This is a genomic window from Priestia sp. 40 (assembly GCF_049368575.1).
Lineage (GTDB): Bacteria > Bacillota > Bacilli > Bacillales > Bacillaceae_H > Priestia > Priestia zanthoxyli.
In genome coordinates, this window is the sequence record NZ_JBMPZA010000005.1 from 977723 (window position 1) to 1093065 (window position 115343).

At 38.7% G+C, this 115343-nt stretch carries 132 protein-coding genes, 1 pseudogene and 1 riboswitch (2 of these 134 running past the window's edge); of the genes and pseudogenes, 19 read left to right on the top strand and 114 right to left on the bottom strand.

The window, feature by feature from the left end; genetic code table 11:
• The 3 genes in view from ACO1DI_RS06075 to ACO1DI_RS06085 are tightly spaced (at most 19 nt apart) and all read right to left on the bottom strand, a layout consistent with a single transcriptional unit that may run on beyond the window.
• Nucleotides 1–952: the 5' portion of an acyl-CoA carboxylase subunit beta gene (locus ACO1DI_RS06075; RefSeq protein ID WP_049166164.1), read on the bottom strand. 590 nt of this gene lie to the left of the window's left edge; 952 of the gene's 1542 nt are visible here — the first part of the coding sequence; the start codon lies at nt 950–952; its stop codon lies beyond the left edge, outside the window.
• Nucleotides 953–971: 19 nt separating this feature from the next.
• On the bottom strand, nt 972–1184 hold the full coding sequence (locus tag ACO1DI_RS06080; RefSeq protein ID WP_033579761.1) for a biotin/lipoyl-containing protein: 213 nt from the start codon (nt 1182–1184) through the stop codon (nt 972–974).
• Nucleotides 1181–2533: an acetyl-CoA carboxylase biotin carboxylase subunit gene (locus tag ACO1DI_RS06085; RefSeq protein WP_182420424.1), complete on the bottom strand. Its 1353-nt coding sequence runs from the start codon at nt 2531–2533 to the stop codon at nt 1181–1183. The genes ACO1DI_RS06080 and ACO1DI_RS06085 overlap by 4 nt, the downstream gene beginning before the upstream one ends.
• A 313-nt stretch (nt 2534–2846) precedes the next feature.
• Between ACO1DI_RS06085 and ACO1DI_RS06090 the strand changes: the two genes are divergently transcribed.
• Nucleotides 2847–3317, top strand: a complete 471-nt coding sequence (locus ACO1DI_RS06090; protein WP_115654863.1) for an N-acetyltransferase — start codon at nt 2847–2849, stop codon at nt 3315–3317.
• 81 nt (nt 3318–3398) lie between these two features.
• On the opposite strand, the gene ACO1DI_RS06095 is transcribed toward ACO1DI_RS06090, so the two are convergent.
• The 4 genes from ACO1DI_RS06095 to ACO1DI_RS06110 form a co-directional block, all read right to left on the bottom strand.
• Entirely contained in the window at nt 3399–4001 is a 603-nt protein-coding gene (locus ACO1DI_RS06095) for an RsfA family transcriptional regulator (protein WP_013058974.1), read from the bottom strand.
• A gap of 178 nt (nt 4002–4179) precedes the next feature.
• Nucleotides 4180–4947, bottom strand: a complete 768-nt coding sequence (locus ACO1DI_RS06100; protein WP_013084864.1) for an enoyl-CoA hydratase/isomerase family protein — start codon at nt 4945–4947, stop codon at nt 4180–4182.
• A 168-nt stretch (nt 4948–5115) separates the two neighbouring features.
• Nucleotides 5116–5289, bottom strand: coding sequence for a 50S ribosomal protein L32 (gene rpmF, locus ACO1DI_RS06105; protein WP_013058976.1), 174 nt, complete (start codon nt 5287–5289; stop codon nt 5116–5118).
• A 65-nt stretch (nt 5290–5354) separates the two neighbouring features.
• The gene (locus ACO1DI_RS06110; RefSeq protein ID WP_014458367.1) at nt 5355–5873 is read right to left on the bottom strand and encodes a YceD family protein; all 519 of its coding nucleotides are present in this window, start codon (nt 5871–5873) and stop codon (nt 5355–5357) included.
• A gap of 179 nt (nt 5874–6052) precedes the next feature.
• On the opposite strand from ACO1DI_RS06110, the gene ACO1DI_RS06115 reads away from it, so the two are divergent.
• A complete protein-coding gene (locus ACO1DI_RS06115; RefSeq protein ID WP_115654865.1) occupies nt 6053–7252 on the top strand; it encodes a nucleotidyltransferase in 1200 nt (399 codons plus the stop codon).
• 27 nt (nt 7253–7279) lie between these two features.
• On the opposite strand, the gene ACO1DI_RS06120 is transcribed toward ACO1DI_RS06115, so the two are convergent.
• On the bottom strand, nt 7280–8296 hold the full coding sequence (locus ACO1DI_RS06120; protein ID WP_423145167.1) for a SepM family pheromone-processing serine protease: 1017 nt from the start codon (nt 8294–8296) through the stop codon (nt 7280–7282).
• A complete protein-coding gene (locus ACO1DI_RS06125) occupies nt 8286–9083 on the bottom strand; it encodes a patatin-like phospholipase family protein (RefSeq protein WP_208732896.1) in 798 nt (265 codons plus the stop codon). The genes ACO1DI_RS06120 and ACO1DI_RS06125 overlap by 11 nt, the downstream gene beginning before the upstream one ends.
• 466 nt (nt 9084–9549) lie before the next feature.
• Between ACO1DI_RS06125 and ylbJ the strand changes: the two genes are divergently transcribed.
• Nucleotides 9550–10758 carry a sporulation integral membrane protein YlbJ gene (gene ylbJ, locus ACO1DI_RS06130; RefSeq protein ID WP_014458363.1) on the top strand — a complete coding sequence of 403 codons (1209 nt, stop codon included), beginning with the start codon at nt 9550–9552 and terminating at the stop codon, nt 10756–10758.
• A gap of 58 nt (nt 10759–10816) precedes the next feature.
• Here the strand turns inward: ylbJ and coaD are convergent, their stop codons facing one another.
• Both coaD and rsmD read right to left on the bottom strand, forming a co-directional pair.
• Complete coding sequence (gene coaD, locus ACO1DI_RS06135) at nt 10817–11311, bottom strand: pantetheine-phosphate adenylyltransferase (RefSeq protein ID WP_013058982.1); 495 nt, start codon at nt 11309–11311, stop codon at nt 10817–10819.
• 35 nt (nt 11312–11346) lie between these two features.
• Entirely contained in the window at nt 11347–11916 is a 570-nt protein-coding gene (gene rsmD, locus ACO1DI_RS06140) for a 16S rRNA (guanine(966)-N(2))-methyltransferase RsmD (protein WP_013084870.1), read from the bottom strand.
• Nucleotides 11917–12528: 612 nt separating this feature from the next.
• On the opposite strand from rsmD, the pseudogene ACO1DI_RS06145 reads away from it, so the two are divergent.
• A pseudogene (locus tag ACO1DI_RS06145) lies at nt 12529–12916 on the top strand (DUF7147 family protein).
• 74 nt (nt 12917–12990) lie between these two features.
• Here ACO1DI_RS06145 and ACO1DI_RS06150 read toward each other — a convergent pair.
• Nucleotides 12991–13266, bottom strand: a complete 276-nt coding sequence (locus ACO1DI_RS06150; RefSeq protein WP_013058985.1) for a YlbG family protein — start codon at nt 13264–13266, stop codon at nt 12991–12993.
• A gap of 77 nt (nt 13267–13343) precedes the next feature.
• Here ACO1DI_RS06150 and ACO1DI_RS06155 point away from each other — a divergent pair, with 77 nt between their 5' ends.
• Nucleotides 13344–13658: a hypothetical protein gene (locus tag ACO1DI_RS06155; protein WP_115654867.1), complete on the top strand. Its 315-nt coding sequence runs from the start codon at nt 13344–13346 to the stop codon at nt 13656–13658.
• Nucleotides 13659–13663: 5 nt separating this feature from the next.
• Here the strand turns inward: ACO1DI_RS06155 and ACO1DI_RS06160 are convergent, their stop codons facing one another.
• The 36 genes from ACO1DI_RS06160 to ACO1DI_RS06335 all read right to left on the bottom strand — a co-directional run bounded on the left by ACO1DI_RS06160 (nt 13664) and on the right by ACO1DI_RS06335 (nt 45619).
• Nucleotides 13664–14110 carry a YlbF family regulator gene (locus ACO1DI_RS06160; protein ID WP_014458360.1) on the bottom strand — a complete coding sequence of 149 codons (447 nt, stop codon included), beginning with the start codon at nt 14108–14110 and terminating at the stop codon, nt 13664–13666.
• Nucleotides 14111–14210: 100 nt separating this feature from the next.
• Entirely contained in the window at nt 14211–14597 is a 387-nt protein-coding gene (locus ACO1DI_RS06165) for a hypothetical protein (protein ID WP_014458359.1), read from the bottom strand.
• Between the two features lie 99 nt (nt 14598–14696).
• Nucleotides 14697–14933, bottom strand: coding sequence for a YlbE-like family protein (locus tag ACO1DI_RS06170; protein WP_013058988.1), 237 nt, complete (start codon nt 14931–14933; stop codon nt 14697–14699).
• Between the two features lie 5 nt (nt 14934–14938).
• On the bottom strand, nt 14939–15349 hold the full coding sequence (locus tag ACO1DI_RS06175; RefSeq protein ID WP_013058989.1) for a YlbD family protein: 411 nt from the start codon (nt 15347–15349) through the stop codon (nt 14939–14941).
• Nucleotides 15350–15431: 82 nt separating this feature from the next.
• A complete protein-coding gene (locus ACO1DI_RS06180; protein ID WP_042991912.1) occupies nt 15432–16019 on the bottom strand; it encodes a DUF1405 domain-containing protein in 588 nt (195 codons plus the stop codon).
• A gap of 135 nt (nt 16020–16154) precedes the next feature.
• Complete coding sequence (locus tag ACO1DI_RS06185; RefSeq protein ID WP_013058991.1) at nt 16155–16922, bottom strand: menaquinol-cytochrome c reductase cytochrome b/c subunit; 768 nt, start codon at nt 16920–16922, stop codon at nt 16155–16157.
• A gap of 110 nt (nt 16923–17032) precedes the next feature.
• Nucleotides 17033–17707 carry a menaquinol-cytochrome c reductase cytochrome b subunit gene (qcrB, locus tag ACO1DI_RS06190; protein ID WP_013058992.1) on the bottom strand — a complete coding sequence of 225 codons (675 nt, stop codon included), beginning with the start codon at nt 17705–17707 and terminating at the stop codon, nt 17033–17035.
• 3 nt (nt 17708–17710) lie between these two features.
• Entirely contained in the window at nt 17711–18211 is a 501-nt protein-coding gene (locus tag ACO1DI_RS06195; protein ID WP_013058993.1) for a ubiquinol-cytochrome c reductase iron-sulfur subunit, read from the bottom strand.
• Between the two features lie 204 nt (nt 18212–18415).
• Nucleotides 18416–18874, bottom strand: a complete 459-nt coding sequence (locus ACO1DI_RS06200) for a YpiF family protein (RefSeq protein WP_423145168.1) — start codon at nt 18872–18874, stop codon at nt 18416–18418.
• A gap of 117 nt (nt 18875–18991) precedes the next feature.
• Nucleotides 18992–19537, bottom strand: coding sequence for a ReoY family proteolytic degradation factor (locus ACO1DI_RS06205; RefSeq protein ID WP_013058996.1), 546 nt, complete (start codon nt 19535–19537; stop codon nt 18992–18994).
• Between the two features lie 97 nt (nt 19538–19634).
• Entirely contained in the window at nt 19635–20891 is a 1257-nt protein-coding gene (locus tag ACO1DI_RS06210) for a tetratricopeptide repeat protein (RefSeq protein ID WP_014458357.1), read from the bottom strand.
• Between the two features lie 303 nt (nt 20892–21194).
• On the bottom strand, nt 21195–22484 hold the full coding sequence (gene aroA, locus ACO1DI_RS06215; RefSeq protein ID WP_014458356.1) for a 3-phosphoshikimate 1-carboxyvinyltransferase: 1290 nt from the start codon (nt 22482–22484) through the stop codon (nt 21195–21197).
• Between the two features lie 21 nt (nt 22485–22505).
• Nucleotides 22506–23606 (bottom strand): prephenate dehydrogenase, encoded by a 1101-nt coding sequence (locus tag ACO1DI_RS06220; protein WP_014458355.1) that lies wholly within the window; start codon nt 23604–23606, stop codon nt 22506–22508.
• Between the two features lie 72 nt (nt 23607–23678).
• Nucleotides 23679–24782, bottom strand: a complete 1104-nt coding sequence (gene hisC / locus ACO1DI_RS06225) for a histidinol-phosphate transaminase (protein ID WP_014458354.1) — start codon at nt 24780–24782, stop codon at nt 23679–23681.
• Between the two features lie 4 nt (nt 24783–24786).
• Entirely contained in the window at nt 24787–25602 is an 816-nt protein-coding gene (gene trpA / locus ACO1DI_RS06230; RefSeq protein ID WP_042991910.1) for a tryptophan synthase subunit alpha, read from the bottom strand.
• On the bottom strand, nt 25589–26803 hold the full coding sequence (gene trpB, locus ACO1DI_RS06235; protein ID WP_013059002.1) for a tryptophan synthase subunit beta: 1215 nt from the start codon (nt 26801–26803) through the stop codon (nt 25589–25591). The genes trpA and trpB overlap by 14 nt, the downstream gene beginning before the upstream one ends.
• Nucleotides 26800–27426 carry a phosphoribosylanthranilate isomerase gene (locus tag ACO1DI_RS06240; RefSeq protein WP_014458353.1) on the bottom strand — a complete coding sequence of 209 codons (627 nt, stop codon included), beginning with the start codon at nt 27424–27426 and terminating at the stop codon, nt 26800–26802. The genes trpB and ACO1DI_RS06240 overlap by 4 nt, the downstream gene beginning before the upstream one ends.
• Complete coding sequence (trpC, locus tag ACO1DI_RS06245; RefSeq protein ID WP_014458352.1) at nt 27416–28183, bottom strand: indole-3-glycerol phosphate synthase TrpC; 768 nt, start codon at nt 28181–28183, stop codon at nt 27416–27418. Before trpC ends, ACO1DI_RS06240 begins: the two co-directional genes overlap by 11 nt.
• Complete coding sequence (gene trpD, locus ACO1DI_RS06250; RefSeq protein ID WP_014458351.1) at nt 28173–29198, bottom strand: anthranilate phosphoribosyltransferase; 1026 nt, start codon at nt 29196–29198, stop codon at nt 28173–28175. Before trpD ends, trpC begins: the two co-directional genes overlap by 11 nt.
• Entirely contained in the window at nt 29191–30705 is a 1515-nt protein-coding gene (trpE, locus tag ACO1DI_RS06255; protein ID WP_115654869.1) for an anthranilate synthase component I, read from the bottom strand. The genes trpD and trpE overlap by 8 nt, the downstream gene beginning before the upstream one ends.
• 283 nt (nt 30706–30988) lie before the next feature.
• Complete coding sequence (aroB, locus tag ACO1DI_RS06260; protein ID WP_423145169.1) at nt 30989–32071, bottom strand: 3-dehydroquinate synthase; 1083 nt, start codon at nt 32069–32071, stop codon at nt 30989–30991.
• Nucleotides 32071–33243 (bottom strand): chorismate synthase, encoded by a 1173-nt coding sequence (gene aroC / locus ACO1DI_RS06265; protein ID WP_013059008.1) that lies wholly within the window; start codon nt 33241–33243, stop codon nt 32071–32073. The genes aroB and aroC overlap by 1 nt, the downstream gene beginning before the upstream one ends.
• A gap of 134 nt (nt 33244–33377) precedes the next feature.
• Nucleotides 33378–34160 carry a CheR family methyltransferase gene (locus ACO1DI_RS06270; RefSeq protein WP_014458348.1) on the bottom strand — a complete coding sequence of 261 codons (783 nt, stop codon included), beginning with the start codon at nt 34158–34160 and terminating at the stop codon, nt 33378–33380.
• A gap of 211 nt (nt 34161–34371) precedes the next feature.
• Nucleotides 34372–34821 carry a nucleoside-diphosphate kinase gene (gene ndk, locus ACO1DI_RS06275; protein ID WP_013059010.1) on the bottom strand — a complete coding sequence of 150 codons (450 nt, stop codon included), beginning with the start codon at nt 34819–34821 and terminating at the stop codon, nt 34372–34374.
• A gap of 116 nt (nt 34822–34937) precedes the next feature.
• Nucleotides 34938–35903, bottom strand: a complete 966-nt coding sequence (hepT, locus tag ACO1DI_RS06280; RefSeq protein WP_013084891.1) for a heptaprenyl diphosphate synthase component II — start codon at nt 35901–35903, stop codon at nt 34938–34940.
• A gap of 81 nt (nt 35904–35984) precedes the next feature.
• Entirely contained in the window at nt 35985–36689 is a 705-nt protein-coding gene (locus ACO1DI_RS06285; RefSeq protein WP_013059012.1) for a demethylmenaquinone methyltransferase, read from the bottom strand.
• Between the two features lie 4 nt (nt 36690–36693).
• Entirely contained in the window at nt 36694–37485 is a 792-nt protein-coding gene (locus tag ACO1DI_RS06290; RefSeq protein ID WP_244856518.1) for a heptaprenyl diphosphate synthase component 1, read from the bottom strand.
• A 281-nt stretch (nt 37486–37766) separates the two neighbouring features.
• Complete coding sequence (gene mtrB / locus ACO1DI_RS06295) at nt 37767–37997, bottom strand: trp RNA-binding attenuation protein MtrB (RefSeq protein WP_028411509.1); 231 nt, start codon at nt 37995–37997, stop codon at nt 37767–37769.
• 25 nt (nt 37998–38022) lie between these two features.
• Nucleotides 38023–38589: a GTP cyclohydrolase I FolE gene (gene folE, locus ACO1DI_RS06300; RefSeq protein ID WP_014458344.1), complete on the bottom strand. Its 567-nt coding sequence runs from the start codon at nt 38587–38589 to the stop codon at nt 38023–38025.
• 148 nt (nt 38590–38737) lie between these two features.
• Complete coding sequence (locus ACO1DI_RS06305) at nt 38738–39010, bottom strand: HU family DNA-binding protein (RefSeq protein ID WP_013059016.1); 273 nt, start codon at nt 39008–39010, stop codon at nt 38738–38740.
• A 373-nt stretch (nt 39011–39383) separates the two neighbouring features.
• Nucleotides 39384–40862, bottom strand: a complete 1479-nt coding sequence (spoIVA, locus tag ACO1DI_RS06310; RefSeq protein ID WP_013059017.1) for a stage IV sporulation protein A — start codon at nt 40860–40862, stop codon at nt 39384–39386.
• Between the two features lie 229 nt (nt 40863–41091).
• Complete coding sequence (locus ACO1DI_RS06315) at nt 41092–41814, bottom strand: hypothetical protein (protein WP_057243145.1); 723 nt, start codon at nt 41812–41814, stop codon at nt 41092–41094.
• A gap of 24 nt (nt 41815–41838) precedes the next feature.
• Nucleotides 41839–42042, bottom strand: a complete 204-nt coding sequence (locus tag ACO1DI_RS06320) for a DUF2768 domain-containing protein (protein WP_013059020.1) — start codon at nt 42040–42042, stop codon at nt 41839–41841.
• Nucleotides 42043–42356: 314 nt separating this feature from the next.
• Nucleotides 42357–43388 carry an NAD(P)H-dependent glycerol-3-phosphate dehydrogenase gene (locus ACO1DI_RS06325; RefSeq protein WP_115654870.1) on the bottom strand — a complete coding sequence of 344 codons (1032 nt, stop codon included), beginning with the start codon at nt 43386–43388 and terminating at the stop codon, nt 42357–42359.
• Nucleotides 43389–43405: 17 nt separating this feature from the next.
• Entirely contained in the window at nt 43406–44716 is a 1311-nt protein-coding gene (der, locus tag ACO1DI_RS06330) for a ribosome biogenesis GTPase Der (RefSeq protein ID WP_014458340.1), read from the bottom strand.
• 297 nt (nt 44717–45013) lie between these two features.
• Nucleotides 45014–45619, bottom strand: a complete 606-nt coding sequence (locus ACO1DI_RS06335) for a YphA family membrane protein (protein WP_182420429.1) — start codon at nt 45617–45619, stop codon at nt 45014–45016.
• A gap of 120 nt (nt 45620–45739) precedes the next feature.
• Between ACO1DI_RS06335 and ACO1DI_RS06340 the strand changes: the two genes are divergently transcribed.
• Nucleotides 45740–45877 carry a YpzI family protein gene (locus ACO1DI_RS06340; protein ID WP_013059024.1) on the top strand — a complete coding sequence of 46 codons (138 nt, stop codon included), beginning with the start codon at nt 45740–45742 and terminating at the stop codon, nt 45875–45877.
• A gap of 30 nt (nt 45878–45907) precedes the next feature.
• Here the strand turns inward: ACO1DI_RS06340 and ACO1DI_RS06345 are convergent, their stop codons facing one another.
• From ACO1DI_RS06345 to prsW, 10 genes are all read right to left on the bottom strand, one after another.
• Entirely contained in the window at nt 45908–47122 is a 1215-nt protein-coding gene (locus ACO1DI_RS06345) for an MFS transporter (RefSeq protein WP_209367810.1), read from the bottom strand.
• Nucleotides 47123–47299: 177 nt separating this feature from the next.
• A complete protein-coding gene (fni, locus tag ACO1DI_RS06350) occupies nt 47300–48352 on the bottom strand; it encodes a type 2 isopentenyl-diphosphate Delta-isomerase (RefSeq protein WP_014458337.1) in 1053 nt (350 codons plus the stop codon).
• A 16-nt stretch (nt 48353–48368) separates the two neighbouring features.
• The gene (rpsA, locus tag ACO1DI_RS06355) at nt 48369–49505 is read right to left on the bottom strand and encodes a 30S ribosomal protein S1 (protein WP_042991905.1); all 1137 of its coding nucleotides are present in this window, start codon (nt 49503–49505) and stop codon (nt 48369–48371) included.
• A 162-nt stretch (nt 49506–49667) separates the two neighbouring features.
• Entirely contained in the window at nt 49668–50255 is a 588-nt protein-coding gene (locus tag ACO1DI_RS06360) for a lysophospholipid acyltransferase family protein (protein ID WP_014458335.1), read from the bottom strand.
• Entirely contained in the window at nt 50252–50926 is a 675-nt protein-coding gene (gene cmk / locus ACO1DI_RS06365; RefSeq protein ID WP_423145170.1) for a (d)CMP kinase, read from the bottom strand. The genes ACO1DI_RS06360 and cmk overlap by 4 nt, the downstream gene beginning before the upstream one ends.
• Nucleotides 50927–51088: 162 nt before the next feature.
• Entirely contained in the window at nt 51089–51265 is a 177-nt protein-coding gene (locus ACO1DI_RS06370; protein WP_013059030.1) for a YpfB family protein, read from the bottom strand.
• A 69-nt stretch (nt 51266–51334) separates the two neighbouring features.
• Nucleotides 51335–52000, bottom strand: a complete 666-nt coding sequence (locus ACO1DI_RS06375) for a flagellar brake protein (protein WP_209367814.1) — start codon at nt 51998–52000, stop codon at nt 51335–51337.
• Between the two features lie 155 nt (nt 52001–52155).
• Entirely contained in the window at nt 52156–53505 is a 1350-nt protein-coding gene (ypeB, locus tag ACO1DI_RS06380) for a germination protein YpeB (RefSeq protein WP_014458333.1), read from the bottom strand.
• A gap of 17 nt (nt 53506–53522) precedes the next feature.
• Nucleotides 53523–54455, bottom strand: a complete 933-nt coding sequence (gene sleB / locus ACO1DI_RS06385; RefSeq protein ID WP_115654874.1) for a spore cortex-lytic enzyme — start codon at nt 54453–54455, stop codon at nt 53523–53525.
• A gap of 146 nt (nt 54456–54601) precedes the next feature.
• Nucleotides 54602–55252: a glutamic-type intramembrane protease PrsW gene (prsW, locus tag ACO1DI_RS06390; protein ID WP_013059034.1), complete on the bottom strand. Its 651-nt coding sequence runs from the start codon at nt 55250–55252 to the stop codon at nt 54602–54604.
• A gap of 198 nt (nt 55253–55450) precedes the next feature.
• Between prsW and ACO1DI_RS06395 the strand changes: the two genes are divergently transcribed.
• Entirely contained in the window at nt 55451–56422 is a 972-nt protein-coding gene (locus ACO1DI_RS06395; protein ID WP_423145171.1) for an asparaginase, read from the top strand.
• A gap of 19 nt (nt 56423–56441) precedes the next feature.
• On the opposite strand, the gene ACO1DI_RS06400 is transcribed toward ACO1DI_RS06395, so the two are convergent.
• The 10 genes from ACO1DI_RS06400 to ACO1DI_RS06445 all read right to left on the bottom strand — a co-directional run bounded on the left by ACO1DI_RS06400 (nt 56442) and on the right by ACO1DI_RS06445 (nt 65866).
• Nucleotides 56442–57413, bottom strand: coding sequence for a YpdA family putative bacillithiol disulfide reductase (locus tag ACO1DI_RS06400; RefSeq protein ID WP_208732892.1), 972 nt, complete (start codon nt 57411–57413; stop codon nt 56442–56444).
• A 124-nt stretch (nt 57414–57537) separates the two neighbouring features.
• Entirely contained in the window at nt 57538–58803 is a 1266-nt protein-coding gene (locus tag ACO1DI_RS06405) for a Glu/Leu/Phe/Val family dehydrogenase (RefSeq protein ID WP_370506064.1), read from the bottom strand.
• Between the two features lie 357 nt (nt 58804–59160).
• Nucleotides 59161–59763: a genetic competence negative regulator gene (locus tag ACO1DI_RS06410; RefSeq protein ID WP_013084906.1), complete on the bottom strand. Its 603-nt coding sequence runs from the start codon at nt 59761–59763 to the stop codon at nt 59161–59163.
• Nucleotides 59764–59890: 127 nt separating this feature from the next.
• Nucleotides 59891–60802, bottom strand: coding sequence for a MerR family transcriptional regulator (locus ACO1DI_RS06415; protein ID WP_060747016.1), 912 nt, complete (start codon nt 60800–60802; stop codon nt 59891–59893).
• 107 nt (nt 60803–60909) lie between these two features.
• Nucleotides 60910–61677 (bottom strand): metallophosphoesterase, encoded by a 768-nt coding sequence (locus tag ACO1DI_RS06420; RefSeq protein WP_014458328.1) that lies wholly within the window; start codon nt 61675–61677, stop codon nt 60910–60912.
• Between the two features lie 20 nt (nt 61678–61697).
• Nucleotides 61698–62072, bottom strand: coding sequence for a hypothetical protein (locus ACO1DI_RS06425; protein ID WP_014458327.1), 375 nt, complete (start codon nt 62070–62072; stop codon nt 61698–61700).
• A 54-nt stretch (nt 62073–62126) separates the two neighbouring features.
• The gene (locus ACO1DI_RS06430; RefSeq protein ID WP_423145172.1) at nt 62127–62579 is read right to left on the bottom strand and encodes a DUF2663 family protein; all 453 of its coding nucleotides are present in this window, start codon (nt 62577–62579) and stop codon (nt 62127–62129) included.
• 91 nt (nt 62580–62670) lie between these two features.
• Nucleotides 62671–63276: a CPBP family intramembrane glutamic endopeptidase gene (locus ACO1DI_RS06435; protein ID WP_014458325.1), complete on the bottom strand. Its 606-nt coding sequence runs from the start codon at nt 63274–63276 to the stop codon at nt 62671–62673.
• Complete coding sequence (locus tag ACO1DI_RS06440) at nt 63276–64793, bottom strand: RecQ family ATP-dependent DNA helicase (protein WP_115654879.1); 1518 nt, start codon at nt 64791–64793, stop codon at nt 63276–63278. Before ACO1DI_RS06440 ends, ACO1DI_RS06435 begins: the two co-directional genes overlap by 1 nt.
• A 23-nt stretch (nt 64794–64816) precedes the next feature.
• Nucleotides 64817–65866: a helix-turn-helix domain-containing protein gene (locus tag ACO1DI_RS06445; RefSeq protein WP_208732890.1), complete on the bottom strand. Its 1050-nt coding sequence runs from the start codon at nt 65864–65866 to the stop codon at nt 64817–64819.
• 257 nt (nt 65867–66123) lie between these two features.
• Here ACO1DI_RS06445 and ACO1DI_RS06450 point away from each other — a divergent pair, with 257 nt between their 5' ends.
• On the top strand, nt 66124–66372 hold the full coding sequence (locus ACO1DI_RS06450) for a ferredoxin (protein ID WP_013059046.1): 249 nt from the start codon (nt 66124–66126) through the stop codon (nt 66370–66372).
• Between the two features lie 78 nt (nt 66373–66450).
• Here ACO1DI_RS06450 and ACO1DI_RS06455 read toward each other — a convergent pair whose 3' ends face one another.
• The gene (locus ACO1DI_RS06455) at nt 66451–67026 is read right to left on the bottom strand and encodes an ECF transporter S component (protein WP_014458322.1); all 576 of its coding nucleotides are present in this window, start codon (nt 67024–67026) and stop codon (nt 66451–66453) included.
• A gap of 154 nt (nt 67027–67180) precedes the next feature.
• Nucleotides 67181–67323, bottom strand: a riboswitch (FMN riboswitch).
• Nucleotides 67324–67621: 298 nt separating this feature from the next.
• On the opposite strand from ACO1DI_RS06455, the gene serA reads away from it, so the two are divergent.
• A complete protein-coding gene (serA, locus tag ACO1DI_RS06460; protein WP_014458320.1) occupies nt 67622–69196 on the top strand; it encodes a phosphoglycerate dehydrogenase in 1575 nt (524 codons plus the stop codon).
• A gap of 34 nt (nt 69197–69230) precedes the next feature.
• On the opposite strand, the gene ACO1DI_RS06465 is transcribed toward serA, so the two are convergent.
• From ACO1DI_RS06465 to ACO1DI_RS06525, 13 genes are all read right to left on the bottom strand, one after another.
• Nucleotides 69231–69920 carry a peptidoglycan DD-metalloendopeptidase family protein gene (locus ACO1DI_RS06465; RefSeq protein ID WP_014458319.1) on the bottom strand — a complete coding sequence of 230 codons (690 nt, stop codon included), beginning with the start codon at nt 69918–69920 and terminating at the stop codon, nt 69231–69233.
• Between the two features lie 171 nt (nt 69921–70091).
• Nucleotides 70092–71864, bottom strand: coding sequence for an ATP-binding protein (locus ACO1DI_RS06470; RefSeq protein ID WP_014458318.1), 1773 nt, complete (start codon nt 71862–71864; stop codon nt 70092–70094).
• Entirely contained in the window at nt 71864–72580 is a 717-nt protein-coding gene (locus ACO1DI_RS06475; protein WP_013059051.1) for a response regulator transcription factor, read from the bottom strand. The genes ACO1DI_RS06470 and ACO1DI_RS06475 overlap by 1 nt, the downstream gene beginning before the upstream one ends.
• A 193-nt stretch (nt 72581–72773) precedes the next feature.
• Entirely contained in the window at nt 72774–72911 is a 138-nt protein-coding gene (locus ACO1DI_RS06480) for a hypothetical protein (RefSeq protein WP_165573695.1), read from the bottom strand.
• A 150-nt stretch (nt 72912–73061) separates the two neighbouring features.
• The gene (gene ccsB, locus ACO1DI_RS06485) at nt 73062–74240 is read right to left on the bottom strand and encodes a c-type cytochrome biogenesis protein CcsB (protein ID WP_014458316.1); all 1179 of its coding nucleotides are present in this window, start codon (nt 74238–74240) and stop codon (nt 73062–73064) included.
• Between the two features lie 11 nt (nt 74241–74251).
• On the bottom strand, nt 74252–75874 hold the full coding sequence (locus ACO1DI_RS06490; protein ID WP_423145173.1) for a cytochrome c biogenesis protein ResB: 1623 nt from the start codon (nt 75872–75874) through the stop codon (nt 74252–74254).
• 12 nt (nt 75875–75886) lie between these two features.
• Nucleotides 75887–76408: a thiol-disulfide oxidoreductase ResA gene (gene resA, locus ACO1DI_RS06495; protein WP_014458314.1), complete on the bottom strand. Its 522-nt coding sequence runs from the start codon at nt 76406–76408 to the stop codon at nt 75887–75889.
• Nucleotides 76409–76605: 197 nt separating this feature from the next.
• Nucleotides 76606–77331: a pseudouridine synthase gene (locus ACO1DI_RS06500; RefSeq protein WP_013059055.1), complete on the bottom strand. Its 726-nt coding sequence runs from the start codon at nt 77329–77331 to the stop codon at nt 76606–76608.
• Nucleotides 77332–77417: 86 nt separating this feature from the next.
• The gene (locus ACO1DI_RS06505; RefSeq protein WP_013084923.1) at nt 77418–77951 is read right to left on the bottom strand and encodes a spore maturation protein; all 534 of its coding nucleotides are present in this window, start codon (nt 77949–77951) and stop codon (nt 77418–77420) included.
• Nucleotides 77948–78547 (bottom strand): nucleoside recognition domain-containing protein, encoded by a 600-nt coding sequence (locus tag ACO1DI_RS06510; RefSeq protein ID WP_013059057.1) that lies wholly within the window; start codon nt 78545–78547, stop codon nt 77948–77950. The genes ACO1DI_RS06505 and ACO1DI_RS06510 overlap by 4 nt, the downstream gene beginning before the upstream one ends.
• Entirely contained in the window at nt 78540–79688 is a 1149-nt protein-coding gene (locus ACO1DI_RS06515) for a D-alanyl-D-alanine carboxypeptidase family protein (protein ID WP_115654883.1), read from the bottom strand. The genes ACO1DI_RS06510 and ACO1DI_RS06515 overlap by 8 nt, the downstream gene beginning before the upstream one ends.
• Before the next feature lie 118 nt (nt 79689–79806).
• Complete coding sequence (scpB, locus tag ACO1DI_RS06520) at nt 79807–80379, bottom strand: SMC-Scp complex subunit ScpB (protein ID WP_013059059.1); 573 nt, start codon at nt 80377–80379, stop codon at nt 79807–79809.
• A complete protein-coding gene (locus tag ACO1DI_RS06525; RefSeq protein ID WP_182420436.1) occupies nt 80376–81131 on the bottom strand; it encodes a segregation/condensation protein A in 756 nt (251 codons plus the stop codon). Before ACO1DI_RS06525 ends, scpB begins: the two co-directional genes overlap by 4 nt.
• 198 nt (nt 81132–81329) lie before the next feature.
• Here ACO1DI_RS06525 and ACO1DI_RS06530 point away from each other — a divergent pair, with 198 nt between their 5' ends.
• Both ACO1DI_RS06530 and ACO1DI_RS06535 read left to right on the top strand, forming a co-directional pair.
• Nucleotides 81330–81428, top strand: coding sequence for a YjcZ family sporulation protein (locus ACO1DI_RS06530; protein WP_170836726.1), 99 nt, complete (start codon nt 81330–81332; stop codon nt 81426–81428).
• Between the two features lie 131 nt (nt 81429–81559).
• Entirely contained in the window at nt 81560–82081 is a 522-nt protein-coding gene (locus ACO1DI_RS06535) for a DUF309 domain-containing protein (RefSeq protein WP_014458309.1), read from the top strand.
• 75 nt (nt 82082–82156) lie between these two features.
• Here ACO1DI_RS06535 and ACO1DI_RS06540 read toward each other — a convergent pair whose 3' ends face one another.
• Together ACO1DI_RS06540 and ACO1DI_RS06545 are read right to left on the bottom strand one after the other, a co-directional pair.
• Nucleotides 82157–82510: a GNAT family N-acetyltransferase gene (locus ACO1DI_RS06540; protein ID WP_115654886.1), complete on the bottom strand. Its 354-nt coding sequence runs from the start codon at nt 82508–82510 to the stop codon at nt 82157–82159.
• Between the two features lie 244 nt (nt 82511–82754).
• Nucleotides 82755–83189: a peptidylprolyl isomerase gene (locus ACO1DI_RS06545; protein WP_013059064.1), complete on the bottom strand. Its 435-nt coding sequence runs from the start codon at nt 83187–83189 to the stop codon at nt 82755–82757.
• A 389-nt stretch (nt 83190–83578) separates the two neighbouring features.
• Here ACO1DI_RS06545 and ACO1DI_RS06550 point away from each other — a divergent pair, with 389 nt between their 5' ends.
• Entirely contained in the window at nt 83579–84454 is an 876-nt protein-coding gene (locus tag ACO1DI_RS06550) for a DUF1002 domain-containing protein (RefSeq protein WP_014458307.1), read from the top strand.
• Between the two features lie 50 nt (nt 84455–84504).
• On the opposite strand, the gene lysA is transcribed toward ACO1DI_RS06550, so the two are convergent.
• The 19 genes from lysA to ACO1DI_RS06645 form a co-directional block, all read right to left on the bottom strand.
• Nucleotides 84505–85824, bottom strand: a complete 1320-nt coding sequence (lysA, locus tag ACO1DI_RS06555; RefSeq protein ID WP_014458306.1) for a diaminopimelate decarboxylase — start codon at nt 85822–85824, stop codon at nt 84505–84507.
• 138 nt (nt 85825–85962) lie between these two features.
• Nucleotides 85963–87444, bottom strand: coding sequence for a spore germination protein (locus tag ACO1DI_RS06560; RefSeq protein ID WP_014458305.1), 1482 nt, complete (start codon nt 87442–87444; stop codon nt 85963–85965).
• Complete coding sequence (locus ACO1DI_RS06565) at nt 87437–88003, bottom strand: stage V sporulation protein AE (RefSeq protein ID WP_014458304.1); 567 nt, start codon at nt 88001–88003, stop codon at nt 87437–87439. Before ACO1DI_RS06565 ends, ACO1DI_RS06560 begins: the two co-directional genes overlap by 8 nt.
• A gap of 6 nt (nt 88004–88009) precedes the next feature.
• A complete protein-coding gene (gene spoVAE, locus ACO1DI_RS06570; protein WP_014458303.1) occupies nt 88010–88360 on the bottom strand; it encodes a stage V sporulation protein AE in 351 nt (116 codons plus the stop codon).
• Entirely contained in the window at nt 88348–89379 is a 1032-nt protein-coding gene (gene spoVAD, locus ACO1DI_RS06575) for a stage V sporulation protein AD (protein ID WP_013084932.1), read from the bottom strand. Before spoVAD ends, spoVAE begins: the two co-directional genes overlap by 13 nt.
• A gap of 13 nt (nt 89380–89392) precedes the next feature.
• Nucleotides 89393–89854, bottom strand: coding sequence for a stage V sporulation protein AC (gene spoVAC / locus ACO1DI_RS06580; RefSeq protein WP_014458302.1), 462 nt, complete (start codon nt 89852–89854; stop codon nt 89393–89395).
• Between the two features lie 18 nt (nt 89855–89872).
• Nucleotides 89873–90295, bottom strand: coding sequence for a stage V sporulation protein AB (locus ACO1DI_RS06585; RefSeq protein ID WP_014458301.1), 423 nt, complete (start codon nt 90293–90295; stop codon nt 89873–89875).
• Entirely contained in the window at nt 90285–90905 is a 621-nt protein-coding gene (locus tag ACO1DI_RS06590; RefSeq protein ID WP_014458300.1) for a stage V sporulation protein AA, read from the bottom strand. Before ACO1DI_RS06590 ends, ACO1DI_RS06585 begins: the two co-directional genes overlap by 11 nt.
• 161 nt (nt 90906–91066) lie before the next feature.
• Entirely contained in the window at nt 91067–91828 is a 762-nt protein-coding gene (gene sigF, locus ACO1DI_RS06595) for an RNA polymerase sporulation sigma factor SigF (RefSeq protein WP_013059074.1), read from the bottom strand.
• Nucleotides 91829–91840: 12 nt separating this feature from the next.
• Nucleotides 91841–92284: an anti-sigma F factor gene (gene spoIIAB, locus ACO1DI_RS06600; protein WP_013084935.1), complete on the bottom strand. Its 444-nt coding sequence runs from the start codon at nt 92282–92284 to the stop codon at nt 91841–91843.
• On the bottom strand, nt 92284–92634 hold the full coding sequence (gene spoIIAA, locus ACO1DI_RS06605; protein WP_014458299.1) for an anti-sigma F factor antagonist: 351 nt from the start codon (nt 92632–92634) through the stop codon (nt 92284–92286). Before spoIIAA ends, spoIIAB begins: the two co-directional genes overlap by 1 nt.
• Nucleotides 92635–92736: 102 nt before the next feature.
• The gene (locus ACO1DI_RS06610) at nt 92737–93903 is read right to left on the bottom strand and encodes a D-alanyl-D-alanine carboxypeptidase family protein (RefSeq protein WP_042991899.1); all 1167 of its coding nucleotides are present in this window, start codon (nt 93901–93903) and stop codon (nt 92737–92739) included.
• Nucleotides 93904–94019: 116 nt separating this feature from the next.
• Entirely contained in the window at nt 94020–94850 is an 831-nt protein-coding gene (locus tag ACO1DI_RS06615) for a purine-nucleoside phosphorylase (RefSeq protein WP_014458297.1), read from the bottom strand.
• Between the two features lie 16 nt (nt 94851–94866).
• Nucleotides 94867–96048 carry a phosphopentomutase gene (gene deoB, locus ACO1DI_RS06620; RefSeq protein WP_014458296.1) on the bottom strand — a complete coding sequence of 394 codons (1182 nt, stop codon included), beginning with the start codon at nt 96046–96048 and terminating at the stop codon, nt 94867–94869.
• 197 nt (nt 96049–96245) lie between these two features.
• On the bottom strand, nt 96246–97139 hold the full coding sequence (gene xerD / locus ACO1DI_RS06625) for a site-specific tyrosine recombinase XerD (protein WP_014458295.1): 894 nt from the start codon (nt 97137–97139) through the stop codon (nt 96246–96248).
• Nucleotides 97140–97145: 6 nt separating this feature from the next.
• Nucleotides 97146–97373, bottom strand: a complete 228-nt coding sequence (locus tag ACO1DI_RS06630) for a YqzK family protein (RefSeq protein WP_013059081.1) — start codon at nt 97371–97373, stop codon at nt 97146–97148.
• 194 nt (nt 97374–97567) lie between these two features.
• Nucleotides 97568–98020, bottom strand: coding sequence for a Fur family transcriptional regulator (locus tag ACO1DI_RS06635; RefSeq protein ID WP_013059082.1), 453 nt, complete (start codon nt 98018–98020; stop codon nt 97568–97570).
• A 112-nt stretch (nt 98021–98132) separates the two neighbouring features.
• Entirely contained in the window at nt 98133–98777 is a 645-nt protein-coding gene (gene spoIIM / locus ACO1DI_RS06640) for a stage II sporulation protein M (RefSeq protein ID WP_014458293.1), read from the bottom strand.
• Between the two features lie 366 nt (nt 98778–99143).
• Nucleotides 99144–99695 (bottom strand): NUDIX hydrolase, encoded by a 552-nt coding sequence (locus ACO1DI_RS06645; protein ID WP_014458292.1) that lies wholly within the window; start codon nt 99693–99695, stop codon nt 99144–99146.
• 71 nt (nt 99696–99766) lie between these two features.
• Between ACO1DI_RS06645 and mciZ the strand changes: the two genes are divergently transcribed.
• Nucleotides 99767–99931, top strand: coding sequence for a Z-ring formation inhibitor MciZ (gene mciZ, locus ACO1DI_RS06650; RefSeq protein WP_014458291.1), 165 nt, complete (start codon nt 99767–99769; stop codon nt 99929–99931).
• A gap of 93 nt (nt 99932–100024) precedes the next feature.
• Nucleotides 100025–100942, top strand: a complete 918-nt coding sequence (locus ACO1DI_RS06655) for an aldo/keto reductase (protein ID WP_014458290.1) — start codon at nt 100025–100027, stop codon at nt 100940–100942.
• Nucleotides 100943–100969: 27 nt separating this feature from the next.
• On the opposite strand, the gene ACO1DI_RS06660 is transcribed toward ACO1DI_RS06655, so the two are convergent.
• From ACO1DI_RS06660 to ACO1DI_RS06675, 4 genes are all read right to left on the bottom strand, one after another.
• A complete protein-coding gene (locus tag ACO1DI_RS06660; RefSeq protein ID WP_033579729.1) occupies nt 100970–101218 on the bottom strand; it encodes a YqkE family protein in 249 nt (82 codons plus the stop codon).
• A 64-nt stretch (nt 101219–101282) separates the two neighbouring features.
• Nucleotides 101283–101951 (bottom strand): 3-oxoacid CoA-transferase subunit B, encoded by a 669-nt coding sequence (locus tag ACO1DI_RS06665; RefSeq protein ID WP_423145174.1) that lies wholly within the window; start codon nt 101949–101951, stop codon nt 101283–101285.
• 20 nt (nt 101952–101971) lie between these two features.
• Nucleotides 101972–102661 carry a CoA transferase subunit A gene (locus ACO1DI_RS06670; RefSeq protein ID WP_014458287.1) on the bottom strand — a complete coding sequence of 230 codons (690 nt, stop codon included), beginning with the start codon at nt 102659–102661 and terminating at the stop codon, nt 101972–101974.
• A 236-nt stretch (nt 102662–102897) separates the two neighbouring features.
• Nucleotides 102898–104085, bottom strand: a complete 1188-nt coding sequence (locus ACO1DI_RS06675; RefSeq protein WP_014458286.1) for an acetyl-CoA C-acetyltransferase — start codon at nt 104083–104085, stop codon at nt 102898–102900.
• A 177-nt stretch (nt 104086–104262) separates the two neighbouring features.
• Between ACO1DI_RS06675 and ACO1DI_RS06680 the strand changes: the two genes are divergently transcribed.
• Both ACO1DI_RS06680 and ACO1DI_RS06685 read left to right on the top strand, forming a co-directional pair.
• On the top strand, nt 104263–105159 hold the full coding sequence (locus ACO1DI_RS06680; RefSeq protein WP_014458285.1) for a hydroxymethylglutaryl-CoA lyase: 897 nt from the start codon (nt 104263–104265) through the stop codon (nt 105157–105159).
• Nucleotides 105160–105228: 69 nt separating this feature from the next.
• Nucleotides 105229–106140, top strand: a complete 912-nt coding sequence (locus tag ACO1DI_RS06685) for an alpha/beta hydrolase (protein WP_217026825.1) — start codon at nt 105229–105231, stop codon at nt 106138–106140.
• On the opposite strand, the gene ACO1DI_RS06690 is transcribed toward ACO1DI_RS06685, so the two are convergent.
• On the bottom strand, nt 106137–106475 hold the full coding sequence (locus tag ACO1DI_RS06690) for an iron-sulfur cluster biosynthesis family protein (protein WP_014458283.1): 339 nt from the start codon (nt 106473–106475) through the stop codon (nt 106137–106139). The two genes, ACO1DI_RS06685 and ACO1DI_RS06690, sit on opposite strands and share 4 nt — an antisense overlap.
• A gap of 130 nt (nt 106476–106605) precedes the next feature.
• On the opposite strand from ACO1DI_RS06690, the gene ACO1DI_RS06695 reads away from it, so the two are divergent.
• Nucleotides 106606–106821: a CDGSH iron-sulfur domain-containing protein gene (locus ACO1DI_RS06695; protein ID WP_013059094.1), complete on the top strand. Its 216-nt coding sequence runs from the start codon at nt 106606–106608 to the stop codon at nt 106819–106821.
• 72 nt (nt 106822–106893) lie between these two features.
• Here ACO1DI_RS06695 and ACO1DI_RS06700 read toward each other — a convergent pair whose 3' ends face one another.
• Complete coding sequence (locus ACO1DI_RS06700; RefSeq protein ID WP_014458282.1) at nt 106894–107688, bottom strand: SDR family NAD(P)-dependent oxidoreductase; 795 nt, start codon at nt 107686–107688, stop codon at nt 106894–106896.
• 23 nt (nt 107689–107711) lie between these two features.
• On the bottom strand, nt 107712–108668 hold the full coding sequence (locus ACO1DI_RS06705; protein ID WP_423145175.1) for an MBL fold metallo-hydrolase: 957 nt from the start codon (nt 108666–108668) through the stop codon (nt 107712–107714).
• Between the two features lie 268 nt (nt 108669–108936).
• Here ACO1DI_RS06705 and proI point away from each other — a divergent pair, with 268 nt between their 5' ends.
• Nucleotides 108937–109785 carry a pyrroline-5-carboxylate reductase ProI gene (gene proI / locus ACO1DI_RS06710; RefSeq protein WP_226554907.1) on the top strand — a complete coding sequence of 283 codons (849 nt, stop codon included), beginning with the start codon at nt 108937–108939 and terminating at the stop codon, nt 109783–109785.
• Between the two features lie 137 nt (nt 109786–109922).
• A complete protein-coding gene (namA, locus tag ACO1DI_RS06715) occupies nt 109923–110939 on the top strand; it encodes an NADPH dehydrogenase NamA (protein WP_423145176.1) in 1017 nt (338 codons plus the stop codon).
• A gap of 28 nt (nt 110940–110967) precedes the next feature.
• Here namA and rnz read toward each other — a convergent pair whose 3' ends face one another.
• The 4 genes from rnz to ACO1DI_RS06735 all read right to left on the bottom strand — a co-directional run.
• Complete coding sequence (rnz, locus tag ACO1DI_RS06720; protein WP_208732880.1) at nt 110968–111897, bottom strand: ribonuclease Z; 930 nt, start codon at nt 111895–111897, stop codon at nt 110968–110970.
• Between the two features lie 68 nt (nt 111898–111965).
• Nucleotides 111966–113324, bottom strand: a complete 1359-nt coding sequence (locus tag ACO1DI_RS06725; RefSeq protein ID WP_042991897.1) for an aspartate aminotransferase family protein — start codon at nt 113322–113324, stop codon at nt 111966–111968.
• A 92-nt stretch (nt 113325–113416) separates the two neighbouring features.
• A complete protein-coding gene (locus ACO1DI_RS06730; RefSeq protein WP_014458276.1) occupies nt 113417–114886 on the bottom strand; it encodes a CoA-acylating methylmalonate-semialdehyde dehydrogenase in 1470 nt (489 codons plus the stop codon).
• Between the two features lie 207 nt (nt 114887–115093).
• On the bottom strand, nt 115094–115343 hold the final stretch of the coding sequence (locus ACO1DI_RS06735) for a PucR family transcriptional regulator (protein WP_014458275.1). The gene runs 1382 nt beyond the window's last position; 250 of the gene's 1632 nt are visible here — the last part of the coding sequence; its start codon lies beyond the right edge, outside the window — the gene reads right to left on this strand; its stop codon occupies nt 115094–115096.

Consider the following 115343-nt stretch of genomic DNA (forward strand, 5'->3'; position numbering starts at 1 on the left):
TCCCTACTACTTTTCCATCTATTCGTGCAAGCCCTGTTACCAATTCGGCGGCAAACAGTTTTTTTATTTCAAAAAAGCTCCCCTCGTCAATAAGGGTATCAATTGCTTCATAGATATCAAATGGAACATTTTGATTCTCCGGAATTAGTTCTATTAAATCTTTTGTCTGCTTAGGCTCTTTAGCTTTTTGTACTTTAGGCTTCTCTTGATAGTTTTGTGGAAAGTATGTTAAATAAGATTTGGCATACGAAATAGCTTCTTCTTCAGAATAAGCCAGCACATCACCGCACCCGCTAACGCTGCAGTGCATATGCGCTCCTCCCATTTCTTCTAGCGTAACCTTTTCTCCAATAACGGCTTCGGCCATACGCGGCGACCCTAAGTACATAGAAGCGTTCCCATCTACCATCACAACAATATCACAAAATGCAGGGATATAAGCTCCTCCAGCTGCTGACGGACCGAAAAGCAAACAAATTTGAGGAATGACGCCGGAAAGTTTTACTTGATTGTGAAAGATCCTTCCAGCTCCTCGGCGGTTTGGAAACATATCTAATTGATCCGTAATACGAGCTCCCGCGGAATCCACCAAGTACAGTAAAGGCACATGCAGTTTTTCTGCTACTTCTTGAATCCGAATAATTTTTTCTACTGTTCTAGCTCCCCAAGACCCTGCTTTTACAGTAGAATCATTAGCCATTACACAAACCGTTTCACCGTTTACTTTTCCAATCGCAGTTACAACACCGTCTGCCGGCAACCCTTCGGCTTTATTATTTGCAAACATGCCGTCTTCTTCATATTTCCCGTCATCGAATAAAAGGGCTAAACGATCTCTTACAAAAAGCTTCTGTTGTTTTGCAAGTTTCTCTTTATACTTCTCGGCGTTGCCACGCTCTACTTTTTGACGATTTTCATCATATTTTTTCTGAGATTCACCTGTATGTATCATGATATCTCTCCTTTATGAGTTATGAAATAGTCACCAAAACGTCGCCTTCGTTCACAAAATCCCCCACGGCTATATGGACAGTCTCTGCAATACCAGCTTGATCGCTTTCAATAGGAATTTCCATTTTCATAGATTCTAATACAACAACAACTTCTCCTTTAGTTACACTTGCACCTTGCTGAACAAACACATTAAATACCATGCCTGCCATTGTCGCTTTGATTTCACTCATTGTGGTGCTCCTCCTTTATTTAATACTGTTGATAATAACGATGTGTTATAGGTTCCTTTTTCATATAATTCTTCATTTAACAACTGCTTAAATAGAGGAATATTCGTTTTGATTCCCTCTATGACAGCTTCTGTAAAATATGATTTAGCTAGTTCAATTGCATTTGAACGCGTACGACCAGTAATAATAACTTTTGCAATCATTGGATCATAAAAAGGTGTAACCGCATTCATATTACTGTAGCCACTATCTACGCGCGCATAGGTTCGCTCGGGCAAGTGATAACCCGTAATTTTTCCCGGAGCCGGTAAGAAAGTAAACGGATCTTCTGCATAAATACGAAATTCAATGGCGTAGTTATTTGCTGCTATTTCCTCTTGCACACGTGGAAGCTTTTCACCGCGCGCAGCTAAGATCTGCCACTTAACTAAATCGACCCCTGCAATTTGCTCGGTGATCGGATGCTCAACTTGCAGCCGCGTGTTCATTTCAAGAAAATAAAAATTTTCGTCTTCATCCACGATAAACTCCACCGTACCCGCATTATAATAGCCGATCGCTTTAGCCGCTTGAACGGCTTGGTTTTGCATGGCTTGTCGCGTACTTTCTTTTAAAGAAAGCGCAGGGGCTTCTTCAATCACTTTTTGATTTCTTCTTTGTACGGAACAATCGCGTTCAAAAAGATGAACGACATTACCATGCTGATCTCCAAACACCTGTACCTCGATATGTTTTGCGTTTGTGATAAGCTTTTCAATAAACATTCCTTCATGACCAAAATATGCTTTTGCTCTTGCTTTTGTTGAGACATATACTTGTTTTACTGCTTCTTCGTTATCGCAGCGCACCATCCCAATTCCTCCGCCGCCTCCGCTTGCTTTTAACATAACGGGATATCCAATTACCCCCGCTACTTTACAAGCCTCTTCAACTGACGTCACATCGCCTTCGCTGCCGGGGACAACAGGTACACCCGCTTCTTTCATCGCAGCGCGGGCAGCGATTTTGTCACCCATCATCGAAATGATTTCGGGAGAAGGACCGATAAAACAAAAACCTTCATCAATCGCTCTTTTAGCAAATGCACTATTTTCCGATAAAAATCCATATCCAGGATGAATGGCGTCTACTTTTTCTTCACGACTAATTCGCAGCAGCTCTTCCACATTCAAATATGACTTTTGCACAGGAGGCTCTCCAATTCGACGTGCTTTTGTAGCCGCTTGAACATAAGGAAGTTCTGCATCTGCATCGGAATAGACAGCCACCGTTTCAATGCCCATTTGTTTGCATGTATGAATAATACGAAGAGCAATTTCTCCTCGATTTGCAATCAATATTTTTTTCACCTTTCTCTCCCCTTTCCTCAAATTTCTACTTTCCCCCATATAATTCTACAATAATTTTAAAACTCCTCTACAATTTTTGAAAACGCTTTCTATTTGAATTTCCCTTTCCTTTTGCTTTCTTTCTAAAAAGTGATGCTTATAGTAATGTATTCTTCGTATTTAACTGAAAGAATTCATTTTTCCTTATGCGCATTGAATAATCATTCAACAATCCCGAAAACAGAATATTTTGTATTTTTGTTATATAATATTAGATGAACGAACCAAGCCAGTTCGTTCGTCTAGCAAAGAGACATAACAAGGGGGATATGGGATGAATTACGAAGTGAAGCATTTAAAAATTAATTTTAAAACGCTGGAAGAGTTCAAGAAATTCAAAGAATATGGCATTCAAGAACTTTCAATGCTAGAAGAATTACATGCTAAGATTTCCGATAATGAAATAAATTCTCCGTTTTACGGCATTTATTTTGGAAATAGCTTAGTGGCTCGCATGAGTCTCTATAAGCGAAACAAACAGTACGATCAATATTTCGAGCCGCCTCAAACGTATATTGAAGTGTGGAAACTTGAAGTGCTCAGCGATTTTCAGCGCAAAGGATTAGGTCAAACGCTCGTTGAATATGCCAAATCCTTTCAATTACCTATCAAAACAAGCCCACGAGTAAAATCGAGTGATTTTTGGTCAAAAATGGGATTCGCACCTGTAACGTATGATATCGATCGTGATTTGGGAGAAAACCCTCTTATTTGGCTACCAAACGGTGTAAGCGAACAAAAATAAACAGCTGATTTCCAGCTGTTTATTTTATATCTATGTGGTATATATGATCAACATGAAGTAGGGAGCATTCAAACTATCGCTTTACTTTTGAACTTTTTCTAAATTTAAATTTTTATCCACTTGAAATTTTACTTTTCTACTTTTTTCATCCTCTTTTAATACAACCATTTTACGAGCCCTCTCCATAATTTCGATAAGAGCTTTATAGTCATCTTCCACAATTAACAAGTTGTTTTGCAAAGCTTTTTTTTCTTTTTCCAAAATCGTTACTTTCTCTTGTAAACGTTCAATCTTTTGCTGCAGTTCTTCATTAGCTTCGAGAAGCTCTGACGAGTGTCTTTGCCCTTGATCTACATTTTCTAAATATTTAATTACCTCATTAAGCGAAATATGTTTCTCTGCTTCCATATATGATAAGCGTGCAGGCTGCTCGTCATCTTTTGAAACAGTTCTTGCTTTTAATTCTTTTCTCTGTTTTTTCGCAAGATCAATACCAGTCTTGTATTGTTTGCGCACAAAAGAATTCCAGCGGAAGCCACAAGCTGCTGATGTTCGTGTAAGTTTCTTCCCCACTTCTTCAAATGCAGCTAGCTGAGTGCCACCTTCACGTATATGACGCAGTACAATTTCTGCGAGTAATAAATCTTCATCATGAGTCCATGCATCTTGACGAGAAGAAGTCATTTTTCTATCCCTCCTTATCCGTACTTATTAAATGAATATGCACCTACTAGATAAGATAGACTATTGTTCCTCTTCTCAATCGAGAAAATCTTTCATATACTTTGAAGCAAAATGGGAAACCCGTGATTCTTTCATCTTTCGCTTATTAACTATATTGCTATGGAAATGCAGTTCATAACTATGTTTTTTTAACGATGACCTTTTGAACCGCTTCTTCATGCTCAGGCGACTCCCACAATATCGAGCAGCGATGAATTTCTTGTTCCATCCGATTCCAAACCCGGCTTTGCTCCCATTTCTCAATAGCGATTTCTTTGTAAGCTTGCAATACCTGGGTCGGTTTATGAGTGATAGGCGCTAACCACTCCTCACACCTCATAGTTAGCTCTTTAAACGACGTGACATAGGAAAGAAATCCAATTTGCTTTGCTCGTTCTACTCCATACAGCTGAGCACTGTAGATCATTTCCATGGCTTCTTGATAACGCAGCTTTTCAAGAAGAATGGTTCCTCCTCCCCAGCCTGTTGTAATTCCTAAATTCCCTTGAATAAAGCCCATTTCGCTATGTGTTGCACTTATACGGAAGTCACATGCAATCGCAAGCTCACATCCCCCTCCAACCGATGTTCCATTCAAAAGGGCAACTGTTGGTTTTGGGAGTGTTAAAATCTCATAAAGAATTTTTCCCATTTTCGTTAACATTTGAGACGCCTCTTTCGAAGTCTTTAGCTCATGAAATACACTTAAATCTCCTCCACTGCAAAATGCATCTGAACCAGCACCTGTAATTACAAAAGCTTTTACTAACTGATCATGTTTCACATAATCTACAGCTTGCTGCAGTTCATTCATCACATCATAATCAATAGCATTACGCTTTTCAGGACGATTAATCACAAACGTAGCAATGCCTTGGCTTGTAGTAAACAGCTCGCTTTTTTTCATGCTTTTTCCTCCTTATAGACAAGGTATGAATCCTTTTACAACAGTAATTGTTTATTTAAAAAGAGTTCTTGTTCTATAAGAAAAATCCTTCTCCTCCAAAGGGCAGAGAAGGAAAAAAGGCAAAAAAATAAAAGACCCTTTAAGAGGGTCTTTTATTTAAATAAGCAATTATTTGCTTACTACGTCATTTCCTTTGTAAGTACCACAAGCTTTACATACGCGGTGTGATAGTTTCATTTCACCACAATTTGGGCACTCTACCATACCAGGAACTTGTAATTTAAAGTGCGTACGACGCGTTCTTTTCTTCATTTTAGATGTTCTTCTAAAAGGTACAGCCATTATTCCCACCTCCTTAAAAGAATTTTAAAATCATATGAAGGCCCGAAAGCCGGATCTTCGCATTTTTATTTCTTTTTGTCTTTAAAGAAATTTTCGAGTACGGCTAAGCGGGGATCTACTTTTTCCTGCTGTTCTTCTTCTGTAACAACTTCCCAGTCTTTTCCTGACTGTGGAGCTGCTCCTGCCGCTTGCTGATTTTCACTAAATACCTGCAGAGGAATTTCAACAATAATTAACTCTTGAATCAAAGGTTGTAAATCAACCGTTTCTCCCTCTACAATGCGTACTTCAGCATCTTCTTCATAATCAGCATTCACATTCAATAAAAACGTTTCAGTTGCGTTAATTTCAAATGGGTACGGAACGTCGACTAATGTACGAGCACAAGGCAACGTCATTTCTCCTGAAATTTTAAGGTGAAACGTTACTTTCGAAGAGCTAATGTCGGCTCTTCCTTTCACGTTTACATCTGACATTCTACGAATTTGAGGATCAGCATTCATAAACTCTTTGCCGTCAATCACTTCGTCAAATGTTAGACCTTTATTTTGCAACTGATACAATTGATGTATTGTCCATTTCATTGTTAATCACCTCAAGGCAACAAAGGTTATTATAGCTTTCACAAGATTATTTGTCAATATTTTTTCTTTACACTATAATGTACTTAAATATGCTTTTTTGCAAAAATTTCTTACTTTCATAAAAAAATGTTTTTAAAACAAAGAACTAGACTAAAAATAATAAATTAAAAGGAGACATTATGCAAGCAGTTGGAATAATTGTCGAATATAATCCTTTTCATAACGGACACGCTTATCATTTGCAGCAAGCGAAACAACAAACCGGAGCAGATTGTGTGATTGCTGTGATGAGCGGGCACTTTTTGCAGCGCGGAGAGCCTGCTCTTGTATCGAAATGGTCCCGCACAAGAATGGCTTTAGCTGCTGGTGCAGACTTAGTCGTTGAATTACCCTATGCTTTTTCTACTCAAAAAGCTGAAACATTCGCAAGCGGCGCTATTTCTATTTTAGAATCTCTTCACGCTGACTTTGTATGCTTTGGCAGCGAAAATGGCCATATTGACTCATTTACCCGCACCGCTGATTTGCTCGAAACTCATGAATCAGAACTATCCGCTTTAATTCAACAAGAGATGAAAAAAGGAAACAGTTATCCAAAAGCCGCTTCCAATGCTTTCTTACAGCTTTTCACGGAGGCTCCTATTGATCTATCTCAGCCAAATAATGTGCTTGGAATGAGCTATGTAGCTGCCATTAAAAAACAGCATGCATCTATTAAACCATATACAATCACTCGAATTCAATCACATTATCACGATGATTCACTGTCTTCCTCTTTTATTTCAAGCGCTACAAGCATACGTAAAGCTATTTTTGACACCAGCAGCCATGGGGACCTGAGCAAGCATATGCCAGTTAGTACAGCAAACGAATTAGCAGCTTACAAACAAGCAAACGGACAGTTTCATCATTGGGAGCACTATTTCCCATTTTTGAAATACAAATTATTAACTACTTCGCTTTATGACTTACAGCGTATTTATGAAATAGAAGAAGGTATTGAACATCGGCTGCTATCTTATATTTCTTCATCTACTTCATTTGAAGATTTTTTAACAAATGTTAAAACGAAGCGATATACGAGAACCCGTCTACAGCGCATGTGCGTTCATCTTTTAACCAATACAACAAAAAGTGAGATGCAACAAGCTGATCCTTATATTCGCTTATTGGGAATGTCAAAGACAGGACAAGGCTATTTAAAAACGATTAAGAAAAAGCTGTCCCTTCCTATTGTATCCACTGTCTCGCAATGTAAACTAAAAGAAATTGATACCGACATTAAAGCGACACATGTTTATAGTATGCCGTTTCAGGAGCCTCTGCGCTCTCAGTTTATGAAACAAGAATATACGCAGCCTCCTATTATTTGGCCATAAAAAAATCGTCTACAAGAGACGATTTTTTTATGGTTTCAGCTCTTCTAAATAGGTTACGGCATCCGAAAATGAATCCACGGGTACAATTTTCATATCACTGTTTATTTTTTTAGCTGTCTTCACTGCTTCTCGGTAGTTAGAGCCCGCAGCCCCTTTTTCATTTGGTGCAAAGAAAATCTCTGCTCCTTCTTTATCTGCCGCTACAATTTTTTGCGAAATACCTCCGATTGGTCCTACCTCTCCTTTATCATTGATAGTCCCTGTACCTGCGACTCGGTGGCCTTTTGTCATGTCTTCTTTAACAAGCTGATTATAAATTTCAAGCGAGAACATCAGCCCTGCTGAAGGCCCTCCTATTTTTTCAGTATCAATATGTATATCGGGCTTAACTTTTAATTCTTGGTTTGTTTCTAAGGCAATTCCTAGGCCTACTCGTTTCGGCTCGTCAGGAAATGCTTTAACTTTTAGAGTATGTTTGCTTTCTTTGCCATCTCTTTTTACATAAATTGATACTGAATCTCCTGCTTTTTTAGTCGATACGTAGTTGATTAAGTCCTCAGCAGTTTGAATTTTTTTCTCGTCTACTTTCGTCACTACATCTCCAACATGAAGTTTTCCATTTGCAGGCATATTTTCTACAACATATGTAACATATACGCCTTTATTGAGATAGGAAACGGTCTTTCCAGCTGCTTCGTATGCTACTGAAATAGCGGCATTTTTTGACGTATCCATCATATGTAATTGCCTTGTCGAGTAGTCTTCATCGCTTTCACCTTGCTGCAAAATTTGCTTTGTAGGGAAAATTTCATGAAAGTCCTGTATTTTCGCAAGACCATATGAAAGAGGAGTTGCTCTGCCCATTCTTACAGTTGTAAGCATAAACGTCCCTTTTTCATGGTATCCATCTTCTACCTTAATAATAGGCGCAAGTTCTTCTGCCATTCCAGGCTTTGTAATGTAGTACGGCAAAGGATAAAAACAAAGCATTGCCACCACTGCAATAACAGCCAAATATACCAAAATTCTAATTCTAGATTTCACTTTTTTTGTTCTCCTTCCAATGATCAATTGCTTGTAGGATAGAAGGCAACTGCTCATGTGCTGCTTGTTCACCAATTGAAATCATTTCTTGAATGTTTGTAAATGCTCGGGAACTAAAAGTATCGAGATTAGGACGAATCATAACGTCTGAAGCAATGGTTCGGTGAGCTACTAGCTCATCTTGCAAAATATCTAAACTTTGCATAATGACATCGAAAATGGAGCTGATTTCTGCATTCACTTTCGCTTTTGATACATCCACTCCAATAACAATATCAGATCCCATTTCTTTTACAACCGATACAGGAATACGGTCCACTACCCCGCCGTCTACAAGCAATCGTCCATCAATTACTTCGGGAGCAAAGATTCCTGGAATTGAAATACTTGCTCTCACCGCTTCAGCGATAGGTCCTTTTTTAAACACCACTTTCTCTCCTGTTTTCAAATCTGTCGCTACGATGGCAAACGGTATAGATAGCTGTTCAATGGTTCTATTTTGCGTAAAGGTGCGAACCAACGATTTTACTCTGTTGCCTGTAATAAACCCCATTTTAGGCACGGTAAAATCCAAATAATACTTTCGTTTGAACGTTAGCGCCATTTTATAAAGAGTTGTCAGTTCAATACCCGACGCATATAGTGCACCAACTAAAGCTCCCATGCTGCTGCCAGCTAGAAAATCAATAGGAATGTTATTTTCTGTTAGCGTTTTGATTACTCCTAAATGTGCAAAACCTCTAGCTCCACCTGAGCCTAACGCAACTCCTATTTTTGGGCTTTCCACTTTACCTGCCCCCTCGTTTTACCTTATAGACTTCTAAAAATGTAAAAACATTTGATGAGCTTCTCTATCATTGTTGCCCTGTCTTCGGTAGGACTATTCTTCATTTTCTATTTGTTCATTTAGTATGAAGCTAAAGATATGTTTTGCTCAATCCACGGTGGTTATTAAGCATTATACTATACTGAAGGTTGTTTTAAGAAATTCTTACTCTTCGCTTGCTGCGTATACGTTTTTTTACTCCTTGACTATCCTAGAAGTGCATTGATTTATGTATATGAATTGTATTTCCAAATGTGACAAGACGCCTTTTTATTCAGTATGAATTTATTTTCTCCTTACTCATAGGCATAAAGTCAATGCATAGCTTCGTATATTGATATATAGAAGAACTTGTACATTTGCCTAAAACTCCTCATTTCATTCGTATCAAAATGACGTGAGCTTAGAAAAGGAGATGAATCGTTCGTTGAATAAATCGATGGTGAAAACACTTCTGCTCGGGACGAGCGTAACGCTTCTCGCTATTGCGCTTATTGTATATCCAAAAGAAGCGCTAGAAGGTTCAGTAAGAGGTCTCAACACATGGTGGAAGGTCGTCTTTCCTTCTCTGCTGCCCTTTTTTATTGTTTCAGAAATGCTTATTGGGTTTGGCGTAGTGAAGTTCATTGGAATCTTATTAGAGCCGTTTATGAGGCCTTTATTCCGAGTACCTGGAGTAGGGGGTTTTGCTTTAGCAATGGGCATGGCTTCTGGGTTTCCTTCAGGTGCAAAAATCACTTCCCGGCTGCGTCAAGAAAAGCAGCTAACAGCTATCGAAGCTGAAAGACTCGTATCATTTACTAACTCATCTAACCCTATTTTTATTTTTGGGGCTGTGGCAGTTGGCTTTTTTCACAATCCAGCTGTCGGTATCATATTAGCTCTCTCTCATTACATAGGGAATATTTGTGTAGGACTGGTGATGCGTTTTTATGGATCAGCAAAACCGAAAGGGCAAGTAACTCAAAAACCTTCTTTATCGTTAGCTTTTCATGAAATGCATAAAACGCGTTTAAAAGATAAGCGTCCTATCGGGAAGCTTTTAGGAGATGCAGTTACTTCTGCTGTTCAATCTCTCTTAATGATTGGCGGTTTTATCATTTTATTTTCTGTATTAAACAAACTTTTATATGTTACTCATATCACGGCCGTTTTAAGCAGCGGTCTAGCTTATTTATTTTCCCTGTGTCATATAGGGACTGAACTCAGCCTTCCCTTTATTTCAGGGCTTTTTGAAATCACGCTAGGAAGCCGTCTAGCAAGTGAAGCACCAGACACGCTGCTGTTTCATCAAATTATCATCGTTAGCTTTGTATTAGGCTTCAGCGGTTTCTCCGTTCAAGCACAAGTAGCTAGCATACTCGCCGAAACAGATATTCGATTTTTCCCGTTTTTTATTGCACGCATTTTTCACGGCTGTTTTGCGGTAGTATTCACTATCTTTCTATGGGGTCCTCTTCGAGAATCCATTACTACTTTTCAAGCATCTGAAGGAGCACTGCCGGTTTTTTCTCACTTGGAGTCCGTTACGATTCTATCGCAGTGGCTAAACGTGTACGGTCCGCTCTTAACGATTTTTACGCTGTGCTGCTATATTTATATATATTCAAAACGAACGTTTCTTCATCGTTCCTAGTAAAAAAAGAACGTGACGTTTTCTTATCGGCAAAGAAAACATCACGTTCTTTTTTATCTTATTTTTGAGACAGCTGCTCAAATTTTTCCGCAAGCGCTTCTCTAACAGGGGGAGGAACTAATTCAGAGATATTCCCGCCATATTTAGCTACTTCTTTTACAATACTAGAACTTAAAAACGAATATTGATTATTTGTCATCATAAATAACGTTTCGATTTCTTTATCTAATACGCGATTTACAGATGTGATTTGCATTTCGTACTCAAAATCCGATACTGCACGCAAACCTCTTAAAATGGTCTTTGCCTGCTTTTCTTTTGCATATTCCATTAATAATCCGCTGTACGACTCTACTACTACATTAGGAAGTGATTTTGTTACTTCTTTCAGCAAAGCTACTCGCTCTTCCCCTGTAAATAGAGGACTTTTTGAAGAGTTATTTAAAACAACTACATAAATCGTATCAAATACATTTGCGCCTCGTTTAATAATATCAAAATGTCCATTTGTAACTGGATCAAAGCTTCCTGGACAAACAGCTATACTGCCCATACGTATCCCCTTTCTACATCTAACAGCTCATTGATTTATTCAACTGATTCTTCTTTTTTGTATGTATAAATAGAAACACCAATGATACCGTACGTTTCGCTTTTTATTTTTTCAAATAAACCAATCTCATTATCTAAATGTACATCATGAGAATGCTCTGCTACAATAATTCCTGTTTTTGCTAGAAGGTTTTCTTCACTTACGGTTTCGATAAGCGCTTTCAACTTTTGTGCTTTATACGGTGGATCAAGCAAAAGTAAATCGACAGTCAGCTCCCTTTTCTTTATCGCTTTCAGTGCACGTTCTGCATCATTTCGATACACTTCAGCGCGGTCTTCTAACCGGCAGGATGCTAAGTTTGCTTTAATCGTCTGAATCGCTTTGCCATCCCGATCCACAAAAATGACTTTATCTATTCCTCGGCTTAGAGCTTCAATTCCCAAGCCACCGCTTCCACCGAACAAATCAAGAGCTGTTCCACCTTCAAAAAACGGTCCAATCATATTAAAAATAGCTTCTTTCACCTTATCTGTTGTAGGGCGGGTTGAGTATCCTGGAACCGCCTTTAACGCATGGCCTTTATATAAACCTGCTACTACTCTCATCCTTATCACTACCTTACTTTTACTTCCTTATTCTTCATTATCCTAACATATTTTGAATTACAAAGACTAGCAAAAATCCTCAATTTATTCAATGCTGGATACATTCTGTGCAATAACCCAGCAGCTTGCTTTTATGCTGGACTTTTACGACCGTCTCCTTAGATATACTGATTCTTTTCTAAAAGATACAACTATGAAGATCATTCCGCATTTCGTTCATAGAAGATTTCCTTTACTTTAATATGTCATAATAAACGTAAATTTACCCTTTTTCTCTGTCATGTTATCAGTCTTTTATGTTTTAAAAATTGAATTTCACAAGACAGGTATATGAACGTTTAAAACGGACATACTGACTAGTAACAACATCATCTAACCGATGTTGTTGCCAACCGCGGAGAAGACTTACGTTTCCCCATAAGTTCTTCCTCCGGTTTCTCCTCTCCCTTTGCCTTCATCAAGGTGCTTGTAATCGCAGAGGTGATTACACCCCTTTATTGAAGGGCCCTACAATGAGTAGTTGTAGGGATTTTTTTATTTACTCTTAAAATATTCAGTGATACATTAAACTACGTGAGTTTGCTTTTTTAATACATAAAGGGGGAAATACATATGATTCAGCGTTTTATTGAGCTCGGAGAAGGGTATTCAGATATTTATGAGCTGTTAGAGATTGTCAAAAGCAACAAACATCGTCTTGCTCATCTTATTATGCTGCGAACAGTAAAAGAAGATCGAACAAGTAGCTTCTTTTGTCGCTGTCTTGCATCCAACAGCTGAAGGAAATTTCCAACCGCTTTACGTTTGCCGAGAAGGAATTGTTTTAAAACAAAACGACAGCAAGCGCGTTGAGTTATTTAAACAAGCTGCTGAGGAAGCAGGGAAAGAAATTGTGGTACTCGATGTCAAACCATCTACTACCTTTCCAGAAACAGCTCTATACTATCAGCATCTGATTGGCATTTTGCGAATGAACCGCTTTATTCCGCCGATGCAGTAATCTCATCCCTGCCTATTCGTTTGCTAAAGGGGAGTAAAATAAAAAAAGGAATGTACATCACATTCCTTTTTTGTTTAAATTCCTATCTTATAGTCATATTCCTTTGCTTTATCAGGCTTCGAATTTTCGAATTCTGTTTTTAAAAACGGCCGATAAGAAGGATCTACTTTCTTCACAAAAGGTAGAGACTGAAGTTTATGGATTGTTTTTTCAATGCCATCTTGGTTGCAATATAAGACAACATACTTTAATTCTTTCGATACGTAATGTACATTTCCGTACTTGCGCAATGCTTTTGCTTGCTTAACAGAATGCACATACGCCACAATTCCTTGACGTTCAACAAACATATTTAGTTCCCCTTTTGCATACGTTATATTGGTTTTCTTTATCATAAATTCTTTTATATGAAGTAGGTGCTTTATGTATGAATTTAGATGATATTTGGATGCTCTTTCTTACTCATTTTAACGAGCACACAGCTATTGAACAAGTCATTTTCAAAAAAATCACAAATATACCCTTCTTGTATATAAACACATCAATTGAGCGTAGAAAAATAGATGAGCTTCTAGAAGCTTCATCTATTTTTGCTACATCCAATACGAATGCTACGTGGCGCTCGACTTTTGTCAGAAGTCAGCATCTTACTTATGTCTATCAGCATAGGTTTTACGTTCCACAGCGTAAAATGGCCTGCTGCGGAAATTCCTGTGCTGATTGCATTCGATTTATACAGTGAACGGCTTATGCGCTGCACCCACAGCTTCCACCAGATCCGCATCCACCGCCGCAGCTGCTTCCCGTATCAAAAAACGGATTTCCCGTTGGTACTTTAACATGCTCGGAAACAGCTTGACCAAGGATAACGCTAATTTCATCAAGCAGCTTTTGTAATTCATTTTCTGCTTTTTTGAACGCAGCGATTGTCGCGTGTAAATCAACTTGACGCTTTACATCACGTACTTGTCTCGTAATGGTTTTATAATCAGGATGATATTTTCCAAATCGCTGAACATCCTCATACTGTTCCTTTATTTTCACAAATTCAGCAATTAATGCCTGTGCATGTGAATCTTTTTTTAATCTATATAAACATTGACGATAGTTCTCGGCTACGTCTGATTGTAACACCATGTTAGCTACATGATCAGACTCATCGAGCAATTCAACAGTTCTCATTGTTGTCAGCATAGCTGTGCACCTCCGCTTTTATCTTATCACGTTTTGGATCTAAAGAAAAAGAACTTGCTAAAACAGCTTACACTGATTTACTACAAGTTCTACTTTTTAACTATATAATTTCAACCGTAAAGGTATTCCTCACTTGATAACTTTCTTCTTTAGATTTCATCAGTTCAATCGTAACCGTATGAGATCCTTTTGGAAGATCACTTAAAACAAAGGCTGCTTGCTTCATTTCTTTAAATGGTTTTCCATCTACTGTGATTTGAAGAAATCCACTCTCTGTTGAAAATGAAAACCCGCTTAGAATACATTCGACGTACACGTTCTGCCCTTTCACATGCTGATGTACCATCAGTGAAGGTTTTGCATTCATTGCACCAAACGTTTCAGCTGCCCGCGGTTGAGAGGAAGTTTTAGTCTCAGGTTTTGGTTTATCATGGTTGCATCCTAGCAGAGAAACTACACATAAGGCCGTCGTTAATAGTAAGCGCATAATACCATTCCTTTATCATTCGTTTCTCCATAGTGTTTACAAACTCTTTGTTTTTACTCATGATATGCAAAAATCTCTGCATCACTATGTATGCAGAGATCATTGATTTTTCATGGACTGAAACATATGAAACATCATGTTTGCCATTTGAATTGAATTCGAAAATTTTTCAACTTTATGAGGAATGGTTTGTTTATAGTAGTGTTTGGATTCTAATTCAAACTTCTCCAGTTCTTCAGGATTTCTAGATAAGCGCCGGTACCACATTGGCTGTTCACGAACGAAGTCGTTAAGCTTAGGACGAGACTGCATATATTCGTATATATCTTTTCTCATTTCGTTTAATCTTTCCTAAAGCCAAATGGATTCCCTGGCCCGGAAGCTGCTCCTCCACCTGATGGCTTAGATGGTTGAAATTGCTGCAGTACTTGTTGAATATTCGAAATCGCTGAATTTACATTCGTGATATGATTTTGCATTTGATTCAAGTCCATGTTTTTCAGCGAGGATACAATTGTACCCATAATATCTTTTTTCTCCTCTGTGGCAGCAGCCGGTTCAGCCTTCGCACTTTCTTCTGAACGATATGCCTCCCACATTGGATCTTCTGCACCGAATAAATACCAATCTTCATAAAGCTCTTTCCACGTTTTTTGCTGCTTTCGAACCTGTTCCACTAATTTTGGATGTGATTTTACAAATTGCTTAAATTCCACAACGGACGGATGAAGCTCTCGTTTGGTTTCCTTCACAGTCACTCACCTCATACTTAAATATAGCCTACTATATCTTAGAAAAAGAGAGCTCGTTTCGTGCGTCTATTTCAAAAATTTTTTATAGCTGTTTTTTTGAAGAAGCACGAACTGTGAACCAGTATGTAATGGAGATAGATAAAATGCTTAGCCAAAATGTAAAATAACCAATTTCAGACATATACGCATTAAGCATGCTGTATCTTGGCATCATAGAAAAAACGTAATCAATGATATCATTATGTACAGCCCATACAGCGGCAACAGCTAAATGCCATAATTTAATCCGGTAAAACGGTACGTATAAAAGCCCTTGAAAAGCCATTGCTGCATGAGAAGCCATTAACATAAGCATCATCCAATCAATGTATCCTGTCAACACATAGACCAATACATTCATTACGACGGCCCAAATCCCGTATTTAAACAGCGTGATCATTGCTAAAGCTTCAAACAGTGAAAAATGCTTTCCAAGTAAAAGACCGATAAGTACAATAACAAAAAACAAACTTGCCGTTGGACTATCAGGCACAAATAATAAAAACTTCTTAGGTGTTTCCGCTAATTGACTTCCATACCAAATATATCCGTAGATTGTTCCTAATATATTCACAATCAGCAAAAGCGTTAAAAAACGCTTATCTTTTAAGGTATACCATAACCAAGCCATTTAGAAAGTCTCCTTTACATTTGATCTCTTCTTTATTATGTACAGTTTTTGAACAATAGCAAGCACCTATCTCATTGATGTAAAACACAGCATTAAATAAATTCAAAAAAAAACCAGCCCCTTGGCTGATTTTCACTATTCTTTCCCTAAGTTTCCGACAAATTCCGAGAGCGTTTTCAATTCTTTATCTGAACCTTTGAAAACACCTTTTGGCATATTGCCTTTACCATTTTTTGCGATATTGGCGATTTCTTCAGGAGATAGATCAATTCCTGTTAAAGCTGGAGCCGCAGGGCCTCCCTGTAAGTTATCACCATGACAGGTCAAGCACGTTTGCTCTTGCATGATTTTGTAGCCTTCTGAATTTTTGTCAATCGCTACTTCTTCTCTAATTTTCCCTTGCTCTTCACGCGCTTTCCAATCCACCTGTGTCGCTGACTGCCACGTTAGGAAAAAGACTGCTGCTATAGCCAAAAGCATGAATCCTGTTGCAAACGGCCTCTTAGCCGGTCTTCTTTCTGGTCCTCGATCAATGAACGGAGCAAGCATTAATGCGCCAAATGCAATCCCTGGAATAATAAATGCACCTATAATATTATATGGACCAGAAGCAAATGAATATTTAAGCAATTGATATAGAAACAAAAAATACCAGTCAGGAAGAGGCAAGTACCCCGTATCAGTCGGATCGGCAATACGTTCAAGAGGAGATGGGTGAGCGATGGTTAAACATAGATAACCGATTAAAAAAACTGCCCCTACCATCCATTCTTTCAATAAAAAGTTTGGCCAGAATGCTTCTGTTTTCCCTGGAAATTCAGAGTAATCTTTTGGAATATTGGGTTTTCGTTCTGCAGGAACACGTGAATCTCCAACAAACTTCATCCCTTTACCACGATGCATGTTCTCCCTCCTTTTTCTCACTGTTCTAGTGAAAGTACGAACAACGGAGTATGTGCTTGATGCATATGATGACTAGTGTGATTGACTAATTGAATAAAGCGTATAAAATTTTATAGTGGTCCTGAAATTCCTTGTTTGCGAATCATTAAGAAGTGGGCACCCATTAAGCCAAGTAGGGCTCCGGGTAAAAAGAATACGTGAATGGCGAAAAAGCGAGTTAGTGTTTGAGCACCAACGATGTCTGGATGTCCTGAGAGTAATGTCTTCACTTGCTGGCCTATAATCGGTGTGGATTCAGCAATTTGCAAACCTACTTTCGTTGCAAATAGCGCTTTCATATCCCACGGCAACAAATAACCTGTAAAACCTAAACCTAACATAACAAAGAAAATTAACACACCCACAATCCAGTTTAACTCGCGGGGTTTTTTGTATGCTCCTTGGAAGAAAACACGAAGTGTATGTAAAAACATCATGACGATAACCAAACTTGCTCCCCAGTGATGCATACCTCGAACAATTTGTCCGAAAGCGACTTCATTTTGCAGATAATAAACGGATTCCCATGCATTTTTTATATCTGGTACATAATACATGGTTAAAAACATACCTGATAAAATTTGAATAACGGTAACAAAAAACGTTAATCCACCAAAACAATACACAAATGCTGAAAAGTGATGTGCAGGATTTACGTGTTCTGGCACTTCATGATCGGCCACATCTCGCCATAAAGGAGTAATATCTAGCCGTTCATCCACCCAGTCATAGATTTTATTCAACATTTTCTATGCCCCTCCTTGTGGTTTGGCTTTTCCTAGATATAACGTACCGCCTTTTACCTTTTGAACGTATACATCTAACGGTCCCATCGGTGGTGTCCCAGGTACATTTTTACCGCTTTTTTCATACATTCCCCCATGACAAGGGCAGTAGAAACGATGTGGATAGTTTTTGTCACCAGCCCAGTTAACCGTGCAGCCTAAATGCTTACAAATTGGTGACAGCGCGACGATTTCACCTTTATCAGTTTTGTACACCCAAGCCGATCTTGGTTCTTCTGATTTATGCCACGCATCCACTTGCTTGATTTTAAAATCGACACGTTTCGGCTCTTTTGTAATGTCTTTAACCTGCGCTACAGCTACTAAATCCTGACCCGCTTCTTTTTCCAAAATTGGGTCTACTGCAAAGCGCACCATTGGCATTAACATTCCAGCAGCCATAAATCCTCCTACACCAGTGAGCGTATAGTTTAAAAACTGTCGTCTTGATACCCGATCACCCATGCTTTTCCCCCCTTTAAAAAAGTTCAGTCCAGAGAATTTTGGACACATGATGGACCATTCTATTAAACTAGGACATAATCATGATATATTAATATTTCTGGAAGGTCAATACAATAAAAACCTAAAACATGGAAATAATCTTTATTTTTCTAAATTTTTTGTTATTATTTTGTTTGCGCTTCCATTACTTATTTTATAGCCTTTTCATATACTCCATTTCTCTACAAAAATCGGCAGAAGCTGTTGAACTTGTTCATGTATGAGCGTATACTTATGCGACTCATCTATATGCTCAAGCGGTAAAGCAGGTATCCAAATGCAGTACGCTCCTATTTCTTTTTCATATTGCAGCCAGTCTCGGTCGCTAGTAAACACAAAAAGATGTTTGACTTCATTGTCATTTATATGCTCATTCCAACGAAGTAATGTTTCATAAACAGCAGCTACTCCATCTTTTTTTAAGTATGTAAAACTAGGTGTTAAAATCACTCTTCCTTTAAATTGTCTCTCTAACTCTTCAGTAAGAGCAGTCGTATATTCACTCATAGATGCAGTAAGCTTTAAATCTTCTCCGAAATCAATTGGAATGAGTGGAACTAATACGGTATCAACATAACTTTTGGATTGTAGATACACATCCATTTCCTTGGCCTGAAGCTTCAACTTCCTTCTCCTCTCAGCAAGCTCGCTAAAGCTTGTCTTATTTATTTTTCAAAATGAATAAGAAGATAAAAAAAGAGATTGACCTTTTTCTAAGAAGCTAGCCAATCCCTCGTTTATCTACTGTACATAATGGTTATTTAAATATTCGCTTAAGCGCTGAAATTCCTCTTTATCGTTTTCATCTAACGCTTTATCAATTAGTTCCATGATTTTTGATCGTTGAAACTTCTGAATAGATTCTTCCAATATTTGCTCAGCTAATACTCTGTCTTTTTCATTTGTTTGATTAGCTTTTGGCATATACGGATTGTCTTCCAGTACAGCCACATATTGAGGCGATGAATACAACGATCGGAAGTTTAATTGAATATAAATGTCTTCTTCTCGATTCAAACGAATATCATGAAATGATTTTTCTGCATCGGTTGTCATGATATTTTCTTTATAAAAACGAAATGGAGGGTCTTCCACACAGTGCGTAGACATCACCATCCCGCGAGGACAAAACTGTGCTTGCTCAACGAAGTGAACTCGTTTCATCAATTGATCATGGCTCATCAAATAATTTAAAATCCATACACATTCTCTGCGCTTCAGCTGATAATTCGTTAAAAACCAGCGAACAAATTCTTTTTTCTCGTTGACAGTAACAGGGGTCGTCATATTCTCACTTCCCTCCTCTGTGTTTAAACTCTCAGTTAAAACACCTTTTACAGTTATTTATTCCACACGGCAGCAATAAAATCCTCTGAACTATTATTTATTCTTCTAATTGAAATAATATGTCTTGAATTTCATCTACTGTTGGATCCATTGCTAATAAAGCTTGGAAAATCCCCTTCGCTTTCGAACGCTGTCCTTCTTCTAATAAGAAGTAACCATACTCTTCTAAAAACGCATACTCTTCTTTAAAAACAGTATATGCAGATTCGTAGTATTTTAGCGCTTCTTCATAATTTTCTAATTCCTGATGAGCTTTTGCTAAATCCCATTCAAAATGAGGGTCATGCTCATTATATTCTTTGGCGTGCTCGATATTCTCTACTACATCTTCATACCTCTCTTGACTCATATAAAGTTTAGAGAGAGTTAAAATAGCTTCAATATATCCTGGATCTAGTGCAATCGCTTGTTGAAATGCCGATTCAGCCTCTTCTTCTAGACCGCGCTTTAATGCTATTTTACCTTTAAAAAAGTAAAGTTCTTTTTGAAATTCATCCTGCGCAATACCTTCGTTGACAGCCACCGCAGCCTCTTCTAGCATCTCTTCATGTTCATATGATTTTGCTAAATATAAATAAAGAGAATGGTACTCACGGTCTAACTCTTTTAGTTCTGTGAACTTTTCAATAGCGGTCTGATAATGACCTGCTTGATACGCTGAAATCGCATATTCAAATAGTGTGTTAATCTCAAGCTTATCTTTTAGCGCTTGATCAAAGTAAGGAAGCGCTTCTTCGAACTGGCCGATACCTGCTAAACTTTCAGCTAATCGCTGACGAAGATCCGTGCCGTTAAATTCTTTTTCTGTTTTTAGCAGCGTTTGATAAAAAGGAATCGCCTTTTGATAAATTCCTTGACTGCTGTAAAATTCACCGAGCCCAAAATCTATAACGGGTTCATTTGGAAGCATTTTTTTCGCTTCCATTAACTTTTGCTCACTTACTTCACTAAGGCCTTGCATTTGATATAGGTCAGCTACAAGAAGCAGAGCTGGCACGTAGTTATCATCTTCGCTGCTAATTTGATTTAAAATATGAATTGCTTCTTCTTCTTCTTCTAAATCAATAAGCATTTCAGCTTTTAATAAATACAGCTCGCCTTCTTCTGGGTATTTAGCGATGAGCTCGTCTATTAAAGGAAGCGCATCATTCACCAGTCCCCACTCCTGGAGCTGTTCAGCCATTAAAAATTTTTCTTCGTCTGTAGCTTTATCTTTCAATTCATGAATAAGGGCAAGACCTTTTTCAATTTCATTGGATTCTACGTAACCTATCGCGCGGTCTAGTTCTTTCACACACAATTCTCCTTTATTATTACATTCACTTTTTATATAAAAATAAAACGAATTAATTTTCTATTTTTTCTAAACGGAAGCAAGAACACATGCTTCTATACACCATGATAAAATAGTTTGAGCGTTTGTTCAACAAATCAATTTGAATACGCTTACATTTTTTAGATAAAAACGAGATTGAGACATGAAAACTACGTTCACCCTATCAATAAAAAATCCGAACGAGTTGGATTCTCTATCAAGAATATCAATTCGTCGTCCGGATTTCCCTTCAACCAAAATACGTTTGTCCCAGTCTCTTTCTTATTCGCTTAGTTTATCAAGATCTTCAAAGAAAGTAGGATAGGATACGTGAATAGCTTCACTTCTCATTAGTGTTACCTCTCCCGTTGCAATGGCTGCTGCTACCGCAAGCATCATTCCAATTCGATGATCTCCATAGCTGTCTACTTCACCGGTTCGCAGGGCCGTCTTGCCTTCAATGATGAGGCCATCAGCTGTTGGAGTAACAGAGGCACCGAGCTTGCTTAGCTCCGTTGCAACCGTATCGATACGGTTCGTTTCTTTTACTTTTAATTCTTCGGCATCTTTAATAACTGTTTTCCCATTCGCCTGAGTCGCCAAAAGAGCGATCACTGGAATTTCATCAATTAAACGAGGAATTAAATCCCCCCCAATTTCAATCCCTTTCAACTGAGACGTTTCAATCGTCAAATCGCCAATAGGCTCTCCATTTTGAATACGTTCATTAGAAATTGTAAGGTGTGCACCCATTTGCTGAAGCACATCAATAATACCTGTTCTTGTAGGATTGAGTCCGACGTTTTTCAAAACGATTCGGCTGTTTGGAACAATGGCTCCTGCAACAAGAAAGAACGCGGCTGAAGAAATGTCACCAGGTACGTATACATCCGTTCCGCGCAGAGATTGTCCTCCTTCAACGCTTACAGTCGTTCCATCTACCTCTACGTCTACTCCAAAGGCGCGAAGCATACGCTCTGTATGGTCCCGTGATGTAAAAGGCTCGGTTACTTTTGTTGTGCCTTCCGCATGAAGTCCCGCTAGTAAAATCGCTGATTTTACTTGTGCACTTGCTACAGGAGAATGGTAATGAATTGCTTTTAAAGCTCCTCCTCGAGTGGATAAAGGCGTATATTGGCCGTGCTCACGCCCATCAATCTTTGCACCCATAGAGCGCAGGGGCACCGTAACGCGGCTCATGGGACGCTTGGCAATCGACTCATCTCCAATTAGAGACGTATGAAATGGCACACCTGCAAGAATCCCAAGCATTAAACGAGTAGTCGTTCCTGAATTCCCTACATCTAAGATGGAAGTAGGTTCACTTAACCCTTCGATACCTTTACCTTCTACTTCGACATATTCGCCTTCTCTTTTAATCGATACGCCCATCTTTTCAAAACACGAAATCGTACTTAAGCAATCTTCCCCTGCTAAAAAATGATTAATCGTTGTTTTCCCTTCTGCCATCGCTCCGAACATCACAGCTCTGTGAGAAATCGACTTATCTCCAGGAATAGAAATTTCTCCTTGGAAAGATGAAAGATTCGTTTTTAATTGTTTTCCACTCATTTCATTCACACCTTTCGTACATTAAGAAATAAACGTCTGATATTGATGCTGATGGAGACACGCTCTTGCCCGTTTTCTATCTTCCTCTGTTTGAAAGCTCAAGCGTAATACTCCGTAGATGTCTTCTCGTGTTTCTAAAATTCGAATGTTTGTAATACTGATTTCATCTTCTGCTAGATAACCGGTTACTTCTGAAATAATCCCCGGATAGTCAGGAACATCCACATAGAGATCATAAAAGGATGGAATCGCTCCTTTGGTTCGTACGGGAAGCTGATCTCTAAATTGTTTTGCTTGTGAAAAATATGTATAGATATCGTTCGCATCTTTTCGTTCGATCATATTTCGCACGTCGTTCATTTCTTCAAGCCAGTGGTCAAACATTGAAAGAAGCGCATCCTGGTTATGAAGCAAAATATCTCTCCACATCGCTGGACTGCTTGAAGCAATACGTGTAATATCACGAAACCCTCCAGCTGCAAGCTGCGAAACTAGCTGATTGTCTTGTTGGTAATATTCTGCTTGATGAACAAGGCTTGCAGCAATAATATGTGGAAAATGGCTAATGACACCTGCTAATTTATCATGTTCTTTTGGTGACATCACAATAATTTTAGCTTTTGTACCACTTAGCAATTCCTTTAAGCTGTTTAAAGCCTCCGAAGAAGTAGAAGATGAAGGTGTTAATACATACATTGCATTTTCAAATAAATGAGCTTTAGAAGCAGCTACTCCGCTTTTATGAGACCCCGCCATTGGATGACCGCCGATAAACTCAATGCCTTTAGAAATAAGAACCTCGGCTGTCTTCACTACTTCTTCTTTTGTACTTCCTACGTCTGTTACGATGACAGACTGTTTGAGCGTAAAATGTTCGAACTGTTTTAGTACTTCCGCTGCTTGGGTGACCGGAATGGCAATAACAATATAATCCGCTTGCTCAGCGCCTTGTTGCAAAGAAGAAGCCGCTTGGTCAATTACGCCTAGAGTTTTAGCGAGCTCCAGCTGCTCTTGATTAATGTCAAAACCTATTACATCAAGATGATGATGCGTCTTTTTTATATTAAGTGCAAGAGATCCTCCAATTAATCCCAGGCCTATAACAAAAACATTTTCTTTCACTTTCCTTCACCTCATTGTACATATGAAGATGAGAGTGTGAAATCACACTCTCATCTTTTACTATATTAGATATTAAGCTTTCGCCGTTTCTTGGTTAACAAACTGCTGAAGCAATTCAATGATTTGTTCATTTTGTTCTTTTGTTCCCACCGTAATACGAACGGAAGTTGGGAAGCCTAGTGCATTCCCTGAACGAACGATAAATCCGCGCTCCAATAAAAATTGAAACACTTCATCGCCTTGACGACCAAAATCAATTAGAACAAAATTAGTGAAAGACGGATAATAGTTTAAGCCATTCTTATCACAGAAAGCATAGTACTGCTGCAAACCTTCTTCATTTTTCTTTTTACACTCTTCAATGAACGCTTGGTCTTCAAGAGCAACGATTGCTGCTTTTTGAGCCATTCGGCTTGTATTAAAAGGTTCACGAGCCGGCTCAATTTTTTGTAGCAATGATTCGTTTGCAATACCGTAACCAATGCGCAAAGAAGCTAAGCCGTATGCTTTTGAAAATGTGCGAAGTACAATTAAGTTTTCGTATTCATTCAAAAACTCTATCGTATTCGGATAGTCGGCTTGATCTGCTGCATACTCAAAATAGGCTTCATCCATAACGATTAATGTATGCTTAGGAACTTGTTTCATAAAAGAAATTAACTCATCGCCCTTCACATACGTTCCCGTTGGGTTATTAGGGCTGCATACCCACACAATTGTCGTATTTTCATCAATTGCACGAAGCATAGCATCTAAATCATGATCTCCGCCGCGCAGCGGTACTTCACGGATTTCTGCACCTTCAATTACGGCATTGTGCTTATATTGAGGAAATGACGGCGTCGGCATGACAGTATTTGTATCAGCCGATAGCAAAGCTCGGCAAATAATTTGAATGACTTCATCAGACCCATTTCCAAAAATCAGCTGATCTTGCTCTACGCCTACGTGCTTTGCTACTGCTGCACGCAGTTCAGCTGCATAGCCGTCTGGATAAAGCGCCATATTTTCGATTTCTGCAGCAATCGCCTCTTTTACTAAAGCAGAACTGCCGTAAGGATTTTCATTAGACGCTAATTTTACGACGCGATCTAAATTAAATTCACGCTTTACTTCTTCAATTGGCTTACCTGGTTTGTATGGAGATAAAGTTAGTAATTGTTCTTTTACCTTCAACGTGTTACACCTCGCATTTTTGTATAGGCGAAACGATGGATGCAACATACTCCTCAATTTGATTTAATCCGTCTCGGCGTGTATCCTTATTTAAAAGAACTTGTTCAAGCTGGCCAATTTTATTAACAATTGCACTTCCAATTACAATGCCGTCGCTATGTTCTTTTAACACCTCTACTTGTTCACTTGTTGAAATTCCAAAGCCGACGGCAACCGGTATAGAAGCTGCTGCTTTCACATCTTCTAAAAAGGTGCCAATATCAGCTGGCAACGTAGAGCGAACCCCAGTAACGCCTAAAGACGACACGCAGTATAAGAAGCCCGTTGCATCTGCAGCGATTTTTTGAATACGCTCTTTAGATGTAGGAGCAACCATTGAAATGTACGCAACTTTATTTTCAGCGGCAAGCTCCCGGATACGGCCACTCTCTTCGTACGGTAAATCCGGAATTAGCACTCCATCTATTTCATTTTCTCGCATTAACGCGAAAAAGGATTCTAAACCTAATTGTAACACAGGATTAAAATAGGTAAAGAGAATTACCGGTATTTTCACACCTTTTTTTCTCATCACCGATACAAGCTTAATGGCTTTTGAAATAGACATACCGCCAGATAAAGCTCTTTTGGACGCCTCTTGAATAATTGGACCATCTGCTAAAGGGTCGGAATATGGTACGCCCAGCTCTAAAATAGAAGCACCTTGCTTTTGCAAAGCCAAAGCAATATCCACCGTTGCATCTTCATGAGGATCTCCTGCTGTAATAAATGGAATAAACAATGTTTCATGTTTAGGTAGTCTCGCTTCAAACGTATTCATGTTCTTCTTCCTTCCCTTCTAGCAAGTTTACTAATGTATGAACGTCCTTATCTCCTCGACCTGACAAGCAAATTAAAATTGTTTCTTCTTTCGTCATGCTTTTAGCCAGTTCAAATGCTTTTGCCAGCGCATGGGCGGACTCAATAGCCGGAATGATTCCCTCTGTTTTCGCCAGCAGCTGAAGAGCTTCAATTGACTCATCATCCGTTACACTTTCATATTCTACTCGTCCAATAGATGAAAGGTGAGAATGCTCTGGACCGATACCTGGATAATCCAAACCTGCTGAAATAGAATAAGGCTCTGTAATTTGACCATTTTCATCTTGAAGTAAATACGTGAGCGTTCCGTGGATAACACCTTTTGTGCCTTTAGCCATTTTAGCAGCATGAAGAGCTGTATTTAGTCCTTTCCCCCCTGCTTCTACCCCAATCAAGCGTACATTCTCTTCTTTAATAAAATCATAGAACATACCGATTGCATTACTGCCGCCTCCGACGCATGCCACGACAGCATTCGGAAGTTTTCCTTCTACCGCTGTAAACTGTTCTTTTGCTTCTTCTCCAATAATTTTTTGGAAATCTCGAACCATTTTAGGATAAGGGTGCGGTCCAATGGCCGAACCAATTAAGTAAAAATGATCTTCACAATGTTGAACCCAGTAGCGAATTGCTTCATTTGTTGCATCTTTTAGCGTTTTTGTTCCAGAAGTTGCAGGAATGACTTCCGCTCCTAGAAGCTTCATGCGAAAAACGTTCAACGCCTGACGTTCAATATCTTCTTCTCCCATGAATACTTTGCATTCCATTCCGAACTTTGCAGCTACTGTAGCTGTGGCTACCCCGTGCTGACCCGCTCCTGTTTCAGCAATAATTTTTGTTTTGCCCATTCGTTTAGCAAGTAAAATCTGTCCAATGGCATTATTGATTTTGTGAGCACCCGTATGGTTTAAGTCTTCACGTTTTAAATAAATTTTTGCCCCGCCGAGCGTTTCGGTAATATTATCAGCATATGTTAAAGCCGTTGGTCGCCCAGAGTAGTTAACAAGTAAAGATAGATACTCATCTTTAAATGCCGGATCTTTCATTGCTTGATTCAAAGCTGCTTCTACTTCTTCAAGTGGTTTCATTAATGTTTCAGGTACGTATTTTCCGCCAAATTCACCAAAGCGGCCAAATTCATCAGGATGATTGTATGTCATAGTATGATCTTCCTTTCAATCTCTATAATTTTTGTATAGTCCTTCGTTCCATTTGTTTCAATACCGCCAGAAATATCAATCGCCCCAGGCTTATAGGGTAACAAGTTCTCAATGTTACAAGCATTGATTCCTCCAGCAATAAAGCATTTTTTACCTAACCTTTGGGCAGCTGATTCATACTGAGGAACGAAGCTCCAATCAAAAGCGACGCCCGTTCCTCCAAATTGTTCTTTAACCTTGCTATCAATTACATACCCGTCAGCTTCTTCATATACATGCATTTGCTGCAGCGTTTCTTTATTGTGAGGGAGAGCTTTCCACACTTCATATCCACGCTGCTTTAACTGACGTACCTCCGCAGCTGTTTCTTGCCCGTGGCACTGAATTACATCTAAATTTGTTACGAAGGCAATTTCAAGTATTTGATCTACCGGCGTATTCACAAATACCCCTACTAGTGAGACTTGTTTTTTTATTTCATCCGTTACAAACTCATTTACTCGTTCAGGCTTTACATATCGTTTACTTTTTGGGTAGAAAATAAAGCCAATGTGAGTAGCAGCCGACTTTTCGATTAAAGCTATATCTTGTTTTGAGCGAATCCCACAATACTTAATAAGCATATTCACTTTCCCCAAACAGCTTTTCAATCGCTTTGGTTTGATTATCCTGTCTCATAAGCGATTCCCCTACTAAAATAGCTTTTGCTCCCGCTTCTTTTACGTAGGAAACATCCTCGTATAAGTAAATGCCGCTTTCACTCACTAACAGCTGATCTTTCGGAACATGTTTAGCGATTTCTTTGGTCTGCTGCAAGCTGGTTTCAAACGTATGAAGATTTCGATTATTAATGCCAATAATCTTCGGGGTAAATACAGCTAGCAGCTTTTCAAGCGTTTCTAAAGAATGCACTTCTACTAAACAATCTAACTCTTTTTCAGCAGCTTGAAGATAAAGCTCTTGCAATTTTAATGGTTCAAGTGCTTCTCCAATGAGTAAAATAGCATCAGCACCGATTCTTGCACTTTCTTCCACTTGAATGGAATCAATGATGAAATCCTTGCGAAGCACAGGGATAGAGACATGCTGTTTAATGTCACTTAAAAACGTTCGATGTCCTTGAAAATAGTGCTGATCTGTTAACACAGACAAAGCATCTGCTTTCCCTTTCTCGTAGGCTTTAGCAATTTCCACAGGCTGAAAATTCTCTTTTATTAATCCTTTAGAAGGCGAGGCTTTTTTCACTTCTGCAATAAGAGCCAGCTCTCGATTCGGATTTGATAAAGCGTCTAAAAATGATCGTTTTGCAACATTTTGCTGTTCGGGTAACTGTAGGTTTTGAATTTCTTCTTTTTTTGTTTCAATAATTTTATTGAGCATGTTCAACCACCTTTTTCGATTTCAATCGTTGTAATTGCGTGTATGCAGCACCTGATTCAATTGTTTCTAAAGCTACAGCTACTCCTTCTTCAAAAGTAGAAACGTTTCCGCTAACGTAAATAGCTGCAGCAGAGTTCAACACGACTGCGTTTTTAGCAGTTACATTACTTTTATTTAAAAATAGCGATTCAATAAGCTCGGCACTCGATTTCGCATCTTCTACCACTAAGTCTTCAAGCTTCCCTCTCTGTAAGCGTACATCCTCTGGTGCAAGCGTATATTCTGTAATGACATTGCCCTGTACTTCTACAACATCCGTTACATCCGTGGCACTGATTTCATCTAAACCGTCCCTGCCTGCAACCAGAAGGACGTGGTTAGCTCCCAGTACAACAAGCGCTTCTGCTAATTTTCGTGCAAGCTCAATGGAATAAACGCCAATTACTTGCTTTGTACAGTTAGTAGGGTTTGCTAATGGACCTAATGCATTAAAAACGGTTCTAAACCCTAATTCCTTTCGAGTAGCAGCAACGTGTTTCATAGCAGGGTGATAAAGCGGCGCAAATAAAAAGGACATGTTGAGGTCAGCCACCGCATTTTTCACTTCTTTTTCATTTCCTTGAATCCATATATCCAGATGTTCTAACACGTCTGCACTTCCGCTTTTAGAAGATACGGCGCGATTTCCGTGTTTCGCAACCTTTACTCCCGCAGCAGATGCCACAATCGCACTAGCCGTCGAGATATTAAACGTAGAGGCCCCGTCTCCTCCCGTACCGCATGTATCTACTACGTTTAATTCTTCTAGAGAAATAGCATTCATATTATTTTTCATACCTCGGACAAAACCAACAATTTCATCGACGGTTTCTCCTCGGTACGTTAAGATGGTTAGCACGCTAGCAATTTGAGCTGTCGGGACTTTGCCGTTCATAATATCATTCATAATTTTTTCTGCTTCTTCCGCTGAAAGTGACTCACCGCGCAAACACTTTTTTAACAATTCTTTAAACATATACATCCTCCTTTTTATCGTAGATGTCTTGGGCTAATTGAATTGTTTTGATTAAAGCGCTAGCTTTATTGCGGGTTTCTTTCCACTCAAGCTCCGGTTTTGAGTCAGCAACCACTCCCGCTCCGGCCTGGATATAAGCGGTTTGGTCTTTCAAAAGAATGGTACGAATCGCAATGCACGAATCAATGTTTCCATCAAATCCGAGATATGCTACGGTTCCTGCATATACATTTCGCGCAACTGGTTCAATTTCATTTAAGATTTGCATCGCTCGCACTTTTGGAGCGCCAGATACGGTACCCGCTGGAAATGCAGAAAGCAGCGCATCAATGGGATGTACTTTTTCGTCAAGGCGTCCTGTCACTTTAGAAATCAAGTGCATGACGTGCGAAAAGTTAACCTGCTGCATTAATACTGGCGTTTGGACACTTCCATACTGTGCAACTCGGCCGATGTCATTTCTTGCTAAGTCCACGAGCATATAGTGTTCTGCCCGCTCTTTTTCATCGTTAATTAAGTCTTCATACAAGCGCGCATCTTCTTCTGCATCTCTGCCGCGTCTTCTCGTTCCTGCAATTGGATGAATTTCTAAATGGCCGTTTTCAATTTGAATCAATCGCTCAGGGGAACTTCCGATCAACTCCACTCCCTTTACTTTCACGTAAAATAAATAAGGAGACGGATTAACTAATCGCAATACTCTGTAAATATCAAATCCAGCTACGGTCGTATCAATTTGAAATCTCTGCGACAATACGGCTTGAAAAACATCTCCGCTTTTAATGTATTCCTTAATTTTTTCCACATCTTGCACAAATTTATCTTTTTGGTATGACGATGTCACGCCTTCAAAGCTAACTTCGCGCTGCTCACTTTCAAACATCATTGGCTTTTCTTTCACCGTCTGCGCTATTCTTTCAACATATCTATTGATTTCTGCTAGAGCTTCATCATGTTTTTCTTTTTTCTGCTGTTCTTTATCTTGCTCATCAAGCTGAATGTAATGAATCACCATAAGCTCTTTTGTTTGGTGATTATAAGCGAGCATCGTTTGACAATAGATAAAGTGAAAAGTAGGCATGTTCAAATCGTTTTGGGCATGTACGTTTACTTTTTCAATTTGCGATACTGCGTCGTAGCTGATAAACCCTACTGCCCCCCCTTTAAAAGGAAGTGCAAGGTCTGGTACTTTCACTTTCAGCTCTTGCTGAATTTTACAAAACACCTCTTTAAAGCTGTCTCCTTGCAGCATAGGCTGAAGCTGCTTGTTTTTTGCTAGATAGGTTCCGTTCTCTTCTTCTACATACAAAAATGGATTTAAGCCAATAAAAGAATAATTGGACCATGGTGATGATTCATCATTACTTTCAAGCAAATATACGGCTTCATCTTTTACTTGCTGAAAAAGATCAACAGGTGTCATGCTATCGATAAATATTTTTTTTATGATTGGAATGGTTAAATACTTTGTAGAGTCTTCTAAAAAAGAAGTATACGTGTTCGTCATATCTTTCAATCCTCCATTTCATGGAGAATGAGAATAGATGAGGTTATATAAAAGAGGATATAATAAATAAACCCAAAGACACATCAAAAATGGGCCTTTGGGTATACGAATGGTAAAATTCACTCAACTAAACTCTGCTCAACTGTCTCATTCTCGTCTACCCTAATCTCAACTAAACTGTCTATTGTTTTCTCATAACTAAAATCTCTAAACTAACTTGTTACCAATTGTAGTACGTTTCAAATTCATTTGTCAACTACTATCTACTTGGCTTTTGAAGAAACTACGCTTGAAGCTCTTCATTCAGCAGCTTAAGAATCACTTCATCTTCTACTTGTTGAACAAAAGGTTTTCCTATGCCTTCAAGCAGTACCATATGAACATTGCTTGATTTGGACTTCTTGTCTGCTTTCATTCTCACGAGCAGCTTTTCAGCTGAAAGGTGGTTTGGAACAGACGTCTCATAGCCAAATTTTTCAAACCATTTCGCAATTTCAGCTACAGGGAACTCGCTTTTCCCAAGCGTATTGCTGACTTTCATAGCAAATAGCATCCCAATGGCTACGCCTTCTCCATGACTGATTTGTCCATAGCCGCACTCTGCTTCGATCGCATGACCTAACGTATGTCCAAAGTTCAGGTGAGCGCGAACGCCAGCTTCTGTCTCATCTTCTTTTACAACAGATGCTTTGACTAAAATACCGCTTTGAATAGCATAAATTAATTTTTCACCTTGTAAATCAGTCAGCGATTGTATATTTTGCTGAAGCCATTCATAAAATGCTTCATCGTGAATAAAAGCGTGTTTAATCACTTCTGCAAAACCGGAACGCCACTCTCTTTCAGGAAGCGTTTTAAGAAGATCAATGTCATAAACAACCGCTTCAGGCTGATAAAAAGCGCCAATCATATTTTTTCCAAGCTCATGATTAATGGCTACTTTACCACCTACAGCACTGTCGTGAGCAAGAAGCGTCGTTGGCACTTGAATAAACGAAACCCCTCTCATGTATGTAGCGGCTACAAATCCAGCTAAATCGCCAACTACCCCTCCGCCGAAAGCAATAACGAGCGCATTGCGGTCAAGCTGCTGCTCGAGTGCAAATGTCTGACAATCGTAGTAATGTTGAAATGACTTTGCATGTTCACCGCTTGGTACTACGTATTTAGCCACTTTAAACTGCGTCTCAATCGCTTTTACAACCACTTCTCCATAATATGAATCTACAGCTGAATCAGTGATGATTAACACGGACGACAGATTAGGTTTGACACTCCCAATAATAGAAGGCAGCTTTTCAATTAATCCATTTCCTAAATAAAGAGGATATGTTTTGGATAAAGTTTGAATATCAATTTGCAACATTAAAACTCCCTCGCATGTGCACGCATTTTCTCAATATTTTCAGCAATTAAATCAATTCGATCTTGTCCAAACTGTTCGATTAGCGCATCAGCCAATTCCCAAGCTACAACGGCTTCTGCTACAACGCTTGCTGCCGGCACAGCGCAGCTGTCTGATCGTTCGATGCTTGCCTCGAAGGCTTCTTTTGTTTCAATATCAACACTTTTTAACGGCTTGTAAAGCGTTGGAATAGGTTTCATTACACCTCGTACTACAATTGGCATACCTGTTGTCATACCGCCTTCAAAGCCGCCTAAGTTGTTTGTTTTACGGGTATATCCATTCTTTTCATCCCATAGAATTTCGTCATGAACTTCGCTTCCTGGTCTGCGAGCCGCTTCAAATCCAATCCCAAATTCAACGCCTTTAAATGCATTGATGCTCATAACAGCTGCAGCAATCTTCGCATCTAATTTACGATCGTAATGAACATAGCTGCCTACTCCTGCTGGCACGCCTTCAATAATAACTTCTACTACGCCTCCGATAGAGTCGCCGTTTTTCTTAGCATCATCGATTGCTTGCATCATGTCTTTCTCAACAGCTGAGTCAAAACATCTTACTGGAGAAGCTTCAGTGACTTCTTGAAGTTCCTCTAAGCTTTTGTATTGAGGCGGATTTGCCTGTACCCCGCCAATTTCTAATACATGTCCAGCTACAGAAATCCCGAACTGAGCAAGGATTTGACGAGCCACAGCACCTGCTGCTACCCTTACAGTTGTTTCACGAGCTGAAGAACGTTCTAATACATTTCTCATATCGCGATGACCATATTTAATAGCGCCGTTTAAATCGGCATGCCCTGGTCTTGGTCTTGAGATTTTACGCTTTACTTCTTCTGATTCTTCTTCAGAAATTGGCTCGATGCCCATAATTTTTGTCCAGTGTTTCCAGTCGTTATTTTCTACCGCTAACGTAATAGGAGATCCTAGCGTATAGCCGTGGCGGACGCCGCTTAAAATTTCCGCTTGATCTTTTTCAATTTGCATACGTCTTCCGCGACCATGACCTTTTTGTCTTCGCGCTAAATCTGTATTGATGTCTTCGGCTGTTAAAGGAAGCCCTGCCGGAACACCCTCTAAAATAGTAGTCAACTGTGGACCATGTGATTCTCCTGCTGTTAAATATCGCATAATCGTACCTCCGCTTAATATGTATTATTCGTCAGAATTTTTCCATTTTTAAATATGACTATACCATACTATAACATAAGAATATATAAAAAGTTTCACCTCAGCTTGTAAGAAATCGCTTCAGGTTATCTCAATTAAATGGTCTTTACTTTTCTGTAAAAAAACGTATCAGCCGTTTCAAATCCATACTTTTGCGGAGTAAAAACCTGCTCTGTGCTCCCTACAAATAAGATGCCGCCAGGTGCTAAAGCTCTGCTGAATTTTTCATATAAAGCATGCTTTGCTTCATCTGTAAAATAAATAAGCACATTTCGACAAACAATCAAGTCAACGTTTTTAGGAAAAGAGTCTGACAGTAGGTTATGTTTTTGAAAAGTAACTGTTTTTTTGATTTTTTCATCTAATAAGTACCCGGTTCCTCTTTGTTGAAAGTACTTATTTTTCATCGAAACAGGCATTTCCTGAAGTGAACGTTCATCATAAAAGCCTATTTTTGCTTTTTTTATCACTTTTTCATCCAAATCGGTCGCCAATATAGAAATACGCGAAAGCGGAAAAAATGTTGATAAAACCATCGCTAGTGTATATGGCTCTTCTCCTGTTGAACAGGCAGCGCTCCACACTTTCAGATCTGTTTTTCCTTTTACAAGAGTCGGTAAAATTTTTTGCTCCAATATGTCCCACCGCTGATAGTTGCGATAAAACTCTGACACGTTAATCGTCATCCGATCTAAAAACTCCTCAAGCAGTTCGTTGTTACTGTTCATTGCTCGATAATATTCAAAAAAACTAGAAAAACCTTTTTTTTCATACAGCGAGGTGAGGCGGCGGTGCATTTGAGACTGCTTATATAGTGATAAATCAATGCCTGTTTTTATTTTTATTTTCTCCACAAACGCGTCGTATTCATCTATCATTTTTGACTCTCCTTTCTCATTCCTATACGTTTATGTTAGACGTATAAAGAAATAAAACCTTTATATACGCTTATCTTCTTATTAATATATCGGAATACATTATGAAAATGTTTATGTGGGGAAATCTTTGCACTTAATAGCCTAGAAGCCTATTTATAAACACATTAAAAAAGACGAATGAAAATTCATTCGTCTTTTTGCGCTATCTAAATTAGTAAATCCAAGCGTCTGCGTCTTTTTTATAGAAAGTCAGCTCTTCACTTTCAAAGAATAAGCTGATTTCACGCTCCGCACTTTCTGGTGAATCTGAGCCGTGAATAATATTCTTATCCACAATCAGTCCATAATCACCTCGAATAGTTCCAGGAAGCGCTTCTTGAGGGTTAGTTTTCCCTACCATTTGACGTGATACTGAAATCACGTTTTCACCTTCCCATACCATAGCAAAAACTGGACCTGATGTGATAAATTTCACTAACTCACCGAAGAAAGGTTTCTCTTTATGTTCACCGTAGTGTGTTTCAGCTAATTCCTGCGAAATATGCATAAGCTTAGCTCCAACTAATTGAAAACCTTTTTTCTCAAAGCGAGAAATAACCTCACCAATAATGCTTCTTTGTACCCCATCTGGTTTGACCATTAAAAACGTTTTTTGTATCATTTTACTCTCCACCCCTGAAGTTCATGATATGTAAACAAGTTTTGAAAGCGCAATCACACCTCATGAAGATATTAACATTGTTTCGAGCAGTTTACAACTTATGAAAGTAAATAAAATCAAAATTTCCGTTTTCCAATGTACTTCGCAATTTGATGCAGCGTTTTTTTCGCCTTGTTTGGCGGCAGTTCTTCTAAAATGCTCATCGCTTTTTGCAGATAACGATCGCTCATCTCAAATGAACGTTCAATGGCGTTAGAAGATTTAATATCAGAAATAATTTCATTGATCAGCTCTTGCTCATATTCCCTCTCGAAAAGCTGTTCTACTTTATCTCGAAACTCAGCATTTTCAATGGCATACAAAACTGGCAGCGTAATATTTCCTTGCAGTAAGTCGCTGCCAACTGGTTTCCCAAGCTGTTCTTCTGATGAGATAAAATCTAAAATGTCATCGGTAATTTGAAATGACATTCCCACGTAATATCCAAACCAAAATAAACGTTTATGTATATCTTCAGGAGCTCCCGCTGCAATTGCACCTAACTGACAGCTTGCAGCAATTAGCAGTGCCGTTTTACGTTTAATTCTACGCAGATACACGCGTAAGTTTTGGTTTAGGTTGTATTTGTCCTTAATCTGTTCAATTTCACCGAGCGTTAATTCCACCATCGTATTAGATAAAATTTTATGTGCTTCCACATCTTTAACCTCACTCATAACTTCAAGCGCACGGGCAAAGATGTAATCACCTGTATACATAGCAATACGATTGTCCCATTTTGCCTTAATTGTTGGTTTTCCGCGTCGCTTATCAGCGTCATCAATAACATCATCATGAACAAGAGACGCCATATGAATCAGCTCAAGCGCTACTGCCACATGTTTGATTTGGTCGATGTTGTAATGCCCAAATTTAGCTGCCAACAAAACAAATACAGGGCGAATTCGTTTCCCCCCTGCTTGTAAAAGGTGAAGAGAAGCATCTGTGATAAGTGTTTCATCGGTATGAACAGTTTGTTCAAGTTCTTTCTCAATAAGGGTAATATCCGTATTCAAAAAAGCGTACATCATTTTTAGTTTCATTGGACTCACCTTGCATTATATATTCATTCTTTACTCCTTATCCTACAGGCTGTTGCACCTGTAGGACAAGCTTTTTCTCTTTTATCGTTTGTACCCTAGATGCATCGCTGCTACTCCACCTGTGTAAGATTTCACTTCAACATCTGTCAAACCGGCTTCACGGAACATATCAGCCAATTGCTTTTGACCTGGAAAGTCCCTAGCTGACTCTTGAAGCCATGAATATTCATCGTAGCTTTTAGCGACCATCTTTCCAAGCGCAGGCATAATATACTTAAAATAAAGCAAGTACATTTGTCGGTAGCCAATCATCGTGGGCTGAGACGTTTCAAGGCAAACCACTTTTCCGCCAGGTTTTACGACGCGCTGCATTTCCTTTAACACTTGAAGGTAATCGGGCACGTTGCGCAGTCCGAATCCAATCGTTACATAGTCAAATGAATTATCTTCAAAAGGAAGCTCCATTGCATTGCCATGTAGTAAGGTAATATTTGAAAAAGGTGAGTTTTTTACTTTCTCTTCACCAATCTTTAGCATATTCTGACTAAAATCCAAGCCAACTGCCTCTCCTGTTTCTCCAACTGCTTCAGCCATAGCTAGCGTCCAATCCGCAGTTCCGCAACAAACATCTAAAGCCTTTGTTCCTTTTTGAACATTCATTCGCTTCATCGTATCTTTGCGCCATGCCTTATGACGCTGAAAACTAATAACAGAATTCATTTGATCATAATTTTTGTATATTTTTTCAAATACGCCATGGACACGCTGTTCTTTTGATTGCTGCATATCTCTATCCTTCTCCTACGACATTTTTCAGCACTTCTAAGCTAGATGTAAGTTCATCTAAGTGCTCTCTTAAAAACTCATTCATCACAAATTCACTTCGTAAGTATCCCCTAACAATATTTACAGACTGTTGAGTATACGAATAAAGGTATTCTTTTATTTGTTCTTGATTCATGCCAATTTGTTTGCAATAGTTTAGCAAGAGAGTAGGCTCTTTATGCTGTAATGACTTTAATTGCTTTAATATCCCGTTCAAATACGCTGCATGTTTTAAAAGTTCTTTCCACTCTTCACGTTCAAAATAGTCACATAAGCATCTTACAAACGATGATTCTGCTGCTAAAAAACTATTCATAACGTCGTGTGGATTAGTAGAGCGATTGTTATAAATATGTATCTTAGCGATATTAATTTCTTTAATAGCAGATGCTATAACTTTCATTAAATTCAGCTGGTTGCTTTGAGCTAAATAGTAATAGTACAGGCCGCTGTAATAATCTCCGGCCAAAACTACCAGCTGCCGCTCATGCAGCTTTCCTTCATTTCCGCTAACATTTTGAGTGGAGACTAGATCGTGGGTATCAAGTGCGGTTTGAACGAGCATCACAGATAGCACAGAGCTGTTCTTTTTTTCTTCTTCCATTGAAAGAGTATCTAAGAACGAACACATGTACAGTAATCTATTTTCATCAATACGCGGATGATGAATATATTTTTTTACATATGGATGACTTAATTCAACATGAAGCTGTTCTTTCATGTTGGCCACAATATCATAGATGGTTTTTACGCTCATCATCCTTGTCTCCCTTTCCATCACTATTTGTTTAAAGTTCTTTTAACTCCAAATCGATAGTGTCAATTATAACATAATTACATTATAAAATATCCTTTAAATTCTTTTGAAGCTTTTTCACGGTTTAAATCCTTTAGCTGCTCATCCGCTTGAACACCGTTCATCTAAATACCATCTGGATTTCTTAGACAGTCATTTAAGATATTGCTTTTAGTTTCACCATGTTTTTCCTGTTCTTATTCATTTATTTTAAATATAAATAAAAGCAGGAAAATCCCTGCTTATTTTTTCGTATCGGATTCAATTTCTCCGTGAACAGTCTGAACGACGGCTTTGCCACGAATTTTAATTGCGGATGTATGCTCAGTAAACTGCGCAATCATCACTTCGCCTTTATCTAGTTTTTCTGAATGATGAAATCGCGTATCTGCTCCTCGTGTTAAACCAATTACGTTAACTCCATCTTCGACCGCTTTAATGACAATATACTCCGGCGTTCCTTTTTGTGTCATATTCTCTTCTCCTTCATCATCCACATTATGATTTAATCAATGATAAAACTTCAGCTCTAGAACTTGCATCTTGTTCTAACACTCCACGCACAGCAGAAGTGATTGTCATAGCCCCAGGCTTTTTAATGCCTCGCATGGTCATACACATGTGCTCTGCTTCCACTACTACCATTACCCCGTGCGGCTCTAATGTTTCTACGATAGAATCCGCCACTGTAGATGTAATCCTCTCCTGAAGCTGAGGACGTTTCGCAACAGCTTCTACCGCTCTTGCCAGCTTACTTAAACCGGTTACTCGTCCGCCTTTTGGAATATACGCAACATGAGCTTTTCCGTAAAAAGGCACTAAGTGGTGTTCACACATAGAGTAAAAAGGAATATCTTTTACAAGCACTAGCTCTTCATGATCTTCTCCAAAAACTGTTTTAAAATGCTCTTTTGGATCTTCATTCAACCCGGAAAAGACTTCCTCATACATTTTAGCTACTCGCTTTGGTGTATCTAATAATCCTTCACGGTTTGGATCTTCGCCAATTGCTTCTAAAATTAGTCTCACAGCTTGTTCAATCTGTGGTTTATTTACAGATGACATGTTGTTGCCCTCCAATTCGTTGCATTACGACTTTATGAAAAAAATTCTAGCATATGTATATACCAAAGGCAAAAAAGAAAGGTCGCAAATGTGCGACCTTTCAAAGCTCTTCATCAACGGCTATGAACAAAGCCATTTTATGTAGATATTATTTTACAGCATCTTTAAGAGCTTTACCTGGTTTGAATGCAGGAACTTTGCTAGCAGGAATTTCGATTTCTTCGCCAGTTTGTGGATTGCGTCCTTTACGAGCAGCACGTTCACGTACTTCGAAGTTACCAAAACCGATAAGTTGAACTTTGTCCTCAGCTTTTAAAGCTTCTAAAATTGTATCGAAAACAGCATCAACTGCTTTTGTAGCATCCTTTTTTGAAAGCTCACTTGCTTCTGCAACAGCATTAATTAATTCTGTCTTGTTCATGCCATTCACCTCCTCCCAAAATCGGATCATATAATAACTAAAAACCTTGTTAGAAAAGGAATCTAGTAATTCGTTATATCTCATTCTTTAACAAAACAAATGGATATTATACATAACCTATGTATCGACAAGCCTAATCATAAACGATTGAACTAAATAATTCAATGTTTTTCATTCATCTGCCGTATGTATGTAGTGAAAACAGTATGATCGATCGATTTCTGTTAAAAGATTAACATATTGAACAAGGCATAGCAAGCAGAAAATAACGCAGGAATAGGATAACCACGCGATCTATCACAATATATGTAAAGTTTTGTATGATCTATCCAAAAAGAAGAGGCTCCTTTATGAGGAGCCTAACGTTATATTCTTATAAAATAATCGCGATTAAACCTCCAGATCCTTCATTAATAATCCGTTCTAGCGTTTCTTTTAACTTATATCGCGCATTTTCAGGCATCAGCGACAGCTTTCCTTGAATCCCTTCTCTTACGATTGAACTTAGAGAGCGGCCAAATATATCTGAATTCCAAATCGAAAGCGGATCATCTTCAAAGTCTTGCATCAAATAACGAACTAATTCTTCGCTTTGCTTCTCCGTTCCGATAATCGGCGCAAATTCTGATTCTACATCCACTTTAATCATGTGTATAGAAGGTGCCACTGCTTTTAAACGAACTCCAAAACGCGATCCTTGGCGAATAATTTCAGGTTCATCAAGGCTCATATCCGAAAGCGAAGGTGCAGCTACACCATAACCCGTTTGTTTAACCATACGAAGGGCATCAGAGACTTGATCATACTCCGTTTTTGCATGCACAAAATCTTGCATTAACTGCAGCAAATGATCTCTTCCGCGAATTTCTACTCCCACGATTTCTTTCAAAATCTGATCATATAAGTCATCTGGAGCGTATAAGTCAATTTCGGCAATCCCCTGCCCCATTTCAATTCCGGCTAATCGAGCCTGATCGATAAACTCAAACTGGCTAAATTGCTCTACTACCCGTTCAACGTCTCTCAGCCTCTTAATATCTTTTACCGTTTCTTTAACGGCTTCTTGATAGCTTTCACGCAGCCAATGTTTATCTTTTAAAACCATTACCCAGCTTGGTAGATTAACGTTGACTTCTAATACAGGGAACTCGTAGAGTGCTTCTCTTAATACGTTCATCACATCAGTATCGCGCATGCTTTCCACACTCATCGCTAATACTGGAATATCATATTTTTCATTAAGCTTTGCACGAAGCTTTTCTGTATCAGGATGATATGGCTGTACGGTATTAATAACCATGATAAATGGTTTGCCTACTTCTTTTAGCTCATTAATGACGCGCTCTTCTGCTTCTACGTAATCTTGACGAGGTATATCTCCAATTGAGCCATCTGTTGTAATGACGACACCAATCGTTGAGTGTTCTTGAATTACCTTTCTCGTTCCAATTTCAGCTGCTTCGTGAAATGGAATTGGTTCTTCATACCAAGGTGTATTAATCATTCGAGGTCCGTTTTCATCTTCGTACCCTTTAGCGCCAGGCACCGTATATCCTACACAATCTACTAACCGTATGTTAACTTCTAGCCCGTCATCTACCAAAACATTAACTGCTTGATTCGGTACGAATTTCGGCTCAGTTGTCATAATCGTTTTTCCAGCTGCACTTTGTGGTAGTTCATCTTGTGTGCGAGCTCTTTCTGCCTCGTTCTCGATGTGAGGCAGGACCACCAGCTCCATAAATTTTTTAATAAATGTAGATTTTCCTGTTCGAACTGCTCCCACCACACCTAAATATATATCGCCTCCTGTACGTTCAGCGATATCTTTAAATACATCCACCTTTTCCAAAAGATCCCCTCCGATCTATGAGTTCATGGAATATGACATCCATTGCGAGAGTAAATTAGGACACTATATAGTTATGACGTTGTCCTATTAAAATATGACTTTTGATAGAAAAATTTATGATTTTTTTCATGCACATGCTGACTTAGTCATTCTGATTATCATTATTAGTGTACAAGAAAGAGAAAACCCCTTCTCTCTGAATATTATTCAAGGAGAAGGGGTTCATGACTTATTTTTTAAAAAATATTGGTTCATTCTTATCGTTGACTGTATAAGGAAGAGAGTAAGCAGGTACAAAATCACTGTTTTCCACAAGGAGCTTTCGTATATCTTCACCAGGTTTATAGGAGCTTTTATGCTTTTGAATGGCGTCATACAAATCAGGACGATAATCTACAAATACATCTCCCTGTCCATTAACAATTAAAGAAAGACTATTCCCTGTATATGGGCTAGTAACAACAGGAGGCTCTTTCATATTCAATTTTTTATAATTAATAGAGAATACGCCGGGAGCGATGACGTCTTTAAACGGTACGTACCCTTTATGGTTTTGACGGTATATATTCAAATGTACGTTAACATCTTGAATCGTATCCGCCATCCGTAAGTCTAATAATTTAACCGTGGGCTTTGTTTCTGCATCTACAAGTACGTACGCAAATATCCCTCCGCTTTCATACGAATTCCCGGGTGCGTCTTGCATGTATCTAGGAACAATTTTCGTAAAGTCAATCGGATATTTTTGATAAATTGGCGTGTCCATATCTTTCGTTTTTATTGGCAATAAGCCTCCGCTTTCTTGTTTAAATTGATCAACCGCCGTTTGCACGGAAGCAACTTGATCTTTATAAGGAACTTGATTTTGAGACATTCTTTCCGCCGGGTACAAACAACCGGATAATACAAAAATGGTTAACCCAACAATAGACGTTAGCATGAATTTTTTCATTTCCCTCACCCTACCATATGTACATTAAGCATCTGTCGGCCCGCTGAATACAACAATTACCATAATAAGACCTGCTACAATCATAAGCGAATAGGCAATGAAAGCGAGTACAATTTTACCAATGCGGTTCGTAATTTTATAACGACTAAAGTAAATAGAAAATACCGAAATAAACATAAATACAATGGAACCCAATGAAATCCACATCTTTAACAAACCTGGCGACAAATTGCATCCACTCCTTTTTTCACCGTTATTATAACATAAGGACTTATAGTTAAGATGGATATTGATAGAACTTTCTAAATTCACTATTTATTTACCGTCCAGTGATTCAAGCTCTATAGTAATTACTTTCCTATTAAATTGACAAATTCCTGCTTTTTCACATAAAAAAATCGAAGCGAAGGGGGCTCTTCGCTTCGACCATAACTAAATATTCCCATACTAACAGTTCTACTCATCTTTATTTACACGTTATTTTATGCAAGTAAATGATTTTGGGTATCACCAATTGCCTATTTTTTCATATTTCTTTGCACTTAATTTAATTTTTCTCCTAAAACATTCGCTAAATCTTCCATTTCATGTGTTTTAGTACGAGACATAAGGGCGTCTACTGCATCTTTTGCCTTCACATCATTAAACAGTACATTATATAAAGCATCAGCAATCGGCATTTTTACATCATATTTTTGAGATAGCTGGTAAGCTGCTTTCGTCGTGCGTACACCTTCTACAACCATTCCCATATTTTCTAATACTTCGTCTAAATTTTTGCCTTTTCCAAGAAGATTACCAGCGCGCCAATTTCGAGAATGAACGCTTGTACACGTTACAATTAAGTCTCCAATCCCGGTTAAACCTGAGAACGTCAGAGGATTGGCACCAAGCACAGTACCTAAACGAGCGATTTCAGCTAAGCCACGAGTCATAAGAGCAGCCTTCGCATTGTCACCATAGCCAAGTCCATCCGTGATACCAGCAGCAAGAGCAATAATATTTTTTAACGCTCCCCCAATTTCCACACCAATCACGTCAGGATTTGTATAAACACGAAAGTACTGTTGATTATTAAATAAATCCTGCACTTTTTCTGCTGCTTGTATATTTGTTGAAGCTGACGTCACGGTTGTCGGCTGCCTTCTACTTACTTCTTCAGCATGACTCGGACCTGATAAGACAACGATGTCTTTTGTATCAATTTCTTCTTGAATCATTTGAGATATACGTAAAAGAGAATCCGGTTCAATTCCTTTACTTACATGAACAATTGTAAACAGTTCATCGGTAAGGGATTTTAGCTGCTGCAACACTTCACGAATGGCCTTCGTTGGAACAGCTAAAATAAGGGTTTCAACACCCTCTATCGCCTTTTCTAATGACGTAAAACCTTCAATCTGATGAGGAAGCTCTACACCAGGCAAATATTTTTCATTCTGATGCGTCTCGTTAATTTGATCAATGACTTGTTGTCTATGTCCCCAAATGCGAACATCGTGTCCATTTTCTGCCAATACGAAAGCTAATGCAGTTCCCCAGCTCCCTGCTCCTAGTACAGCTATTCTTTCCACGCCGATCACATCCTCTGTTATTTTCTTGGTCTTGCAATAATTTTAATTGGAGTTCCTTCGAATCCAAAAGCTTCACGAAGCTTATTTTCTAAGAAACGTTTATATGAAAAATGCATTAGCTCAGGATCATTTACAAACACAACAAAAGTTGGCGGCTTGATTGCTACTTGAGTTGTGTAATAGATTTTTAAGCGGTTGCCGTTGTGAGTAGGCGTAGGGTTCATTGCTACTGCATCCATAATCACATCGTTTAAGATGCTTGTTTCTACACGCACCGCATGGCTTTCGCTTGCAAGATCAATCATTGGCAATAGCGTATGCGTACGTTTTTTCGTTTTAGCTGAAAGGAATACAATTGGAGCATATGTTAAGAACTGAAAATGCTCACGTATATTTTCTTCAAATTTTTTCATTGTTTTCTCATCTTTTTCTACTGTATCCCATTTGTTCACAACGATGACAACAGCTTTTCCAGCTTCTTGTGCATAACCAGCAATTTTCTTATCTTGTTCAATAATACCCTCTTCAGCATTTAATACAATTAAGACAACATCTGAGCGTTCAATTGCCTTTAATGCGCGCAGTACGCTGTATTTTTCCGTACTCTCGTACACTTTTCCACGTTTTCTCATTCCAGCTGTATCAATAACAACATATTCTTGATCTTCTTTTGTAAACTTGGTATCAATGGCATCGCGTGTCGTGCCGGCAAGATCACTGACAATAACACGGTCTTCACCTAGAAGAGCATTAACTAATGAAGATTTTCCTACGTTAGGACGACCAATCAATGAAAATTTAATGACTTCTTCTCCGTAATCTTCGTCTTTTTCTTTTGGAAAGTGCTTAGCTGCCTCGTCTAGCAGGTCACCTAAACCTAAACCATGCGTTCCTGAGATTGGGAACGGTTCTCCATATCCTAGTGCGTAGAAATCATAGATTAATTCTCTCATTTCAGGATTATCTACTTTATTAACAGCTAGGACAACGGGCTTTTTGGATTTATATAAAATTTTCGCCACTTCTTCATCAGCTGCAGTAATTCCATCGCGTCCATTCACTAGAAAAATGATTACGTCCGCTTCATCAATTGCAATTTCTGCCTGCTGTTTGATCTGTTCTAAAAACGGCTCATCTCCAATATCAATACCGCCAGTATCAATAATGTTAAAGTCCAAATTCAGCCACTCACCTGAACTATAGATACGATCACGAGTTACACCCGGAATATCTTCGACAATAGATACTCGCTCTCCTACAATTCGGTTGAAAATTGTTGATTTTCCTACGTTGGGACGACCAACAATCGCAATAATTGGTTTTGGCATACGATTCTTCCCTTTCCTTGATCTTTTTTATGTATAGGCAACCAGTCTTTAATCGACTAAAGGTATTTATCTACATGTACAAATAAATAAGATCATTCTTTTTTCAAAAATTGAGGCCATGCAGCGTGGCATGACCTCTACTAATCGATCATAAGCGATAAAGCAGGCTTTTTATCAGCTATATTTTACACCAAGCTGATTAACTGCCTATCCGCTGAATAAGCATTACTCTTTCAATCAAACAATTTTATCAAAAATCACCGGTAACAACAATATAATTTTACGAAATCTCTTCTTCTATTTGTAAGTACTTTGCTTTTGCCTGTGAGACTTCAGCACGTACAAATCTAAATAAGCAGAGAAATAAACCAACATCTCCCAAATAAACATAGCTCCTACTGCTGTTGCTAAAACATCGAGTGTTCGAAGAGACCCTACTTCATAAGATGCAATATCTCGAATGACAACTGCGTATAAAAAATCTCCTCCAACTACACCTAAAATGATCGCTGCGAATCTTTTTTCAGCATCTTTAATCACCATAAAGCAAATATATAAGATAAGTCCAGTCAAAATCCACTTACGATCAATAAAAATCCACACAGGATCATAGAGCTCAAGTAAACAAAAACCAGCATAGGCAATTATTATAATGCCGCATACAATAACATAATATAACTGCTGAAACCTACTGTAGCCTGAAGCATAAACACACGCTATCCCCACTAAAAACAAAGCGGTGTAGCTACATGAAAACTGAGCCATATGCATGTTCATTCCGCTTAAGAGTATACTGATTAATATAATGGCTGCTACCTTCCAACGCCTAGGTGTTTTGGGCATAAGAAAAGTCGCAACAATCCATCCCATCCACGAAAGCCAATAAAAGAAAATTCCGTCCACTGAACATGGCACCTCCTCTACCTGTAATCAGTATGTATCAATTTTGGAAAACTTAATCGGAGTTTTAGAATAGAACCCCTGATTTTGGACAACCTATCAGAAAAAAGGAGGGAATATAAAATGGGAAAAGATCGTCAAGAAAAAAAATTAAAGGAATCAAAACGAGTTGAATCTGACCGTGATCAAGGACTTCACTACCCGGGAGCAACTAGCTTGCAAAGTCCTGAAGAAGCGCGCGAGTTAAATGAGCATAAATAAAAAAATGCGCTGACTAAGTCAGCGCATTTTTTATTTTAAAACTGGGTGTGAAACAGGATAGGAACGTTCTTTCTTTCCTGTAAACAAAAAGAGAACTCCTCCCACTAACAATAGTGCTCCTGACAAATAAAATCCGAATTCCATACTTCCAAGTTTATCTGCAAAATATCCGGTAATGTAAGGCGCAAAGATCGATGACAGCATGCCGCTGAAGTTGAAAAAACCGTACACTTTAGAGTACATGGACGATGGAGTAATATCCGCCATATACGAAATCAAAATGGGATCTAATGCTAATTTCCCTATCAGACCGTACACACTTAAGCCGATTAATAGCCAAGAATAACTCTCTGTATAGGGAATAAAAAATTGACATAAAGCGCCCGCTACTGACAAACTTACAATTAATGCTTTTTTATTTGCAATTCGATCAGATATATATCCAAAGAAGATTGCTCCTGGAATAGACGCCCAAGGTACTAAAGATGCTATGATGCCTGTCTGAGACCCTTCTAAGCCTCGCGAGTGCTGCAAATAATAAGGAAGCCACGTCAGCATCCCAAAAAATCCGTAAAGAGAGCAGAAGATTAAAATGTATACGAAAATATGATTTTTTGTAAATAATACTTTTAGCGACTGCTTTGTTTCTTTATTTAGCGAATTTTTTTCTTGATCCCTTTGCTTATCTTTTACAAAGAAAGCTATTAAAATAGCTATTACTATAGTCGGAATAGCAAATAAGTAAAAAGTAAACTGCCAGTCTTTTTCTAACGTATATGTAATGTAGGTAGAACCGATAAAACCAAGCGATATACCAAAAGCCATTCCACTATTGATGAGCGCAGACACTAGACCTCGGTATCGTTCGGACGTGATGCTTGAAGAAATTCCGTATTGTGAACCATAATAAGTTCCTTCTCCAAGCCCTGTTAGTGCCCGCATGAGTAAGAACATACCGAAAGTAGTTGTAAGTCCTGTAAAAAATGTGGCAACTCCAAACAAGATGTATCCAGCTACTAAGATCTTAACGCGACCAAATCGATCTGCCAAAAAACCCGTTGGAATCTGCATAGCTGCATACGCTGCAAAAAATACGGTAGACATTAGGCCAAGTTCCGCTTTATTAAGGCCCCACTGCACACCGATATCTCCCATAACCGGAGATAAAATATTACGATCTGCATACATGAAAACCCAGCCTAAAAAGAAAAGAAAAATTGTAAATATAGGATGTCCCTTTTTCATTACGCCACCTCTTTTTTCTGATTTTTCTGTTCATTTAACTTATTATAAGGAGCTAGCGTTTGGGATTTCATGCTTTTTGTCACTTCTTCTGCCAACATTTTTTGTTTTTTAAAATAAAAACGCGATCATTCATTTTCTAAAGAAATAAAAAAGCATGCAGTTAACTGCATGCTTTTTTTATGATCTGTTATTAAATGTTTCTATAGATACATTTCGCTGAGTCAGCCAGCTATGGGTCTCCCCTGTAATAACTAGAGGCATTTGCTGAAGCTTAGCAATAGAAGTTGCTCCTAACGCAGCCATGATGAACGTTAACTCCTCATGCAGCTCGGCTATCTCTTCTACAACTGCTTCTAAACCAGACTTCATTAAAATGGATAAAAAATATCCTGCCATTCCTGTTGCAGAAGCTCCTAATGCAATAGACTTAGCAATGTCCATAGAGGTTTGAATACCTCCTGAACCAATAATGGACATACCTTCTACGTGCTGAGATACTTCCGCTAAAGAAGCTGCTGTGGAAATTCCCCAATCATTAAAGAAGTGAAAATGTTTTGCTCGTCTTTCATTTTCGATTTTCGAAAAATTGGTACCACCGTACCCACCAATATCAACGATTTCAACACCAACATCTTTAAGTTTTTGCACTGCTGGAGCGCTCATTCCAAAACCTACTTCTTTAACAATTACAGGAACAGTTACTTCTCGGACAATGCGTTCAATACGACGTAATGCATCGGTAAAATCACGATCTCCCTCTGGCATGACCAGTTCTTGTATAACATTTAAATGAATTTGAAGTCCATTTGCTTCAAGCATATCAACCGCTTTTTTAGCTTGTTCAACTGTAGCTTCACTGCCTAGGTTAGCAAAAATAATTCCGTTAGGGTTTTCTTGACGCACTACTCTGTATGATTGTTCTTCCTTTTCATCTTTAATCGCAGCCATCTGCGATCCAACGGCCATTGCTAATTGACCATGATGAGCAATTTGAGCAAACGAACGGTTAATCCGTTCCGTTTCTTGTCCGCCTCCACCCGTCATAGCATTTATAAAAATTGGCGAACTTAACAAAAGTTCGCCAATTTTTGTATCAATATGAACATCGTGCACGCCTGTATTTGGTAAGCTATTATGAACGAAGCGAATATCATCTAGCCCGTGCAGCCGATGCTGTCCCGTTTGAATCGCATGATGAATGTGATCAATTTTACGTTTTGCTCTGCTCACAAATCATCACCATTACTTATCTTAATTTTTTTAATTGATCCCCAATCATATCACCTAATTGGAAACCTTTTGACTCTTCTTGTAATTCATAGTCACCATAATCTTCTTGTTCTTCTTCCTCAAGATCACGAATGCTTAACGAAACGCGTCGTTCTTGTTCATTCACATCAAGTACTTTTACCGTCACTTTTTCGCCTTCAGAAAGCACTTCATGCGGTGTCCCGATATGCTTATGGGAAATTTGAGAAATGTGTACAAGTCCCTCTACTCCAGGTAGAACTTCCACAAAAGCTCCAAAAGATACAAGTCTTTTAACGGTTCCATCTACTACATCACCTTGGCGAAGCTTCGTAGAAATGTTGGACCATGGACCTTCTAACGTATCCTTAATAGATAATGAAACACGCCCCGTAGATTTGTCAACAGACAATACTCTGACTTTCACAGTATCTCCCTCAGCTACTACGTCTGAAGGTTTTTCTACACGCGTATGTGAAAGCTGAGAAATGTGCACTAACCCATCTACTCCGCCTACATCTACAAACGCTCCAAAGTCTGTTAAGCGCTGAACGGTTCCTTCTAAAACCTGACCTTCTTTTAATGACTCAAGAACATTTTCTTTTTGTTGTACAAGCTCTTCTTCTACAACTGCACGATGCGAAAGGATGACGCGATTTTTTTCTTTATCTAATTCCACTACTTTGACTGTAAGAGTTTGATCTTGATACTCTGCGAAATCATCAACGAAATGAGTTTCAACAAGAGAAGCTGGAATGAATCCTCTTACACCAATATCTACAACTAATCCGCCTTTTACAATTTCTTTGACTACCGCTTCAAACACTTCACCTGAAGAAAGTTTTGCTTCTAAACCATCCCATGCTTTTTCAGCATCTACAGCCCGTTTAGATAACACAAGCAAATCGTCTTCCACTTTAATTACTTTCGCTTCAACTTCGGCACCTTCTTGGATTACATCGCCTGCTTTTTCAATATGTAAGCTCGCTAATTCACTGATTGGAATAATACCATCTAGTTTGCTGTTCGGTACATCTACATACACTTGCTTTTCTTCTACTTTTGTAATAGTACCCTTTACTGTTTCTCCTACTTCTAATGACGTTACCTCTACTTGATTCATATCTTCTGTCATCGTCTTTTCCTCCTCCAATATCCATCTACAATATGTATTCCCTTGTAAGAGTTCTTCACTCTTTTAGCTCATCATTATTGTATATAGCTCTGTATAGAAAAAACTCTCTTTGTTACTAACTTCTAATAAATAGAATCTTTTGTCAAGTCATAAGGTTACAAACTATTGATATTTTTCAATTAATTCACCAATGCTTTTCATAATAACTTCCGTTACTTCGTCGGCTGATGCTTTTCGTTCGCGAAGCTCATCCATCTGAATTGGCGGTCCGTACACTACTTTTAACCTTGCAAAACGCTTATATGGACCAATAACAGCGCAAGGCACAACAGCTGCTTTTGAACGCAAAGCAAAAAAGCCTACTCCAGCCATCCCTTTTCCTAATTTTCCATCTTTACTTCTTGTTCCTTCTGGAAATAATCCAAGCACTTTTCCTTCTTTTAAAATCTTTAACCCTTGGCGCAAAGCTTCACGATCTGCCATCCCGCGCTTTACTGGGAATGTTTCTAACTTTGGCAGGACCGTCTTCAGAAAAGGTGCGTTAAACAGCTCTGCTTTTGCCATAAACGAAATAGGCCTTGGACATGTCACACCTACAGTAGGCGGATCTAAGTTGTCAATATGATTTGAACAAAGCAAAACTCCGCCTTCTGAAGGGATATTTTCTGTACCGATTACTTCATAACGATAAACCGGTGTTAAAATGCCTTTTACAATGGCACGTGCAAACATATAAAAGCTCAAAATCATCCAATCCTTTCTTTTGTAATAGAAAGTATTTTTTCTACAACTCCTTCAATCGATAAGGAAGTTGTATCGATTTCAATTGCATCTTCAGCTTTTTTAAGAGGTGCTACTTCGCGCTCAGAATCCAGCTTGTCTCTGCGGGCAATTTCTTCTTTTAAACGCTCTAAATTTGATTCAAAACCTTTTTTTATGTTTTCGTCATGGCGTCGCTGTGCTCTTTCATCCACAGACGCTAATAAAAAGATTTTAACTTCTGCGTGAGGAAGCACGTGTGTACCGATATCACGTCCATCCATTACAACGCCTCCATCTTTAGCAAGGCCCTGCTGTCTCGCTACCATCTCTTCACGAACTGCACAATGTTTCGCTACGATGGATACAGAGTTAGTTACTTCTGCGGAACGAATTTCACTTGTAACATTCTGTCCATTTAAGATGACTACCTGTCCAGATTCAGACGGTTTTAAATCGATTACTGTTTCGTTAAGCAAATGCAACAGCTCTTCTTCATTTTGCAAATCTACCTGGTTTTTCTGCGCTTGATACGTTAGAGCACGATACATCGCTCCTGTATCAACATAAATATATGATAAGGTTTCTGCTATAATCTTTGCCACTGTACTTTTCCCAGCAGCTGCAGGACCGTCAATCGCGATTGAAATTTGTTTTTCCATAAGTGCCTCCCTTAATTTCAAAACAGGAACAAACCACTTTCATCTTTTATACAATGAGCCATTTTATATGAAGCGTTTATAAACGAAAAAAAGAGCAGGGGGTCTTCTCCTGCCTGGTGTTCACTGCATGTTTCTTTCCTAGTTATTCTACCATACGTCCGACTACTGGTCGAATGTTTCAATAATTTTATTAAAATTATTTTTGCTAACTCCCTCATACTGAATAACCTTTGAGAAATATGTACTGTGACTGCTAGATAGTAAAATACATTGGGCAATTATTAAAAACACAAATTGAATAACCACTAATTTAATTAAAATTCGTTCTATTCGATTCACCTTTTTTCTCCTTTTGTAAGAAGTAATACCTTTGCTTACAGTTTAGGAAAGAGAAGTTTTTTTTATACGCTAAAGAAGACCTTTTCTTCTTAGGTCGAGCTGACGCTTTAAGGTATAACGAATCATCATTTCTTTCGTTTGTTTTTCCATATCCATAAATTTAATAGATAGCTGACCTACTTTACAAGAAGTCGGGGCGGTAATTCGTACAACTTCCCCTTTTAATTCAAGATGCTGCAAAGCTCCCTCACGATTAGGAAGACTTAATCGTACAACAACCGAATCTTTCTCATTAAAAAGCAGCGAGTGATGGAAGGAGCCGGCTATTCCACCTGCACTAATGTTTTTAGTCATAATTTCCATTACTTCCTGCTGTTCTTGTTCACTTTCTATCACCGCCTTTACTGTAAGCGGCACACGGAAAAAATTTCTTCTTTGGATGGATTTTAACTTTTTATCGCCCGGATAAAAGAGCTTCACAACAGGCATGCCTTTTATTTCACGCCCTGTTACTTCAGTTGGAAAGGTATATACATTTTGATCATATCCAATAAACGTAGCAAGCAATTTTGTACCTTTTAGTAAAAAAGCACTTCGCTGCGTTTCTTCATTTAGCGGATAGCTAATATAAATCACGTCTTCCGTAAACTCAACTACTTTACATCGATATGTTTGTTGTAATGTAGACTCTCTGTGTCCGCTCTCTAACGTCAACCTCATTCCCGCTTTTATCATCTTCTCTCTCCTTCAGTTCCACTATATACACTTTTTCCCTTTATTCAAACATAGTCAAATATGTTTATTTTGTAAATATAAATTAGTTATTTAGACTCAATAAAATATTACAAAATACAAAAACCGGTGTCTATAGACACCGGTTTTTATCAACTTTACACTTCATTATATAAAGGTTCTGAGTTTTGCAGTTTTTCGACTTTTTCTTCAAAACCCGTATCGGCATTGATGAAAATACGATACGTATCGTTTTTTATTGTCCCTAAAAACTCATAGCATAGCACTTCTTCGTTTAAATCATTCGTAATAATTGCCAAGCGGTCTTCCATCACTTTTACATTCGAGTTCAGCTTGGTTTTTGCCTGTTCTTTCGAAATTTTAGGTTTTGGAATATCTCTTGTACGATGTTTTAATAAGAAGTCTTTAGCTGAGAAACCAATCACAGATCCATCTTCTAAAGACATTTTCATTTTAACTGAATCCGGATAAATCCGAACTCCACTTTCCGTTTGCTCTACGAATGTAAAGACTCCCATGTTATCATATTGAGCGCTTTCAGCCATCACTAGGCTTTCAAAACGATGATCTTTTAAAAACTTAGTCGCTTTGTTCATAGCATCGTTTAAACTAATATTTTGTTTTTTAATATCTCGATCTTCAAGCACCCAAAGCGGATATCCACCTTTTTGGGTAATATCCATATACGTCTCTTGTTTCGTCTTTGGATCTGTAATGGTTAAGCTGTACACCTCATAATCGGCATCTTTTCCGCTCTTTACAATATGAATTTGTTCATTTCCTTTTAAATTCAAAAATGAACGCGCCACTTGTTTTGCAACATCTTCACTAACTTCTCTACCTTTTAATTGATGAAAAGCGTTTTTTTCCTGCTCATTCGTTGCATTCATAACGCCTAAATCTGTTTCGGCAAAAGAATCCATACTTTTTTCAACGGTTTTTAATCCGTCGATAATCGTATTGTCCCCTTGCTTTTCTTTTGTGGCTAACGCTAACTCAACATCCATCCAGCGCAAGTTATTATCAATGACTAGATGCTGTACTTGGCGCATTTCATTTTGAATTTCGCCTGACTGATCATAAAGCGAATTTAACGTTTTATACTCTTTATCTGTTAAGGGGGACTTGCTTAAATCCCTTACCGCCACTTTATACGTAAAGTCACCAACATCTGAAAGAAACTCTTCTGTTTTATTGAACGGTAAAAGCGATAAAGGCAGCTGTCCTACGTTGTTATGAGCTTCAGAAGTTAAACGCCATACTTCTGCAAGCGCGGGCGAAAGCTGATCTCTCGAACTCATGGCGAGCGTGCCACCGATTTTATCATTTAATAAATCTAGCTGATATGACAAATCATGAAATGCTCGTTGATACGTATTCTCCGCTTGAAGCAGCACTGCATCTTTTTCTTGATGTTCGCTGTACCCCCAATACCCTACACCTACAACACCAATAGCTAATAATACAATTAAAATTGTTCGAATCATGTTTCCTTCACCTCTCTTTATCTACAGAAAATGTGTTTCCCGATTTGCTTAATTTGAGGACGTGACCAAATCCATGCGCTTGTTGCTGTATCCGGATTAAAGTAATAAATAGCATTCCCAGTAGGATCCCATCCGTTAATCGCATCCATAACCGCTTTTTTAGATGTTGGATTGGGTTCAAGCCAAATTTGCCCATCTGCTACGGCAGTAAATGCACGCGGTTCAAAAATAACTCCAGCGACGGTATTTGGAAATGACGGACTGTTAACTCGGTTCAAAATAACGGCCGCTACGGCTACTTGACCATTATAGGGTTCACCCCGTGCTTCACCATGCACGGCATTTGCCATGAGCTGAATATCATTTTGTGAAAAACCGCTTGGTACATTCACCGCTGTTGGCTTTTGTACTTTTTCTTTCTGTTGTTCAGAATTTCCTTTAGACGTATTACGCTGCGGCTGACTGGCAGGTTTTTTTGCTTGAGAAGCTCCGCTTTGTGCTTTTTGCTGCGCATTGTTCCCGCTGCTTTTTCCCCTGCTCCCGCTTCCTTTAGACTGCTGATCAAGAGGCTGACCGCCATAGTGCGTAAACTTATTTCCTTTTCTAATTTGATTTTTCACATAGTTTTCGTGATATTTTGTTGCATTGGCTAATTTAATCTTTGTTTGCCAGCCTGCTAAACCGTCAATCTTTTTAATGCCAAATTCATATTGAAAATTGCGCAGTGCCCAGTATGTGCTCCATCCAAATACACCGTCAATTTTCCCGTTATAATAACCTAAATACTGAAGTCTCGACTGCAGCTCAATAACGTCATCTCCAACTGCTCCGTGTTGAATGACTTGATTTGAAAACGCGTGAGCGGCCTTTGGACTCACAACGGACGCTGCAATAAATGAACATATGCATATGAGACATGCATACCTTTTAAAACATCGAAATGATAACATGACAAAACCTCCTACATCGTATGTAACTGATAAGATGATAGGAGTATTTTTTGTAAAGGTTGTTTTTTTATACAAGATGCGCAAAATTTACCGAAATGAAAAAAACTCAGCTCGTAAATCTCTCAAAAAAGATTTACAAGCTGAGCCTAGACAATCGATGGCTGCTTGGCCTTTTTTACTTTTCTTAACGCCAGCCACCATAAATAAATCATAAATGGAATAATAATAAATACCCAATGATCCATTGTTTTTAAAATATAATCATATGTTCCATGTAAAATGAGCGGCGCAAACACGGAGTACAGCGTCCACTTCGTTTTTTCCTTTCCTTCAGAAAACTTTGCTTTCCCTAAATAATACCCCATAATGACGCCGAATAAAGCATGACTAGATACGGGTAAAAAGGCTCTTCCTAGCGCTGATTCTAAACCATTTGCAAATAAATATAAAATATTTTCAACGGTAGCAAAACCTAATGAAACAGCTGCCCCGTAAACAATTCCATCATAATGCTCATCAAATTCCACATGCTGATAAATCGTGAAATATAAAATGAACCATTTGAAAAATTCTTCTAAAAAGCTTGTCGTAAAAAATGCTTGAAGAAAAGGTGATTGAAAAACGTGTTCTTCCCCAAATACATATTGAATAAACATAATTGGCAAAACAAGCATTGCTCCAAAAATAAATGTTTTTAATACCATTGAAATAGGCTCAGTTTCATATTCATCTTTCAAATAAAAAAAACTTAACAATGCCAATCCTGGCGCAATGCCTGCAGATACAATCGCCAACATAAATAGCGCCTCATCTCCTCTATTTTTTTTAATAGTAACATGTTATCTTTAGGATGAAAATCTCCGTCTATAATGTCCTTATCTTTATATGTAAATGCTCACATAACTTGCTGTCGATTTACAAAGCCTAACAAAGACCTTAAACAAGTATACCAAAAAATGTATCATACTTATATGAAAAATTGAAAGGAGCTCTCTATGAAAACTGTTTATATTCTTCACACCGGCGGCACAATCTCTATGAAAGAAGACATGGCAACTGGATCGGTAACACCAGATACTCAAAATCCGCTTCACCGCTCCACATCATCAGTTTCAGGTATGGCCAATGTAATCGTAGAAGAAGCATTTCATCTGCCTTCTCCTCACATTACTCCTAAGGAAATGCTTATACTTTCAAAAAAAATACGCGATAAAATTAATGAAGGCAAAATTGATGCAGTCGTGTTAACCCACGGTACGGACACGCTGGAAGAAACCGCTTATTTTTTAGATTTAACAGTGCATACAGATATTCCAATTGTCTTAACTGGAGCCATGAGATCAAGCAATGAAATTGGTTCAGACGGTCCTTATAATTTTATATCTGCGGTTCGGGTGGCTATGAGTGACGGTGCAAAAGGAAAAGGTGTCTTAGTTGTGATGAACGATGAAATTCATACCGCTGAAAATGTGACCAAGACCCATACAAGCAACGTGGCGACATTTCAAAGCCCTCAGTACGGGCCAATAGGATTAATCACAAAACGTGGCGTATCTTTTCACCATATGCCTACAGAACATGAATTTTATCCTGTTAATCAGATAGATAAACAAATCACTTTATTAAAAGCTTATGCAGGAATGGACGACCATTTATTTCAAGCAGTGGCTTCAATGAATGTTGATGGACTTGTAATTGAAGCCCTCGGTCAAGGAAATCTACCTCCTCTCACAATTCCAGGAATTCAATTGCTTTTAAAACGAAAGATACCCATCGTGCTCGTTTCTCGCTGTTTTAATGGAATTGCTCAAGATGTATATGGATATGAAGGCGGTGGCAAGCAGTTGAAAGAGATGGGCGTTATTTTTTCAAATGGCTTAAATGGTCCTAAAGCACGCATTAAACTGTTAGTGGCTCTCCAAGTAACAACGAATCATGATGAACTGCAGCAGCTATTTAATCATTAGTAAAACAACGCATAGAAGCCTATGCGTTGTTTTTGTTGATAATATGAGAAGCAATGGATTTTCCATGAAAACGTCCATTTTCGATAAAAATCTCATTAGCATTGTTTCCTGCAGCAATCACACCAGCGATATAAATTCCTTCCACGTTTGTTTCCATCGTTTCTTCGTTAAAAGAAGGGCGGCCTGTTTCAGCATCTAATTCCACACCCATTTTTTTTAAGAACGAATGATCAGGATGATAGCCAGTCATCGCAAAAACGAAATCGTTACAAATCGTAGATTCTTTCCCTTCCTGCTCATATGTTACCGTTTCATCCGTTATCTTCGTTACATGAGCATTAAAATGCATCCCAATTGTTCCATTTCGAACCAGCGCCTCAAATTCAGGCAATATCCAAGGTTTTACGCTAGGGGAGTAATCTGAGCCACGATAAATAACTGTCACCCTTGCATCACACTTCACTAATTCCAGAGCTGCATCGACGCTAGAGTTTTTTCCGCCTATAACGACTACATCTTTATCAAAGTACGGATGCGCTTCTTTGAAATAATGAAATACCTTTGATAAATCTTCACCAGGAACATTCATATAATTAGGATGATCGTAATAGCCCGTAGCTATAATGACATTCTCCGCTTCATATGTCTCTTTAGATGTTGTGACAATAAATTGGTTTTCCGCTTGTTTGTCTACTTGCAAGACACGTTCAAACGGCTGAATTCGAACTTGCTTGCGCTTCACCACTTCTCGGTAGTAAGCAAGAGCTTGGTTACGCACAGGCTTACGATTTTCCGTAATAAAAGGGACATTCCCAATTTCTAGTTTTTCACTCGAACTAAAAAACGTTTGGTGGGTGGGATAGTTATAAATTGCATTCACAATATTCCCTTTTTCAATTACAAGGGCATCAATACCTGTATGTTGAAGCTCAATAGCTGCTGAAAGGCCGCATGGTCCTCCGCCAACAATAATTACTTTTTCTTTCTTCATGCCTGTCACTCCTTCAGTTGTAAACGCACCTTTTTTTTATTTTAACGCAGTGTAAAACAAAAAAATCTCCTCATTAATGATAGGAGATTTTTTCTATTTACGCAATTGTTCTGCTGTTCTGTTTTTAAATCCAGCCTCTGAAACGAGAGCCTTCTGCCATTTTTCTTACGCCTATCATATAAGCAGCTAGACGCATGTCGACTTTTCGAGTTGTAGAGGTTTCGTAGATGTTATTAAATGATTTAACCATTACTTTTTCAAGCTTTTCTTCTACTTCTTCTTCCGTCCAATAATAACCTTGGTTATTTTGCACCCATTCAAAATAAGAGACTGTTACACCGCCGGCACTTGCCAAAACGTCTGGAACTAATAAAATTCCTCTCTCTGACAAGATGCGCGTTGCTTCAAGAGTTGTTGGTCCATTTGCTGCTTCTACTACAATACTCGCTTGAATGTTATGGGCATTTTCTTCTGTAATTTGATTTTCAATCGCAGCTGGAACTAGGATATCACAGTCAAGTTCAAGCAGCTCTTTATTGCTGATTGTATTATTGAATAATTTCGTTACTGTACCAAAGCTATCGCGTCGATCTAATAAATAATCAATGTCTAAACCGTTAGGGTCATGCAGCGCTCCGTACGCATCGGATATCCCTACAATTTTAGCGCCAGCGTCGTGCATGAACTTAGCTAAAAAGCTTCCTGCATTTCCAAACCCTTGTACTACTACCCGTGCACCTTGTAATTCAATGCCTCGTTTTTTCGCTGCTTCACGAATACAAATAGTTACTCCTTTTGCAGTCGCTGTTTCACGGCCGTGTGAACCACCTAAGACAAGGGGCTTTCCAGTAATAAAGCCCGGTGAGTTAAATTCATCAATCCGGCTGTATTCATCCATCATCCAAGCCATAATTTGTGAATTTGTAAACACATCCGGCGCTGGAATATCCTTTGTTGGTCCAACAATTTGGCTAATCGCACGAACATATCCGCGGCTTAAACGCTCTAATTCTCCAAAAGACATATTTCGAGGATCACAAACAATTCCACCTTTTCCTCCACCGTAAGGAAGGTCAACGATTCCACATTTTAAACTCATCCATATAGATAGAGCTTTTACTTCTTTTTCAGTTACGTTTGGGTGAAAACGAATTCCGCCTTTCGTAGGACCAACTGCATCGTTATGCTGCGCTCGGTGACCTGTAAAAATCTTAACTGATCCGTCATCCATACGAACAGGAATTTTCACTGTCATCATTCGTAATGGCTCTTTTAATAGTTCATACACTTCATCAGGATAGCCTAGTTTTTCTAACGCTTTATGTATCACTGTTTGTGTAGATTTTAAAACATCATGCTTCTCTTCTTGACTATTTTTACTGTCTTGCATCTTGTCGGCTACCATCTGTAAACCTCCTAAAATGTATCGAAAATTATTCGTTTTTAATTGAATGGTGCTTCTTTCATGACATAGTATACACCCTTAGTTTTACATTGCAAAGGAAAATATCGAACTTTTAGTATTTTTTGTGTTCTTCCAAGAAAACGCTTCCAATAACTTTACAAGGTATGCTACAATGTTTTAAGTCTGCCTCTTTTCTAGTATGCTTTAATCGTCTAAAAAAAATAAAAAACACCCGCTGATAAAGAGCACTTTCAACAACTTTGTACAAGCTGAAAGTGCAGCCACTCTTATTTTAATAAAAGTGCTTTATCCTTCACGGGTGTAATTATTTCAATTAAACAGTTAAGAAAAGACAGAGTTAATATACTCCAAAGCTCTCTTTTCTACTAACATTTTTCCATATTCATTTACGCGGTGCTTTGTAATTGTAGAGGGATTTCCATACTCCGCCAAAACCGCAATCATATTCCCAACTTCAGCTGGTGACAGCATGTGATAATCCAACAGCACGTAAAAACGTTTTTCAAATGAATAGAGCACGCTATCCGTATCGTAAAAGTTTGACATGCGTTTGGTCAGCTGAATGACATCTTCAAATGAATCAAACTCAAAAAACATGTCTTCGCTTTCATCTAACATGACCTGCATTTCAATGAAGTCCTCGAACTCGTCTTCATCGAACTCACCGTAGCTGGTTTCTTCTTCATACTGCTTTGTCACAAATACAACCATTCCCTGTGCTTGAAGTGAAAAAACTTCTACCGAAAGAGAATTTGTAGGTTCAAAGTTCAGTTCTTGAGAAGCTTGCTCTATCATCTCACGAAAAAGCTGCTTTACTTTGAATGTATCTGTCCATAGATCTTCTTTTGTTAACCCTCTTTCTTTTAAATCATCGTAGGTCAAAAAAACTTTTAGCTTATTATAGTTTAATCGTTCAAGCCTCATTAGCGTCCCTCCCCGCTTGCACTCATAACCACATGGTTCGATAATGCAGTATATGTATTTTTTGGAAAACGGTTCGTGATGTTTACTTACGAGTTTACAGGTTTATGATAGGAAAGACAAGCTATTCTCAATCAATTTCTGCTAATTTTTTTGTTAGCCAGCTGTTCCACTCTTCTTTTGTATTTCCTAAAATAAACGGCTGAGCCTCGCCTTTTCTTTTGCTATCTAAACCATCAAACACATAACCGCCTAATCCTACTTTGAGATGCGGGAACTTCTTTATCATTTGGTTCGTCAAATTTAGTGTTTTCTCGGCATTTTCCATCATTGTGCATGACATAAATAAAAACGTTGGGTCTACTTCTTTAACAATTAACTCAACATCTTTATCTTCAATGCTACTTCCTAAATAAATAACCTCAAACCCTTTACGGCGTAAAAATAGCGTAAAGACTAGGAGTCCCACTTCATGTGTCTCATTAGGTCCGCATACAGCAATCGCTTTAGGCAATAAGCCATTTGAAGGCAGCGAATAAAAAATCATGCTGATACGCGTTTTTAATACTTGAGTCGTATAATGCTCATGAGCACTTGTAATTTGCCCTTTTTCCCACATATCTCCAACCGTCACGAGTAGAGAACCCAAAATATCAATAACTACTTTTTCTACCGAATACAGGCTAAAAGCATGATTAATTAAATCCTGTGCTTTTCCTTCTTCAAAAGATAAAAGCATCGTTAACAGCTCATCCCTAATTTTTTGAGGGGAATCTACTTCTCCTTCTTCTTCAAACGTTCCTACTGTACTGCTTTCCGTTTCTAATAACGAAACCGCTTGACTTATAGTAAAACCTCCGCTCACTTTTTCTGTGAGCCATTTTAATTTCCGCAAATCTTCCTCTGTATATAACCGATGCCCGGATTCATTGCGGACAGGATTTAAAATTTGATAGCGTCGTTCCCATGCACGCAAAGTTCCCGGCTGGATTCCGACCATATTTGAGATGGCTTTAATATTATACTTCCCTTCGTGAGCCATACGTAACCTCCAACTACTCTTCGTGAACTGTATCTATTAATTGAATTATAGGATAAGTTATCCTGTGTGTAAAATTTGTATATGCTATGTAAAGAGTTTGTTCAAGGCTATTCTTTCCTTTTCAAAGTGATATAATGCGTTTGAGCTCTAGCTTGTAAACGGAGAGGCAAAGAGGTTGTACCATATCCGTTACTGACAAAAAGAGGAATCTTTCTTTTTTCTTTCAGCCCTCCTAATTCATACATACCAAGATTAAATAAGCGTATCTGTCCTCCGTGTGTATGTCCACTCAAAATCAAATCTACTTTTGATTCTTCATCTACATAATAGATAACATCAGGATTGTGGCTTAGAAGAATGGTAAGCTGTTCAGGTTCAATGGAAGAAACAGCTCTCTTTAGATTCATCTGACCTTCTGATAAATCATCTACCCCCGCAAAATGGCATGTAGTACCATCTTTAGAAACGGCAAAGACATGCTCGTTTTTAAGTGCAATAACTCCTTCATCTTTAAGCACCTGCTTCAATTGCATTTGATCTACTTCGTAATCATTATTTCCCCACACAAAATAGACGGGTCCTAGCGTTTTAAGCTTTTGAATATTTTGACGAGCACGCAATAAAGGGACTCCTCCTTCTAGTAAATCACCGCCTATAATTACAAAATCTACTTCGCCCGGTATTTTTTCCAACAGCTTCGACGAAACTGTTCGCTTATGTATATCTGATATAAAAAACAGGTGCAAAGGCTGCTGGTTTTCAGGAAATCTTGATAAATGAATCGTTCTTTCTTCGACATATGTACGATGAGCTTCTGAAAACATAAAAATCAGCAAGCCTACGCCTAACGCTAAAATTATTAAAAGAATAACCATATATTCTCCTTCTTTTCATTTTATACCCGGTTTGTTTCTGTTAAAGAAGAAAGGGCATAAATTATCGCAATTGTTAACAAACCTACTACTTGATAAAGCGCAACTGCACTTAACGATAAAATTCCTATCACACATAGACATGAAACAAGGTATTCATGCCATTTTACCTTATAGCCTTTTAGAAACGACCGACTTTGCAGAAACACTTTACGAACTGCTGCCGACAGACAAAAAAGAGCCGTGAAAAACAAGATTATAACACTAAACACATCTAACGGATGTAAAATCATTTGAATAAGTAAATAGCTTAACGAAGCTTTTGAACCTACAGCCGTTAAACTGCTGATATAATAACTGCATAACCACGCAGCTAGCAAGTTAAACCAATCCCTCACAAAAAAACCCCCTTCACTAAACTTCTATGTAAAAAGAGGCTTTTTCATGCGATTCTATTTGTTTTCATGATATAAATTAATTCCATAGGTTGACTGCATCCAGCGAAACGTTTCTTTTCGGTGCTCCCATGTTTCAGGCGTCGCCCATAGCTCTTTGCTTCTTTTAATAATCTCACAGCGCAAATCTTGAAAAGTCTTTTCTGCTTTCTCGCCTTTTTTCTGCAGCTGCACAGTATAAAAATAAAGTGAGACGGTAAGCAATAAAAACATCAAATGCCCCATGTTGCCTAACAAAAATGAAAAAAATTCGCTAAACGTCGTAAAAAAACCGCTTTGAAATATGAAAAAAAAGTAGCTAATAACAGTCGTTACACTGGCTAAAAACAAAATCTTCCATTTTTTCTCTTTAGCTTTCAGCTTATTAACTGTCTCTTTTCTTTTAATAACGCTCGCTAATATATATTGAAGTGTTTCATTGTTTTCAAAGTCTATCACCTTGTTTTCCATCATTCCACCCCCTCGTATGCTAGTACAACATATGAGGGAACATAAAAGATTATGTGGGTAGCACTGAAAATAATGGCTGTTTCCTTAACCTTTACTGCATGAGTTCTTCTCGCTGTGCAGATTTCCCTTTTGATTTTCTTATCTGCAGACCTAATAAAAAATCAATGAGAAAATGAGTAAAAATCGTGACATACAAATTTTCAGTCCACCAAAAAAGTAATCCTATTAAAAAACTTAAAACCACAACCGAAATAAAAAGAAACCACTTTTTTAAATATCGAATGTGAACGAGTGCAAATACGATACTCGCCCAAAACAGGCCAAACTGAACTTGTATAACCCCTCGAAATAATATTTCTTCTGAACATGCAACGATGAGGCAAATAAGGGCTAGATGAGGAACAGAACGGTTAGCAAATAAACGTTCATTGATCCCTCCGTCATCGTATAAATGCTCAGGTACGCATTTCATTAGAAATATATCTCCTCCTACTACTAAGAGAGCTGTTCCTCCCCCGTACAATAAAATAGAAGACCAATCCAGCTGAAAAAACTGCAAAAAGGAATTCCATGAATCGAATGTAAAAAACCCGATCCCTAAGGCAATGAAGCAGATGAGCAGCTGTGTTACATATAAATTTTTAACTAGCTCTGCATCTGTCATGGATGAAATAAGCTCTTGCTGTGATTTTGCCATTATATCTCTCCTTGACGAAGCAAACGAGCTAATTCTAATTCCCAGCCTTGAAAGGTCCATTGCTCTTGCTCACCATTTGTTTTTTTATAGTTTTCTAAATCCAAGCCGCAGCAATCGCAACAATTCTCAAGCTCTGATTTTCCCCGCTCATTAAAATAGCCAAGCAGCACGTGACGACGGCATTCTTTTGTCTCAATAAACCCCTTCATCGCACGGTACTTGTCATGTTTGTTCCGAAGACGTTTATTTACAGCTGCAATAATCGTTTCATGCAGCGATTCAGCAATTTTCCAGGGTTCAACATGTTCATTTTTCACTACATTTTCTCTGTACAAATAATAACGAATAAATCGCCAATGTGTTTCTTGAATACCCACTGTATAAAGAAAATGAGACTCTACTTGTTTTAAAGGAATGGCCTGATCATGATTTCGTAAATACGACAAGCAGTATAAGATGATATCTGAAGAAGGAAGCTCAATTTCAAGTAAAGAATGAGCAAAATCATCGTCTCCTTCAGCATAAAGCAAAATCGCAATACTGTTTTGCTGATCGCGTCCACTTCTTCCAATTTCCTGTACGTATGCTTCTAGCTGCGTAGGTGTATGAAAATGAATAACAAAGCGAACATTCGATTTGTTAACCCCCATTCCAAATGCACTTGTGCAGCAAATGATATCAAGCTGATTTTCTAAAAATTGTTGTTGAACAAGCATTCTTTCATTCGGTTCCATTCCCCCATGGTAATACTGCACTCGCTGTATCCCATTTTCCTTTAGAAGCTGTGTTAATGCTTCTGTCCAAGATCGGCTGGAACAATAGATAATTCCCGGACTTTGCAGTTCGCTAACGTACATCAGTAACTTCTCTTTTTTCTCTTCAATACTTGCAACAAAATCAACTTTCATCGCAATATTACTTCGATTCATGGAATAGATGTGCTCATTGACAGCAGGCAGCGATAAGTAGCGCTTAATATCTTCCACTACTTCCCTCGTCGCAGTTCCCGTTAGTGCCAGACATAGCGGACTGCCAAGTTCCTTCCATATATCTCCTAACTGAAGATAATCCAAACGGAAATCGTGTCCCCACTGAGAAATACAGTGCGCCTCGTCCACAACGAAAAGGCCTACCTTTGCCTGCTTTAATGCTTCTACTACAACAGCATTTTGCAAAATTTCAGGAGATGCATAAATAAAACGATAAAAAGCTAAATTTTTTAGCGCTCGTCGTTTTTCTTCTTGTTGTAGGAAACTATTTAAGGCAATAACTCGCTTTTCTCCGCTTGCCTTTAGCTGCTGAACTTGATCTTCCATCAGTGAAATTAAAGGAGATACAATCAGCACCGGTCGGTTCAACAAATAAGCGGGGAGCTGATAGCACAATGATTTCCCTGTTCCTGTAGGAAGAACCGCTAACACATTATGACCTGTTAAAATATCTTGAATAATCTCTTTTTGTCCTAGTCGAAATTGGCTATAGCCAAATTGTTTTTGTAGAAGTTGTTCTATCTTCACATCAAACACCACTTTTTTTAGTATCAGGTAAAATGTTTTGCTAATACGAGACGAATCTGAAAATAGGTAACGTCGTCTTTTACTTCTTCCTTTATCACCTTTAATTTATTTGTACGCAAACCTTCAAAAGCTGAGATGATTTCTTCCTGCTGCTTAGGCGATACGTATGCATCGATTGAAAAAGATGGAACAAACAGAGCTAATTCTGCAATATGATCTTCAATTGTACTTTCTTTTAAACGCCTTATATAAGCAATCTCTTCAAGCGTCTTGCCTTTTTGAAGCCAGCTATACGTTTTTAACGTCGAGCTCGTCAAAGGCAATTCTAAATATAGATCATGTAAAAAAGAAGAAAGTACATGAAAGCTTTCATTATTTTTACTCACTTTTTCAATGATATGATGAATAACCCCTAAAAGTTGAATATGAACATAATGCTCATCGAGTTCATATTGATATGCTAACTGATTTTTTGTAAAGCCTACTCTTTGGTATCCAGTCAGTTGCAAAACAAAAAGAGACGCATCTCGTTCCGCACAACCTTTCAAGCACGTTCGGAGCTCTTTGAACAGCTGAGCGGCTAACTCTTGACGCGTTTGCTTTTGAGACATAATATACGTTTTGACCCATTGAATGACCTCAGCATTTTTGGAAATGGGTAAAAACCCTTTTTGAAAATACTGTAGGTTTGATAAGGTCTGAATGAACAAAGTGATTCTTGCTAAAAATAATTGAGTACTGCTTGCGAATTTCCATCCGTCTAAAGCTGGATGAAAAGGTCGAGCCGTCAGTTCATCTTTAAGGCGTGCTTGTCCCTTATCTGTCATCACATACTTTTGATTTTCAGTTTCTTCAATATACTGCTGTTCTTTCAGATATGCAACGCAGGTTTCAAAAGACCGTTTATCTAAGTAAACAAATGACTGAAAAAGAAACGAAATTCCAAAAATTTTTCCGTCTTGAATCGTTTGAGCTGACTTTTTACCTGTTAATAAATGATAAATACCATAGGCGGTTCTCTCACCTTTTAACTGTTTTATACAAAATAAAATGCTAACTTGAATATAATTCAAAGGTGTCAACTTCCTTTCTCATTCATTGTACCAAAAGTGACCAATAGCATGTGAGGTAAAGGCTTTTTAGTTCTTTCCTTTATGTATCAAAACGTTTGGATAAGTGAAGAAACCTTGATTTGATAAGCATTCTCAGTGACTTTTCTATTGAAAAGTTTTATAAATCATTTTACAATGAATAAGGAGAAATTTCACTCTTGATTCGCGAAGAGATTATATAATGAGAAATTTTCGAACACTTTACAGGAGGTCTTGTTATGCCAAAATATACAATTGTTGATAAAGATACTTGCATCGCATGCGGCGCTTGCGGAGCTGCAGCACCAGACATTTATGATTATGATGATGAAGGTATTGCATTCGTAACATTAGATGATAACCAAGGTGTAGTAGAAATTCCAGAAGATCTAGAAGATGATATGATGGATGCAATGGAAGGTTGCCCTACGGATTCAATTCGCGTAGCGGATGAAAAATTCGAAGGCGATGCTAATAAATTCGAATAAGTATTGAACAAACCTGTAGTGTACATGCTGCAGGTTTTTTTATATATAAAAATCGCTCTCCCCGGGAGAGCGATTGAATTAAACAGCAACGCGGCGCGTAATCCATTGCTTCATTTTTGAAAACAATAAGACAAAAATAACCCCTGTTGCTGCTCCTTTTATTAAGTTAAACGGCAAAATACCTGCAACGATATATTGACGTGCTTGTTCACTAGACATTTCTGGCGATTGTAAGAAGATTGTATATGCCGGTAAAAAGACATAATAATTTAAGACAGCCATGAGTATTGTCATTACAACCGTACCCGTAACCAAACCTATCGTTACGCCTTTAGCTGTTTTAAATCGACGGAACATGTATGATACAGGAAGAACGAACAGTAAACCAGCCACAAAGTTCGCAACCTGGCCAACCGGAACCCCTGTAGCACTTCCTTGAATTAAATAATTCAATAAATTTTTTATTCCTTCTACTATAACAGCAGCCATCGGTCCAAATACAAGTGCTGCTACGAGTGCAGGAATTTCACTAAAATCAATTGTTAAAAACGGAGGTAATCCAGGAATTGGAAAATTAATCATCATTAAAATATAAGCAATACTACTTAACATTCCTAGTATGACCAGCTTTTGAGTTTTCTTACTTTGTTGCATCTTGCCTCTCTCCTTCTTTGTGATCCACTCTTCAAAGAAGAAAGGTTCAACTTTATATCCCCACGCAAAAACCTCCCAACAAATGATTCGTTGAGAGGAGACATGGCAGGCATATTTAATAAACGTTCATCACATTAGGTTTTGAACGCTGAACCTCCACCTTCTCCCATCCAGACTGTACTGTCGGCTTTGGAATTTCACCAAATCTGCTCGTATGTATTACATATAAGCTCGCGGGCTCAAAACAATTTGTTTTTTACCGCCGGTCGGGAATTTCACCCTGCCCCGAAGATAGACCAATATTTAATTATGAATTTATTATATGTTATCTCGAATTAAAAGTAAATAAAGAAGTTTTTTAATTCCTATTAAATTGATGTCTTTTATAAACTTCATTACTGTTTTATATGTAAAATAAGGAAATAAGTGCATAACCAACAGCATTATGACATATTTATAGTTTCAATTTTACGTTTACAATTGTGTATTTGATAACTAATTGTAAAGTTTAAAAAATATAATTGACAGAATTTTTTTAACATGGTAAATTATCAAATATTTGATGATAGTAAAATCTAAGGGAGATGTTCACGTCATGTATAACGTATTAGTAGCTGATTCAATTAGCAATGAAGGTCTTGCTCCACTACTTGAAGCTCCTCATGTGAATCTTACGCGAAAAAAAGTTGAAGAAGTTGAGAATGATTTGCATACGTACGATGCGCTTTTAGTACGGAGTGCTACGACGGTTACAGAGGATTTGCTGGCAAAAATGCCGAATTTAAAAATTGTTGCTCGCGCTGGAGTAGGTGTCGATAATATTGATATTGAAGCCTCAACCAAACGAGGGGTTGTCGTTATTAACGCGCCGAACGGAAATACCATTTCAACGGCGGAGCATACATTTGCTATGATGGCTAGCTTGTTTCGGCATATCCCCCAAGGAAATGCTTCAGTCAAAGCGCGCGAATGGAACCGCTCAGCATTTGTTGGAACAGAGCTTAATCGCAAACACCTGGGCATTATCGGGTTTGGACGAATTGGCTCAGAGCTTGCTAAACGCGCAAAAGCCTTCAATATGAGCGTTCACGTTTACGATCCTTTTTTAACCTCTTCCCGAGCTGAAAAGCTAGGGGTAGAACTATTATCCCTGGATGAATTACTAGCAGCAGCGGATGTTATTACCGTGCACACTCCGCTTACGAAAGAAACAAAGGGATTGCTCAATCATGACACGTTAGCCAAAACAAAGAAGGGCGTGTTTTTATTAAACTGCGCACGCGGCGGGATCATTGATGAAAAAGCCTTAGTTCATTATTTAGAAATTGGCCATGTTCAAGGTGCAGCTATTGACGTATTTGAAGTTGAGCCGCCGATTGATAACCCTTTGTTACATTTTGATCAAGTTATTACAACTCCTCATTTAGGCGCTTCTACAAAAGAAGCCCAGCTTAACGTTGCTGAAGACGTGGCACATGACGTTTTGCGTTTTCTAGAAGGCAATCCTGTAAGCTCATCCATTAATTTACCGACGCTTTCTAAAGAAGTTTTTGAAAAAATTCAGCCGTTTACGAGCCTTACTAAACAAATGGGAGCTATTTTATCTCAATGCATGCGAGAACCTGTTCAGCATATCTCTATCTCCTACGGAGGTACAGTGACGGATTTAGAAACCACTTATATTACACGGAGCTTGTTATCAGGCTTTTTAACCCATCGTATCGACTCACCTGTTAATGAAGTCAATGCTTCTATGATTGCCAAAGAACGAGGCATTACATTTGGTGAAAAAACGTCGGAAGATACGCAAGGATATTCCAATATGATTGACGTTACAGTAACGGGCGAACAGCGTACGTTTACCATTACAGGTACCTATATAGCAGGATATGGCCCTAGAATTGTTAATATCGATTCGTTTGATATTGATTTTTATCCAGAAGGACATCTTCTTTATATCCGTCACAGTGATCAGCCCGGAGTGATTGGAAATGTAGGGAAAGTACTTGGAGATTTACGTATTAACATTGCTACCATGCAAGTGGGACGCAAGCAAAAAGGCGGCGAAGCCATTATGATGCTCACGTTTGATAAACTTTTAGAGGATTCTGTCATCACTTCATTAAAACAAACAAGCGAGATTGTGACCATACAGCGCATTGAATTGTGACATTGAAAAAAAAAGAGCCTTAGCGGCTCTTTTTTTATGGACTTATTTTTAACACTTGTCCTGCATTTAAAGCGGTGTTCTCTAAATGATTCCACTTTCTTAGCTGCTCCACATCTACTTCATATTTGGCCGCAAGTTCAGATAATGTATCTCCTTGATGGATAAGAATACAGTTATCAGAAGTCTGATGTAACTGCTGAAAAACCGTGGCAGCTAAATCGCTTTTTACGTATGCCGATAGTTTTTGCTTGTCCAATTTGGCAAGTGGGTTTACTGCATTGGTTTTATCCGGATTCCAACTTCCTTGATGAACTTCAAAATGCAAATGTGCACCTGAAGATCGTCCTGTATTGCCAACCCGTCCAATGTTTTGACCTGCGGCTACAGAATTTCCTTCTGCAACAAAACGTTCCTCTAGATGAGCATAGACCGTTTCGTATCCGTTCGTTTGTTTGATAAAAACAACCTGTCCGTATGTATTTGAATAATAAGAGCGGCTCACCACTCCTTTTGCAACAGCATACACCTGTGTACCCACAGGTGCTGCTATGTCAATTCCAAAGTGTTTGGCGTGACGAGAACCAAATATATCAGTTAAAACTCCTTCAACTGGCCACTCCCACTGCTTCTCTTCTGCCTTTACCATTTGTCCGCCCAAAAATAACAGACCGATACACAATCCCATTACTAATACAACCAATATTCTTCTTAACACGTCAATCATGAAGAAAGAACCTCCTATGTAGATCATTGCACACAAAACATACTATATGCCAATTCCTTCTCTTTTAGACTTGTTTATAGAAAAAATAAAGAGATGTGATTCTCTACTGAATCACATCTCTTTGCTATTCTTATTATTTCAGCCGAAGAAAAACTGTTATTTAGCATGTGTTTACTTTGGCAGTTTGATAAAGAAAGTTGTTCCTTCATTTAATTCACTTTCAACCGCAATGATCCCTTGATGTGCCTCCACGATATTTTTGGCGATCGCAAGCCCAAGACCAGTTCCTGACTTCCCTCTCGTTCTGGCTTTATCCGCTTTATAAAATCGTTCAAATACAAATGGAAGATCTTCTTTCGGAATGCCTGCTCCTGTATCTTGAACAGAAAGATGGATTTCGGATTGACTTTTATCAAGATGCAGCTTTACTTCTCCGTAGTCATCCGTATGACGAATGGCATTATCAATTAAGTTTGTCAGCACTTGTTCCATACGGTCTGAATCAATCATCGCTTCAAATTCATCTTCTACTTTTCCATTAAGAGACAGTTTAATATATTTCTCTTTAGCTAACCCCTGAAACTTACGCAAAACACGTTCTGTAAATTCAACCATTGCTACAGATTCTAAGTGAAGCTGCACATGTCCCGCTTCCATTCGCGCCAAATCTAAAAGTTCATTTACAAGCCGGCCCATACGGAGTGATTCATCATAAATCACCTGTGCAATTTCTTTCTTTTCTTCATCCGTACTTGCAATATCGTCAATAATAGCTTCACTATAACCTTGAAGCATAGAAATAGGTGTGCGCAATTCATGAGACACGTTTGCAATAAAATCTTTTCTCGATTTATCAAGTTTACGCTCTTCAGACATATCTCGTAGTACAGCTACAGCACCGCGAATTTTCGTTTGATTATAGAGCGGTGACATTAAAATGACCCACGTTTTCCCTTGAATTTTCAACTCTGCACTTCGCTCCGTTTCAGTCTCTACTACCGTTTGAAACAAATGCACAACGTTTGCTGGAAGCTCAGGCACCTGCTGATTGTTAACATCCTGCTCGTAATACCAAGTCTGAAGAAAATGCTCCGCTGGGGGATTGGTAATTAAAATCGATCCGTCTCTACTAAACGTAATAACACCGTCTGCCATACTGCTTAAAATACTTGAAAGCTGTTCTTTTTCCTGATTGAGCGCATTGAGATTAAACTTTAACTGCCTGCCCATTTGATTAAAAGCAATCGCTAACTCTCCAATTTCGTCGTGAGTTAAAATAGGTACTTTTGTATCAAAGTTCCCTTTTGTTACTTCAAATGCCGCCTGCCTCATTTTTCTAAGAGGTGCTGTAATTCGAGTGGATAAGAAAAAAGCAAAGATAGTAGTTAAAATAATAGCAATACCTGCAGCCAATAAAATGAACTTAGTCGTATATTGAGCGGGCTCTTCAATTTCAGAAAGAGATTGATACAGATAAACGCCGCCTGTCGGTTTGTTATCTTTCATTAAAGGTACACCGACAACAAACATTAAAGGCTCATCACTCGTGTCTTTTTTTGTGGTCATGTACATTTTTTCCCGTACTACTTTACCTTTTTCAACCACTTGATTTAGCTGATTGTTTTGTTTAACAATGGCCGAAATAGCTTTCTTATTTTCTTTATCAGGATGTGTGGAATGCCAATAGAAATCTTCATCTTGAACAATAACTACACTTGCTTGATCTGCAAGTTCACGAGCAATGGATAGTCCTAGCTTTTCATCCTCTGTTTCCTGCACAATGGTAGAGATTTTAGCAGCCGTTTTAGTTAAACGGTTTTCCGCATCTACAACATGATAATTTTCAAAAAACTGAAGCAGTAAAATGGTCAAAATAAATAAAACAAGCGTGACGAGCAATAGGATAGTAAACCATAGTTTACCAACTACACTTCTCCAAAACATCAGTTATTTTCAACCTCAAATTTATACCCTACTCCCCAAACGGTTACAATCATTTTCGCCGCTTGTGACGATACGCGGTTTAACTTTTCACGCAAACGCTTGACGTGTGTATCTACCGTACGAAGATCTCCAAAGAAATCATAATGCCATACTTCACGCAGCAGCTGTTCTCTGTCATATACTTTATCTGGCGTTTTTGCAAGGTAGCATAATAATTCATATTCTTTTGGAGTTAAGTTAACTTCTTTTCCGTCTGCTGTAACGCGATGTGCGTCATTATCAATCGTTAAGTGATCAAAGACAATAAGATTTTTCACGCTCGTTTCTGGTTGAATAAACGTTGCTTGAGAAGAACGTCGAAGCAGTGCTTTTACGCGAAGAACCACTTCTCTTGGGCTAAACGGCTTAACGATATAATCATCTGTACCTACTTCAAACCCTTGGACTCTGTTTACTTCTTCCCCTTTAGCTGTAAGCATGATAATAGGAGTTGCTTTTTTCTCCCGAATTTGTTTACAAACCTCAATACCGTCTATGCCAGGCATCATTAAATCTAATACAATCAAATCATAATCTATGTGTAACGCTTTTTCGATTGCTTCATGCCCATCGGCTGCTTCTTCAATGATGTATCCTTCTTTTTCTAAGTACATTTTTAACAATCGTCTAATGCGATCTTCATCGTCTACTAGCAGTAATCTTTGTTCGTTTTGCATGTATTTTCAACCTCCTAGTCTTAGTGTACAAAAAAAAACCGGCGAGTTCTACTTATGATACCCAAACAATGTGACAATTCGTGAACACCTTTAGGAAAAACAGCTTTTTTTACCAAAAAGAGGCTGAGACGCAACGAAATCCATTCAATCTAAAGACGAACAAATAAAATACAGGAGCTAGTGGGGGGATCGCTTATTCCATCGCTGTTGATTTCCGTGCAAGACTTTGCTTTCCGCGGGCGGCCGGTGAGCCTCCTCGTCGCTTCCGCTCCTGCGGGGTCTCACCTTTTCCGCTTTTCCCGCAGGAGTCTTCGCCTTGCCCTCCAATCAACAGCTAGAAGCACCTACATATATGAAGCCTCCGTTACCCATACCAATGAAAAAATCCGAACGAATGAGATTCTCCATCAAGAATCTCATTCGTTCGGATCTTCCTTCAACTAAAATATCTTTGTTTCAGCCTCTATTCTATTTTTAAAGGTTAAGCATATGAATGTAAACCTGCAATAATTAGGTTCACAGCCACTAAGTTGAACATAATGATGGCAAACCCGCCAACTGCCAGCCAAGCTGATTTTTCACCGTGCCATCCTTTAGACAGCCGAAGATGAAGAAAAGCGGCGTAAAATAAAAAGGTGATCAGCGCCCACACCTCTTTAGGGTCCCATCCCCAAAAGCGCGTCCAGGCCATCTGAGCCCAAATCATAGCGAAAATAAGTGCTCCTAGTGTAAAAATAGGAAATCCAATTGCCACTGCTCTGTAGCTTACTTCATCAAGCAAGTCGCTGTTTACCTGCTTCACAAGCGGCTGCAGTGCGGCTCCAATTCGCTTCCGTAAAATAAGGCGAATCAGCCAATATAAGACGAAGCCACCGCCTAACGACCAAATAACCGTATTTAATTTTTTAGCATTGATAATAGCCGGCATATCAACAAACGGCTGTATGTCGTTCCCGTCTGTCCACTCACTTTGATGAGGCCCCACTAGCGGAACCATATGATATACGACTTGCTCTTGTTCTCCACTTTTATTAACCCAATTAAATGATGACTCGTAGTGAGCCGCATTAAAAGTCAGCGTCACCGCTACAAACCCAAGCGTACTAATAAGCGTATACAGGATGAATTCCAGCCAAAATGCCTTTTTATTTCGCTTGGATTGGTCAATCGTTTTGATTAAATAAATCAATCCTGCAACAAAGCTAATGGAAAGTACGGCTTCACCCGTAGCTGCGGTTGTAACGTGAATATGCAGCCAATTCGTTTGGAGAGCGGGTATCAGCGGCGTAATTTCAGTTGGAAACATGCTTGCATAAGCAATGATTAAAAGAGCCACCGGCAATGCAAAAAGTCCAAGCATGCTAAGACGATAAATAAAGTAAATAACAATAAATGCACCAACAAGCATCATGCCAAAAAACGTCGTAAATTCAAATAAATTACTAACAGGAGCGTGGCCTGATGCAATCCATCTTGTAATAAAGTAGCCAATCTGTGCAATAAAGCCGATGATGGTAACCGCAATTCCAAACGTTGCCCACTTTGTTTTCTTTTGAGCTGCTCGCTTATCTCGAATAGCTCCTCCGAAAAAAAAGGTTGCAACTAAATAAGCAATAAACGCCACATACAGTAAATTACTACTTATACTCGCGTAATCCATGCTTTTTCCTCCTATTTTGTTTCTTTATCATTTTGGTCCTTCAGCTGTGTAAGAGATGTTGATTCTAATAAACCATTTAGTTCTTTTTTAAGCCCATACCAGTTTTTATTTGTATGTGCGGCCAACCATATTTCATTATTGACTTTTTGAATCCACATGCGGCGATGATTCCAATACATCCCTTGAATTACACCAATCATAAAGATGGCTCCGCCAACTCCTAAAAACCAAAGCGTATAGTCTCTGCGAACGGTTAATCCCGTTACATTTTTCGTTTCCACACCAGCAAAGGTCATTTTATAATCGTTATTTCCTAGCGGCTCCAAGTTCTCTCTAATTCCAACAAAAGCAACTTCACCTTTTTTATGCTGAGGCGTGATCATTTTAAATACAAAAGCCGGATTGTTAGGTACTCTGGTCTTTGTATTTGGATTTCCTTCATCATCAAAGAAAAAGTCTGGAAAGTAACTCATGAGCTTGACTTTATATCCGTTTTTTAAATCATATGTTTCTTTTGGATTATGTAAATCTACTGTAAGTGAACCAACGTTTCTATTTGCATTTTTATCTGTTAAATGGAAAGACATAGAGCTAAACTCATTCAACTTGAAATCCACTTGGTACATGGCATATCCTTCAAACTTAAGCGGCTGATTCACACGAATCTCTGAATCTTTTATTTTCTTTAACTTTGGATCTGCTCCCGGTATAAGCTTTCCTTCGCGCTTATACAAACTAACATCCGCTTCATATTTTTTGGCTACTTTATTATTCCCTGCACGGTCAATTGCTTCTTGAAACACGGCGCTTTCGCTATCTTTATCATATGTTTCAACAGTAAAACGACGGTTTTTCAAAAAATACTCTCCGTTCGTCCCAGGAATAACTTTTGTTTCACCTTCACGGATCCAAAGAACTTCATCTATATACATACCTGGTACAAATCTAAGCATAGCACCTAGTAAAAAGATAATGAGACCGATATGATTAACGTATGGACCCCACCTTGAGAAGCGTCCTTTTTCAGCCAGCAGATTCCCGTTTTCTTCACGAATAGAGTATCTTCTTTTTTTAAGCATGCTTTTTACATGTTCAGATTCTTGATCGGTCCACGATGATGAAGTGCTGTATAAACGCTGTCTTTTTAAGAAATTTGGATGTTTTGTTACACTCTGCTTTTTTAAAGCTCGGTACAAAGGCACTACTCGATCTAAACTGCAAATGACTAAGGACATTCCTAAAGCAGCAATTAAAAGCAAGTACCACCACGATTCGTAGAGATGATGAAAACCTAACTTATAATAAAGCTCTCCTGTCCATCCATATTCCTTTTGGTAATACTCATCTGCTGTCACATTAGGAGGTATGTAAGCTTCTTGAGGATAAATGGTTCCGACTGCAGACGCAACAAGCGTCACAATAATGATCCAAATACCTACTTTTACAGAAGAGAAAAAATTCCATATTTTATCGATAACTGTTTTATTGTACGTTTGCGATCGCCTTGCGCTTCCTTCATAACGCATATCCACTAATTTATCATTTGTTTCTTCTGCAATCGGCTTACCACAGGCTTCACACAAAATCGTACCATGCGGGTTAACGTGTCCACACTCACATTTCACGTGTTTCATTGTCAACACTCCCTATGGTTTAATTTCTTCCATATATTCTTTTATTTTAGACTCTTCCAATCCCCCGATAAAACTGTCTACAATCTTTCCGTTTTTATCAATTAAAAATGTAGTCGGCAGAGGATCTATTCCGTATGCACCCAAAACTTGTGAATCTTTATCCATCAAAATCGGAAAAGATAGCCCATACTGTTTAGCAAACTGCTCTACTGCTATATTCGTTTCTGCAACGTTAACAGCTAGAATTTCAACACCTTGCTTTTTATATGAGGCATACTGCTTTTCCATAGCCGGCATCTCTTGTTTACAGGGCTTGCACCACGTTCCCCAAAAATTCAAAAAAACTCCTTTGCCTTTGTAATCTGATAGCTGATGAGTTTCTCCATTAACATCTCTTAATATAAAGTCAGGTGCCTTATCTCCTACTGATACCTTTTGTTTATCAGCAAAAAATTGAGCATAAAGGGTATATCCAACCGCGCACAGCAAAACTGCCAATATAACTGTTCGAATAATCAAGCGCTTTTTTTTCATGGCACGAACTCCTTTTAACCGCTTTCAATACGCTTTTTTCTACCATTATATCATTTTTGTGGTAGTGGCTTTCCAATAATATTTCGACGTTTCTGTGAAGTCTTCCTCTCATTCTACAAGTTCGACATTTTTTCAAAAAACCTTGCTTGTTTTTCTAATTCACGACATTTTTCATAAAAAAAACAGGTAAGTGAAAATTACTTACCTGTTTGAGACATTGAATATAATTGTTTGACTTCATGCGCTGTAAGCTCACGAGCTTCTCCTGCATTTAATCCGCGTAAATCTAAAGGTCCGTAGCGCTCACGTTTTAATTTTAATACAGAATGTCCGATTGCATCGAACATGCGACGTACTTGACGATTTTTCCCTTCGTGAATCGTCAATTCCACAATCGCCGTCTGCTTGCTTTTATCAATAGAAAGAACTTTTGCACGAGCTGGGGCTGTTTTTCCGTCCTCAAGCATCACACCGCGCTGCAGCTGTCTGATTTTTTCACGACTTGGAATTCCTTTAATTTTAGCCACATACACTTTGTCCACTTCAAATTTAGGGTGCATTAGCTGATTAGCAAATTCACCGTCGTTTGTCAAAAGAAGTAAACCCGACGTATCATAGTCCAGACGTCCAATGGGATAAATTCTTTCTTCTACATGTGGAAAGAAGTCAACAACTGTTTTTCTTCCCTTGTCGTCGTTAGCAGCTGAAATGACGCCTCTTGGTTTGTATAACATAAAATAAACGGGCGCTTCGCTTTCTACCGGCACTTCGTCTACTTCAATTTTATCGTTAGGACCTACTTTCGTGCCCAATTCTCTTACAACTTTTCCATTTACTTTCACTCGGCCTTGGCCGATTAATTCTTCAGCTTTACGTCTTGATGCTACACCTGCGTGAGCAATGACTTTTTGTAATCGTTCCATTAACACTTCACCTCTTGTAACATCTTACTTGTTTACGAAGTAATACACAAGTGTATTTGCCACTCAGAGGTAGAATTTTCGATTTCTTACCGGCCAAACACAAGGATTACAATGACAACTGAGGCAATAATCCCTACCAAATCTGCCAGTAAACCAACCTTCAGCGCATCTCCCATTTTTTTAATACCAACCGCTCCAAAATAAACCGTTAAAATGTAAAACGTGGTATCTGTACTTCCCTGCATGGTCGATGCCAAACGACCGATAAAAGAATCAGGTCCGTATGTAGAAATTAGATCCGTCGTGATACCAAGAGCAGCCGTTCCAGATATCGGTTTGATAAGAGCTAAAGGTACAATTTCAGCCGGAACGCCGACTGCTTGCAGCATAGGTTTTAAAACAGATAAGAAAAAATCAAGTGCTCCTGAAGCTCGAAAAATAGAGATGCTCACTAACATGCCGACTAGGTAAGGAATGATGGAAAAGGCAATTTGTAATCCGTCCTTCCCTCCCTCTACAAACTTTTCATACGTAGGAATTTTTTTATAGGTTCCATAAAGTAAAATACAGCCTACGATAAGAGGAATAAACATCAATGATACTTGATTAAGCATAGTCATTTTCGTTTTCCTCCTTTTCGTGTACGTCGATAATAAAAGAAGCGATCAATAATGATGGCTCCTATCGTAGCTACAACAGTTGCTAAAAGCGTGGTACCGACAATTTCAGTAGGATTAGCCGAGTTATACGTAATTCGAATTGCAATAACTGTAGTTGGTATAAGTGTTAAACTGGTTGTGTTAAGTGCTAAAAGTGTGATCATAGAGCGGCTTGCTTCGTCTCTATCGCCGTTTAGCTTTTTAAGCTGTTCCATCGCTTTAATGCCAAGAGGAGTTGCCGCATTCCCGAGTCCAAACATATTCGCCATCATATTGGACAATATGTACCCCAAGGCCGGATGATCTTTTGGAACATCAGGGAAAAGTCTTGTAATAATGGGTCGAAATAATTTCGCTAACTTGTCGAGAAGCCCTGCACTTTGAGCAATATTCATCATCCCTAACCAAAAGACCAGCACGCTGATTAACCCTATGCTGATGGTCACTGCTTCGCCTGCTCCTTGAAAAATTGCTTTGTTTACATCACCAATTTTCCCATTTATAATCGCAAAAACAATTCCAATAATGGTCAGCAGCATCCAAATAATATTAACCATCTGTTTTGGCTCCAGACTGAATAAACATTAATCGCTTCACTCGATCAAAGAAACCTTTTTGCTGCTCGGACTGCTTTTCGAAATAAATAGGAACACTGTCAATCGTCTCTCCACTTCTATAAATATCGAGCTTTCCTACCACATTTGGAACTTCCCCTGTTTCTTTCCACTGCTTTTTAGGCTGAATTAGCGTTGTTTTCACTTCTACAGAGCTTTGTTCTTTCTTTGTGAGCGGATAGACGACATTTCGTTTAATATACAGCTGATCTTTATAAAAAGAATCCTTTATATCTGCCAACTCGCCTTTTGCAGCTAAACTGGTCATATCATATTTATCAAATGCATTTTCATACATGGAAATGTGATCGTTCCAATCATCTGGGGCATTGATCGTTACGGCGATTAAATCCATTCCATCTTTTGTAGCAGTTGTCACAAGCGTTCGTTTTGCTAATTTTGTATACCCTGTTTTTCCGCCAGTACAGTATGCATATAGTGTTGTCAGCAGTTTATTTTTGTTTTTCCACACCCGATCCCATTTCTCTTCAGGATGCTTCATTCGATAGACTTTTGTTCCTGAAATCTCTTTGAAAATTTTATTATTCATTGCATAGCGCATGAGCAGAGCCATATCGTGCGCTGTTGAGCGATGATTTTCATGATCGTCTAATCCATGCGGATTTTGAAATGTTGTATTGGTCATGCCAATTTCTTCTGCTTTTTTATTCATTAAATAAACAAATCCATCTTCGCTTCCTCCAACGGCTTCTGCAATAGCTACAGCAGCATCATTACCTGAACGAAGCATCAAACCATATACTAAATCTTTTAATTTTATTTTTTCACCTTCAACTAAATACACAGAAGAACCTTCAACACCAACTGCGTTGTGACTAACGGTAACTGTTTTATTTATTTTGCCAGATTCAATCGCCAGTATTGCTGTCATAATTTTTGTAATGCTAGCAATTCGGCTAACTTGATCTGCATTTTTAGCATATAACACTCTCCCTGATTTCTGTTCCATCAAAATAGCACTATGAGCACTTACGCTCCCTGCTGCAGATGATGTGGAAGGCCAACCGCTGAGACATAGCAATACAATAAATAGATAGATGATACTTTTTTTGCTTCTTTTCATGTCATCCCCGTCCCTCTACCTGTTTGTACAAGTTTATGCTCGTCTTTTTTGGTTATGAATGAAAAGATTTGTCCATACAAAAAAGAACATAGAAAAAACTCTATGTTCTTTTACATTTTCACTTCATTTCTTGAAACGATTGAAAAAACAAATCTGCTTCTTGATCGGTTCCTTCTTGTAATAGATCTTCTGGAAGGGGCGGCAGCTCTTCGATACTTTTAAGGCCAAAATAGCCTAAAAATTCTTTTGTCGTTCCGTATAGGATAGCCCTGCCTGCGCCTTCCGCTCGTCCCACTTCTTTTAATAAAACCTTTCCAATTAAAGTTTGAAGAGGTCTTTCCGTTTTCACTCCTCGAATCTCTTCGATTTCAGCTCTTGTAATTGGCTGCTTGTACGCTACAATAGCTAACGTTTCAAGCGCTGCTTGTGATAATGATTGATTAGCGGGAGCTTCTACGAGCTTCTCAATATATGGTGCATACTCTTTTTTTGTGACAAGCTGATAGGCCCCTCCTATTTCAACGAGTGTAACTCCTCTGAACTTACACTCTTGCTCTAAGCTCTCCAAAGCACCTTGAATGTCTTCATGAGGCTTTTCTATAATCTCAGCTAACCGGCTAATGGATAGACCTTCATCACCAGAAACAAAAAGTAAGCTTTCAATAATAGCCTGTAGATTATTCGTTGTCATTCCTCTTCATTCCTTTCTCGATACGATACATAAAGCTCGTCTAGATTGTGCTGCTGTTCCACAACGATTTCATTTTCTTTCATTAATTCCAGCACAGCTAAAAACGTTACGACGATATGATCACGCTCTTGATAAGGAAACAGCTGATAAAAACTTTTTTTCCCTTTAAAGGCTTTTAATTCGTTCACAATCTCACTCATACGCTTGTCAATTGGAATATCTTGTCTTGCTATTTTCGTCTGCATAGGCTTTTTGTTTTGCTTTCGTTTCATCAACTTTTGAAAAGCGCTTAGCATATCATACAAAGATATATCAAGCCCTTCATCCTGAGGCTGCGTACGTTCTTCTGCATTTATCTGCACATTACTTGGAGGTTTTGTATACACATGACTTTGGTCTTCCTCCAGCTTTTGAAGCTCTACTGCCGCTTCTTTAAACTTTCGATATTCAATTAAGCGCTGCATTAATTCTTCACGCGGATCTTCTTCATCAACCATTTCAATCTCATCCATATCTTCTTCATACGTAGGCAGAAGCATTTTACTTTTAATTTGAAGCAAAGTTGCTGCCATGACTAGATACTCACTGGCAACGTCTAGCTGAAGCTCATTCATTGTATGGATAAACATCATATATTGCTCAGTAATTGTTGCTACTGGGATATCGTAAATATCAATTTCATACCGATTAATTAAATGCAGAAGAAGATCTAAAGGTCCTTCAAACGCATCTACTTTTACACTATACTCCACTTTTTTCTCACCAACACTTTTCCATTGCTTATCATTTCTGCTGCTTTACATAACGTTACTACCATTAGTATAGAGGATTATAGACACATGTCCAATACAAATTAACGTAAAAATAGGTCATTTGCCCATACAAAAAGATTAAACATACATATGATGTCAAGGTAATAACATTTTGAAATGACTGAAGGAGGAACTCGCATGGGTGAAAAATCTTGTGGATACGGTAGCGGTTTCGCTTTAATTGTTGTACTGTTTATTTTATTAATTATTGTTGGTTGTTCTTGCTTACGCTTCTAACCACACATATAGAATAAAAACAAACGTGTTCGCCATACCTTGAGCACGTTTGTCTCTTTAAAGCACTCCGCTGATGAACAGCTAATTTTTGTGATACACTACATATAGAGTCTTACCAGGAGGGAACAAGATTGTATTCACAAGCCTATATTGATTATTTAGTTCATTTTCATGGCGATCGGGATTATTTTGAGTGTCATGAACTGCTAGAAGAACACTGGAAAAAAGACGAAAGAGGACACCGCAATATTATTTGGGTTGGCCTTATTCAAATTGCTGTTTCACTCTATCATCATCGACGCCAAAATTTCGCTGGAGCCAAAAGAACGATGCAAAAGGCGCTGGCAATTTTAACGAAAGAAGAAGAAAATATTGCACAGCTTGGACTTAATTATCCTTCACTGCTTAAACTTCTTCGCAAACAATTAGCTTTAATCGATACGTATCAGCCATATAAAAGTATTAACTTGCCTATTGAAGATCCAGCATTATTACGGGCTTGCAAACAAAGAAGCACTGATAAACAGCTTGTCTGGTTATCAGCTTCTAATCTGCAAAATGACGCAATTGTTCATCGTCACAGCACGCGAGATCGCTCAGATGTGATTGCGGAAAGACAAGCGAACTTATTGGCAAAACAAAACAACAGGTAGCTAGAAGCTACCTGTTGTTTTATGATGACTAAGATGTGAAAGAAGCTTTCGCACCTCAACTAATCATGCTTTTCTTTATTCATCAGCCTGACACTTTTCATAAAACGGAGCGATGATTTCACTCGGCTTAATTTGTGCAGTCGTATACATTTCTTTAAGAGCTTTAATCATTTTTTTGCCAATGCCCTGCTGGCGGTGTGAAGGGTTTACACTGACGTGTTGAACCTCAATCAAACTTTTATCGATCATGGAAATGCCAACAATCCCAATAATATCTTCTTCTTGCTTCCAAAGATACAGCTGCCAATGTTCGTTTTGCTCATATTCTTTCATCGTTTGTTGAAGTTTTTTTAAATCTTTTTCCGTAGGTACAAACGATAGAAGACCCATGGCAATTTTTTCATAGTTTCGTTTATAGCGAATAAGCATACGATTCTCCCTCGTCCTCAAACTTTCCTACAAATTAATGCGCTGCGTTTTTTACTGCTTTTATCATACAAAATTTATAAGTAAATAGCAATATTACACAAAAGCTTGTCCTATGTCATGCGTGTATGAGAAACCTAATCTATTACGCTTTTTGAGCTGTTGCGCGAAGAAAAAACGCCGTAACCCCCTGTAAAAGGTTGTTATGACGTTTTATTAGCTAATATCCATTTATAGCAGTATGCTCTTATTCTTCCCAGACTTTTACTTCTTTCATTACGTCGCCATTTTTCATTTTTAACACTGTATCAAGTCCTTCTGTTACTTTTCCAAATACAGTGTGAACACCGTTCAAATGAGGCTGTGGCTCATGAACAAGAAAGAACTGACTGCCGCCTGTGTCTTTACCAGCATGCGCCATTGATAAAGAACCCGCTTCGTGTTTGTGAGGGTTTCCTTCTGTTTCACATTTGATTGAATAGCCAGGACCGCCAGCACCTGTACCAGTTGGGTCTCCTCCTTGAGAAACAAATCCAGGGATAACGCGGTGGAACGTTACGCCGTTGTAGAATCCTTCATTTGCTAACTTTTCAAAGTTTTCTACTGTTCCTGGTGCTTCGTTCGGAAATAAATCGATTAGAATTTTTTCGCCATTTTCCATTAAAATACTTGCCTTTTTCATATAAATGACCTCCAATATATGTATTAGTACCGCTATAGGCTCTGTTTTCCCCGTCGAAGCGGCAACATGTAAAAGTTGTAAATGCCACCTAGGGGTAGAACCTTTACAACTATAAACTCACTCTATTCTACTACAAACAAGCCCATGAATTCAACGAATGCACTTATTCACTTTCTTTTCATGTAGCTTTAAATAAAAAATAGTAGTTGTGAGATGAAACTTTTTATAGTATCATCCGTCTAATACAGTGATGGAGATATATAGATTTCATTTTATATAGAAATCTACGCCTCTAGACTGATTTATGGGAAAATGATGAATTGACTCTGTTACTTCAGACCTGCCCGTATTATAATAGGGCAAGTATGGGATTAAAGGAGGAAAAAGGTTTGAAATTAACGATAAAAGCAATGATGGTGACATTAGGTCTTCTTCTATTCCTAACAGCACCCTTAAAAAGTTTTGCAGATGCTGCTCCAGGCGATGTTATTATTACATTAGGTCAGGACTTAACCAGCTCTCAGAAGCAACAGGTATTAAATGACCTTGATGCACCAAGCAATGCTCAAACAGTAACCGTGACAAACCAAGAAGAGCATGAATATTTAGGTGACTTTATTCCAAAGGCTACTATTGGATCTCGTGCTATTTCATCTTCTAGTATTACCCTTGGTTCAAAAGATTCTGGTCTAAGCGTATCAACTCAAAATATTAATGGTATTACAGACGACATGTATATTAATGCTTTGATGACTGCCGGCGTTAAAGATGCAAAAATCCAGATTACCGCTCCATTCGAAGTATCTGGTACAGCTGCTTTAACAGGTATTATGAAAGCATATGAAGTTCAAACAGATCAAAAAATCCCAGAAGAAGTAAAAAAAGCAGCCAATGAAGAGATGGTACAGACATCTGAACTTGGTGAAAAAATCGGTAAGGAAAAAGCAGCGCAGTTTATGGCAACGATTAAAGAAGAAATTGCCAAAGAAAATCCTCAAACAAAGGACGATTTACGCACGTTAATTCAGCGAGTGGCTGATGATTTAGGTATTAAATTAACAGATTCAGAGCTTAATACACTTGTTGACTTTTTTAATCGTTTAAAAGATATGAACATCGATTGGAATCAAGTAAAAGACCAGCTTTCTGCGACAAAGGAAAAAGTAACAACATTTCTTCAGTCAGAAGAGGGCCAATCATTTCTTGATAAATTAAAGCAATTCTTTGTTGATATTATTGATGCTATTAAATCGTTATTCTCATAAAAAAAAGAGCCTCCTGAACAGGAGGCTCTTTTTTTTACGTTAATCACTCGTTACTTTTTTACCGTCACTTTGTATTTCACGTCATTTTTTACAATGTCTTCATATGTTTCGCGTTTTACGACTAGCTGTGCTTCTCCATCTTCTACAAACACGACAGCCGGCTTTGGCAAACGGTTATAGTGGCTTGCCATAGAATAGCCGTATGCGCCCGTACAAAACATCGCTAATAAATCATCTGGGTTTGCTTTTGGAAGATGTACATCCCACATCAGCATATCCCCCGATTCGCAGCACTTACCCGCGATGGACACGAGCTCATCACTCTCATCATTCATTCGATTGGCAATGACCGCTTCATATTTCGCTTGATACAGCGCCGGACGGATATTGTCGTTCATTCCTCCATCAATCGCTACATATTCACGTACATTAGGTACATGTTTACGAGAACCAATTGAATACAGGGTCGTTCCAGCATCTCCTACAAGAGAGCGGCCGGGTTCAATCCAAATTTCAGGAATTTCTACCTCTAACTGTTTGGACTGCTTTTTGACCTCTTCTATAATAACTTCCACATACTGCGAAACAGGAATAGGCTGATCTTCTTCCGTATAACGAATACCGAAGCCCCCGCCTAAATTTAATACTTGCGGAACAAATTCTATATTTTGTTTCCACTCTTTCATTTTCGCAAAAAGCTTTTGGGTCGCCATAATAAATCCCGTTGTTTCAAAAATTTGCGACCCTATATGACAGTGGATACCTAAAAGTTCTAGCCCTTTGCTCTCCTGTACAAGACGAACCGCTTCGTCTGCTTGACCGTTTTGAAGATCAAATCCGAACTTAGAGTCTTCCTGTCCTGTCAAGATATAATCATGTGTGTGTGCCTCAATTCCGGGTGTTAACCTGAGAAGCACGGGCATTTTTTTCTGATACTGTTCTGTTAATTCTTGCAGCAGCGTAATTTCATAAAAATTATCAACTACAATGCACCCTACATCTTCTTTAATGGCCATTTCTAGTTCCGCTCGGCTTTTATTGTTTCCATGAAAATGAATACGTTCTTTCGGAAAGTCAGCTGCTAAAGCCGTATATAGTTCCCCTCCCGAAACGACGTCTAACGAAAGACCTTCTTCGTGAACAACTTGAACCATGGCGATTGTAGAAAAAGCTTTGCTTGCATAAGCGACCTGTGCTTTTACCCCATGCTTTTCAAAGGTTTCTTTAAATCCTCTAGCACGCTGCCGAATTAAAGATACATCGTATACGTAAAGGGGTGTCCCAAAACTTGATGCTAATTCAACCGTATCAACTCCACCAATTTCAAGATGACCCTGCTTATTTATGCGACTTGTTCCGTGTAAAAACATGTTTAGACCCCGTTCCTGTGTATAGTGTAAAAAAGACAGTTAACGGCAATTCGCTGCTAACTGTCTAAATATTTATTATTTTCCATATTTAAAACAAATCTATCACATCTTCATACAGGTTTCAACCACATATTTCGTTTAAGGTTTTGCAGGTTGGCGGTCTTTGTCCTGCGGATGTACAATACTAGGACGCGGATTTGCTCCAGGAACCGGTGTGCGAATGATAATCTGCCATAAAGCCTGCGGGTTGAATGGAAGAAATGGCCACAAATAAGGCGTATTCAACGATTTTAGTCGCGCCATGTAGAGAATGATACACGTTGTTGCAATAAGAAACCCTGGAGTATGAAAGGCCGCCACAAAAATTAACAGAAACAATCGCAGCATTTTATTTGCTACTGCTAACTCATAGCTTGGCGTTGCGAATGAACCAATTGCTGCAATAGCCACATACAAAATAACCTCGGGAACAAAGAGACCTACATCAATAGCAATTTGCCCAATAAGCGCAGCGGCAATCAAGCCCATCGCCGTGGCAAGCGGCGTCGGCGTATGAATCGCCGCCATCCTCAGAAACTCAATCCCAAAATCAGCTAGGAAAATTTGAACAACAGTTGGAATATTTGTTTCTTCGTTCGGTCCAATAAATTGCAATTTTGCCGGCAACAGATCTGGTTCAAGTACAAATAACAGCCATAACGGTAATAAGAAAAGAGAAGCAAGAATTCCTAAAAATCGTATCCAGCGGATAAACGTACCGACAGAAGGAGACTGCCTGTATTCTTCTGCATGCTGCACGTGATGAAACAGCGTAGTTGGCGTAATAATAACGCTTGGAGACGTATCGGTAATAATGATCACATGACCTTCTAGTACATGAGCTGCTGCTGTGTCGGGACGTTCTGTATAGCGTACCATTGGAAAAGGATTAATTCCTTGTTTGACTAAAAACTCTTCAATTGATTTGTCAGCCATCGGCAAACCATCTATATCAATTGCTTCCAGTTCATCTTTTATCAATTTAACCAGCCCTGGATCAGCTACGCCATTTATGTACCCAATCGCTACATCCAGTTTTGATCGTTCGCCTACCTTCATAATTTCAAACCGAAATCTTCCGTCACGAATTCGTCTTCTTGTTAACGCTGTATTGATAATGATGTTTTCAGTGTATCCATCTCTTGCTCCGCGAATTACTTTCTCTGTATCCGCTTCTTCAGGGGATCTGCCAGGATATGTACGCACATCGACTTCAAAGCCAACTTCTTCACCGTCAATTAAAACGAATAGCAGTCCTGATAAAACCGACACCATTCCATCATCCAGCGTCTTTAAAGGCTTGACTTGCTGGTGAATAAGACGATTTTCAACAATATCCTTTAGCTTTGCTCGTTCAACTTCATTATCATTAATTTGAACGAGCACTTTTGTAATTTCAATAATAAATGAACTATCGCACAGTCCTGTTACATAGTAAACATGAACTTCTCGATCCAAAATAAGTAGTTTACGCACGCCCACATCAAAGCTTGTGTTCATACTAGCGTTTTCTTTGAACCACTGATCGTTTTTTTGTACTTTCGAAAAAATAGCTGTTTTCTGCTCTGCTAGCTTATCCAAACGAACCGCTCCTTTCTAAAATAAGTCTTGCTGCTTTTTCTGTAATAGGACATCCCAGTTTAACATCATCCATCCTAGCCATCTTGCCGATATCCCCTATTCCTACAACTAAGGGAATATCGAGCTGATCCAAGCAGTAAACTGTATCTCCATTAATTCGTCCGACTTCTAACTCTTGAATTCCGCTTTTATCCACGCCGTAATGCGATATTTCTCCAAAACGATCAATGGTCACATCCACTCTTGTCCATTCGCTTTGATGAGTACGTGATGCAACAGCAATCACTCCAAGAACTTCTACTTGAGGATGCTTTGCTACATGCAGCAAAGCAATTTCCCCGGGTCCTTCCTCTAAGAAACCGCTATCGTCGAACATCACAAAGACGGGATCATATGGTGCTTGAAGAATTAAATCTACCGTTTGACTACCTGTTAACGTAGTAGGGTTTCCATATGACCTCGAAATGCATCTGCCACCAACCGATTTAGCTACATGCTCAATTGCTTTGCGCGCATATTCATCCCCATCGGTTACAATAATGATCCTTCTTTTTTTCATAATCTTTTATCCTTTCGGTTTAAAGATTAACGCGATAATAAAAGCAAATAAAATAGCTGCTGAAATTCCAGCCGAGGTAAGTTCAAAAATCCCAATCCCAATCCCGATAAACCCATGGTCATCTGCTTGCTTCATCGCTCCGTGCAGCAAAGAATGACCAAAGCTTGTAATTGGAACCGTCGCTCCGGCGCCAGCAAATTCAATTAACTTATCATAAAGACCAAATCCATCTAAAATCGCTCCTGCAACTACAAACGAACTCATAACATGCGCTGGAGTAAGTTTAGCAAGATCCAGCAGCAGCTGCCCAATAACGCAAATGCTTCCTCCTACAGCAAAAGCTATTACATACTCCATTGATCATCCCCCTCCCCAATATGTTCTAAGACGACGCCATGAGCAATTGTTGGAATTGACTCTTTTTGCTGAATCATCGTTGGACTTAAAAGAGCTCCTGTTGCCACCATAAACACTTTCTTTAAGTTTCCTGATTTTAATTCATTTAAAATATGACCATACGTGACAATAGCCGAGCAGCCGCAGCCGCTTCCCCCTGCAAATACATTTTGGTCGGGGCGATATACCATTAATCCGCAATCATTATGATTGGTTGATATATCATAGCCTTCGTCCTTGAGCAGCTGTTTTAAGATTGGACTTCCTACACCAGATAAATCTCCTGTTAAAATAAGATCATACTCGCTTGGAGCGACGTTTAAGTCTTCCAAATGCCTTTGAATGGTATCTGCAGCAGCTGGTGCCATAGCAGAACCCATATCGTTTGCATTTTTAATCCCATAATCCATTACCCGACCAATCGTTGCAGACGTGAGACGCACAATACCTTTTTCTTTCGAGACCAGCGCTGCCCCTGCTCCCGTAATGGTTGCCGTTGCCGTATCTGGTTTTTGTCCTCCGTACTCGGTAGGATTTCGAAATTGGCGCTCAGCCGTTGCGTTATGACTGCTCGCTGATGCAATAACACGATTAGCAAATCCCGCATCCACAAGAGCTGCTCCTGTTGCCAGCGTTTCCATTGATGTGGAACAAGCGCCAAACATGCATAGAAATGGAATTTGGTTATGCCTGGCTACAAAATTAGCCGTTACGTTTTGATTTAATAAATCTCCAGCCAAAAACAAATCAACGTCTTCATAGGATAAATTTATTTTTTGCAAGCAGGAATCAATGGACTCCGTCATCAGCCTTCTTTCAGCCAACTCCCAGTTGTCTTCTTCACAGTGCAAATCTTTATGTGTAATGTCAAATGTTTCTCCTAACGGTCCATCTGCTTCTTTTGGTCCTACAGCTGTTCCCGTGGCGTTAATATAAATAGGATTTTCATAAACCCACGTTTGCTTCCCAGTTTTTCTCATAATCCCCCTCTTTTCATAGCAAATAAGTTTTAAAAAGGTAGCGAATGATTCCTACAACGTAAGCCGAAACCGTTCCAAATACGATTACGTTTCCAGCCAGTTTGAACATGTTCGTCGCAACTCCGAGAACAATCCCTTCACTTCGATGTTCAAGCGCTGCACTCGTCATGGAATTGGCAAAACCCGTAACAGGAACGGCTGAACCTGCACCTGCGAATTGACCAATACGATCATATATGCCAAACCCGGTTAAGAGCGCAGATATTAAAATAAGGGTTGCAACGGTAGGATTACCTGCATTTTTTTCATTAAAGTCAAAAAATGCAATATAGAAATTTTGAATTACCTGTCCTAATGTACAAATGATTCCCCCTACCAAAAAGGCTTTTAGGCAATTTGCCACATATGAAGGTTTAGGCTGAAATGGTTTAATGCTTTCTTGATAGTTATCTTTTAATTTTTGATTATTTGCCATGTTACATACATCCTTTTCTTATTGATTAACAAAATAAATCCAATGAAATAATGATCCGCATACTTTGCCTAGTACAATGGCCATTAACAATAAAATAAGCTTCCCTTCCATTCCTATTCGTTTCGTTAACGTCGGCAATACATTAAGTACTTCTGTCAACGCTGCTGCCAGCATCCCAATAAAAATACCGCTCGTTAGACCTATGATCATAATCAGCACCGCAGGAAACTGCCACGTGTATTGATGAAGACTGCACCACCCGCCTGTAACAGCACCACCCACCACTCCCCATTCATATGCTTGAATATATTTCATGGTTTTGGTCAGCTGCATCAAACGCGGAATAATGCCCAGCACCGTTAAAAATGCTACAAACCCAGCACCTGCAGCCAGTCCTCCCGCAAGTCCAATTACAATGGTCATCACAATGTTAATGATCATCAATTTTTTTCATACTTTCTTTATTCTCGTGCATAATGACGTATTGATCTAAGTCTTGCTGGTAATTAAACATTTCGACTTCGAGAGGACTAGGCTCTTCATTAATTCGTTTTCTAAAGACATGGTTAAAAAACAGAATCATTCCCAAGCCTAAACCGATAGAGTAAGGCACTTGAATCAGCAAAGGCTGCTTATCTCTCAGACCGGTCAGCATATAGAACAATTTTTGATGTACTTGTCTCATACTCACATCTTCGTGAAAGTTCATAATTGCCAAAGCAGCTCCGATGAAGAGAAGAAACCAAACAGCTAGAAAAAACAAAAAGGAATATTGTTTCTTTTTATACACGACCTCTACAATCGTTTGAGCGGGTCCAATCGTCTGAATGTCTAAATGCGGATACTGAGAGGCAACTTTTTCAATTACCTTCATTAAATCAACGATGATAATATTTCGATCACTCATACTTACTTGATATACAACTAGCTTTTCAATTTGCTTTTGAACAGAATCTCCTGCTATAACCATTGCTAATTGTCCAATATTTACAGCTTCATCAGGTTTTACTTGAATACGATGTCTCATTTTAAGATAAAGAACGTTTTCCATTCATATCACACCTTACGATTCATTATCTCCCTGTACGTGTAGTATGGATTTTCTTAAATTTTCTAATTCACGTTTCTGAACAGACCATTAATTACCAAATAAAAAAAGCAATCCGTTTCACTATTCTTCTTTGAATAGCAAAACGGATTGCTTCTTACGTATTACGTGTCATTCATATGCAGCTTCATTTGTTTTAAGATTTTCTTCTCAAGCCTCGATACCTGAACCTGAGAAATTCCCAGCCTTGCGGCCACTTCGGATTGAGTTTGATCTTTGTAATACCTCAAATAGACAATGAGCTTTTCACGTTCATCAAGTTCTTCAATTGCTTCTTTTAAGGCAATTTTATCAAACCACTTCGCTTCCGTATGATCAGCAATTTGGTCAAGAAGGGTAATTGGATCCCCATCATTTTCATAGACCGTCTCGTGAATAGACGAAGGAGCACGATTAGCTTCTTGAGCTAGCACTACTTCTTCAGGAGTCAGATCCAAGTGTTCTGCAACCTCAGCGACTGTAGGGACGCGTCCAAGTAATTTGGAAAGTTCGTCTTTTGCTTTACGTATTTTATTGCTCATTTCTTTCAGAGAACGGCTGACCTTTACCGTGCCGTCATCACGAATAAATCGCTGAATTTCACCAATAATCATTGGAACAGCATATGTTGAAAATTTAACATCATACGATAAGTCAAATTTATCAACGGACTTTAATAGCCCTATACATCCAATTTGAAATAAATCATCGGGCTCATAACCACGGTTAATAAAACGTTGAACAACCGACCAAACGAGCCGCATATTTTTTTGGACGATTGTATCTCGTGCAATTTGATCACCTTGCTGACTGCGCTTGATGAGGTCTTTAACTTCATGATCCTTTAAATACGGTTCGTTTTTATTTTTTTTGACCTCCACATCCATTGGCAAGTCTCCTTAATTACATAGCGCTTTACTATTTGTTAAGTGCTTTTTTAAATATAAGGTCGTACCTTCTAATACAGTAGACTCCACTCGAATTTCATCCATAAAGTTTTCCATTATGGTGAAACCCATTCCAGAACGTTCTAGATCTGGTTTCGTTGTGTATAAAGGCTGCTTGGCTTCATCCACGTTATCAATACCAATTCCTTCATCACGAATCATCAGCTCGACTACACCGTCTTCATGAAGCGTCACAGAAATATATACCACACCATCCGGATTGCTTTCGTAGCCGTGAATAATAGCATTTGTTACTGCTTCAGATACGACTGTTTTAATTTCTGTTAACTCATCCATTGTTGGATCTAACTGCGTAATAAATGATGCTACCGTGACGCGGGCAAACGATTCATTTTGACTAAGAGCGGAAAATTGGAGGTTCATTTGATTTTTCATTATGCCACCCCCAATTTTTGAAGCGCGTTTTCTTCATTAGGTTCAAAACGAATAATTTTAAATAAACCTGACATATTAAACAAACGTTCTACGGCAGGAGAAATAGCGCATACAACCATTTCCCCACCGTTATTATGAACCTGTTTGTATCTCCCTAAAATAACCCCTAAGCCAGAGCTGTCCATAAAGGTTAAATGCTGTAGATTTAAAATCAAATGGCTAATGGATTCCTTCTCTATCGCTTGGGTGATTTTGCTTCTTAGCTCTTCTGCCGTATGATGATCTAATTCTCCTGTTAATCGAACCAACAAGACATCTTGTTTGAATTCCAATTCAATCGAAAGACTCACTATACAAACCTCCTCGGAAATCTTATAGTCAGTCTTTCGCTGCCGACAGAATAGAATCCTTCTCACCGACAAAACTAGTTCTATTTCGTCACATTTAGCTGTTTAAGATGTTTGAGAGAAAATAGAGAACGTACGTTTAAATAGCTTCCACCAAGAAGCAGCATCGATATCTTCTTTTGCCAGAAGCGGTGAAGAATTAACTACTTTGTTATCCTTCTTAATGGTCAACGTTCCAATTTTGTCGCCTTTTTGAATGGGCGCATTTAGCTTCTCGTTCATTTTCACTTCTGTTTTAACGTCTTTGGCTGCATTTCCTTTTTTCAATAAAACAGAAATAGGCTCGGACGTAACAGCCGTTACCTGATCTTCGCTACCCTTGTTTACATCTATCTTGGTAATAACGTCTCCTTTTTTGTATAAAGGCTTCGTTGTATATTGACTGAATGCGTAGTCTAACATTTTGGTTACTTGATTATTGCGATCTTTTGGCGTGCTTGCACCGAATACAACCGCTAACACACGCATATTTCCCTTTTTAGCGGTAGCTGTTAGGCAATACTTCGCTTGACCCGTAAATCCGGTTTTGAGTCCATCAACGCCGGGATAAAACTTCACTAAGCGATTTGTATTTACTAACCAAAACTTCTTATCTGTATCCGTGCGCAAATAAGCTTCGTATTTACTTGTATAGTTAATAATTTTTTCATACTTTAGCAGCTCTCTGCCCATCATGGCCATATCATGAGCTGTACTATAGTGATTTTCTACGGGCAGGCCTGTCGGATTTTGAAATTTTGTATGAGTCAAACCAAGCTCTTTCGCTTTTTGGTTCATCTTTGCTACAAATTTTTCTTCTGATCCAGCTAAATATTCAGCCATTGCCATAGAAGCATCGTTACCAGAACCTATCGCAATCCCTTTTAGCAAATCATTTACCGTCATTTCTTCTCCGGGCTCTAAAAAGATTTGTGAGCCTCCCATTGAAGCGGCATATTCACTTGCTCGCACTTTATCTTTTAAGGTAATTTTCCCTTTATCCAAAGCCTCCATAATTAAAATCATTGTCATAATTTTAGTCATACTAGCAGGGGGAAGTTCTTGATTACTATTTTTTTCGTATAGAATTTTTCCTGTATCCCGTTCAATTAAAATAGCTGACCTAGCACTATCAGCAAGCTCAGAACTCTTTTTTTCTGCGGCTAAAACAGGTTGCGTCATAAGTGGAAATAAAAATATGACAACGAGTAACTTTACAATAGTTCGCTTCATCTCCACAAACCTCCATTCTTTATACAACCTATTTTTTCCAAGGTATAATCGATTTATACTAAGGGAAATAAAAAAAGCATCGAGAAATTCTCGATGCTTGAAGTCATATTTTCTTCTTATTTTTGATAAGCTGGAAGCTGCTTTACTACTTCTTTTACAAGCGATAAAAACTGTTGTTTTACTTTTTCAGTCGTTTCAATTACTTCTTCATGATTTAACGGCTGATCTAAAATACCAGCTGCCATATTAGAAATACAAGAAATACCTAGCACTTTCATACCTGCATGGCGTGCCACAATAACTTCTGGCACTGTAGACATACCGACCGCGTCTCCCCCGATAATGCGAAGCATGCGTACTTCAGCAGGCGTTTCATATGTTGGACCTGTATTTCCTACATATACACCTTCTTGTAAGGCGATATTTAAATCAGTTCCTACTTTCTTCGCTAATTGGCGAAGGTCCTTGCAGTAAGCAGTTGACATATCTGGGAACCTTACGCCAAAATCAGAGTCATTAGGTCCAATCAAAGGGTTCGTTCCAAAGTTATTAATATGATCAGAAATAATCATTAAGTCTCCTGGATTAAAGGATTCGTTTACTCCGCCCGCTGCATTCGTTACAATCAACGTTTCTACACCAATTTCTTTCATTACGCGCACTGGAAATGTTACTTTATCAAGGGCGTACCCTTCATAAAAGTGAAAACGTCCTTGCATAGCTACAACCGGTACATCATAAATGGTACCAATCACCAATTGACCAGCGTGACCTTCAACTGTTGAAACGGGGAACTCAGGAATGTCGTTATACGGAATTTTTACCGCGCCTTCAATTTCATCAGCTAATACCCCTAGTCCAGAACCTAAAATAAGCCCAATTGTTGGTGTAACAGCTGATTGATTTTTAATATATTCTGCTGCTTTTTCAATATATTCTTTTTTCATACTCCATTCCCCCTGCTTAATTCAGCTCTTTTAAAAAACTTTTTCCATGCTTAGGCATTGCTACGCCAAAATTTTCTGCTACCGTTGCGCCAATATCCGCAAACGTTTGACGAATAGAAAGTTCTTTTCCTTCTTGCATGCCTTTATTGTACACAAGAAGCGGCACGTATTCACGCGTATGGTCTGTTCCATGATGAACAGGGTCATTTCCATGATCCGCTGTAATAATCAATAAATCTTCTTCTTTTAATAAATCAAATACTTCTTCCAAGCGTGCATCATATTCTTCAAGCGCTTGCCCATATCCTTGGGGATCGCGACGATGACCATAGAGAGCATCAAAATCAACTAAATTTAAGAAGCTTAAGCCTGTGAAGTCCATATTTAATGTATCAACTAGCTTATCCATGCCGTCCATATTCGATTTGGTACGAAGAGATTTTGTGACCCCTTCTCCGTCGTAAATATCAGAAATTTTACCGATAGCAATAACATCGATATCATTGTCTTTTAATTCATTCATTACTGTACGTCCAAAAGGCTTCAATGCATAATCATGACGATTAGATGTACGTGTGAAGTTACCTGGTTCACCTAAGAACGGGCGAGCGATAACACGTCCAATCATATACGGATCATCAAGCGTTAATTCACGAGCAATCTCACAAATTTTGTACAATTCATCAATTGGAACAATTTCTTCATGAGCAGCAATTTGCAAAACAGAATCCGCTGATGTATAGACAATTAAGTCACCTGTTTCCATATGCTGTTTTCCTAGCTCATCCAAAATTTCTGTACCAGACGCTGGTTTGTTCCCAATGATTTTTCGACCTGTTTTTTCTTCTAATTGTGAAATCAGCTCTTCTGGAAATCCGTCTGGAAACACATTAAAAGGCGTATCAATATTAAGACCCATAATTTCCCAGTGTCCTGTCATTGTATCTTTTCCTGCCGAAGCTTCCTGCATTTTTGTATAGTAAGCCAACGGTTTTTCGGCTTTATCGATTCCTTTAATTTCACGGATATTGCTTAGGCCAAGTTTAGCCATATTAGGCATATGAAGACCGTTACAATGCTCTGCAATATGACCAAACGTATCAGCACCTTTATCATTGTATTTTTCAGCATCCGGTGATTCACCGATACCTACTGAATCCATGACAATCAAAAATACGCGTTTATATGTATGCGCCATTTTATTCCCTCCAAATATCAATTTATTTATTCTCTATAAAATTCCCGTTTGGAAATAATTTAACCATCTTCTCTTATTGGTCAGAAGTCTGACCTCTCTATTAGTATAGACGCTTTTTATTTTTTTGTACACATGAATGAAAGTGTTTTCAATCAAAAAAACCAATGTCTATGAACTCACTGGACATTGGAATCTTTCTACGCTCGCGGATGAAACTGATTGTATACATCTTTTAAACGTGCTTTTGTGACATGTGTATAAATTTGAGTGGTCGAAATATCCGCATGCCCGAGCATTTCTTGAACGGCTCTCAAGTCCGCGCCGTTCTCTAACAAATGAGTAGCAAACGAATGTCGTAACGTATGCGGAGTTAATTCTTTTTCAATTTTTGCTTCAGAAGCTAACTTTTTTAATATTTTCCAAAACCCCTGCCTTGTTAAACGCCTTCCGTGATGATTAACAAAGAGTGCTTTGTCCTGTTCCTTTTGCTTTGTTAAAACACTCCGGCTACGCTGTAGATACTCTTCAATCGCCTCCGTTGCCAACCTTCCGATGGGGACAATTCTTTCTTTATTCCCTTTTCCGATACAACGAATAAATCCCATCGTCAAATGTGCATCATCAATATTTAAGTTAACGAGTTCAGATACACGAATTCCAGTAGCATAAAGCAACTCAAGCATCGCTTTGTCCCGTATGCCAAAAGGCGTCGAAGTATCAAACACATTTAACAGCGCCTCTACTTCCTCTGCATTTAGCACTTTTGGCAGCTTGCGCTCAAGCTGCGGAGTATCAATATGAACGGATGGATCTGTATCCGCTGCTTTTTCTCTTAGTAAGAATTGATGAAAAGATCTAGTTGAAGCTACATGTCTCGCAATCGTTTTAGATGACTTTTGCTGATCACTTAAATATTTCAGAAAATTAACGATGTGGAGTCTTGTTACTTCATTAAATGATTTCAGCTGCTCTACATGCTCTAAATATTGAGCATACTTTTTTAAATCTCGTTCATATGAATCAATCGTATTTTTCGCCAGTCCCCGCTCTACTACTAAATAATGAATAAAATCTTGAATTTGATCATTCAATAGCCTCTACTCCCCGTTTTGATAAAACATAAATAAACGCTCCAGCCACGTTTGATCTTTGTTCACACTTGCTTGCATGACCTTAACTGCTGAACCCGACGGCTCATCATAACGTTTATAATTTTGATACTCTTGAGATACCCAGATCATTCCAAAATAAAACAAAAGAGTAAACCCGGTAAATAAGATAAATACTTTACATGTATTATATACCATTTCAGCCCATGATTTCATGAAACAATTCCTCCAATTTTTGATTCTATTAGAAGATATGCCAATTGGGACAGGTTTTATACATGTTTCTTGCCTTTATAAGCTGAGTTCTCTCCTGGTCATTTCCTTTCTTTCTATAAAACCATGTAGCTTGTAACCTCGTTATTTTTTTATTTATGTACAACAAAAAACCTTCTCCATTAGGGAAAAGGCTTTTACTGCTTGTCTTCTTTATCCTGACAGCGATGGCAAATGCCATGAAATGTCAAGCGGTGATCTTTAATTTTAAAATTCCATTGCTTTTCCACAATTTCTTCAACGTCTTCAAGCAAATCTTCTTGAATTTCGTCCACAGATCCACATTCCATACACACAAGGTGATGATGAAAGTGTGCGGCTCCTTCTTGTCTTAAATCGTAGCGAGAAACGCCATCGCCAAAGTTTATTTTATCAACAATTTTAAGTTCAGTTAACAATTCTAACGTACGATAAACAGTTGCCAATCCAATTTCCGGAGACTTTTCCTTGACGAGGAGATATACATCTTCGGCACTTAAATGATCCTCTTCATGTTCAAGAAGTACTCTTACAGTCGCCTCACGTTGAGGTGTCAATTTATAGCTAGCTGAGTGCAACTGCTGCTTAATTCGCTCAATTCGACTTTCCATAATTATTCCCTCCCTCGCCATTCACTAATCCATTATATCAGATGTGTCGAGGGTGTCAAAATAAAGTTATTATTAATAAGAAAAAAGAATTCTTTTTACTTAATACTTATTCTTACTTATTTAATAGAGCCATTACACTTTTCATTAAAGTAGGTGATACATAGGCTTCAACTGTAGCTGCACAAGCAACCAAACATACCATTGCAATCATCGTGCCGCTATAGCGTAAAAAGGATGCGGAAATAGGCTCTGCTGCTTTTTTAAAGAACTGCTGCCGCACAAGCTTCAAAGAAAAGGCAACTGAAGCTGCAGATAAGATCAAAAATGCCGGTATGAGAAAGATATTTTGCGGCATAACAGATACAAAAGATAGCGCAAATCCAGAGAGTCCCATTTGATTGACTAAAAAGCCTACGGTAAAACCAATCACCATTCCTTTTAAAAACAGCAGAATTAACACTACAGGCAAACCAATAATAGCAATTCCTAGTATCCAAATGAGCCCCAAGTATTTAACATTGTGAAAAAAACTTTGCTGAAACATTTCAACGCTGCTTGCTACTTCTCCACTCTTTACCTGTCCGAAAAACCGGTTTAAATAGAAGTACAGGTCTTCTTTTTGATCAAGCGTCAAACTATTTACAACAATAGCCCCAAAAATGATTCCCATTAAAAACAGCACGGTCACAAACAAATAAATAGAACTGTTTTCTTGAAAATGTCTTGCATACGATAATGGCAATTGTTTTTTTCTCATCGTCTTCCTCCTATTAATCGCTTAATAGAGTGTATGATAGAGTACAAAAACTATGCCAAGAATCTTTTGAATCTATCAAATAAAAAAGAGAATGAGACATAATGAAATTAATCCAATCAACCGCTAGAACCAACTATATAAATGAAATCTACGTTCACCATCACCTTAAAAAAATCCGAACGAATCTGATTCTCCATCAAGAATCTCTATTCATCGTTCGGATTTTCCTTCAACTAAAATATGGTTGCCACACATTTTTTTAAGTTAGAGATACACGCATGCCTGTTTTTTTCCTCACATTAAATGACGTTTCAATATAAACTTCTAAATTGCTAGATTACCGTCCATATGTAAAAGAAAACTCTGTTACTCGCCTAATCCGCTTTTCAACTGTAGATATTGCACAGCATATGCTGTTTTTGCATCGTAAATTTCTTTGTTTTGAATAAGAGTAAGGGCCTCATCTACAGTAACTTCCATCACTTCAACAAATTCATCTTCGTCTAATTCCGCTTTGGTGGTCATCACTTTTAAATCTTCCGCTAAATACAGGTGCACCAACTCATCCGCAAAACCTGGTGATGTATAAAAAGAAATAATATGGCTAAGGGAATCCGTTGTATAGCCCGTTTCTTCTTCTAACTCACGTTTTGCCGTCACAATCGGCTCTTCTCCTTTTTCTAGTTTTCCGGCTGGAATTTCAACTAAAATACGATCCATCGGTCTGCGATACTGTTTGACCATAACTATTTTATGATCGCTTGTTAACGCAATGACAGCGACAGCTCCAGGATGCTTAACTACTTCTCTTGTACTCGTTTTTCCGTTCGGAAGCTCTACTTCTTCTAAGTACAAATCGATAACTCTTCCTCCAAACAGCTTTTCAGAAGACAGCATTTTTTCTGTTAAATGATCCATTTTCTCCACCTCGTTCTATTTTTTTAACTCTTACATATATTCTATCATACGAATCTTGGGAGGTAGAAAAAATGAAAGTTTATGTTCACGAGAAGCAAATCATTTTAGTAGGTAAAGCATGGGAAATCAAGCAAAAGTTAAAAGAATACAGCGAACAATTTCAGTATGTTGATGAGTGGACGAACGCTATCTCTCAAAATTTTAATTCTTACAAACAAGCAGACTGCAGACACTAAATGTGCTGCAGTTTTTTAATCTTCTTATTTGAGTTTCCCTCTATCATAGCGCTACAATAGATAGAAACAAGTAAAACATAAGGAGTGACATATATGGAAAAAAGACGCTTAGGTACTTCAGATTTGTTCGTCAGTACATTAGGTTTAGGATGCATGTCTCTTGGAACGGAACAGAAACACGCTGTTAATATGATTGATGAAGCTTTGGAATATGGAGTTAATTATTTTGATACAGCAGATTTATATGATTTTGGGTTAAACGAGGAGTTTGTGGGACAAGCTCTAAAAAACCGCAGACATGATATTGTTTTAGCCACAAAAGTAGGAAATCGCTGGAATGATGCAAAAGACAGCTGGACGTGGGATCCGTCTAAAGCTTACATAAAAGATGAAGTAAAAGAAAGCCTGCGCCGGCTTCAAACGGATTACATCGATTTATATCAACTGCACGGAGGGACCGTTGAAGACAATATTGAAGAAACGATTGAAGCATTTGAAGAATTAAAACAAGAAGGCGTCATTCGCTACTATGGTATTTCATCTATCCGCCCGAATGTGATTCGAGAGTATGTACAAAACTCTTCTATTGTCAGCGTCATGATGCAATACAGCTTGTTAGACAGACGGCCTGAAGAAAGTGCACTTCCCCTTTTGCATGATAACGGCATTAGCGTCGTAGCCAGAGGTCCAGTAGCCAAAGGGTTGCTAACTGAAAAAGGAGAGCAAAAGCTGGCTGCACTCGAAGGTAAGGGATACTTAGACTATAGCGGTACGGAATTAGCAAAAACGATAGAAGCATTTCGTCACGTACGACCAAATCACTCTCTGAATTCAACTGCACTTCAATACTGTTTAGCTAATCCTACGGTAGCCTCAGTTGTAGCAGGAGCAAGCTCTTCTTCACAGCTTCGTGAAAACGTAAAGGCTGTCGAGACCTCCCCGCTACAGCCTACTGAAGTTAACAAGCTGAACTCGATCTTTAAAGCCAATCAATATGAAGCTCATCGTTAAAAAATAAAAGCGCCTTTATTGGCGCTTTTATTTTTTAAATTCGGACCAGTTCATATCACTTTCATTTAACAGTTCTTCAAACGACTTATTTTTTTCTTTTTCTTTTCGAATTCGAGCAGCTTCTTTACGCTCTGTTTCTTTCTGCTCTTCTTCTTTTAAAGAAAGCGCCTGTTTTTTAGCTTGAAGCTGTTTTAATAAGCTATCATTTAGCTGATCTTTGATACTGAGTTGATCATTTTGTTTTTGTGCTGATTGTTTTTGCTTTTTTTTAGCCATCACAATTCCCCCGCTACTTTAATTGAGAGATATTGTATCATATTCTTGCTTTTGTTACCAAAAATCAAAACGCATCTAGTTTTACATGTTCATCAATGATTAAATTTGGCTCTGTCGACTGCTGAATATCTTCTACCGTATAGCCTTTCGCTACTTCAACAAGCTTTAGACCTTCTGCCGTAATATCAATAACCGCACGATCTGTAATAATACGATCTACTACCCCTTTACCTGTCAGAGGAAGGCTGCACTCATTTAAGATTTTAGGCTCATCTTTTCTCGTCACATGTTCCATAATAACAATGATGCGCTGTGCTCCGTGAACTAAATCCATTGCACCGCCCATTCCTTTAATCATTTTTCCAGGAATCATCCAGTTTGCCAAGTCACCAGTGTTTGAGACTTCCATTCCTCCTAAAATCGCAATATTAATGTGCCCTCCGCGAATCATTCCAAACGATTCAGCACTATCCAAGTAAGAGGCGCCTTTTGTCGCCGTTACGGTTTCTTTACCTGCATTAATTAAATCAGGATCTACTTCTCCCTCTTTCGGATATGGTCCAATGCCTAACAGACCGTTTTCGGACTGAAGCACCACCGTTTTATTATCTGAGATATGATTAGCCACAAGCGTTGGAATACCAATTCCAAGGTTTACATAAAATCCGTCCAAAATTTCTTTTTCAGCACGTTTTGCAATTCGCTCTCTCACGTTCACGCCGTTTTCAATCATGAAAAATCTCTCCCCTTTTGTTATTTTTGAACGGTTAAACGCTCAATACGTTTTTCTTGTTCACCAATAATTAACGATTGAACGTATACACTAGGTGTGTGGATAATATTTGGATCAAGTGAGCCTGTTGGATGAAGTTCCTCCACTTCTGCTATCGTCACTTTTCCTGCTGCTGCAATCATTGGGCTAAAATTGCGCGCTGTCTTGTTATACACTAAGTTCCCCATATGATCGGCTTTCCAAGCTCTGACCAAACTAAAATCAGCTTTTAACGCCTCTTCTAGTAGATATTCTTTTCCATCAAACACGCGAACTTCTTTTCCTTCAGCAATGGGTGTTCCCACTCCCGCTGGTGTATAAAATGCCGGTATACCCGCCCCGCCAGCGCGAATTTTTTCAGCTAGCGTGCCTTGAGGGAGTAATTCTACTTCAATTTCTCCTGACAATACTTGTCTTTCAAACTCTTTATTTTCTCCTACGTAAGAACCAATCATTTTTTTAATCTGTTTATTTTTCAGAAGCAGTCCAAGTCCCCAGTCATCTACGCCGCAGTTGTTTGAAATGACCGTTAAGTCTTTTACCCCTGTTTCAACTAACGCTAAAATTAAATTTTCTGGAATTCCACACAACCCAAAGCCACCGACCATAACCGTAGCACCGTCGTGAATATCCTTCACCGCTTCTTTAAACGACGTATGTACTTGTTTCATACATAACCACCCCTTCGTTATTTTTGAAAACGCTTTCTAATCTATTATAAAAGATTTTTATTTCTTTTTAAATATATATATAACTGAAAATTATAATTTAATCATTTTTTTGTCAAAAAAGTTATATTAGTGGACAAAAGTCAGAGGAAAATAAAAACGCCACGAGTTCCAAAGCAGTATGTTTGGAATCTGTGGCGTAGTGATATAGCTTTAATGTTAATTAAAACTATATCAAATTAAGGACGTTCAACGATTGTTGCAACACCTTGGCCTCCGCCAATACATAGCGTTGCTAAGCCAAGTTTTGCGTCGCGTTTTTGCATTTCATGAATAAGCGAAACAAGGACACGTGTACCACTTGCACCAATAGGATGTCCAAGAGCAATCGCTCCACCATTCACGTTTAAGATATCATGGTTAAATTGAAGTTCACGATCCACAGCGATTGACTGTGCAGCGAACGCTTCGTTTGCTTCTACTAATTGAACTTCTTCTAATGAAACAGCAGCTTTTTCTAGCGCCTTTTTCACTGCATTTACAGGACCGATTCCCATAATGCTTGGATCTACTCCAGCAGTCGCATTAGCTTTAATAGATACTAATGGCGTTAAGCCTAACTCCTCTGCTTTTTTACGGCTCATTACTACTACTGCAGCTGCACCGTCATTAATACCAGATGCGTTACCAGCTGTTACAGAACCATCTTTTCTGAATGCCGGACGTAACTTCCCTAAACTTTCAGCCGTTGTACCAGCGCGTGGGAATTCATCTTGTTCAAAAATAGTTACTTGACCTTTTCTTCCAGGCACTTCTACTGGCACGATTTCATCTTTGAAACGACCAGATTGAATAGCTGCTTCTGCTTTTTGCTGACTTGAAGCCGCAAACGCATCTTGTTCGTCACGAGTAATTTCATATTTATCACACAGATTTTCAGCTGTAACGCCCATATGGTAGTCGTTAAATGCACACCATAACCCATCTTGAATCATGCTGTCAACTACTTTTTGGTCGCCCATTTTAAACCCGTTGCGTGCATTTTTTAATAAGTATGGTGCTTGGCTCATGTTTTCCATTCCACCAGCAACAATCACATCAGCATCCCCAGCAAGAATCGCTTGTGTAGCGAGATGTACTGCTTTTAGTCCTGATCCGCATACTTTATTGATGGTTAATGCTGAAACAGTTTCAGGTAAACCTGCTGCTAAAGTTGCTTGTCGTGCTGGATTTTGTCCTAAACCTGCTTGTAAGACATTTCCCATAATAACTTCATCTACTTCGTTTGCTGATACCCCTGCTTTGTTTAAAGCTTCTTTAATTACAGTACCACCTAAAGTTGTTGCGGATACATTTTGTAAGCTTCCCCCAAAGCTGCCGATTGCTGTACGTATAGCGCTTACAATGACTACTTCTGTTTGACCCATGTCGAAAACCTCTCCTTACTGTTTGATTACTGTGATTAACTGTCACCTGTATTACTTTCGACATCGCTTGCGAAATTCCTCTTTTTTTGTAAAAATTTATAATTTTTATTGAATTTTAATTTTTTAGAATTAAAATAAGTATTAGTAAGCGTTTACATACTGAAGGGAGAGCGGTTTATGGGATTTCCTGAAAAAGTGACAATTATAGAAGTTGGTCCACGAGACGGACTTCAAAATGAAAAAAATTTTGTTCCAACTGAAAAAAAAATTAATTTTATCAAAAAATTAAAAGAAGCTGGACTATCGGAAATCGAAATTACATCCTTTGTTTCTCCAAAATGGATTCCTCAAATGAAAGATGCTTCTACTGTTGCACATATATTTCAGCTTGACACCCGCCGAAACATCGTACTTGTGCCGAATCAAAAAGGCTTGGAAAAAGCGATGCAAGCTGATTGCCGCTCCGTGGCGCTATTTATTGGCGTAAGCAATACATTTAACCAAAAAAATATTAATAAAAACACCAAAGAAGCTGTACAAACGCTGCTCCCTCTCATTCAACAGCTCAAGCAGCAAGAATGTTTTATTCGAACTTGCATTTCCACCGCCTTTTATTGTCCATATGAAGGAAAAATAAATGAAAGCGACGTAATGACTCTTTGCGAAAGCTTTGTGGAAGCTGGAGTGGATGAGCTAAGCGTTGCTGATACGATTGGCATGGCAAATCCTAAAGATGTCTTTTCACTTTTCTTGAAATTAAAACAAAACTTTCCCCACACGCTACTTGCTGCCCACTTTCACGATACGAGAGGATTAGCCATTGCAAATATCTACGCCGCTCTGCAAGCTGGTATCAACAGGTTCGACTCATCAGCTGGCGGGTTAGGCGGATGTCCGTTCGCTAAAGGAGCAACGGGAAACGTAGCTACAGAAGATCTTGTCTTTATGCTTCATGAAATGGGTATCTCGACTTCTATTAATGAAGAAAAACTACTTGAAGCGGTCGATTTTATCGCTCCTTACATTTCAAGACCGATTGAAAGCAAACAATACTCTTTGTTTGCAAAGCGTTAAACATTATTTTTTTTACAGGAGCGGTGCTATAATAACTAATAGCTATATTAACAAAAGGAGCCGCTAATCATGAAAAAATGGCTATTATTAGTAGGAAGTATTCTCGGAGCATTTGCTGCTCTTGGCGTCTTTTTTACAAATCAAATGATGTACATCCGTAAAAAGACCGACAAAGTCATTATTGACCGCGATACAGAAGATGGCTTTTATGATGAAAATATTTATAACGCTCTTCCTAAAGAAGAATTTGTACTCCCTTCCTCTCTAGGATATAACATCGCTGGAACCGTTATTAAACAACATGATAACAACCGATTTATGATTCTTTCACACGGAGTGACAGTTCATTCACTGAACTCTATGAAATATGCTCGGCTTTTTCTGAAGCTTGGATGGAACGTTGTTCTTTATGATCATCGCCGTCACGGCAAGTCTGAAGGGAAAACAACGAGCTACGGCTATTATGAAAAACTGGACCTTCAATCCGTTGTTCACTGGGTAAAAGAACAATTTGGTCCAACTATTTCCCTTGGAATTCACGGGGAGTCTATGGGAGCTGCGACCACTCTTTTGTATGCTGGAATGGAAGACGGAGCGGATTTTTATATTGTCGACTGCCCTTTTTCTGACTTAGAAGAACTTCTTGCCTATCGCTTAAAACAAGATTTCCACTTACCAAAACAGCTTGTGATGCCAGCAGCTAATATGATTTTAAAATGGCGAGAAGGCTATTCATTTAAAGACGTATCACCCATTTCAGTCGTAGATCAAATCAAACATCCTGTTCTGTTTATTCACAGTAAAGAGGACGACTATATTCTTCCTAAAATGACGGAGCAGCTGCATGCTAAAAAAATGGGAGCAAAGCGGCTGTATTTGGCACCTGTAGGCACTCATGCCCGCTCGTATGCTGATAATCCAGTGGAATATGAACAAGTTATTGAAGCATTTTTAGAAAAAATACAAAAAGAAGCGCTTTAAAGCGCTTCTTTTGTTTTATCCATAAATGACATGCGTGGATTTAAAATTTGAGAAGGACATTTTAGCATAAACGTATATGCACTTTCACTGTAGTCGATCGTCATATTATCATCTAAAAATACTTGCTTTGTTTTTTCGACAAGAACAGGAACAAAATTCGTCTCGATGGTTACATCATCATCCTCTTTTTCATCAACAATCCATAGCGTCGTTACACCGCTCACAACACAGCCGCATCCATCCGTATCGTATTTTAATTTTAAATGCGTTGAAGAAGCTTTTCCGTACTTTTCTTGTATTTTTGCTATCGCTTTATCAGTAAAGGTAATATTCATTTTCCTTTAACTCCTTTTAAACTAATTGTATAAACAAACGAAAATTGCTTATATAATGAGTATAATACACATCTCGCTTTCATTAAACTGTGGAGCTTCATATAGATGTGTACAATAAGGAGGTTTTTCTATGTCAAAAGTACAAATTAAGGTAATGGATAACGGCTCTTTCCGTGTCACTGGAGACGTTGAATTAATTGATGCAGACGGCAACAAGTTTGAAACAAAGCCGACGTTTTCACTATGCCGATGTGGCCAGTCGCAAAAGATGCCCTTTTGCGACGGAAATCATAAAGGAAAATTCGACTCTTGTGTGCGCGCTGCAAAAATTTTAGACGAGCAGTAGATTCGTAGAAATACAGCCTTCCTGAACGAAAGCATTAACGAAAAAATTGGTAGCCTGTGTTTAAAGCACAGGTTATTTTCTATTAAACGCATCTCCTGCCAATTTTTCTACAAGCCCTGGAGCAAGCTGATACACCTTTGAACCCATGTTCATCCACTTAGGCAAGTTGACTTCTCGTTTTGGTTTTCCAATGATATTGACCGTTTTTTCAGCTACGTATTGAGGCGTTAACATAAACTTTTCTACACTTTTTTCATAGTTTCCTGATTGATCCGCTATTGAAAAGAAGTTGGTTTGAATAGGACCTGGATTCACTGCGGTTACATAGATATCCGTTTTTGCTAATTCCATTCGCAGGCTATTGGTAAACCCTAACACGGCATGTTTAGAAGCTGAATAGCCACTGGATTTGGGCGTTGCCAGTTTGCCTGCTTGAGAAGCGATGTTAATAATATGTCCTTTGTTCTGTTTTAGCATATACGCTAAAATTTCTTGTGTACATGCAATCATCCCAATAACATTGACTTGAAACATTGAAGCAATTGTCGAAATAGAGGCTTCTTTCACTTCTTCAAATACGCCAAAGCCCGCATTATTAATCAGCACATCAACACGCTTAATTTCAGCCATCATTTTCTGAACGACTCTTTTGACTTCCTCTACGTTCGCTACGTCGGCTTTATATATGTAAGAGGTAATCCCATACTTTTGACTAATTTGCTCGGCTACTCGCTGCAGCTTTTCTTCTGTACGTGCAAGTAAAACGGGCACGCCCCCTCTTTTGGCCACTTCATAAGCTAAATGTTCTCCAAGGCCTCCTGAAGCGCCTGTAATCACAACATGTTGGTTCTTTAACGAGGATTTCAAATCTAACACACCTTTTTTATAAGTTAAGAGTACACAGAATAAATAAGCGTATTTCCTTTTTCATGTGTACTGATTTTATTTGCATCTTCTAGAAAATCAAGCTGACCGATTGTTTCAGAAAGTGTTAGCCCTAGTTCTTTTTCATAAATAGTAGGAAATAGCTGTTTGCAAATATCAAAAGCTGTTTGAGGACGTTCTTTGATCATGCTAAGCACTTTATCCGCTCGGTCGCTCTGCTTTTGTAACCTCTCTTGTACAAGTTCGCGAACATGTAACACTTCATCTCCATGCCCTGTATAGATACAATTTATCTCTAAGTCAAGCAGACGTCTTAATGAATGATTATATTGAAGAAGCGTTTTAGGTCGCTCGCCGCTTGGTTTCATAGGAGGTTCAATAAGCGGATTAGATGAAATATGCTTTAACAGCAAATCTCCTCCAATCATAACTGCTGTTTTTTCATTGTATAATGCAATATGGCTTTGAGCATGTCCGGGTACTTCAAGTACTTTCCAACTCTCTAGCCCCGGAATGTAATCTCCTTCCTGCACAGAAGTTGTAAGAGAACGGTGACACGAATACTTCATTGATGCTTTTAAACGTTTTAAATAAGGGCGAAACCTTTCATCTACGCCCGCTTTCATAAAGTGACCTTCAAAAAACGCATCGTACCACTCAAAAAAATCTGGATTTTGGGAGATCCAAGGCTGATTTTTCGCATGACCGACTATGGCGATATCTTTATCAAAAAAATCAAGCATTCCTACGTGATCAGGATGGTGATGAGTTAGGACAACTTGCTTAATATCATCTGGTTTTAATCCTATTTCATTAAGCTTTTCTTTAAATACAGACCACGCTGCCTCCGTTTTAATACCAGCATCAATTAGCGTAACGGTCTGACCTTTTATAACAAAAACATTCACATCTCCTACCGCAAAAGGAGTAGGCAGCACAATTTTATATAATTGCTCATTCATCTGTATTTTTGCTCCTTTACCATCGCATTTTCTTTTAAGTTTACACGATTTTCCCTGTTATTTATACAATTGCATCCGTTTTCTGAAAATTACATTGACATCCCTCTCTTTTTCATTGCATAATGACAGAAATATAGTGAAGTTTTATTCATATCTTTAGATAACTATGCATTTTATAAAGAAGAGATACACAAACACAAACCTTTAACAGATACTGAAATCTCAGTATCTGTTTTCATTGGATAGCAAATGACTGGAGGAACTTTTAATGAAAACGGATCTAAACATCGCCTTTATTGGAGCTGGATCAATGGCTGAAGCCATGATCTCAGGGCTGCTGTCAGATAAAAAGCTTCGCCCCAATCAAATCACCGTAACAAACCATAGCAACGATAAAAGACTTCACGAACTTCGAAACGCCTATGAAATTAACATTACGCGTAATCATGCCTTGTTAATCCAAAAAAGCGATATCGTCGTGCTTGCTATTAAACCAAAAGACGTAGCGGAAAGCATCGATACGATTAAGTCCTATATTCGTCCGCACCACCTCGTTCTCTCTGTTTTAGCAGGTGTATCGACTGGCACAATTGTAAACTTGTTTGACCAAGAAGTAGCGGTTGTAAGAGCTATGCCAAATACATCTGCTTCTATTGGATTATCGGCTACAGCCATTGCACCCGGCAAGTTTGCTACAGCAGAGCATATGAACGTTACTACTGCTTTATTTGAAACGATTGGTACAGTTACAACTGTAGAGGAAGAGCAGCTTCACGCTGTAACAGGACTGTCTGGAAGCGGCCCAGCGTATGTTTACTATCTAGTAGAAGCAATGGAGAAAGCAGCTGAAAAACAAGGCTTGGATACGTCAGTGTCAAATGAACTAATTCTTCAAACTCTTATCGGTGCTGCAGAAATGCTGAAACAGTCACCTAAAACGCCAGCCGTACTTCGAAAAGAAGTGATGAGTCCCGGCGGCACAACAGAAGCAGGAATTGAGCAGCTTATTTCTCATAACTTCCAAGAAGCCATGATGCAGTGTATCGAACAAGCTACGATCCGCTCCAAATACTTAGGAGATACGATTGACGAAAAAATCTTGAGTAAACGTTCGTAGAGGTTCACCTCTTTCTTAAAAAAGAAAGAGGTTTTTTTATGATTAAAAATGGATAAGCAGATTATGTGAAAGAAAATTCAATGCGGTGATATAATAACTTTTGTTTAGAGTATCGAAATAATTGGAGGTTAAACCAAATGACAACAAAACTATTTTCACCTTATACAGTGAAAGATGTAACATTAAAAAACCGAATTGTAATGTCACCAATGTGCATGTATTCATGCGAAAAAGAAGACGGCGTAGTAACCGACTTTCATATGGTTCACTACACAACTCGCGCGGTTGGACAAGTAGGTCTCATTATGGTTGAAGCCTCAGCTGTCGTCCCACAAGGTCGTATTTCAGCTCAGGACCTAGGAATTTGGAATGATGAGCAACGAGATGGATTAACAAAACTTGTGACACAGCTAAAAGAAAACGGTGCAAAAACAGCTATTCAACTTGCACACGCAGGACGTAAAGCAACTGTTGAAGGCGATATTTATGCTCCTTCTGCTATTGCTTTTGATGATAAAAGTAAAAAACCTGTGGAAATGACCACAGAACAAATTTATGAAACGATTTCTGCCTTTAAAGAAAGCGCTCGACGCTCAAAAGAAGCTGGGTTTGATATTATCGAACTTCATGCGGCACATGGCTATTTAGTACATCAATTTTTATCACCGCTAAGCAATAAACGCAGCGACGAATATGGCGGCAGCGCAGAAAATCGCTATCGTTTCTTAAAGGAAATTATTGAAGCTGTGAAAACAGAGTGGGACGGTCCTTTATTTGTCCGTGTTTCTGCTTCTGACTATACAGAAGGCGGATTAACAGTCGATGATCACGTTGCATTTGCAAAATGGATGAAAGAACAAGGCGTCGACTTAATTGACGTTAGTTCCGGTGCTCTTGTACACGCTCCAATCAACGTATACCCTGGCTATCAAGTGCCGTTTGCAGATAAAATCAAGCAGCAGGCAAATATTGATACAGGCGCAGTTGGATTAATTACAACTGGACGACAAGCAGAAGAGATTTTGCAAAGTGAACGCGCTGATTTAATTTTTGTTGCGCGCGAGCTTCTGCGTGACCCGTACTTCCCGCGCACAGCGGCAAAAGAACTAAATGAAACAATTTCAGCACCCGTTCAGTACGAACGCGGATGGTAAAAAAAGACGAGGATTTCCTCGTCTTTTTTTATGAAATCGTAAACCTTTTCAAGTCTTCTGCTATATCGGTATTCGGAAAAATTTCTTTTGCTCCTTCTACTAATCGGCTGACTGCGTCTCCTTGGTAACGCGAACTAATATGAGATAAAATAAGACGCTCGACCGATGCGGTTTTAGCAATTTCAGCGGCTTCTTTTGCAGTAGAATGAAAATAGTTGTAAGCAAGCTCCTCATCTCCCGCTGCAAAAGTAGCTTCATGGATTAACACATTCGCATGCATAGCAAGCTGAACACTTTGCATGCACTTTCTTGTATCCCCTAAAACCGTGATGACCTTCCCTTTTTTAGGCTCTCCTACAAACTCTTGTCCATTAATAATGCGCCCATCTTTTAACACTACTTCTTTCCCTTCTTTTAACTGTTGATAATGAGGCCCTGGGGGAACGTTCATCTCTTTTAAACGCTGAACGTCCAGTGACCCTGGCAAATCTTTTTCGACAACTCGATATCCATAAGATAAAATGCCATGTTCAAGCTTGCCAAATTCGACTGAAAAAGTTTCATCTTCAAAAATCGTTCCACTTTCACTTTCCTCTTCTATTTCAACAATCTCTAGAGGATATTGCAGGTGAGTTTGACTTACAGCCAGCGTGACTTCAATAAATTCTTTAATTCCTTTTGGCCCGTATACAGTAAGCAGCGATTCTCCGCCTTGAAACGAACGGCTTCCAAGGAATCCAGGCAATCCGTAAATATGATCACCGTGAAGGTGCGTAATAAAAATCTTCTCAATTCGCCTCGGTTTAACGGTTGTATGTAAAATTTGATGCTGCGTTGCTTCTCCGCAATCAAAAAGCCACACCGCCCCTCTTTCTTGCAAAAGTTCGAGCGCAAGAGATGAAACATTCCGCTGTTTCGCCGGTACCCCTGCACCCGTTCCTAAAAATAACAATTCCATTTTCTACTTCCTCCTTCACACGCACAAAAAGCCTGTAAGTATATTATACAGGCTTTTTGCAAACTTACCTATTTGATGCTGTCAAGCGCATACGTAATAGTAGCTAATAACAGCTCAATATCACTTTCCTCAATGTTGAGCGGCGGCGAGAGCGTGAGAACATTATTATAGCCGGCCACCGTTGCTCCATTTTTCCCAATAATGACTCCTTTGCTTTTGCATTTAGCAATCACTTCATTTACAAGATTAACGTCTAACGGTTCTTTCGTTTGCTTATCAGCTACAAGTTCAATTCCAATTAAAAGCCCCTTACCTCTTACGTCTCCCACGTATGGGTGGCTATCAATAAGCGGCGTTAGCTCACTTAATACGTAAGCCCCGAGCTGTTTAGAACGGCCAAAAAGATTTTCTCTTTCCATAATTTCTAAATTCTTTAATGCCAGTGCACACGCAGCCGGGCTTCCTCCAAATGTATTAACATGGCGAAAATACTCGTACTGATCGCTATCTTTGAACGCTTCATAAATTTCTTTTTTAACAGCAGTTGCAGAGAGCGGAAGATATGCGCTTGTAATTCCTTTTGCCATGGTAATGATATCTGGTTTTACATCGTAGTTCATAAAACCAAAGGCTTCTCCTGTACGTCCAAAGCCGCAAATAACTTCATCTACAATTAACAGTGCACCGTGTTTTTCACACGTTTCTTTTACGCCTTTCATATAATTTTGAGGCGGTAAAAGAATTCCTCCACCTGTAATAATTGGCTCCATAATAACAGCGGCAATTGTGTCACTTAGTTCCCACGTCATGACATTGTCAATATCTTTTACAGATTGAAGCTTCTCTTTCGGTGCATCGTAGTCATCTTGCCCTCGGTATGAATCAGGCGGGGCAACGTGAATAAAGCCAGGAGCAAGCGGTTCATATTTATATTTACGCTGAGCTTGGCCCGTTGCTGCTAGTGCGCCCATTGAATTTCCGTGATACCCTCGGTAACGTGAAATAAACTTGTAGCGGGAGTGCTCTCCTTTTTGCTGATGATACTGACGTACAATTTTAAAAGCCGTTTCATTTGCTTCAGATCCGCTATTTGAAAAGAAGATAACATAGTCATCACCTAGCATTTCATTTAGCTTCTCTGCCAGTTTGATAGCAGGTACGTGAGATTGAGTGAGGGGAAAATAAGCCAGTTCTTTTAGCTGCTCATAGGCTGCAAGCGCTAACTCATCCCGTCCATACCCAGTATTTACACACCAAAGCCCTGCCATTGCGTCTAAATAGCGATTTCCTTGTTCATCTGTAACCCAAGCACCTTTTGCTTTTGTAGCTACCATCGTTGCATCCGGACTGTATGGTTTCATTCCATGCCATACATACTGCTCATCTTTTGCACGCAGATCTTTTTCATTTTGACTGACCTGTACCATCTTATCCACTCCCAAATCGCTAGCGCGGTATTTTTTCTGTATGAAAAGACTTCGACAAAATGCCGAAGCCACTTGCTATATTCATCTATATGTTAAAAGTCAAAGCGTGATGTAACCATCTTTTTACGTGTAAAGAAGTTCAAACCGTCTTTGCCGTTAACATGCAAATCTCCGTAGAAAGAGTCTTTCCAACCGGAGAATGGGAAGAAGGCCATTGTAGCAGGTACTCCTACGTTGATACCGAGCATACCGGCATCTGCTTCTTCTCTAAATTGACGCACCGCTTTTGCATCTTTTGTATAAATCGTTGCTCCATTTCCAAAACGAGATTTTTCCATATAACGAAGTGCTTCATCTAATGTGTCAGCACGAAGCAAGCTTAGTACAGGTGCAAAAATCTCTTCTTTAGCAATGGTCATATCAGGAGTTACGCGGTCAAAAATTGTTGCCCCTAAGAAGTTGCCTTCCGTATGCTCATCCATTTCTTTACGTCCATCACGAATGAGTTCCGCCCCTTCTTTCATGCCAAGTTCAATATAATCCAGCACTTTATCACGGTGCTCTTTTCGAATCACAGGCGTTAGAAGCACTTCATCATCAAAGCCGCTTCCCATAATTAATTCATCTGCTTTTTGCTTTAATTTTGCGACGAATTCATCGCCTTTTTCACCAACCACGACCACGGCGCTGCAAGCCATGCATCGCTGGCCGGCACTTCCATAAGCCGAGCTGATAATATGTGATACCGCTTTATCCATATCGCAGTCTGGCATCACAACATGATGATTTTTAGCTCCAGATAAAGCCTGAACTCGTTTCCCTTGAGCAGCGGCTTGTTCATAAACATATTTTGCTACCGGCTGCGATCCGACGAATGAAATCGCTTTAACTTTTTCATGCTCTATTAATCCGTTCACGACATCGTGTGCCCCGTGCACAATATTTAATAATCCATCCGGTGCTCCTGCTTCTGTAAAAAGTTCAGCAAGTCGCGTTGCTAAAAGCGGCGTTCGCTCAGACGGTTTTAATACAAACGCATTTCCACATACAATGGCAAGAGGGAACATCCAAAGCGGTACCATCATCGGAAAGTTAAAAGGTGTGATGCCGCCAACGACACCCAGTGGAAAACGGAACATTTCAGAATCAATTTCTTCCGCTATGTTATTTAATGATTCCCCCATTAATAAAGTAGGAGCACCCGCGGCAAACTCCACGCATTCAATACCGCGCTGTACTTCACCGTAAGCTTCTTTGAAAGCCTTGCCGTTTTCTTGTACAACTAATTTAGCTAACTCTTCATGATGCTTAACTAGTAAATGCTGAAACGCAAACATTAATCTTGCTCGTTTTGGAGCAGGAACGTTACGCCATGTTTCAAATGTTTTTTGAGCTGTTTCCACCGCACTGGCTACGTCTTCTTTTGTAGAAAGCGGTACTTTTGCAATTACTTCGCCCGTCGATGGATTAATTACCTCTCCAAATTTTTTTCCTGCCGTATCAACCCATTTTCCGCCCACGTAATTTTTTAAAACTTGCGTATCATTATTCACAACTGACATATCGCTTGGCCTCCTCAAAAAATAAGAAATGACAAATCTACCTTTATTATTGAATAAATAAATAGTGGTTGCATTAGACAAAATGTGAAACAACTCTAGATTCTCGTTTCACATTTTGCGCAGTGAACTCGGAGAAAGCATGGACTAAAATGAACATATAGTAAAATCACCCTCAACATAAAAAAACAGCTGTTTCCAGCTGCTTACTTATCCGTTTATAAATTCCGCACGCGACTTTTTCATCATAAACAAATATTCATATGCCATAATCATAAACTCAATGGCCAGTCGTTTTTCGGGCTCCATAAAGTCTTCACCCAGCAGCTTTTCTAGTTTTTCAATACGGTGATACAGCGTTTGCCGGACAATGTATAAACGCTTAGCCGTCTCTTGTTTAGATCCGTTGCATGCTAAATAAATTTTTAATGTTTCCATGAGTTTTGCATTATACGTTTCA

Coding starts and splice junctions, on each gene's coding strand:
- ACO1DI_RS06080 (WP_033579761.1), bottom strand. CDS start 1,184: ATGAGTGAAATCAAAGCGACAATGGCAGGCATGGTATTTAATGTGTTT.
- ACO1DI_RS06090 (WP_115654863.1), top strand. CDS start 2,847: ATGAATTACGAAGTGAAGCATTTAAAAATTAATTTTAAAACGCTGGAA.
- ACO1DI_RS06095 (WP_013058974.1), bottom strand. CDS start 4,001: ATGACTTCTTCTCGTCAAGATGCATGGACTCATGATGAAGATTTATTA.
- ACO1DI_RS06100 (WP_013084864.1), bottom strand. CDS start 4,947: ATGAAAAAAAGCGAGCTGTTTACTACAAGCCAAGGCATTGCTACGTTT.
- rpmF (WP_013058976.1), bottom strand. CDS start 5,289: ATGGCTGTACCTTTTAGAAGAACATCTAAAATGAAGAAAAGAACGCGT.
- ACO1DI_RS06110 (WP_014458367.1), bottom strand. CDS start 5,873: ATGAAATGGACAATACATCAATTGTATCAGTTGCAAAATAAAGGTCTA.
- ACO1DI_RS06115 (WP_115654865.1), top strand. CDS start 6,053: ATGCAAGCAGTTGGAATAATTGTCGAATATAATCCTTTTCATAACGGA.
- coaD (WP_013058982.1), bottom strand. CDS start 11,311: ATGGGCAGTATAGCTGTTTGTCCAGGAAGCTTTGATCCAGTTACAAAT.
- rsmD (WP_013084870.1), bottom strand. CDS start 11,916: ATGAGAGTAGTAGCAGGTTTATATAAAGGCCATGCGTTAAAGGCGGTT.
- ACO1DI_RS06150 (WP_013058985.1), bottom strand. CDS start 13,266: ATGTTTGTTGAACGTCAAGGAATTGTGGCGTATGTGCATTCTGTTAAG.
- ACO1DI_RS06155 (WP_115654867.1), top strand. CDS start 13,344: ATGAATTTAGATGATATTTGGATGCTCTTTCTTACTCATTTTAACGAG.
- ACO1DI_RS06160 (WP_014458360.1), bottom strand. CDS start 14,110: ATGCTGACAACAATGAGAACTGTTGAATTGCTCGATGAGTCTGATCAT.
- ACO1DI_RS06165 (WP_014458359.1), bottom strand. CDS start 14,597: ATGCGCTTACTATTAACGACGGCCTTATGTGTAGTTTCTCTGCTAGGA.
- ACO1DI_RS06170 (WP_013058988.1), bottom strand. CDS start 14,933: ATGAGAAAAGATATATACGAATATATGCAGTCTCGTCCTAAGCTTAAC.
- ACO1DI_RS06180 (WP_042991912.1), bottom strand. CDS start 16,019: ATGGCTTGGTTATGGTATACCTTAAAAGATAAGCGTTTTTTAACGCTT.
- ACO1DI_RS06185 (WP_013058991.1), bottom strand. CDS start 16,922: ATGCATCGTGGTAAAGGGATGAAGTTTGTTGGAGATTCACGTGTTCCT.
- qcrB (WP_013058992.1), bottom strand. CDS start 17,707: ATGTTGAATAAAATCTATGACTGGGTGGATGAACGGCTAGATATTACT.
- ACO1DI_RS06195 (WP_013058993.1), bottom strand. CDS start 18,211: ATGGGTGATCGGGTATCAAGACGACAGTTTTTAAACTATACGCTCACT.
- ACO1DI_RS06205 (WP_013058996.1), bottom strand. CDS start 19,537: ATGACGACCCCTGTTACTGTCAACGAGAAAAAAGAATTTGTTCGCTGG.
- aroA (WP_014458356.1), bottom strand. CDS start 22,484: ATGAGTGGAAAACAATTAAAAACGAATCTTTCATCTTTCCAAGGAGAA.
- trpA (WP_042991910.1), bottom strand. CDS start 25,602: ATGAATACGTTTGAAGCGAGACTACCTAAACATGAAACATTGTTTATT.
- trpB (WP_013059002.1), bottom strand. CDS start 26,803: ATGACATACAATCATCCTGATGAATTTGGCCGCTTTGGTGAATTTGGC.
- ACO1DI_RS06240 (WP_014458353.1), bottom strand. CDS start 27,426: ATGCTTATTAAGTATTGTGGGATTCGCTCAAAACAAGATATAGCTTTA.
- trpC (WP_014458352.1), bottom strand. CDS start 28,183: ATGCTCAATAAAATTATTGAAACAAAAAAAGAAGAAATTCAAAACCTA.
- trpD (WP_014458351.1), bottom strand. CDS start 29,198: ATGTTTAAAGAATTGTTAAAAAAGTGTTTGCGCGGTGAGTCACTTTCA.
- trpE (WP_115654869.1), bottom strand. CDS start 30,705: ATGACGAACACGTATACTTCTTTTTTAGAAGACTCTACAAAGTATTTA.
- aroB (WP_423145169.1), bottom strand. CDS start 32,071: ATGTTGCAAATTGATATTCAAACTTTATCCAAAACATATCCTCTTTAT.
- aroC (WP_013059008.1), bottom strand. CDS start 33,243: ATGCGATATTTAACAGCAGGAGAATCACATGGTCCACAGTTGACTACT.
- ACO1DI_RS06270 (WP_014458348.1), bottom strand. CDS start 34,160: ATGATAGATGAATACGACGCGTTTGTGGAGAAAATAAAAATAAAAACA.
- ndk (WP_013059010.1), bottom strand. CDS start 34,821: ATGATACAAAAAACGTTTTTAATGGTCAAACCAGATGGGGTACAAAGA.
- hepT (WP_013084891.1), bottom strand. CDS start 35,903: ATGAAACTAAAAATGATGTACGCTTTTTTGAATACGGATATTACCCTT.
- ACO1DI_RS06285 (WP_013059012.1), bottom strand. CDS start 36,689: ATGCAGCAATCAAAAGAACAGCGTGTCCATGGCGTATTTGAAAAAATA.
- ACO1DI_RS06290 (WP_244856518.1), bottom strand. CDS start 37,485: ATGAGCGTAAAAACCATCTATGATATTGTGGCCAACATGAAAGAACAG.
- mtrB (WP_028411509.1), bottom strand. CDS start 37,997: ATGACACAAAAAGGAACGCCGGAGTATATTGTCATTAAAGCGGTCGAA.
- folE (WP_014458344.1), bottom strand. CDS start 38,589: ATGTCATCTGTAAATAAACCACAGATTGAACAAGCTGTGAGACTAATT.
- ACO1DI_RS06305 (WP_013059016.1), bottom strand. CDS start 39,010: ATGAACAAGACAGAATTAATTAATGCTGTTGCAGAAGCAAGTGAGCTT.
- ACO1DI_RS06315 (WP_057243145.1), bottom strand. CDS start 41,814: ATGAAAAAATTCATGCTAACGTCTATTGTTGGGTTAACCATTTTTGTA.
- der (WP_014458340.1), bottom strand. CDS start 44,716: ATGCCAAAACCAATTATTGCGATTGTTGGTCGTCCCAACGTAGGAAAA.
- ACO1DI_RS06340 (WP_013059024.1), top strand. CDS start 45,740: ATGGGAAAAGATCGTCAAGAAAAAAAATTAAAGGAATCAAAACGAGTT.
- ACO1DI_RS06345 (WP_209367810.1), bottom strand. CDS start 47,122: ATGAAAAAGGGACATCCTATATTTACAATTTTTCTTTTCTTTTTAGGC.
- rpsA (WP_042991905.1), bottom strand. CDS start 49,505: ATGACAGAAGATATGAATCAAGTAGAGGTAACGTCATTAGAAGTAGGA.
- ACO1DI_RS06360 (WP_014458335.1), bottom strand. CDS start 50,255: ATGATTTTGAGCTTTTATATGTTTGCACGTGCCATTGTAAAAGGCATT.
- cmk (WP_423145170.1), bottom strand. CDS start 50,926: ATGGAAAAACAAATTTCAATCGCGATTGACGGTCCTGCAGCTGCTGGG.
- ACO1DI_RS06375 (WP_209367814.1), bottom strand. CDS start 52,000: ATGATAAAAGCGGGAATGAGGTTGACGTTAGAGAGCGGACACAGAGAG.
- ypeB (WP_014458333.1), bottom strand. CDS start 53,505: ATGATTCGAACAATTTTAATTGTATTATTAGCTATTGGTGTTGTAGGT.
- sleB (WP_115654874.1), bottom strand. CDS start 54,455: ATGTTATCATTTCGATGTTTTAAAAGGTATGCATGTCTCATATGCATA.
- prsW (WP_013059034.1), bottom strand. CDS start 55,252: ATGTTGGCGATTGTATCTGCAGGCATTGCGCCAGGATTGGCATTGTTA.
- ACO1DI_RS06395 (WP_423145171.1), top strand. CDS start 55,451: ATGAAAACTGTTTATATTCTTCACACCGGCGGCACAATCTCTATGAAA.
- ACO1DI_RS06400 (WP_208732892.1), bottom strand. CDS start 57,413: ATGAAGAAAGAAAAAGTAATTATTGTTGGCGGAGGACCATGCGGCCTT.
- ACO1DI_RS06405 (WP_370506064.1), bottom strand. CDS start 58,803: ATGCAAGACAGTAAAAATAGTCAAGAAGAGAAGCATGATGTTTTAAAA.
- ACO1DI_RS06410 (WP_013084906.1), bottom strand. CDS start 59,763: ATGAGGCTTGAACGATTAAACTATAATAAGCTAAAAGTTTTTTTGACC.
- ACO1DI_RS06415 (WP_060747016.1), bottom strand. CDS start 60,802: ATGGCTCACGAAGGGAAGTATAATATTAAAGCCATCTCAAATATGGTC.
- ACO1DI_RS06420 (WP_014458328.1), bottom strand. CDS start 61,677: ATGGTTATTCTTTTAATAATTTTAGCGTTAGGCGTAGGCTTGCTGATT.
- ACO1DI_RS06430 (WP_423145172.1), bottom strand. CDS start 62,579: ATGGAAAACAAGGTGATAGACTTTGAAAACAATGAAACACTTCAATAT.
- ACO1DI_RS06435 (WP_014458325.1), bottom strand. CDS start 63,276: ATGGCAAAATCACAGCAAGAGCTTATTTCATCCATGACAGATGCAGAG.
- ACO1DI_RS06450 (WP_013059046.1), top strand. CDS start 66,124: ATGCCAAAATATACAATTGTTGATAAAGATACTTGCATCGCATGCGGC.
- ACO1DI_RS06455 (WP_014458322.1), bottom strand. CDS start 67,026: ATGCAACAAAGTAAGAAAACTCAAAAGCTGGTCATACTAGGAATGTTA.
- serA (WP_014458320.1), top strand. CDS start 67,622: ATGTATAACGTATTAGTAGCTGATTCAATTAGCAATGAAGGTCTTGCT.
- ACO1DI_RS06465 (WP_014458319.1), bottom strand. CDS start 69,920: ATGATTGACGTGTTAAGAAGAATATTGGTTGTATTAGTAATGGGATTG.
- ACO1DI_RS06470 (WP_014458318.1), bottom strand. CDS start 71,864: ATGTTTTGGAGAAGTGTAGTTGGTAAACTATGGTTTACTATCCTATTG.
- ACO1DI_RS06475 (WP_013059051.1), bottom strand. CDS start 72,580: ATGCAAAACGAACAAAGATTACTGCTAGTAGACGATGAAGATCGCATT.
- ccsB (WP_014458316.1), bottom strand. CDS start 74,240: ATGGATTACGCGAGTATAAGTAGTAATTTACTGTATGTGGCGTTTATT.
- ACO1DI_RS06490 (WP_423145173.1), bottom strand. CDS start 75,874: ATGAAACACGTGAAATGTGAGTGTGGACACGTTAACCCGCATGGTACG.
- resA (WP_014458314.1), bottom strand. CDS start 76,408: ATGAAAAAAAAGCGCTTGATTATTCGAACAGTTATATTGGCAGTTTTG.
- ACO1DI_RS06500 (WP_013059055.1), bottom strand. CDS start 77,331: ATGGAACGATTACAAAAAGTCATTGCTCACGCAGGTGTAGCATCAAGA.
- ACO1DI_RS06505 (WP_013084923.1), bottom strand. CDS start 77,951: ATGACTATGCTTAATCAAGTATCATTGATGTTTATTCCTCTTATCGTA.
- ACO1DI_RS06510 (WP_013059057.1), bottom strand. CDS start 78,547: ATGGTTAATATTATTTGGATGCTGCTGACCATTATTGGAATTGTTTTT.
- ACO1DI_RS06515 (WP_115654883.1), bottom strand. CDS start 79,688: ATGAAAAGAAGCAAAAAAAGTATCATCTATCTATTTATTGTATTGCTA.
- scpB (WP_013059059.1), bottom strand. CDS start 80,379: ATGACAACGAATAATCTACAGGCTATTATTGAAAGCTTACTTTTTGTT.
- ACO1DI_RS06530 (WP_170836726.1), top strand. CDS start 81,330: ATGGGTGAAAAATCTTGTGGATACGGTAGCGGTTTCGCTTTAATTGTT.
- ACO1DI_RS06540 (WP_115654886.1), bottom strand. CDS start 82,510: ATGCTTATTCGCTATAAACGAAACTATGAAAAAATTGCCATGGGTCTT.
- ACO1DI_RS06545 (WP_013059064.1), bottom strand. CDS start 83,189: ATGAAAAAGGCAAGTATTTTAATGGAAAATGGCGAAAAAATTCTAATC.
- lysA (WP_014458306.1), bottom strand. CDS start 85,824: ATGTTTTTACACGGAACAAGTCGCATAAATAAGCAGGGTCATCTTGAA.
- ACO1DI_RS06565 (WP_014458304.1), bottom strand. CDS start 88,003: ATGAAAAAAAGAAGGATCATTATTGTAACCGATGGGGATGAATATGCG.
- spoVAE (WP_014458303.1), bottom strand. CDS start 88,360: ATGGAGTATGTAATAGCTTTTGCTGTAGGAGGAAGCATTTGCGTTATT.
- spoVAD (WP_013084932.1), bottom strand. CDS start 89,379: ATGAGAAAAACTGGGAAGCAAACGTGGGTTTATGAAAATCCTATTTAT.
- spoVAC (WP_014458302.1), bottom strand. CDS start 89,854: ATGGCAAATAATCAAAAATTAAAAGATAACTATCAAGAAAGCATTAAA.
- ACO1DI_RS06585 (WP_014458301.1), bottom strand. CDS start 90,295: ATGATCATTAACATTGTGATGACCATTGTAATTGGACTTGCGGGAGGA.
- ACO1DI_RS06590 (WP_014458300.1), bottom strand. CDS start 90,905: ATGGAAAACGTTCTTTATCTTAAAATGAGACATCGTATTCAAGTAAAA.
- sigF (WP_013059074.1), bottom strand. CDS start 91,828: ATGGATGTGGAGGTCAAAAAAAATAAAAACGAACCGTATTTAAAGGAT.
- spoIIAB (WP_013084935.1), bottom strand. CDS start 92,284: ATGAAAAATCAAATGAACCTCCAATTTTCCGCTCTTAGTCAAAATGAA.
- ACO1DI_RS06610 (WP_042991899.1), bottom strand. CDS start 93,903: ATGAAGCGAACTATTGTAAAGTTACTCGTTGTCATATTTTTATTTCCA.
- ACO1DI_RS06615 (WP_014458297.1), bottom strand. CDS start 94,850: ATGAAAAAAGAATATATTGAAAAAGCAGCAGAATATATTAAAAATCAA.
- deoB (WP_014458296.1), bottom strand. CDS start 96,048: ATGGCGCATACATATAAACGCGTATTTTTGATTGTCATGGATTCAGTA.
- ACO1DI_RS06630 (WP_013059081.1), bottom strand. CDS start 97,373: ATGAAATCATGGGCTGAAATGGTATATAATACATGTAAAGTATTTATC.
- ACO1DI_RS06635 (WP_013059082.1), bottom strand. CDS start 98,020: ATGGAAAGTCGAATTGAGCGAATTAAGCAGCAGTTGCACTCAGCTAGC.
- spoIIM (WP_014458293.1), bottom strand. CDS start 98,777: ATGAGAAAAAAACAATTGCCATTATCGTATGCAAGACATTTTCAAGAA.
- ACO1DI_RS06645 (WP_014458292.1), bottom strand. CDS start 99,695: ATGGATCATTTAACAGAAAAAATGCTGTCTTCTGAAAAGCTGTTTGGA.
- mciZ (WP_014458291.1), top strand. CDS start 99,767: ATGAAAGTTTATGTTCACGAGAAGCAAATCATTTTAGTAGGTAAAGCA.
- ACO1DI_RS06655 (WP_014458290.1), top strand. CDS start 100,025: ATGGAAAAAAGACGCTTAGGTACTTCAGATTTGTTCGTCAGTACATTA.
- ACO1DI_RS06660 (WP_033579729.1), bottom strand. CDS start 101,218: ATGGCTAAAAAAAAGCAAAAACAATCAGCACAAAAACAAAATGATCAA.
- ACO1DI_RS06665 (WP_423145174.1), bottom strand. CDS start 101,951: ATGATTGAAAACGGCGTGAACGTGAGAGAGCGAATTGCAAAACGTGCT.
- ACO1DI_RS06670 (WP_014458287.1), bottom strand. CDS start 102,661: ATGAAACAAGTACATACGTCGTTTAAAGAAGCGGTGAAGGATATTCAC.
- ACO1DI_RS06675 (WP_014458286.1), bottom strand. CDS start 104,085: ATGGGTCAAACAGAAGTAGTCATTGTAAGCGCTATACGTACAGCAATC.
- ACO1DI_RS06680 (WP_014458285.1), top strand. CDS start 104,263: ATGGGATTTCCTGAAAAAGTGACAATTATAGAAGTTGGTCCACGAGAC.
- ACO1DI_RS06685 (WP_217026825.1), top strand. CDS start 105,229: ATGAAAAAATGGCTATTATTAGTAGGAAGTATTCTCGGAGCATTTGCT.
- ACO1DI_RS06690 (WP_014458283.1), bottom strand. CDS start 106,475: ATGAATATTACCTTTACTGATAAAGCGATAGCAAAAATACAAGAAAAG.
- ACO1DI_RS06695 (WP_013059094.1), top strand. CDS start 106,606: ATGTCAAAAGTACAAATTAAGGTAATGGATAACGGCTCTTTCCGTGTC.
- ACO1DI_RS06705 (WP_423145175.1), bottom strand. CDS start 108,668: ATGAATGAGCAATTATATAAAATTGTGCTGCCTACTCCTTTTGCGGTA.
- proI (WP_226554907.1), top strand. CDS start 108,937: ATGAAAACGGATCTAAACATCGCCTTTATTGGAGCTGGATCAATGGCT.
- namA (WP_423145176.1), top strand. CDS start 109,923: ATGACAACAAAACTATTTTCACCTTATACAGTGAAAGATGTAACATTA.
- rnz (WP_208732880.1), bottom strand. CDS start 111,897: ATGGAATTGTTATTTTTAGGAACGGGTGCAGGGGTACCGGCGAAACAG.
- ACO1DI_RS06725 (WP_042991897.1), bottom strand. CDS start 113,324: ATGGTACAGGTCAGTCAAAATGAAAAAGATCTGCGTGCAAAAGATGAG.
- ACO1DI_RS06730 (WP_014458276.1), bottom strand. CDS start 114,886: ATGTCAGTTGTGAATAATGATACGCAAGTTTTAAAAAATTACGTGGGC.